This window comes from Vibrio sp. D401a (assembly GCF_030248515.1).
Lineage (GTDB): Bacteria > Pseudomonadota > Gammaproteobacteria > Enterobacterales > Vibrionaceae > Vibrio > Vibrio rotiferianus.
In genome coordinates, this window is record NZ_JAHGAI010000001.1 from 343,017 (window position 1) to 458,359 (window position 115,343).

Here is a 115,343-nt window from a genome sequence, read left to right on the forward strand (position 1 = left end):
CAATAGTGCGCCTGCTGGTAGTGTAACAATCCATGATGCCACGATGTTACGAACCACGCCTAGGTTAAGTGCTGCGATACCGCGAGCGAAACCAACACCCAGAACCGCACCAACCAGTGTTTGTGTGGTAGAGATAGGTAGGCCAGTACCTGACGCTAGAACTACTGTACATGCTGTTGCTAACTGAGCAGCAAAGCCACGGCTTGGTGTTAGTTCAGTGATACCTGTACCAACCGTCGCCATTACTTTGTGACCTAGTGTTGCAAGACCAACCACGATACCGAAACCACCTAGAGGAAGAATCCACCATGCGATTGTGCTTTTCGCTGTTACTTCACCCATGTGTTCAACAGTTGAAACAACCGCTGATAGTGGGCCGATCGCGTTCGCTACGTCGTTAGAGCCGTGAGCGAATGCCATCGCACACGCTGTGATAACCATTAGTACGCTGAAGATGCCTTCAACGCCAGCAAAGCTGCGGTCTTCTTCACGGTTTGCGAATTTCTTCTGAATGTAGATGTAGCCACCTACCATTACTAGTGCAGAAACCGCTGCAGCCCACATCCATGCTTCACCATTGCTTAGGTGTAGACCTACGTGCTTCAGACCTTTCTTGATAGTTACTAGTGCAATCACCATGGTAGTGATGAACATGTAAACTGGAACGAAACGTTTTGCGTTGAATAGTGGGTTCTCAGTATCAAAGATCAGACGCTGTGCGCTGACAAAGATAACGTAAGCAAAGAAGCCTGAGATAACCGGAGTAATGATCCAGCTACCGACAATCCCTTGAACACTGCCCCAGTCAACCGCTTCTGTACCTACAGACACACACGCAAAACCGATGATTGCACCGATGATTGAGTGAGTCGTTGATACAGGCCAGCCCATGTAAGAAGCAAGTAGAAGCCAAGTACCAGCCGCAAGAAGCGCTGACATCATGCCGTAGACAAGAATATCAGGTTGGCTAGCAAATAGAGATGTTTCGATAACACCTTTACGGATAGTGTCGGTTACTTCACCGCCTGCAAGGTATGCACCCGCAAATTCAAAGATCATCGCAATGATGATGGCTTGTTTTACGGTTAGCGCTTTTGAACCTACAGATGTACCCATAGCATTAGCAACGTCGTTCGCGCCAATACCAATCGCCATCATGAAACCAAAAATCGCTGCAACAATAATCAGGACAGTGCCGTAGTTCGCAAGGATATCCATCGTAATACCTAGTTGTTTTATAACAAGCGGAACAAAATTTTACGCGCGTCAGACCAGAAGACGATGAATATTGTCATCGTCCACCTGACTCGCGTTAATAATGCTCTTCGTTATGTCGTTAACTTATGTTTTAAGATCGAGATAGCATGACTTCCAAACGAGCACCTACGCGCTGCGCTTGGTCGGCAATACCACCTACCCATTCAAGAATCTTGTACAAGAACATGACATCGATAGGATTCATGCTAGATTCAATCGTCATTAGCTGTTGACGAAGTTCAATCTGCATTGCATCGGTATCATCTTCAATAACGTCCAACTGATGAATCATTTCAGCAACGAGCGTTACTTCGCGGCCTTTGAAGCCGGTCTCTAGGAGTTCATCAAGTTCGTTGATTACTTTTTGCGCTTGATCAGCCGCATCAAGACAACGTTGAACGTATGCGAGGAAGTTTGGTTGGAGAACCTCAGGAATGACAAGTTGACGACCATATACACGGCCAGCAATGTCTTTTGCCAAGTTCGCAAGTTTGTCTTGTTGAGTCAGAAGCTCAAGCATGTCAGTACGATCGACTGGCATGAACAAACCGCGAGGCAGTTTTAGACGGATTTCACGTTTCAGCACGTCCGCTTCTTTCTCTAGATGAGAAATTTGAGAACGGATCTCAGATGCTTTTTCCCAGTCACCCTTTGAAGAGACTTCAAAGAACTTAACTAGGTGTGAACAACATTCGTTGACACACACAACGTGGCGCTGCAAAGGCTTAATTGGGGACTTTGCAAATAACCCCATAATTGTATTTACTGGCATGGTCATTCAACCTAATAGCTATAACCTTAAAAAAACATACACCATTTCTTGGCGAAATGTTGAACGATGGCTATAAAGGCGCGCATGTTAACGCATTAAATCGCTCATTAAAACTGTTTTAGATCATCATTCGGGTGATATTTCTTTCTTGCCGTGTGAGAAATTAGGCAATATCCTGTTTCTATCTGCTTTGAAAGGTATAGCTATGGAAACCGAGATAGAACTGAAGTTTTTTGTTTCTCCTGAATTTTCAGAAACTTTAAGAACTAAAATTTCCGAAACAAAAGTACTTCAGCACAGTAGTCGTGACTTGGGTAACACCTATTTTGATACCGCTGACAAATGGCTAAGAAAGCACGACATTGGTTTAAGAATTCGCCGTTTTGATGATGTTTTTGTCCAGACTGTAAAAACAGCAGGACGCGTTGTAGCGGGCCTTCACCAAAGACCAGAATACAATGCTGAGCACACCAGTAATGAGCCAGACCTCACGCTTCATCCTTCTGACATTTGGCCAGCAGGTAAAGATGTCACAACACTGCAAGCGGAATTGACGCCTCTATTCTCTACTAACTTCACACGTGAACAATGGCTGATTGGCATGCCTGATGGCAGCCAAATCGAAGTTGCCTTCGACCAAGGAGCTGTGATTGCTCAAGGTACGGACGGAGAAGAGAAGCAAGACCCTATCTGTGAAGTTGAGCTTGAGCTGAAATCTGGCCAGACAGACGCACTATTTACCCTTGCTCGCAGCTTGTGCGAAGCGGGTGGTATGCGCCTTGGTAATCTAAGCAAAGCTGCGAAGGGTTACCGATTAGCGAGTGGCTATGCGGGTGATGAAGTAAAACCGCTAGCACTGGTCGACAGCAGTAAAAACGACACCGTGGAATACTGCCTGATTAACTCGTTAGAGCATGCACTATCGCATTGGCATTATCACGAACAAATCTTTACAGAACGTGATTGTGTGGAATCTCTGCGAGAAATCGTCAATGCGATTCGCTTTATCCGCCAAACCTTCACTATTTTTGGCAGCATGGTACCGCGCCGAGCAAGTGCAATTCTGCGCCAAGAAATGAAGTGGTTAGAAGAAGAGCTTGAGTGGCTAGATGAACACGCACACTTAGAAGAGCTGCTAGATGATAAAGGCAACGTGCTGCGTAAGCTGGACGCGCGTAAGTTCCTTGTATCCGAGCTGACTCAACAGTTGGGTGAGTTACCAAGCCGTGAAGAAGTGTTAGAGCTACTGAGCTCGGCACGTTACACCGGTTTGCTATTGGATTTGAGCCGTTGGATCTTAACGCGTGGCTGGCAGCCATTCTTAGATGATAAAGCGCGTGAGAAGATGTCGAGTAATATCCAACCTTTCTCAGTGAAGCAACTGGATCGTACATGGGCGGAGTTGATGGAAGCGTTCCCTGCGGAGCGTGAGCTATCCGCTCAAGAGTATGTGGATCAGCGCTACCGTTTACTGCGTAACTTGTACACAGGTATTGGATTTGCGAGCTTATATGATGCAGAAGAGCGCAATACCTTCCGTCTTCCTTGGGCTGACTTGGTTCATGGCATTGATGATTTGCTAATGCTGAATCATCTACTGCCTTTAGTCGGTATGTTAGAAGGGGAAGAGCAAGAACAATTAGAACGTTGGTTGCATCGCCAAGAGCGTTCAATCTTACATGCAATGGATCAGACTCGCGCTATCGGTGTTGAAGTCGAGCCATACTGGCAAGAATAGCAACGAAAATAGGACCGCAAGGTCCTATTTTTTTTCCTGTTGTTTCTGATCATGCAGTTCATCTTCTATAGATTGCAGTCGATTTAAGATCTGTTCCTGTCTATCTAATACCTGTTCTAACAGCTTTTCTTTATTTTTCGAACGATGGTCTTGCTGTCTGGTTGGCGCGGTAAGAATCGACGTAATCAAACCAGAAATCATACCGAAAATGCCGACACCACAAATGATGATCAGCACAGCAAGCAATTTTCCACCTGTTGTAACGGGATAATGATCGCCATAACCGACGGTTGAGATGGTAACAAATGCCCACCATAAAGCGTCTGTGCCTGTCTGGATGTTGGCGTCTGGATTTTTACCTTCAATAAACAGCATGGCGCTAGAACCAAGGGTTATCAGAACCACCATCAATAATAAAATCGAGGCTAAAGTGGTCTCTCTGCGGTTATTCTTGAGCTGATAAAGAATGAATTTTGATGATCTAAGTACCAAAATTACGCGCAAAATATGAAACAGCCTAGCAAAGCGAAGAGGCTCAATCATTGGGATGCTTGCCACAAAATCGATCCAGTGGTCTTTGAAATATGACCAACGATCTGTGGCTCGGATCAAATCTATGGTGAGCTGTAATAGAAAAATACTACAGATTATAAAATCGAGACCGATAAGAACTTGACGGGTTTCATGTGTAATCGGCAAAAATAGTAAGCCTGAGATCACAAATAGCGCCATAAATGACAGGATCAGTGACAGCAGGCTCATCGGTTTAGTGCTGTCTTTGGTATTATTGCTTTTCATACGAAGCTCGAAATAAATAGCACAACTGTGACTATAAGTTGGCGAAATATAAAGACTATATAAGACTCGGTGGAGAACTGACAATGGAAAAGCTGGCATTCAAGCCATGGGAAAGGGTAATTTCCGATATTAAGCTCGTTCCGAAAATGGTCATGCTGATGGTATTTAGTACCGTCTTAATCGTGGCGAAACAACTTTGGGATGCGAGTACCTTCTACGATTCACTACTCGCGGCAACACAGAATGAACAAGTTGCCCAACAACATTATGAAGCTTACTTAACACAAGTTGCATGGCAAACTGCATTACTCATTGCGGTATTTGTTGTACTACTTCTAGCAGCAGCACGCGTGATGTTGCGTCAGACGCAGTATTTGAATGATGCGATTAAACTCATGGCTAGCAAAGATCTTTCCGTACCTTTCGGAATGGACTGTAAAGATGAATATGGTGACGTTGCGCGTGAACTGGAGAAAACTCGTCGCCAACTACACGACGTCATTCAAATGCAGATTAATGCATCCGATGAGCTTGCAACGCTCACTGAAGTGATGACTTTGAGCATGTCCGAAACGAAAGAGTCGGCACAAGAAGAGTTTAACGAAATAGACCAACTTGCCACGGCAATGAGTGAGATGTCTTCGACGGTCCAAACCGTTGCAGATCACGCTCAAACGGCTTCTTCCCTCACGGAACAAGCATCAACGCAAGCGGTAACAGGCCAGCAGTTCCTACAAAACACTATGTCCAAGATGAGCGAACTGTCTTCAGACATTGCTTCTTCGGCAAGTGCGGTAAATCAAGTCGAAGAACGTGTGGATGCGATCGGCAGTGTCGTGGGCACTATTCAAGGCATTTCAGAGCAAACTAACTTACTAGCACTGAATGCTGCGATTGAAGCGGCACGTGCTGGTGAAGCGGGTCGAGGCTTTGCGGTCGTTGCGGATGAGGTTCGTAACCTTGCACAGCGTACCCAACAAGCGACGGTAGAAATTCAAGAGATGATCACTCAGCTTCAAGCGAGCGCTACTTCAGCGGTTGAGCTGATGGAGAAGAGTGTGGTTGAAGCCGCTGAAGGTGTTGAACTGGTATCGAACGCTGGCTCTGAGCTAGATGGTATCGTCGGCCAAGTCACGCAAATCAACGATATGAATTTCCAGATTGCGACTGCGTCGGGTCAGCAAAGCAGCGTGGCAGAAGAAATGAGCCAGAACCTAACCAACGTTCGTGAGCTTGTAGAAGCTTCCGTCGTGGTGGTTACAGAGCTTCTTGAAACTTCTGAAATGATGCAAGGCAATGCCGAAGAGTTAGACAAGAAGATTAAATCTTTCCAGGTCTAAAGGCTGACAAGCTTTGATAAAACGCCCACAAACCTTTTGTGGGCGTTTTTATTTGTGCCAACTCTGGTATAAAAGGGTGATACCACAGTGCTTTTCACACAAGGAAGAAAAATGCAGCTGCCTTCGTCACTGATTTCTGTCGCCGATGCTGCGGTTCAAAATGCCGAGCAAGCGGGATATTTTCAACAATGGCCAACCGAGATTGCAGAGCAATTTCGTTTTGTATCAGGCCTTAGCAAGTTTGTTACCGAAGCGATTCACCGTGATGAGAAACTTGCACAAGACTTGCCAACCATGCTGGCAGAAAGCAGTCGACAACAAGCGTATCGTGCACGCCTCGCGGATCTTTTAGCTGAATGCCAAGATGAAATGGCTGGCCATCGTGTGCTGCGTCAGTTCCGTAATCGCGAAATGGTCTACATTGCGTGGAAAGACTTTACTCATAGTTGGACACTAGAAGAGTCACTTGGTCATTTGTCTCAATTGGCCGAAGCGATGATCTTCGAAACTTACCAATGGCAATACAAGATTTGCTGTAACGAATGGGGCACGCCAACCAATGCTGAAGGTGAAGCGCAACCTATGCTGATCATCGGCATGGGTAAACTTGGCGGTGGCGAGCTGAATTTCTCTTCCGATATCGATCTGATTTTCACTTATCCAGAAAACGGTGAGACGCAAGGCGCGCGCCGCAGTATTGCCAATGCGCAGTTCTTTACCCGTTTAGGTCAACGCATCATTAAAGCGCTCGATCAACAAACCTTTGATGGCTTTTGTTACCGCGTGGACATGCGTTTGCGACCGTTTGGTGAAAGTGGCCCGTTGGTAATGAGTTATGCGGCTTTAGAGGATTACTATCAAGAACAAGGGCGAGATTGGGAACGTTACGCGATGATTAAAGCGCGCGTGATGGGCAGCGAAATGTATCCGCAATATCAAGAGTTGCGCCAGATGCTGCGTCCGTTTGTTTTCCGCCGTTATATCGATTTCAGTGCGATCCAATCTTTGCGCCGTATGAAATCAATGATCAGCAGTGAAGTGCGCCGTCGTGGTTTGAGTAATAACATTAAGCTTGGTGCAGGTGGTATTCGTGAGATTGAGTTTATCGCTCAAGTGTTCCAGTTGATTCGTGGTGGTCGCGAGCCATCTCTACGTGGTCGTGGCCTGCTAGAAACCTTGAATGCCATTGGTGAGCTCGCTCAGCTGACTCAACCGGAAGTCGATAACCTTGAAGCGGCTTATAAGTATCTACGTCAGCTAGAAAACTTGCTACAAGCGATGACCGATAAGCAAACGCAAACTTTGCCGGACTGTGAAGATGAGCAGCTAAAACTTGCTACTGCGATGCGTTTTGAATCTTGGGATGAATTGCTTGTTCAAACGCAGCAACATATGGCAAATGTACACAAGGTGTTTGAAAGCTTAATCGGTGACGATGAAGAAGATGAAACAGAAGCGGTCGCTCGTCATTTCCATGAGTTGTGGGATATGGCGACTAAGCAAGATGTGTTAGAAAATGTTCTGCAGCAGGATATCAAAGTGGATAACTCTGAAGAACTCGCAAAAACCATCATGCAGTTTAAAGCAGACTTAGCTAAGAAAACGCTTGGCCCTCGCGGTCGAGAAGTGTTGACTAAGTTAATGCCAAAAGTCTTCGATGCAGTATTTGCCCACCCAGATGCGCAATTTGGCTTACCGCGAGTGTTGCACTTACTGCATAACATCTGCACCCGTACTACTTACCTTGAATTGTTAGATGAACATCCGGCAGCGTTAGTGCAATTGGTTCGCCTTTGTACTGCAAGCCCGATGATTTCTGAGCAGTTATCGCGTTATCCAATACTGCTTGATGAGCTGATAGACCCACAGCATCTTTATAACCCAATCCCCCTAGACAGTTACCAAACTGAACTGCGAGATTTCCTTGCCCGTATCCCTGAAGATGATATGGAACAGCAGATGGAAGCGCTGCGTCAGTTTAAGCAAATTTGCATCCTCCGCATTGCGGCTGCCGATATTGCTGGCGTGTTGCCTGTAATGAAAGTAAGTGATCACTTAACCTACTTGGCTGAAGCGATTGTCGAAGCTGTAGTGAACCAAGCTTGGTTGCAAGTGTCTGAAAAATATGGTGAACCAACGCATGTAAAAGATCGTGAAGGTAAAGGCTTCGCTGTGATTGGTTATGGGAAAGTTGGCGGTTGGGAGCTGGGTTATAACTCGGACCTGGATATTGTATTTATGCACGATTGTCCTGTGAACGTGTATACCGATGGTAAGAAAGAGATTGATGGCCGCCAGTTCTATCTTCGTTTGGCACAACGCATCATTCATATTTTCTCAACCCGCACTGCATCAGGCATTCTGTACGAAGTGGATACTCGCTTACGTCCGTCTGGTGCTTCGGGTTTGTTGGTAAGCCCAACCGATGCGTTTGATGATTATCAACACCAAGATGCGTGGACATGGGAGCATCAGGCGTTAGTACGTGCTCGCATGATCTATGGTGATGAGCCATTAGCGATCGCCTTCCACAACACGCGTCATGATGTGTTGTGTAAACAGCGTGACGAAGACACTCTAAAGAAAGAAGTGGTCGATATGCGTGAGAAAATGCGTGACCACTTGGGTGGGAAAAAGTCCGGTCGCTTTATGCTCAAGCAAGATAACGGCGGCATTACCGATATTGAGTTTCTCGCTCAATATCTAGTGCTCAACTACAGTCACAATAAGCCGAAGCTGATTCGCTGGTGCGATAACGTACGTATTTTTGAAACCTTGATAGCGCAAGGTGTCATGGAAGAAGATCAAGCGATGCAATTGACGCGCGCATACACATCAATGCGCGATGAGATTCATCGTCGCAACTTGCTCAATTTGGATGCCGATGTGGCGGAAGAGAAATTTGTTGCAGAACGAGAGTGGGTGAAGCAAGCATGGAATCAATGGTTTGCCTAAGCATAAGTAGTGCACAAGGTTCAGCCTAGAAAAAGGCTGTGTTAAACTCACCACGATTTAATTTTTGGAGACCAATAATGAAACCAATTCTACCTGATTACAACAGTGCGGGTGTGCTGATCATCGGCGATGTCATGTTGGATCGTTACTGGCATGGCCCAACTGGACGCATCTCCCCTGAAGCGCCAGTACCTGTTGTTAAAGTAGAAAACAATGAAGAGCGTCCGGGTGGTGCTGCGAACGTCGCAATGAATATCGCTTCACTCGGCGGTCATGCTCACATTGTTGGTCTTACAGGCATGGATGAGCCAGCGAAAGTACTGACAGAAACGCTGAACTCGCTCAAAGTAAAATGCGATTTCGTGGCATTGCCAGAATATCCAACCATTACGAAGCTACGTGTGATGAGTCGTGGTCAGCAGTTGATTCGCCTTGATTTCGAAGACAAGTTTGAAAATACCGATCCAGAGCCTGTGTTGTCTCGCATGGAAACCGCATTGCCAGCAGTGAAAGCGGTGATCATGTCTGATTATGCGAAAGGGTCTTTGGAGCACGTTCAGGCATACATCCAAAAAGCACGTGCAGCGAATATTCCTGTATTCATCGATCCGAAAGGTGCGGACTTTGAGCGTTACCGTGGCGCAACACTACTAACGCCAAACATGAAAGAGTTTGAAGACGTAGTCGGTAAAGTAAAGTCTGAGCAAGAGTTAGTAGAAAAAGCACTAGCACTGGTTGAAGAATTCGACTTTGAAGCACTATTGGTAACACGCAGCGAAAATGGCATGACACTTATTCGTCGTGGTCAAGAGCCGTTCCATTTACCTACTCAAGCGAAAGAAGTGTACGACGTGACAGGTGCGGGCGATACGGTTATCTCTGTATTGGCAGCATCGGTAGCGGCGGGTAAATCATTTGAAGAGGCATGTGCACTAGCCAATGCAGCAGCAGGTGTTGTGGTTGGCAAGCTAGGTACATCAACCCTATCTGAGATTGAATTGGCGGAAGCGATTCATGGTAGTCAAGATACCGACTACGGTGTGATTTCAGAGCAAGCACTGATCGAAGCTGTGAAGAAAGCACGCGCGAAAGGTGAGAAGGTGGTGATGACCAATGGCTGTTTCGACATCCTACACGCCGGTCATGTGTCTTACTTAAACCATGCTGCTGAGCTTGGCGATCGCCTTATCGTTGCGGTCAACACTGACGATTCCGTTAAGCGCCTAAAAGGCCCTGGTCGCCCAGTAAATCCGACAGACCGTCGTATGGCAGTATTGGCAGGTCTAGGTGCAGTTGATTGGGTTGTACCTTTCAGTGAAGACACGCCTCAGCGTTTGATTTCTGAAGTGTTGCCAAGCTTGCTAGTGAAAGGCGGTGACTACAAACCAGAAGAGATTGCTGGTGGTAAAGAAGTGATTGCCGCAGGCGGTGAAGTTCGCGTACTGAACTTCGAAGATGGTTGCTCAACCAGCGAAATCATTAACGCAATCAAAGGTGGTAAGGGGTAATACCTTTACAGCCAAACTGGCTACTACAAACTAATTACTAAAGGTCGCTTTCGAGCGACCTTTGTTGTTTTTGGAGGAGTGAATGTAACCACAAACGCATTCCAGTCCTCCCCCTTTTCAAGGGGAGGGAATCTAAAGCACACTTGGCTTGGTTACTTACCCCAACAAAAAAACGCCAGTTGAAAAATCAACTGGCGTTTTGTGTGTTACTTAGATATCGATGCTTACTTTGCTGGCTTCAGGCCTGCATCAACATCTAGGACATCTTGCTCGCTTAGTGTACCAACCGCTTGACGCAATTGAAGTACGCTTAAGATGTAATCGTAACGAGCATTAGATAGGTTTTTGTTGGCATCATATAGACGACGAGTTGAGTCTAGAACGTCTACGATGGTACGAGTACCTACATCAAAACCTGCTTCAGTCGCCTCTAGCGCAGATTTCGCAGAAACAACAGATTGCTCATAAGCTTTTAACGCGCCAATTGAAGCGTTAATGTTGTTGTTTTGCGCACGAACATCTTTTACTACGCTGCGGTATTCTTTTTCTAAATCTTCACTTGCTGCAACGTATGCGAATTCAGCTTGTTTAGTTTTAGAAGTAATGTTGCCACCAGTGTATAGAGGCACAGCTAGGTTAACGCCGATGTTAAAGCCATCAGTGGTGTTGTCGTTAATACTTTCTGCTTGGTCAGAATAGTTGTAACCACCGTCTAGCGATAGCGTTGGCAAGTGACCAGAGCTTGCTAGAGAGATGTTATCGCGAGCAATATCTTGTGAAATACGTGCAGACAATAGGCTCAAGTTTTCAGTTTTTGCCTGGTCGATCAAAGCTTCTGCAGTGGCGTTCGATGGGCTGGCTGAGAAACGCGCAGTATCAAGAATATTCAGGTTTTTATGTTCCTGACCTGTGATTTCACGTAGCGATTCGTAGCTGTTGATCAGTGAGTTTTCTGCCAACACTTCATCAGCTAGTACTGCATCGTATTGAGCTTGCGCATCGTGTACGTCAGTAATTGCTGATAGACCTACTTCAAAGCGTTGCTTTGTTTGTTCTAGCTGACGGCCAACGGCAGCTTTTTCTGCACGAACAAACACTAGGTTATCTTGCGCTCGTAGCACTTCGAAGTATGCCTGAGAGACACGTAGGATTAAGCCTTGTTGTGTTGCCGCGTAAGATGCATCTGATTTACGCGCGGTTTTTTCAGCGGTATCTAATGTGATCCAAGACGCTCGGTTGTAAAGCTCTTGAGAGAAGCCAACGCCTGCAGATAGAACATTTTTATCATTTGAGATACTGCTGCCTGCGTCAGGATCAGTATCACCACGAGTTAGGTTGTATCCTGCGGTCAAGTTAATTTGAGGTAGTAGGGCACTGCGGCTAGAGTTGATTGCTTCAAAAGCAGCGTCGCGCTGTGCTGCAACACTCAGTAGTTGAGGATCATTTTGTTTTGCTAAATCGTAGATTTCTGCAAGAGAGTCTGCCAATGCAGATGTACTCATACTACCTAGCGCTGCACTGATAAAAAGTGGAAGCAGTTTTTTCATTTTCTATTCCCGCGGTCAATAGATTGGTTAATTCTCAGTAGTTTAACTCAATTTGAACGATATTTACTCTAAACTTTGCACTTTTTTACACTTAATTATCCACTCGTGCAATAAATTTTTGGGATTTGCTTAAAATTATTTATAACTATTATATAAAAAGTTGAGCAATGTCCTTTGAGCAAGCTCAGAACAATGAGTAAACTACACGATTCACTCAAAGAGGTGTTGAATGCAACAGTGTGACAAGCAACAGAATGATTTTACTCCACAGGATGTGGAAATAATCTCAAAAGAAACCGTATTTAAAGGCTTCTTTAAAATGGTGAAATACCGTTTTAAGCATAGGTTGTTTGCTGGTGGATGGAGTGACGTTGTTGAACGAGAAATGTTCGAGCGTGGTCATGCTGCTGCTATGCTCCCGTATGATCCTGTGACTGATCAGGTTGTGATCATTGAACAGATCAGAGTGGGAGCGTTGGAACATTCACACCCATGGCAGTACGAAATTGTCGCTGGCATGATTGATCGTGACGAATCTGCTGAAGAGGTGATTCGTCGAGAAGCGGAAGAAGAAGCGGGTATTCAAGTCGAACGTGTGGCTTCGGTAACCTCTTATTATCCTTCTTCTGGCGGTTGTTCTGAAAAGCTGGATGTATTCATTGGCGAAGTGGATGCAACTAAAGCGCATGGCATTCATGGTTTAGACTATGAGAATGAAGATATTCGAGTCCATGTCCTTAGTCGTGAAACCGCGTATCAATGGGTGAAAGACGGTAAATTCGAGAATGGTGCATCTATCATTGCATTGCAATGGCTGCAATTGAACCATGAGGAATTGACGTCACAATGGGGAGTTCCCCCTACGGTGGAGAATGAGTAATGGCACAAGTAGCTGAAAAACGACGATATCATGTCGACTTAGCGGGTCTAATGAGAACATATGAGACCAACTACGCTAAGCTGAACGCGTTACTGCCTGCCTCTGCCGAAGTTGGTGATGTTCGCTGCTATCAAGCTGCGAGTATGGTCTACCAATTGACCGTGAATGAAATCACAAAATACACCACAGTTGTTGAGATATGTCAGAGTGATGAAACACCAGTGTTTCCTTTACCGACGATGTCTGTCAGGCTTTATCACGATGCGAGAGTTGCTGAAGTATGTTCAGGTGGAGAATTTTCTCGCATTAAAGCTAAATATGATTATCCCAACGACCAGTTGATGCAAAGAGATGAAAAGCATCAGCTCAATACATTCCTTGGTGAATGGCTGACGTTCTGTTTACGAAGTGGTATTAGTAGAACACCACTTGCCTTCAATTGATTGTCAGCTCATTAAGGGAAAACAACAAAGAACTATAGTGGACGAATCAGGTTTTCATTTTGCAATTATCTAGTGACAGTATAAAGCTATTACAAATCACGGATACTCATCTGTTTGCTGCAGATGAGGGCAGCTTGCTGAGCGTAAGAACTGCCGACAGCTTCTCTGCCGTGGTGCAAGAGATTCTCCATCGTCAGGTGCAGTTTGACTACATATTAGCAACTGGTGATATTTCGCAAGATCATAGTGCCGAATCTTATCAGCGTTTTGCTGAAGGTATAGCACCGTTGGAAAAAGATTGTTTCTGGCTTCCTGGTAATCATGATTACAAGCCCAACATGGGCAGTGTTCTACCATCTCCTCAAATTCAATCTGTTGAGCATCTTATGCTCGGTGAGCACTGGCAGTTGATTCTTTTGGATTCTCAGGTCGTTGGTGTACCCCATGGGCGATTAAGCGATCAACAGCTGACACTACTTGAGGAAAAGCTCGCAGAAAATCCACAGCGACATACTTTGGTCCTTTTGCACCACCATCCTCTATTGGTTGGCAGTGCCTGGTTAGATCAGCATACATTGAAAGATGCGGAAGCGTTTTGGCAAGTTGTGAATCGTTTTTCGAACGTAAAAGGCATTTTATGCGGCCATGTCCACCAAGATATGAACGTTTTGGATAATGGCATCCGTGTGATGGCTACGCCATCAACTTGCGTGCAGTTCAAACCAGATTCCGATGACTTTGCACTTGATACTGAGTCACCAGGTTGGCGAGAACTTGAGTTGCACAGTAATGGTGACATTACGACCGAGGTCAACCGTTTACCAGATGGCCAATTTCAGCCGGACTTTACCTCAAACGGCTACTAATCATTATCATGCCCGAACCTTATGTTCGGGCTTACTTTTTTAACGTGAGGCGATCATGAGCAAACCTTCTTTGCTGCTTTATATCCATGGCTTTAACAGCTCGCCGCTTTCCATGAAAGCGAATGTAATGAAAGCGTTCTGTGAACAGCAGCGACCGGATATTAAGGTTATCGTGCCTCAGCTACCGTGTTTCCCTCAACTTGCGGCTCAATACTTACTAGATATCGTTGAGCAGCATCAAGACGACTATAACATTGGTCTCGTTGGTAGCTCATTAGGTGGTTACATGTCGACTTGGTTGAATGCAAAATTTGGCTTTCGAGCTGTGGTTGTAAACCCAGCGGTCAAGCCTTATGAATTGCTGGTGGATTACCTTGGTGAGCAAACCAACCCGTATACGCACGAAACCTATACACTTGAAGCTTGTCATATTGACGAGCTAAAAGCACTTGATGTACAAAGCATCGCGTCGCCTGAGTCTTTCTGGTTGTTACAGCAAACGGAAGACGAGGTATTGGACTATCGCCAGGCCGTAGAAAAGTTTGCGCAAGCGAGACAAACGGTAGAAGAAGGTGGTGATCACAGTTTTATCGGCTTTGAGCGTTATCCTGCTCAAATCATTGAGTTCTTAAAACTGTAATACTAACGAGACGATTGGAATAGGCTCATAGTTTTCATTGCTATATCCAACCGTTTCTTGACATAGTTGGCATGCTTTCCGACTATGTTTTGCCAAAAAGAACTTAAGGGTATGAAGCCCTGACTACTTTGTTATGCATAACCTTGCCGATGCTAAGGGTGCAGACGGGGTAGCTTTTTCGTTTTTCGAATATGGTTCGCATCATTGCGAAGCTCGGGAAACAAGTAAACTTTGAGAACAATTCCGTAATATGACTGAACAATATAATGCTGGTGCCATTGAAGTACTGAATGGCTTAGAGCCAGTACGTCGCCGACCAGGGATGTATACGGATACAGCGCGCCCAAACCACTTGGGCCAAGAAGTTATCGATAACAGTGTCGATGAAGCGCTTGCCGGACATGCCTCAAAAGTACAAGTCATCCTACATGCTGACCAATCATTAGAAGTGATCGATGATGGTCGAGGCATGCCTGTTGATATCCACCCAGAAGAAAAGGTATCAGGTGTTGAACTGATCCTATGTAAGCTTCACGCAGGTGGTAAATTCTCTAACAAGAACTACCAATTCTCTGGTGGCCTGCACGGTGTAGGTATCTCTGTAGTAAACGCGTTGTCTAAGCGTGTTGAAGTGACAGTCCGTCGTGATGGTCAAGTGTATGAGATTGCATTTGAGCATGGTGATAAGGTATCTGATCTAACGGTTACGGGCACATGTGGCCGTCGCAACCGTGGTACCAGTGTACACTTCTGGCCAGACGCTAAGTACTTTGATTCTGCAAACTTCTCAGTAACACGTTTGGTGAATAACTTACGTGCGAAAGCGGTACTTTGCCCAGGCCTAGAAATTACGTTTACCGACAAAGTAAACAACAAAGACTACAAATGGCACTACGAAGATGGCCTTAAAGACTATCTAGCGGAAGGTGTAAAAGGCTATACCGTTCTACCTGAAGAACCATTTACAGGTGAGTTCTCAGCAGAAACTGAAGCGGCAAACTGGGCGGTAATCTGGCAGCCAGAGGGCGGCGAGATGATCACGGAAAGTTACGTGAACCTTATCCCTACCGCTCAAGGTGGTACACACGTTAACGGTCTACGCCAAGGTTTGCTTGATGCGATGCGTGAGTTCTGTGAATTCCGCAACTTGTTGCCTCGTGGCGTGAAGCTAACGGGTGATGACGTTTTCGACCGCTGTTCTTACGTTCTGTCAGTTAAGATTCAAGACCCGCAATTTGCCGGTCAAACCAAAGAGCGTTTGTCTTCTCGTCAAACGGCTGCCTTTGTCTCTGGCGTAGTAAAAGATGCATTCAGCCTATGGTTGAACGAAAAGCCGCAGCTGGCTGAACAGTTAGCGGAAGTGTGTATCGCTAACGCACATCGTCGTATGCGCGCGAGCAAAAAGGTTGTGCGTAAGAAGGTTGCATCAGGTCCTGCTCTACCAGGCAAACTGACCGACTGTTCTGTACAAGACCTTAACCGCACCGAAATCTTCTTCGTAGAGGGTGACTCGGCGGGTGGTTCTGCTAAACAAGCACGTGATCGTGAGTTCCAAGCGGTGATGCCACTGCGCGGTAAGATCCTAAACACGTGGGAAGTCTCTGCAGACCAAGTTCTGGCTTCTCAAGAAGTTCATGATATCTCGGTTGCTTTGGGTATCGACCCAGACAGCGACAACCTAGACAGCCTGCGTTACGGTAAGATCTGTATCCTTGCCGATGCGGACTCGGATGGTCTACACATCGCAACGCTATTGTGTGCTCTGTTTACTCGTCACTTCCGTGCTCTTGTTGAAGCTGGTCATATCTACGTAGCGATGCCGCCTCTGTACCGTATCGACTGTGGCAAAGAAGTCTTCTATGCCCTAGACGATGACGAAAAAGATGGTGTACTAGAGCGCTTGTCGAAGAAGAAAGCCAAAATCAACGTGCAACGATTCAAAGGTCTGGGTGAGATGAACCCACTTCAGTTGCGCGAAACAACCATGGATCCAAACACGCGTCGTCTGGTTCAGTTAACTATTGATGACTCGGCGGCGACCATGGAAATGATGGACATGCTGCTTGGTAAGAAACGAGCAGATGATCGTCGTTCTTGGCTACAAAACAACGGCGATATGGCAGAGGTTTAACGGATGTCTACAGAAATTACTTACGATGGCGTTGAACAGTTGCCAATGCGCAAGTTCACCGAAGACGCTTATCTGAACTACTCGATGTACGTAATCATGGACCGCGCATTGCCATACATTGGCGATGGTTTGAAGCCGGTTCAACGACGCATCATTTACGCAATGTCGGAACTTGGTCTTTCGGCATCAGCAAAATACAAAAAATCTGCACGTACCGTTGGTGACGTGTTGGGTAAATACCACCCGCACGGTGACTCTGCATGTTACGAAGCGATGGTATTGATGGCACAGCCATTCTCTTACCGTTACCCATTGGTTGACGGTCAAGGTAACTGGGGTGCGCCAGATGATCCGAAATCATTCGCGGCAATGCGTTATACCGAAGCAAAACTGTCTAAGTTTGCCGAAGTACTGCTGGGCGAATTAGGTCAGGGTACGGTTGAATGGCAACCTAACTTTGATGGCACAATGAAAGAGCCACAAATGTTGCCAGCACGTCTGCCTCATATCCTGCTAAACGGTGTTACTGGTATCGCGGTTGGTATGGCGACAGATATTCCGCCTCACAACGTTCGTGAAGTGGCGGATGCAACCATCCATTTGATCGACAACCCGAAAGCGGAACTGCCAGATGTGATGCAGTTCGTTAAAGGCCCAGACTACCCGACAGAAGCAGAAATCATTTCGCCGCAAGCGGATATCGAGAAGATTTACCGTAACGGTCGCGGCAGCATCAAGATGCGCGCGGTATGGCACAAAGAAGGCTCAGATATCGTTATCACTTCTCTGCCACACCAAGTATCAGGTGCGAAACTGCTTGAGCAAATCGCAAACCAAATGCGCGCTAAGAAGCTGCCAATGGTTGACGACCTTCGCGATGAATCGGATCACGAGAACCCAACGCGTATCGTTGTGGTTCCAAAGTCAAACCGCGTAGATTGCGATCTGTTGATGAACCACCTGTTCGCTTCAACGGATCTTGAGCGCAGCTACCGTGTTAACTTGAACATGATTGGTTTGGATAACCGTCCTCAAGTTAAAGGTCTGGTACAAATTCTGTCTGAGTGGATCGAGTTCCGTCGTACGACTGTACGTCGCCGTCTACAACACCGCCTAGACAAAGTTATGGCTCGTCTACACATCTTGGAAGGTTTGTTGGTTGCTTACCTCAACCTAGATGAAGTGATTGAGATCATTCGTACTGAAGACGATCCAAAAGCTGTGCTGATGGAACGCTTTGGTATTACCGATATCCAAGCGGATGCAATTCTAGATACCAAACTTCGTCACCTAGCCAAACTAGAAGAGATGAAGATCCGTGGTGAGCAAGACGAGCTAGAGAAAGAGCGTGAGAAGCTAGAACAGCTGCTAGGTTCTGAGCGTCGTCTAAACACACTACTGAAGAAAGAAATCAAAGCAGACGCTGAGAAGTACGGCGATGATCGTCGTTCTCCAATGGTTGAACGTGCAGAAGCAAAAGCGCTGACTGAACGCGACCTAGTACCAAGTGAGCCAATCACGGTTGTGCTTTCTGAGAAAGGTTGGATTCGTCACGCGAAAGGTCACGATGTGGATGCAGAAGGCTTGAGCTACAAGTCTGGTGACCAATACTTAGCGCATGCGCGCGGTAAGAGTAATCAGCAAGCGGTGTTCTTTGGCAGTGATGGTCGAAGTTACTCACTTGAGTCGCATTCACTACCGTCAGCACGAAGCCAAGGTGAACCGATTACTGGTCGCTTGAATATCACTGCGGGCAGCAATATTCGCCAAGTGATCATGGGTGAAGAAGAGCAATTATGGCTGGTGGGTTCTGATGCAGGTTACGGCTTTGTATGTAAAGGCTCAGATTTGCTATCGAAGAACCGCAGCGGTAAAGCATTGGTGACTCTACCTGCGAACTCTGAGGTGATGACACCGAAGACAATTGCAGATTTGGATTCAGATGAAATTCTCGCGATTACCAACCAAGGTCGCATGTTGTTGTTCCCAATTAAAGACCTACCGCAATTGGCGAAAGGTAAGGGTAACAAGATCATCAACATTCCAGCGGCGAAGGCGAAAGAGCGTGAAGAGGTGCTTTCTCACTTGATGGCTCTGCCACAAGGCGCGTCTCTAACCTTGTATGCTGGTAAGCGTAAACTAGGCTTGAAACCTGCTGATCTTGAGAACTTCCGTGGTGAACGCGGACGTCGAGGTAGCTTGCTGCCACGAGGTTTGCAGCGCGTTACTCGAATTGAAATCGAAATGGGTGGAAGCTCAGAGGTTTCAGAAGAGTCGAGCGCTAGCGAATAACGCACAAACAAAAATCCCAGCCAATGGCTGGGATTTTTTATGCTTCTTGTTTGTCTTCGGCGATGGTGACTTTTAAGTTCATTTCTTTACCCTTGCGGATAATGCCGACATCAACGGATGTACCAGGGCGCAGGTCAGTGACGATATCCATCACGCTTTGGCGTCCTTGAACCTTAGTGCCGTTAATGCTGATGATGATGTCTTGTTTCTCAAAACCAGCAGCACTTGCCGGACCATCTGGATCGATCCCTAATACGACAATACCGCCGATGTGCTCATTCCCCAGTAAGCGAGCCGTCACAGCATTAATATCTTGTCCATCAATGCCAATATAGCCACGGATCACACGACCATCTGCGATGATCTTCTGCATGATCTTGTTTGCTAGAGGGGCTGGAATTGCAAAGGAGATACCGTAGGTTTCAAGATCGGTCGCTTGCTGGAAAGAAGCGGTATTGATGCCAACCAGTTCTCCCTGAGTGTTGACCAAAGCGCCACCGGAGTTACCCTCGTTGATTGCCGCGTCGGTTTGGATAAAGGCTTGGCGACCATCACTGATCGATGAACGACCTGTTGCTGAAATAATGCCGAAGGTAGTGGTTTGGCCTAAGTTGTAAGGGTTGCCAATTGCTAGGACGACATCACCAACTTGAGGCTGATATTCTGGGTTGAGTGGTATGACTGGGAGGTTGGAACCTTCGACACGCAAGATTGCAATGTCTGTACGTTTGTCTGTTCCAACCAATTGGGCTGCAGCAGCACGGCCATCTTGTAATGCGACTACGATTTGATCGGCTTGAGCGACGACATGGTAGTTAGTAATAATGTAGCCTTTCTCACTGACGATAACGCCAGAACCTAAGCCTTGAGTCGAAAGTTTACTGCGATCGTTTTCCACATACTTGCGGCTGTAGATATTGACCACAGCAGGGGCTGCTTTTCTGACGGCCTGATTAAAAGAGACTTCCAGTGACTTAATATTACTTGGCTGAACGTCAAGAGCCTCTGGGATGATATTGCTACGCAAAGAAGGTACGGCCAATAGAACAACCGCCGCAGTCGCGAGACCTAAAAAAACAGAACGTAACAAAAAGTTCAGCATACCCACTCCATGCTTTGTAGAACAACTCAAATTAGAGACAAGAAGAATAGCATTACATTGAAAAATAACAAAAGGGCAGTATGTAAACATACTGCCCTTTATAGACGCTACTCAAAGGATTAGCGGATAACGAGGTAAATAGTACGATCTCCTCGTTGAATGTTCAGAGCCAATACCCCTTTATGTTTCTCGGTAATTGAGCGCAGTTCAGCTAAATTCTTCACTCTTTGACGGTTTACACCAATAATGATGTCATCTTTTTGCAGCTGGTATTGAGCTGCCGGTGAGTTTTCAACTACGTTAGTAACTTTGACACCTTGAATGCTATCACTTGGTGTGGTGTTACCTAATTCTGCGCCTTTAAGGCCATCGTGTAAGGTCTCAGCCTTGGCTTTGATATTGGTGGACTCTCCCAACGTCACGTCGAAGTCCTTTTTCTTACCATCGCGGATAACGCCAAGTGTTATCTCTTTCCCGGCCCCTAAGGTGGCTACTTTTGCTCGTAACTCAGAGAAGGTATCAATCGACTTTCCGTTGACGGAAACAATCACGTCTCCCGCTTTTAGCCCAGCTTTATCTGCGGCACTGTCTGGCACAACTTGGCTAACAAAAGCACCTTTACTTGACTCATAGCCCAGAGCTTCTGCAAGTTCAGAAGTAACTTCGCCACCTTGAACGCCCAACATACCGCGTTTCACTTCGCCAAACTCTAAAATCTGGTCAGTAAGGTTTTTCATCATATTCGATGGGATAGCAAAGCCAATGCCGACATTGCCACCATTTGGACCAAGAATAGCAGTGTTGATACCGATCAGCTCACCGTTAAGGTTAACCAAAGCACCGCCTGAGTTACCGCTGTTGATGGCCGCATCGGTTTGAATGAAGTTTTCGAAGTTTTCGACATTCAATCCGCTTCGTCCCAAAGCTGATACGATGCCGGAAGTGACGGTTTGACCTAGCCCAAATGGGTTGCCAATCGCAACGCTAAAGTCTCCGACACGGAGCTTGTCTGAGTCTGCAATTTTTATCTGGGTAAGGTTTTTTGCCGTCTCAAGTTTTAGCAATGCAATATCTGACATCTCGTCACCGCCAATGAGTTTTGCATCGTATTCTCGGCCGTCATATAGACGTACTCTTATGTCGTCTGCCCCTTTAATGACATGGTAGTTGGTGACGATCTGTCCTTTTTGGGCATCAATGATGACGCCAGAACCTAAACCTCGGAAAGGGCGTTCTCTGGTTTGCTCTGTTGGAAATTCAGGACCGAAGAAGAACTGAAACTGCTCTGGTATACGACTGGTTTGAACCTGCTTGCCTTCCACGGCAATACTGACGACTGCCGGAGTCACTTTCTCCAACATTGGCGCAAGGCTAGGTAATTGCTCACCATCAACACTCAATGGAAGTGCAGCGGTAGCGGTAATTGGTGTGATGATTGAACTCAAGCTTAAAGATAGAACGGTTAGCGCAAGCAAAGGTTTTTTCATCCAATAACTCCTCTGTTTAACAGGTCTGCCAAAAGAAATATCTTCATCAAATCCATTATGGGGATTGGTGTTGATAGTCAAAAGGGGCCGGCAGGTTGTTATGGAGTTTAGAACATTGATGTTGGAAAAAAGTTCAAACTAGAGAGGAAGGAAATGACAAAAAGTACAATTATTAGGAAAAGAAAAAACCCAAGTATCACAGTTCGTGTGTGATTACTTGGGTTTACATGACGTTTATGAAGCTTTAGCTGCTACTAATTCTGGAGCTTCGATGACTTCCTTTTCTTGATCTTTAAGCAGTCCGGTTGCGCCATTAGCATAGTCTTTAGGCTGTTCATTTGCGTCTTCTTGTTGCTCTTCTGCTACATCAGTCGACATTGCTGTTTTCTTATCAAACGGGTTGTCTTGCTCCGGCAGGTTAGGAAGAAGTTCAGCAGATGTCTTCGCCATATGTTGGTATAGCTTGGTGTAGTCTTTACCTAAGGTATCCAACATTTCTGCAGTCTGTGCAAAGTGATCGACAAGCTCTTGGCGTTGTTGCTCTAATTGGAATTTCGCGGCTTCTAGCTCTTTATGAACTGATTTTTGCTTCTTATATTCTGGGGTGGTTAGTCTGCTTATGACTACGCCTACAATTGTACCGACCAGCAAACCCACAATGGCATAAATCCAAGGCATAACTGCTCCTTATAGTTGTTTTAACAAGTTTTTTACTACTTAGTTACACGCGGTGCATGTCCATGTTACTATGCCTTGCACAGTCGATAAAGAAAAATAGAAGCCCTGTTTATGGAGTGCAAGCACTTCTACAGAATGATACAAACTGACTGTCGCGTGACATTATTTCTCTGTTCCTCTGATACGACATATAGCTATGACACCATTAAAACGATACGAAAAAGATATTGTAGATAATGGCTTTCAGCGTGATGAAGCCCAACATAACGCCGTTGTTGCTTTAGATAAGCTCTACCACGACATTATAGCCTTCCAAGCTGCGCCAGTTCCTCAAGTTTCTAAATGGCAAAAACTATTAGGTAAGAAGCCTGAACTTCCAGAACCTCCCAAAGGATTGTATTTTTGGGGTGGTGTTGGGCGTGGGAAAACATATCTAATGGATACCTTTTATGACTCCCTTCCAACAGAGAAGAAGATGAGAGTTCACTTCCATCGATTTATGTATCGAGTCCATGATGAACTTAAGCGTCTAGGCGAAGTGGAGAATCCGTTATCTAAAGTCGCTGATTTGTTTAAGAAAGAAGCGGATATAGTTTGCTTTGATGAGTTTTTCGTGTCTGACATTACCGATGCAATGATTCTGGCAACTTTGCTACAAGAAATGTTTAAACGCCAAATGGTATTAGTGGCAACATCGAATATCGAGCCTCAGAACCTCTATCGAAATGGCTTACAACGAGCGCGTTTTATGCCAGCAATCGCAATGATTATAGAAAGATGCGAAGTGTTGAATGTAGATAGTGGTGTTGATTATCGCCTGCGTACATTAGAGCAGGCGGAGATTTATCACTACCCACTGGATGAACAAGCGTCCGTTAACCTCAAGCACTACTACCAGCAATTGATTGGCGAAAGAAAAGTTGCAGTAAGCAGCATTGAAATTAACCATCGCGAAGTGGCGGTGATTGAAGCTAGTGATGGCGTGCTACATGCTTCTTTTGAGCAACTATGCCAAACGCCCCGTAGTCAGAATGACTATATTGAATTATCTCGTATCTACCACACGGTATTACTGGCAGACGTAAAGCAGATGGATCGTAAGATAGATGATGCCGCGCGACGCTTTATTGCGTTGGTGGACGAGTTCTACGAGCGTAACGTCAAACTGATTATTTCTGCAGAAGTGGCGATGGAATCCCTTTATACGCAAGGGCAGTTGGAATTTGAGTTTAAACGTTGTCTGTCTCGACTGACCGAAATGCAGAGCCACGAATACCTCGCTAGAGAGCATCTGGCGTAAAAATCAGCAACTCATCTTAAAAAAGCGAAGAAAAAATTCGTGATTTAACGCAAAAAAAGGTGATTTTTTCTTCGCTCTTCTCTATAATCCTGCGACCCACCGTTACTGCAGACCTGATTATCGAAGTTATTTCGACATAGAAGGTCGAGAGAACCAACGACTCGAAGGGGTGATGACTGGGCTCTTAGACAGTGTGGGAGCACTATTGGGTGTTCCTTAAAGTTTAAATTTTAATTAACGGGTTATTATTAGCATGAAAACTTTCGTTGCTAAACCAGAAACTGTAAAACGCGACTGGTACGTTGTAGACGCAGAGGGTAAAACTCTTGGTCGTCTAGCAAGTGAAATTGCATCTCGCCTACGTGGCAAACACAAAGCTGAATACACTCCTCACGTTGACACTGGTGATTACATCATCGTTATCAACGCTGAGAAAGTTGCTGTAACTGGTAACAAAGCTAAGAACAAAGTGTACTACCGTCACTCTGAATTCCCAGGTGGTCTAAAATCTATCACTTTTGAAAAGTTGATCGATCGTAAACCTGAGATGGCTCTTGAGCTTGCAGTTAAAGGCATGCTTCCACGTGGTCCTCTAGGCCGTGCTATGTACCGTAAGCTTAAAGTTTACGCGGGCGCTGAGCACAACCATGTTGCTCAACAACCACAAGTACTAGACATCTAATTGGGGATTTCGAAAATGGCAGAGAATCAATACTACGGCACTGGCCGTCGCAAAAGCTCAGCTGCGCGTGTTTTCATCAAACCAGGCAGCGGCAACATCGTAATCAACAAGCGTAGCCTTGATGAGTACTTCGGTCGTCCAACTTCTCGCATGGTTGTTAAACAACCTCTTGAGCTAGTTGAACTAACTGAGAAGCTAGACCTATACGTTACTGTTAAAGGTGGCGGTATTTCTGGTCAAGCTGGTGCTATCCGTCACGGTATCACTCGCGCTCTTATGGAATACGATGAGTCTCTACGTCCTACTCTACGTGCAGCTGGTTACGTTACTCGTGACGCTCGTTGCGTTGAACGTAAGAAAGTTGGTCTACGTAAAGCACGTCGTCGTCCACAGTTCTCTAAGCGTTAATTTCCTCTTATCGGAAATTATGCTGGTCCAGATTTACTCTGGATACTGTGTACCAAAGCTCGGCTATATGCCGAGCTTTTTGTTTTTCAGAAGTCGGCATTTATTCATTTTCCTCCTTTCGCACTCATTTTTACTCCTTCACTTAATATCCTCGCAACATTTACTCTCTCTAATGATGAGTTTTTACGCCTTACTCGTGCTACAAAGTTTGAGTAACAAAAGTGGCGATAACCTTCACATTCTTGAAATATCTTCCTGTCTAAGCGACGGAAAATAACCGGAATACAAGGCTTTTTCTCGAATATTCAGGCGTTCTTCGTTTCGCTTTCTTGTTACAAATCACATCTATTTTTTATAATTCTGCCGCTTTTGTGACGGCGTGAGCGATTTGCCTCACAATTGTTACAAAAAGGTAGCTTTATCTTGTCAAAAAGTAGGGTTTTCTTTATCATTTCCCTCCAATAAATAGAACTAAATTCATTATTAGTTAGCCATGCTCTTATAAGCGGAATAACAACGATCCAAAGGGAGCAAATGGGAGAATGTTTGGATGAGCAACGCGCCTTTAAATAACGGTCGCAGGCGTTTTCTAACCGCTACAACGGCAGTTGTTGGTGGATTAGGGGCAGCTGCCGTCGCCGTGCCTTTTATCAAATCATGGAATCCGAGTGCCAAAGCGAAAGCTGCGGGTGCACCGGTGGAAGTGGATATCAGCAAAATTGAAGCTGGCCAGATGGTCCGTGTTGAGTGGCAAGGTAAGCCTGTATGGGTTGTACGCCGTACTCAAGAAGTGGTCGATAACCTTAAGAACATCGATGGACAGCTTCGTGACCCACAATCAGAAATGGAACAACAACCAGTTTATGCTCAGAACGCACATCGTTCGATCAAGCCTGAGTATTTCGTGGCGGTTGGCTTCTGTACTCACTTAGGTTGTTCACCTACCTATCTACCGGATACGTTCGCAGAGCAAGTTCAAGGCGTTAAGTCTGGCTTCTTCTGTCCGTGCCACGGTTCTAAATTTGATATGGCTGGTCGAGTGTTCCAGGGTGTACCTGCACCGCTGAACCTTGTGGTTCCTAAGCACATGTATTTGAGTGATACGAAGCTCATTATCGGTGTTGATGAGGGAGACGCATAATGCAAGCACTATTAGACTGGGTTGAAAAACGACTTCCAGCGATGAATGCTTATAAAAAGCATTTGTCGGAATACCCAATGCCGAAGAACTTTAACTTTTGGTACCTTTTCGGTTCTCTGGCAATGTTGGTATTGGTTAACCAAATCCTGACGGGTATTTGGCTGACTATGAACTACGTTCCTTCTGGTGAAGGCGCGTTTGCTTCTATCGAATACATCATGCGTGACGTGGAGTACGGTTGGCTGCTACGTTACATGCACTCAACTGGCGCGTCAGCGTTTTTCGTTGTGGTTTACCTGCACATGTTCCGTGGTTTGATTTACGGTTCATACCAGAAGCCTCGTGAGCTACTTTGGATCTTCGGTATGTTGATCTTCTTAGTTCTAATGGCGGAAGCTTTCATGGGTTACCTATTACCATGGGGTCAGATGTCATACTGGGGTGCTCAGGTTATCATTTCTCTGTTCGGTGCGATTCCAGTTATCGGTGATGATTTGACGCTTTGGATCCGTGGTGACTACATCATCTCTGGTGCAACGCTGAACCGTTTCTTCGCACTTCACGTAATTGCATTACCTATCGTTCTGCTTCTTTTGGTGGTACTGCACGTATTGGCGCTACATGAAGTTGGCTCAAACAACCCTGACGGTATCGAAACTAAGCTACCAAAAGGCTCGATGGGCGACGATTACCAATCGCAATTTAAGTTCCACGATTACTACTCGAAGAAATACGACATCATCGATTCGATTCCTTTCCATCCGTACGGTACGGTTAAGGACTTGGTTGGTGTGGCTGGTTTCTTGTTCTTCTTCTGTTACGTGCTGTTCTTTAACCCTGAGATGGGTGGGTACTTCCTTGAGCCGCCTAACTTTGAAGCTGCAAACCCACTGAAGACACCTGAGCATATCGCTCCTGTATGGTACTTCACTCCGTTTTACGCAATCTTGCGTGCGGTTCCTGACAAGCTATTGGGTGTAATCCTAATGGGTGCGTCAATTGCAGTATTGTTTGTTCTACCTTGGTTGGATCGCTGTAAAGTACGTTCGTACCGTTACCGTAGCAAAATCCACCTATTGAATATTGTTCAGTTCACTATCGCCTTTATTGCTCTTGGTATTTTGGGTGCACTACCGGCAACGCCGCTTTACACGATTCTGTCTCAGATCTTTAGCTTGTGTTACTTCATGTTCTTTGTACTGCTGTTCTTCTACAGCAAAAATGAAGCGACCAAACCATTACCAGAGAGGGTGACATTCAAATGAAGAAGTGGATTGTAATTCTATTTGCTATGTTGCCATCTCTAGCGATGGCAGCGGGTGCCAATGTTCCGCTAGATAAAGCGAACGTGGACCTATCGGATAAAGCTTCGCTGCAAAACGGCGCGAAGCTATTCATGAACTACTGTTTTGCTTGTCACTCAACGCAATACCAGCGTTATGAGCGAGTAGCAACGGACTTGGATATTCCAATTGACCTAATGAAAGAAAACCTGATTTTCGACCCTGAGGCGAAAGTTGGTGATCTAATGGTTAATGCGATGCCTGCGAAGCAAGCAGGGGACTGGTTTGGTGCTCCGCCACCGGATCTAACTCTCGTAGCTCGAGTGCGTGGTGCGGATTGGTTATACACTTACCTACGTGCATTCTATGTTGATCCATCCCGCCCATTCGGCGTGAACAACATGGTATTCCCAAGTGTTGGTATGCCGCATGTTCTTGAAGAGCTTCAAGGTATTCCTACACCAGTTTACGGCACGAAAGTCGTTGACGGTGAGGAAGTACAAGTGGTCGTTGGCACTGAAACGGACGGTACAGGTGAATTAAGCTCTGGTGAGTACGATAAAGCTGTTGGTGATCTAGTTAACTTCCTAGTTTACTCAGGTGACCCAGTTAAACTTGAGCGTCATGCGATGGGTTGGTGGGTTATGGGCTTCCTAGTTCTACTAACAATAGTTGTCGTGATGCTCAAGAAAGAGTATTGGCGTGATGTGCATTAATTGTGCTATCATACCGTGCTAATTCCCAATTTTAATTGATGGATAATGGAGGCTTAGCCTCCATTATTTTTATTTGTAAGTGTACTGGAGGGCTCCATGGCTGTAGCTGCCAATAAACGTTCTGTGATGACTCTTTTCTCAAGTGCATCAGATTTGTATAGCCATCAGGTTCGCATCGTACTAGCTGAAAAAGGCGTAAGTGTTGAAGTAGAGCTTGTTGATGAAGCTAACCTTCCTGCTGAGCTTGTTGAGCTAAACCCATACAAATCAGTGCCAACTCTTGTTGACCGTGAGCTAGCTCTTTACGATTCGAAAATCATCATGGAGTACTTGGACGAGCGTTTCCCTCATCCACCTCTAATGCCTGTTTACCCAGTTGCTCGTGGTAACAGCCGTCTGATGATGTACCGTATTGAACGTAACTGGTACTCACTCGCTGAGAAAGTTATGAAGGGCAACGCAGAGGAATCAGAAAAAGCACGCATTAAACTGCGTAACGATCTTCTGACTCTAGCGCCAATCTTTGCTGAGTATGAATACTTCATGAGTGAAGAATTCAGCCTAATTGACTGCTACCTAGCTCCGTTATTGTGGCGTTTACCACAACTAGGTATTGATCTAATTGGCCCTGGCTCAAAAGAGATTAAAGTTTACATGAACCGCGTATTTGAACGTGATTCATTCCTTGCTTCTCTGACTGAAGCTGAACGTGAAATGCGCCTAGTTCGCTAAGCGATTTAGATAACACGTTATGGATATTGCAAAAATGACTGCTCGCCGTCCGTATATGCTTCGCGCATTTTACGACTGGCTGGTAGACAATGACCTAACGCCACACCTTGTTGTTGATGCAACTCTACCAGGTGTACGTGTACCGGTTGAGTTTATTCAAGATGGTCAAATTATCTTGAATATTGCTCCGCGTGCTGTCGGTCAACTTGAGCTAGGTAATGATGCCATTACCTTTCACGCAAGATTCAGTGGTCGTCCTCATTCAGTTATTGTGCCTGTTTACGCTGTACACGCAATTTATGCGCGTGAAAACGGTGCAGGTACAATGTTTGAACCAGAAGAGGCGTACACTCATATTGAAGGTGAGGAGATGGTAGAAGAAGAGCAGGCACCGGCATTTAGCACGGTAAGTGACTCTTCGGAAGTGCCTCCTACTGATTCAGAACAAACTGAAGATGAAGCTCCTCGTCCGAAAGGCCGACCAAGCTTAAGAGTGATTAAATAAAAAAAGCAGCGTTATCGCTGCTTTTTTATTGGTTGTTAATTGCCAATTATTCGGTTTCTGAGGTCGTTTCACCATACTGAAAACCTTTAATTACCTGCTTTACACCAGAGATATTTCTAGCGATATCAGTGGCTCTATTTGCTTGTTCAGCGGTCACGTATCCGAACAAGAAAACTTCACTGTCTTCAGTGATTACTTTAACTTTCACACCATTGAGCTCACTATCTGTAAGCAGTGCTGATTTAACCTTTGTGGTGATCCAACTGTCGTTACTTATTTCTGTAACGCTCAGCGGTTTTTTCAACTTAATTTGGTTGTGAACATTCTTGACGCCTTCTACGTCTCGAGCTTTAGACTCTAGATCATTCACTAGCGCTTGTGTTGGTGCTTGGCCCATTAATACAACTGTTCCGTTGTAAGAACTAGCCACTACACGAACTTGACCTTTAAACGGGGCTTTATTTCCTAGAGCTGCAATCTCGAACTCGATGTTGTTGTCTTGCCATATCTCTTTAGTTGTACGGGTATCAGTTACTATATTGGCTGTTGTTGCAGCCCCAGCAATAAACAACCCTGCACAACCACTTAGGCTGAACATCGTAAGTAAGATGACAAGACATCGCATCATAGCGTAATACTCTCCGGCTAGTTATTCGTCGTGTGCAGGGAAAAGCACCTGATCGGTTAAATCACACAGGCAATGCAACGTTAACATATGAACTTCATGAATACGTGCAGTTCGGTGAGAAGGAATGCGAATTTCTACGTCGTTTTCGCCAAGCAGACCTGCCATCTCACCGCCATCTTTACCCGTAAGAGCGATGATCGTCATATCACGCGTTACGGCAGCTTCCATTGCTTTGATGATGTTCTTGCTATTACCACTGGTTGAAATCGCTAGTAGGATATCGCCAGGCTGACCAAAAGCACGCACCTGTTTAGAGAAGATCTCTTGGTAGTGGTAGTCGTTGGCGACGGCAGTCAACGTCGTGTTGTCTGCTGTTAGGGCCATTGCTGGTAGGCTAGGGCGTTCAGTCTCGAATCGGTTTAAAAGGCATGAAACAAACTGCTGAGAGTTCGACGCGCTGCCACCGTTGCCACAACATAGAATTTTATTGCCATTGAGCAAGCTCGAGACCATGGCTTGAGCTGCATGAGTAATGGCGTCTGGCAGTGCTTCTGCTGCCGCAATTTGAATTTGAATACTTTCTGTAAAACTGTCTTTAATGCTGTCTAGCATCGTTTATCCTTCAGAGATTGCATTTTGTATCCAGTTGATGTCTCGACCACTGTCGTGAATGGCGACCACATCAAACCGATAATCGATATTGTACGCCGAGCGCTGTTGCTGGCTTAGCCAAATTTGGGCTGTTTTGACTAGTTTACGCATTTTTGCGCGGGTGACCATTTCTGCTGCTGAGCCAAAGCTATCATTCTTACGATATTTGACCTCAACAAAGACGATAGTTTCACCTTGTTGGAAGATTAAATCAATTTCGCCGACTTTAGTCAGATAATTTTGATCTAAAAAGCGCAAACCCTGGCGCTGCAAATACTGCTTCGCCAGGGTTTCGTATTGATTACCAATTTGTCGTTTACTAAAGAGCCCCACGCTCAGCCCAGCTCAACTCGCGTTGTACGACACAGTTGTTATCAATACTTAGGGTGCCTGTTTGGCCCGGTACGGAGTAGCCTGGAACCACCTTCATTTGTGGTAATTCGCCCATCAGTTTGTAAGCATCCATACCTAGAGCCTCTAGACGTTTTTCCATATTTGACTGGTTTGGCCAAAGCTCTGTCATTTCGGCTTTCACTGTTGGGTCTGCATCAATCAGCAATGGAATATCACTGTAAATAATCCCCGTGAGATCCTCGTATACAGTATCACCACTATTGCTACGCGAGTTAGAGAATAGCTGCGGCGGCTTTGCGTCAGGGTTGATTGCAACTTCGATAAATGGCTTGATGAGCGTCAACTCGGAACTGCGTGCAACAATGTATACCGCATCAACATCTCTTCGGCTGCGAGGTTGAGTTTCTAGCGGGGTGCGTAGCAGTGATTGCATTTGAGCGATACGTTGCTGGCTTTCTTGTAGACCAAAAACTCCGTTGATATTTTTTTGCAATTGGCGTTTATCACCGAAGTAGCTAGTTGCCACTTTGTTTGAACTGTACTTAGCCCATTCGTCATTAAAGGCTTCAACAACACGTTGACCAAATGAACCACTTGGCGCGAGAATCATTGGGAACTGATAACCTTGGCTGAATAGGTGTTTCGCTGCTTGTGCAACTTCTTGTTCCGGTGAGAGTGCTAGGTAGCAAATTTCATTACCAGGTTGTACATCTTCTGGGATGTTGAGTGCCAAGGCTGGAATGTGTGGGCCATTTGAGGTGCCATCCAAGCTTGTTTGTAGCAAAGTCACGTTTTCTTTTTGCAATGGTCCTACAACGAAGTCGATACGATCATCGATAAGTCTTTGCTTGATTTCATCAGCGCTGTACGCATGGGTATCAATGACTGTTAGCGTAGCGTTAGGATCACGATACTCATCATTCATCATGGCAAAAATAAAGCCATCTCGAATCAATTGAGCTTGAGGGGCGAACTTACCGGTGAGCGGAAGTAATAAGGCTGTATTGTTTGGCTTAACAATCTCTAACGCCAATATATTTTTGATTTCCGTAGGTGTATAAACGGCTGCTGGGTGCGATGGGTTTTCGCTCAACCAGCGTTCAAGCGTGTTTTTTAATTGAGGTATATTGCCTGCAAGTGTTTTCGCGTAAATTGCTAGCTGAAGCCAGCCATCTAGAACATCTTCACTCGCTTCTGTGCGCAGTGAGGTCAGCTCATATTCTGAATAACTTGCAAAGTTCATCCAGATTCGACTTGAAATAGCGGCTTGCTCAGATGGCGATGAGTACTGACTAAGAGCAACCAGTTGTCGGTTTGCATCAAAGGATTTGTGCAAGCTTTGGAAGGCATCCGCTCGGAGAGAATAATAATCTTTCCATTGCTCCGTTGGTAGTTTCCACCACGGCTGAAAGTTCAACTCTTGCAATAGCTGCTGGTAATTGCCCTGTTTCTGTTTCAACGTCGCACGTGTTAATTGCCACTCAGCTTGTTGTACGTCAGTAAGTTGTTGGCGTGAAAGACGTTTTAGTAGTAACTCAGCTTGATCGAATTCATTTGCCTGGATAGCAGCCTTAGAAGCCATAATAAGCCAGTCATTCTGTAGGCTACCTTCAGTGCTATCTGCTTGAATCATGTAGTTTTGAACTGACTGGGTTGGCTCTAGCGTAATGTCTACGCTGTCTGGTTGCTTTGGACCAGAGGAACAAGCTGCCAACGTAATTGCCAGTGCAACAGGAGTGAGTAAGCGTGGTACACTGAGTCTCTTATGGTTCATCATTGCCGTGAGTTCTCTATAATTTTGTACAAAATTGTCTCTATATTAATCGTTGAAGTGATGCTAAACAAATGACAGATAAAAATAAGTTGCCAAATGAGGGGCCAACTCTCTACATCGTACCGACTCCAATCGGAAATTTAGCGGATATCACACAACGCGCTATCGAAGTTCTGTCGAATGTGGACATCATTGCCGCAGAGGATACTCGACATACGGGCAAATTACTGTCTCACTTCAATATCCAAACTAAAACTTTTGCTTTGCATGATCACAATGAGCAGCAAAAAGCGCAAGCCTTGGTCGAAAAACTACTTTCAGGTCAGTCTATTGCTTTAGTCTCTGACGCTGGAACGCCACTAATTAGCGATCCAGGGTACCATTTGGTAACAAAATGTCGTCAAGCGGGCGTAAGAGTTGTGCCTCTTCCTGGTGCGTGTGCAGTCATCACTGCGTTAAGTGCTTCTGGTTTACCATCAGATCGTTTCAGCTTTGAAGGCTTTCTACCACCGAAAAGCAAAGGTCGTAAAGACAAGTTCTTGGAAATTGCATCAGTGGAGCGCACTTGTATCTTCTATGAGTCACCACACCGTATTTTAGACTCTCTACAAGATATGTTAGACGTTCTTGGTCCTGAACGAGAAGTTGTCTTGGCGCGTGAGCTAACGAAAACCTTTGAAACCATTCAAGGAATGCCTCTAGGTGAACTGATTGAGTGGGTCAAGAGTGATGATAACCAACAGCGCGGTGAGATGGTGCTGCTTATCCACGGTCACCGTGATTCAACCGAAGATACGTTGCCAGATGAAGCAACCCGTACGCTGGGTATTTTGACGAAAGAGCTGCCATTGAAGAAAGCCGCAGCACTTGCCGCAGAGATCTACAGCCTAAAGAAAAACGCACTGTATAAGTGGGGTTTAGAGAATCTGGGCTAGAAGCTCTCAGAACGCTGACACTTCAGGAATACTTCGCTTCGAGAGGCGAGGGCCGAGAAGTGGACTTTAGTAGTTTCTTTCAAGAGTCGTTAGCTTTCAGAGTTGTTTAGATAAGATTGATAAGGGGAGTCGTTAACGCGGCTCCCCTTTTGCTTATGGAAGCTGGCGCTTCGGGAGCGCTCTGCTTTTAGAACGCTGCCTTTTTGACCACTTAACCGATCGTTTTCAGCATTTCTGTGATCTCACTAGACTCTGAGGGGATAACTCTATACAATCCGCCCTCGGAGCTGACTGGGTAGTCGCTGCTTTGTTGATGTCCTTCGGGAGACTGACGTCGAAGTCCCTTTGGGAGACTGACGTTGACGTCCTTCGGGAGACTGACAAAGGGGAGGAAAGTCCGGGCTTCATAGAGCAAGGTGCCAGGTAACGCCTGGGGGGCGCAAGCCTACGACAAGTGCAGCAGAGAGAAGACCGCCGATGGCCCTAGGGCACAGGTAAGGGTGAAAGGGTGCGGTAAGAGCGCACCGGACGACTAGTAATAGTTCGTAGCAGGGTAAACTCCACCTGAAGCAAGACCAAATAGGCCTCCACATTGCGTTGCTCGCGTAAGGAGGCGGGTAGGTTGCTCGAGCCAGTGAGTGATTGCTGGCCTAGACGAATGGCTACCGCCGCGCAAGCGGAACAGAACCCGGCTTATGTGTCGGCTCCACCTATTCGAGACCCATCATTACTTCGGTAGTGATGGGTTTTTTGCATTTTATTGACGCAAACTATGTCATTACCAATAAACTTGGCGCTGAATCACGTCTAACTTTAGACTTGTAGTGGCGATGATGTGGGAAATCAGTACACTAGGTCTACATGCCCTAGAAATCGCTTCAAGATCATTCAACGAGAAAGCTATGACCGAAACATTCCAACATATCTCTGTGTTATTAAATGAGTCCATTGATGGCTTGGCTATCAAACCCGACGGTACCTATATCGATGGAACATTTGGCCGTGGTGGTCACAGCAGAACAATCTTGTCGAAACTAGGTGAAAACGGCCGACTATACAGCATCGATCGTGACCCGCAGGCAATCGCTGAAGCGGGAAAAATTGACGACCCGCGCTTCACCATCATTCATGGCCCATTCTCAGGTATGGCGAAATACGCAGAAGAGTATGGCCTTGTTGGTAAAGTGGACGGTGTATTGCTAGACCTTGGTGTTTCTTCCCCGCAACTCGATGATGCTGAACGTGGTTTTAGCTTTATGAAAGATGGTCCGCTAGACATGCGCATGGACCCGACATCAGGTATTCCCGTATCTCAATGGCTAATGGAAGCCGACTTAGATGATATTACTTGGGTGATTCGTGAGTTTGGTGAAGATAAGCATGCTCGTCGTATTGCAAAAGCAATCGTGGCATACCGTGAAGATGAAGAGAACGAGCCAATGGTTCGTACTGGTCAGTTAGCCAAGCTGATTTCAGATGCGGCGCCAAAAAGTTTCAAAGAGAAAAAGCACCCAGCGACTCGTGCTTTCCAAGCATTCCGTATTTACATCAACAGTGAACTAGAAGAAATTGATACAGCACTGAAAGGCGCTGCGAGCATTCTGGCACCAGAAGGTCGTTTGTCAGTGATCAGCTTCCACTCGTTGGAAGACCGCATGGTAAAACGCTTCATCCGCAAAGAAAGTAAAGGCCCTGAAGTGCCACATGGGATCCCGATGACAGAAGAGCAAATTCGTGCACTTGGTAGCGCGAACATGAAGCCTATTGGTAAAGCGATTAAGCCTACCAAGCAAGAGATTGAGATGAACCCGCGATCTCGTAGTTCAGTTCTTCGTATTGCAGAAAAACTGTAATAATCATGACGAAAACCACTCCTAACCTCGCTAAATTGATCGCAATGGATTTGATAACCGTTGGTCGATGGTCCTTATTGCTGATGTTGTTGATATTTGCGTCTGCAATGGGGGTGGTTTTTGCTACTCATCACGCTCGCCAAGCGATTACTGAAAAAGACCTCACTTTAGTTGAGCGAGAACGTTTAGATAATGAGTGGCGCAACTTGATGCTAGAGGAGACCGCGCTCGCAGAGCACAGTCGTGTTCAAGACCTAGCTAAAAAAGAGTTAGAAATGAAGCGTCCTGATGGCGATAAAGAAGTGGTGATCACACTAAAATGATAGGAAAGAAAACCAAGACTAAGCAAGGGAAGACTTCCTCCTCAAAGCCAAAGGTCGACAAAAAAGACACATTGACTAAATCGAGTTCTCCTCAAGCAGTCGATAACCCGTTCTTAATTCGATGGCGATTTCACCTCTTACTATTCTTCGTTTTTTGTGCTTTTGCACTGCTGGTTGGCCGAGTTGCATACATACAGGTTGTTGAGCCAGATAACCTGATCAAACAAGGTGACTTACGCTCTGTGCGCGTTAAGTCTCTTCCATCTGCTCGAGGAATCATCTCTGACCAAAATGGAGAGCCTCTTGCTGTCAGTGTACCTGTTGAAGCCGTTTGGGCCGATCCTGCTACAATTTTCAAAGATAAAGCGCTAGACCAAGTTCAGAGCTGGTACGCCTTAGCGGACGTACTGGGTTTAGATCGTCAAGGTTTGATTGAAAAAATCAAAAAGAACGAAAAGCGCCGTTTTATCTACTTGCAACGCCAAGTGAGCCCAGCGATGGCAAACTACATTCGTGAGTTGAAGTTGCCAGGCGTTGGGCTTAAGTCAGAATCACGTCGTTATTATCCAGCAGGGGAAGTGAGTGCACACCTTGTGGGCGTTACGGGTATCGACGGACACGGCCTAGAAGGGGTTGAGCGTAGTTATGATAAATGGCTTACAGGCGAAGCTGGCAAAAAAACAATTCGAAAAGACCGATACGGACGAGTTGTTGAAAATATTTCTCTAGAGGAAAAGGAAGAAGGTAAGCCTCTACAGTTAACGATCGATCAAAGACTACAAGCCATCGCATACCGCGCAATTAAGCAAGCGGTCGCTGACCATCGGGCGACATCGGGTTCTGCAGTTATGTTAGATGTTAAAACGGGCGCAGTATTAGCCATGGTAAATGCACCGTCTTACAACCCAAATAACCGCAGCGATTGGCAGAGCTATAAGATGCGTAACCGCATTATTACCGATTCCATGGAGCCTGGTTCAACGATCAAACCATTTGTTATTCTTGCTGCGCTTGAAAACGGTGTTGCTGACAAGGATACCATTGTCGATACCGGGAACGGCATCCTTCAGCTAGGTGGTAGTCGAGTCCGAGATGTATCGAAAGTTGGCAAAGCGAGCCTGACTGAAATTCTTAAGAAGTCGAGTAACATTGGCGTGACTAAGTTGGCGATGCAGATGCCAGTAGAAGCCTTACTTGGACTGTATAGTTCGGTTGGTCTCGGTGAAGTATCAGGACTCAACCTAGTTGGTGAGGTAACTGGTATATTTCCGACCAGAACGCGTTGGTCTCCAATTGAACGTGCCACCATTGCCTTTGGTTACGGCTTGTCGATAACTCCAATTCAACTTGCACATGCCTATGCAACATTGGGGAATTTAGGTAAGTACGAACCTATTCATATTATCGAGAGCAACGATCGAGATATGTCTCGCCAGGTGGTCAGTAAAGAACATGCTCGTCAAGTTCTCGATATGCTCGAAACCGTAACTCAGAAAGGTGGTTCAGCTCGTCGAGCTGCGGTGCCTGGGTACCGAGTTGGAGCAAAGACAGGTACGTCACGTAAGGCCGCCGCTGGTGGTTACAGTGATGAATACATTACGTATACCGCAGGCCTCGCCCCCGTGAGTGATCCGCGAGTTGCATTAGTGGTGATTGTTAACGAACCGCAAGGTGATGATTACTATGGTGGTTCAGTTGCATCGCCTGTCTTTTCAGAAATCATGAAGGGCGCATTACAAATCCTTAATGTTGCCCCAGACGAAAATAAATTCCAGCAGTAGGTGTGAACCTGCTGCGATAGCATTAAGAGTTGGGCTGTAGCTCGGAGAACAGATATGACTAAAGCCATCAGTATGGACACGCTGCTTTCAAATTGGGTTGATTGCTCTAGCCTGTCGTCGATTATTGTCTCTGAATTGGAACTCGACAGTCGAAGAGTCCGATCAGGCACTACCTTTGTTGCCATTATTGGCCACGTTGTGGATGGACGTAAGTTTATCCCAGCAGCAATTGAACAAGGTGCAAACGCGGTTATTGCTCAAGCATGTGACCTAAAAACGCATGGCATGATTGAGATTGTTGATGACGTACCCGTGATATACCTCGACGCGTTGGACAAGTACTTATCTGAAATTGCTGGTCATTTGTATCCTTACCCAAATATGGATTTGATCGGTGTCACTGGCACAAACGGTAAAACCACCATCACTCAGCTCATTGCACAATGGATTGATTTAATTGGTTCAAAAGCGGCAGTCATGGGCACGACTGGCAATGGCTTCCTCAATAGCCTACAAGAAGCTGCAAACACCACCGGTAATGCGGTAGAAATCCAAAAGACATTATCTTCTCTAGCGGAGCAAAATGCGCAATACACAGCGCTTGAAGTTTCTTCTCATGGTTTGATTCAAGGTCGCGTTAAAGCGTTATCTTTTGCGGCGGGCGTATTTACCAACCTAAGTCGTGATCACTTGGATTACCATGGCACGATGGAAGAGTATGCAAACGCGAAGCTCACCTTGTTTACTCAGCATCAATGCACTCACGCGATCATCAACGTCGATGACAAAGTAGGAGCTGCATGGGCGAAGCAATTGAACAACGCGCTTGCCGTATCACTTAAACCAACCACAGAATTTTCTCAGAGCGTATATGCAAACCACATCAAGTATGCGGAATCTGGCATTACGATTGAATTTGATGGCAAGTTTGGTGAAGGAACCTTGCATGCGCCGCTTATTGGCGAGTTCAATGCGGCGAACTTGATGTTGGCCTTCTCAACGCTGCTTAGCCTCGGTTTTAATAAGCAAGATTTACTAACGACAGCAAGCCAATTGCAGCCAGTCTTAGGGCGCATGGAATTATTCCAATCAAGTGGTAATGCAAAAGTGGTGGTGGATTACGCGCATACTCCAGATGCACTAGAGAAAGCATTACAAGCTCTGCGTGTTCATTGTCAAGGTGAACTGTGGGCAATTTTTGGCTGCGGTGGCGATCGCGATGCGGGTAAACGCCCGATGATGGCGGAAATTGCCGAACGTTTGGGTGACAAAGTTGTGCTTACTGATGACAACCCACGCAGTGAAGATCCAGCGCTGATCATGAAAGACATGCTGGCTGGTCTAACGAAACCGGCTGAGGCGATTGTGCAGCATGACCGTTTTAAAGCGTTGTCTTACGCCCTTGAGCATGCTTCTTCGCAAGACATTATCCTTCTGGCGGGTAAAGGCCATGAGGATTACCAAATTCTAAATTCTGGAACCGTCCATTACTCTGACCGCGAGTCAGCCATGACACTATTGGGGCTTTCATCATGATCACAGTAATGCTTTCTCAAATTGCGGACATCACCGGCGGTGAGCTAGTTGGCAATGATCTATCTATTGAGTCTGTTTCGACCGACACTCGAGCTATCGAACAAGGCGCTTTATTTGTTGCTTTGGTTGGAGAACGTTTTGATGCTCACGATTTTTGCCACCAAGCGGTGGAGTCCGGTGCGGGCGCATTATTGGTACAAAAGCGTGTTAATGTGAATGTACCTCAAGTCGTTGTTGACGATAGTAAGATCGCGTTGGGTGATGTGGCTGCCTGGGTTCATAAGCAGTGTGGAACCCCAACCGTCGCGATCACTGGCAGTTGTGGCAAAACGACAGTGAAAGAGATGGTGGCGAGTATTCTTCAGTCAAAAGGCCAAGTGTTGTTTACTGCTGGCAATTTTAATAATGATATCGGTGTGCCACTAACACTGCTTCGTTCTCAGCCGTCAGATGACTACGCTGTGATTGAGTTAGGAGCAAACCATATTGGTGAAATTGCTTATACTACTCAACTCGTCAATCCTGACATTGCGTTGGTTAATAATGTGGCTGCTGCCCACCTAGAAGGGTTCGGGTCAATCGATGGTGTTAAGCAAGCTAAAGGTGAGATTTATCAGGGCTTGCCATCAAACGGTGTCGCGATCGTAAATTTAGACAGTCAGGGTGAGGTAATGTGGAAAGAGGTATTGTCTGATAAACATGTCATTACATTTTCACAAAATCATTCAAATGCTGACTATTATGCGTCTAATATCGTTTTAAATACCTCAGGAGAAGCGAGCTTTGTTCTCCATGATCAACCTCGACAGCAGAGCTTCTCAATTGAATTGGGTATTATCGGTCAGCATAACGTTGCGAATGCCATCGCAGCTTCCATCATTGCTTTTAATATGGGCGCGAAGGTCGAGGATATTCAAACTGGTCTGAAGAACTTAAGTAAAGTAAAAGGCCGAGTTGAAGTTGAGCAACTTAATGCTCACGTTAAATTGATCGATGATAGCTATAACGCAAGTGTTCCGGCAATGAAAGCCGCCGTTGATCTTCTTGGTACGTTTCAAGGCCAACGTTGGTTGATTTTGGGCAATATGGCGGAATTGGGAGACGAAAGTCTTGCACTTCATCGTCAAGTCGGAGAACATGCTGCCCCACAAAATTTTGAACATGTGTTGACGTATGGCTGTGATGCAAAGGTTATTAGTGACCTTTGTTCCGGCGTTCATTTTGAAACACATGAAGCGATAATTGACTACATCAAGCAGCACCTTACCCTCGCTAGTTCTGACAACCATACCGTTCTGGTTAAAGGTGCAAACAGTGCGGGAATGTTTAAAATAGCGGCTGCTTTGAAGGAGTATTTTTAATGATTATTTGGCTTGCCGAGCTGCTACAGCCATACTTTTCTTTCTTTCGATTGTTCGAATACCTTTCTTTCCGAGCGATTTTAAGCGTACTAACTGCACTTGGCTTATCTCTTTGGATGGGGCCAATCATGATCAAGCGACTACAGTTGTTGCAAATCGGTCAGGTCGTACGTAACGAAGGTCCAGAATCTCACTTTAGCAAACGTGGTACTCCAACAATGGGTGGTATCATGATTTTGGCTGCAATTTCTATTACCATTCTTCTTTGGACTGACTTATCTAACCCTTACGTATGGGCGGTATTAACCGTGTTATTAGGCTATGGGGCTGTGGGTTTCGTTGATGATTATCGAAAAGTTGTTCGTAAGAACACCGATGGTCTAGTCGCTCGTTGGAAGTATTTTTGGCAGTCATTGATCGCGTTTGTTGTCGCGTTCGCACTGTACGCATACGGTAAAGACACTGCTGCTACTCAGCTGGTGGTGCCATTCTTTAAAGACATCATGCCTCAGCTAGGATTGATGTACATAATCCTGACCTATTTCGTGATTGTTGGTACGAGTAATGCCGTGAACTTGACTGATGGTCTAGATGGTTTGGCGATCTTACCTACGGTTTTGGTTTCTGCCGGCTTTGCTGTGATTGCGTGGGCAACAGGTAATATCAATTTCTCAGAGTATCTACATATTCCGTACCTTCCTCACGCCTCTGAATTGGTTGTCGTCTGTACGGCGATTGTTGGAGCTGGCCTAGGTTTCTTGTGGTTTAACACTTATCCTGCCCAGGTTTTCATGGGTGATGTCGGTTCACTAGCACTTGGTGGAGCACTCGGGACGATTGCAGTACTGGTTCGCCAAGAGCTCGTTCTGGTTATCATGGGTGGTGTGTTTGTAATGGAAACATTATCGGTAATCTTGCAGGTCGGTTCTTACAAACTGCGTGGGCAGCGTATCTTCCGAATGGCACCAATTCATCATCACTACGAGTTGAAAGGCTGGCCAGAGCCTCGTGTTATTGTACGCTTCTGGATTATTTCTATTGTTCTTGTCTTAATTGGGCTAGCAACACTTAAAGTTCGTTAATTTTTGGACAGGCTTACTGTTTGGAAAGACTATAATTTTGTGATCGAATATGGAACGTTGGCAAAACATACATAAGGTCGTCGTTGTAGGGCTCGGTATTACCGGGCTCTCTGTCGTTAAACACCTAACAAAAACACAGCCGCAACTGACGGTTAAAGTCATCGATACGCGTGCTACGCCTCCTGGTGCAGAGCGTTTACCTGAGCAAGTTCAGTTGCACAGTGGTGGTTGGAATACCGAGTGGCTTGCAGAAGCCGATTTAGTTGTGACCAACCCAGGGATCGCCTTAGCAACACCAGAAATCCAAGCGGTTCTTGCCAAAGGCACGTTGGTTGTCGGTGATATCGAACTCTTCGCTTGGACAGTCGATAAGCCTGTCATTGCGATTACTGGTTCGAACGGTAAAAGCACAGTTACCGATCTCACTGGCGTAATGGCGAAAGCTGCAGGTTTAACGGTCGGTGTCGGTGGCAATATCGGTGTTCCTGCTCTTGATTTGCTAGAACAAGACGCAGATTTGTATGTGCTTGAGCTGTCGAGCTTCCAACTAGAAACTACCTCGAGCTTGAAGCTTAAAGCGGCGGCGTTTCTAAACCTTTCGGAAGACCACATGGATCGGTATGACGGCATGGCGGACTACCGACAAGCTAAGCTGCGCATTTTTGACAACGCTGAACTGGCCATCGTGAACCGTGATGATCAAGAAACTTTTCCTGATGTTGATATGCCAATTGTCACGTTTGGCTGCGATGATCAAGCCTACGGTCTAGAGTCTGATGGTCAACGGACTTGGCTGCTTGATCATGGTCAGCGTGTTATCGCCAGCGATGAGTTGATGCTTGTCGGAAAGCATAACCTTGCTAACGCATTGGTTGTACTTGCGCTGCTGAAAGCTGCGGGCGTTGATTATTATAACGCTTTGAATGCACTGAAAACTTACACTGGTTTGACACATAGATGCCAAGTGGTTGCGGATAATCGGGGCGTAAAATGGGTGAATGACTCTAAAGCAACTAATATCGCGAGCACTATGGCTGCACTTTCTGGCCTAGAGTCGACAGGTAAACTGTACTTGCTTGTTGGCGGTGTTGGTAAAGGTGCGGATTTCACTCCACTAAAACCGATCTTCGCAACACTTAACTTGCAACTGTGTTGTTTTGGCGCAGATGGTGATGAGTTTATGCCATTGCATGAATCAGCAACTCGCTTTGACACTATGGAAGATGTGATTCAACAAATATCTTCGCAGTTAAAAACGGGTGATATGGTGATGCTGTCTCCGGCCTGTGCTAGCTTTGATCAATTCGATAACTTTATGGCAAGAGGTGATGCATTTGCAGCTCTTGCTAATAAATACGCATAATTAAAGGTTACACACTTCGTGGGTTTAGGTAACGTTAAACGCAGCATTGGCACTTGGCTTAAGCATCCTGCTCCAGAGGCGCTATTTGATCGCCAGCTTGTTTGGATTGCGCTGGGTTTGATGTTAACGGGTTTGGTGATGGTGACTTCGGCATCATTTCCAATCAGCTCGCGCCTGACTGATCAGCCTTTCCATTTCATGTTTAGACATGCCACGTTCTTGGTGCTTGCGTTGGGTGCATCATGTGTGATCCTTCAGATACCTTTAGAACAATGGTTTAAGCGCAGTCACTACTTACTAGGTATTTCATTTGCGTTACTCATCATTGTGTTACTGGCGGGTAAATCGGTCAATGGCGCATCGCGATGGATTCCTTTAGGGCTATTTAACTTACAGCCAGCGGAAGTCGCTAAGTTATCGCTGTTTATTTTTATGTCTGGCTATCTAGTACGTAAGCAAGAAGAAGTAAGGCAAACCTTCTTTGGTGGCTTTATGAAGCCAATTATGGTGTTTGCATTCTTAGCGGTATTACTGCTCGGCCAGCCAGACTTAGGCACAGTCGTCGTAATGTTGGTGACCCTCTTTGGCATGCTATTTATCGCAGGGGCTAAACTGACTCAATTCTTAGCATTGATGATTGCTGGTATTGGGGCGGTTGTCGGGTTGATTCTTATAGAACCTTACCGGATGAGACGTGTAACCTCTTTCTTAGACCCCTGGGAAGATCCATTTGGTAGTGGCTACCAGCTCACTCAGTCGCTGATGGCGTTTGGCCGCGGCGAGTGGTTTGGTCAAGGTCTGGGGAACTCAATTCAAAAACTCGAATACCTACCTGAAGCGCATACCGACTTCGTATTTGCAGTATTGGCGGAAGAGCTAGGCTTTGTTGGTGTTGTCTTGGTCCTTATGCTGATTTTTAGCTTGGTACTTAAAGCAGTTTACATTGGCAAACGTGCTTTCGAAGAAGGTGAAATGTTTGGTGGTTACCTCGCGTTTGGTATCGGTATTTGGTTTGCTTTTCAGACTTTGGTTAACGTTGGCGCCGCTGCCGGTATTGTTCCAACCAAAGGTCTTACTCTGCCGCTGATAAGTTATGGTGGCTCGAGTCTTATTATCATGTCCGTAGCAGTATCAATCTTGCTGCGAATCGATCACGAATGCCGCTTGAAGCGCGGCCAGAAAGAATCAGAACAACAAGTCGATGAAGAAAAATAAACGTTTGATGGTGATGGCCGGTGGTACTGGCGGTCACGTCTTCCCAGGTCTTGCAGTAGCGAAGCAGCTACAAGAGCAAGGCTGGGAAATTCGCTGGTTGGGTACCGCGGATAGAATGGAAGCCGATTTAGTGCCGAAACATGGTATTGAAATTGACTTTATCAAAGTAAAAGGTCTACGAGGTCAAGGTGTTAAGCGTCTTCTTGCGGCACCATTTCAGATCATCAATGCCGTCATGCAGGCTCGTGCTCATATGAAGCGCTGGCAGCCCGATGCAGTGCTTGGTATGGGCGGTTACGTTAGTGGTCCTGGTGGTATTGCTGCTTGGATGAGTGGTATTCCAGTGGTTTTGCATGAGCAAAATGCCGTGGCAGGCCTCACTAACCAATGGTTGTCAAAAATAGCGAAGAAGGTATTCCAAGCTTTCCCCGGTGCTTTCCCAAATGCGGAAGTAGTCGGTAACCCCGTTCGTGAAGATGTGACCCAGCTCGATGCTCCTGTTACACGCATGCAAGAGCGACAAGGTCCAATTCGTATTTTGGTGATGGGTGGCAGCCAAGGCGCACGCATTCTTAACCAAACTCTGCCAGAAGTAATGGCGAAATTAGGCGAAGATTACTGTATTCGTCATCAAGCAGGTAAAGGTTCTGCTGAAGAAGTGAATGCGGCATACCAAGCCAATGGTGTGGCTAATGCAGAAGTAACAGAGTTCATTGATGACGTAGCACAAGCGTATGCATGGGCTGACCTTTTGGTTTGTCGCTCAGGAGCGCTAACCGTTTCTGAAGTATCGGCGGCAGGTGTCGGTGCCATCTTTGTCCCATTTATGCATAAAGACCGTCAGCAAGCTTTGAATGCGGACCATCTGGTAGATTGCGGCGCTGCAAAAATGATAGAACAACCAGATTTAACTGTTGAGGCATTGACTCAGCAGATCCAACAATTGGATCGACAAGCTTTACTTACAATGGCTGAACAAGCGCGTAGCGCTGCAAAACTGAACGCAGACAAAGTTGTCGCACAGGCCATTGTCGCTTTGACCGAAAAGCGTTAACGAATTATTGAGAATAGAATTGATGACAATCCAACATACACAAGACTTAGCTCAGATTCGCGCAATGGTGCCAGAGATGCGCCGCGTGAAATCCATCCACTTCATCGGTATTGGTGGTGCGGGCATGAGCGGCATTGCTGAAGTGCTGTTGAACGAAGGCTACCAAATCACAGGTTCTGATCTATCAGAAAACCCAGTGACCGAGCGTCTAGTATCAAAAGGTGCGACGGTATTTATCGGCCATCAAGCTAGCAATGTAGAAAAAGCCAGTGTTGTTGTTGTATCCACCGCGATCAATGAAGAAAACCCAGAAGTGATCGCAGCGCGTGAGTTGCGTATCCCTATCGTACGTCGCGCAGAAATGCTGGCGGAGTTAATGCGATTCCGTCATGGTATTGCTGTCGCAGGTACACATGGCAAAACGACGACCACAGCTTTGGTCACTCAAATCTATTCTGAAGCAGGCCTGGATCCAACGTTTGTGAACGGTGGTCTGGTTAAGAGCGCGGGTACGAATGCGCGCCTAGGCTCTAGCCGAATTTTGATTGCAGAAGCGGACGAAAGTGACGCTTCATTCCTGCATCTACAACCTATGGTGAGCATCGTGACGAACATCGAAGCTGACCATATGGATACGTACGGTGGTGACTTTGAAACCTTGAAGCAGACCTTCATTGATTTCCTTCACAACCTACCGTTTTACGGTCAAGCGATTGTGTGTATCGATGATCCTGTGATTCGTGAATTGATTCCTCGTATCAGCCGCCAAGTGATCACTTACGGTTTCTCTGAAGATGCTGATGTGCGTATCGAGAATTACCACCAAGAAGGCCAGCAAGGCAAATTCACCGTAGTACGTGAAGGCCGTGCAAACCTTGATATCACGCTGAACATTCCAGGACGTCATAACGCACTCAACGCATCAGCGGCGATTGCGGTTGCGACAGAAGATGACATCAGTGATGAAGCGATTCTAAAAGCAATGGCTGGCACTCAAGGTACAGGCCGTCGTTTTGATCACTTAGGTGAATTTGATACTGGTAACGGTCATGCAATGCTTGTTGATGATTACGGCCATCATCCAACAGAAGTGGATGTAACAATTAACGCGGCACGCAGCGGTTGGCAAGACAAGCGTCTGGTGATGATTTTCCAGCCGCACCGCTATAGCCGTACGCGTGATTTGTACGATGACTTTGCAAACGTACTTGAACAAGTTGATGTGTTAATCATGTTGGATGTGTACGCTGCGGGCGAAAAGCCAATTGCAGGGGCGGATGGCCGTGCTTTATGCCGTACGATTCGCAGCCGTGGCAAGGTTGATCCCATTTTTGTCCCAGAAACTAGCCAACTACCATCAGTGCTTGCTAATGTCATTCAAGAAGGTGACTTAGTTTTAACTCAAGGTGCGGGAGATGTAGGTAAAGTAGCTAAACAACTTGCAACATTAGAGTTAAACATTGAAAAGATGCAGCAGGGATAAGTGCTTTCGTTTACACATAGTGTGGAAAAAGACGCAGATCTCGATTTTGCGTCAGGATAGTTGTGATTTGTCACTATCAATGTTTGATAGTTTACAAGAGCTAAGTATAATCCCAAGGTTAAAGTCAGAGTTTTTACCACCTTGTAATAGATAAGGTAAAACACGGGACAACAGTCAGGAAACAATACCATTGTTAAATATGGCACTGAATGAAGAACCACCACAAAAGGAATTACTCCGTGGTCGTCAAGAAAAACTAATAGGTGCTCTGTTTTTCGTTTTCGTCGTGACTTTGATTAGTTCTGTGTTGTATTCGGCGATCAGTTGGATGTGGGATGACCAAAGGTTACCTCTTTCCAAAATAATACTGCAAGGTAACTTGGAGTATGTCACGGCTGAGGACGTGCAAAGTGCGTTCGGGCGAATCGATCATATCGGTACATTTATGTCTCAGGACATTGATGTATTACAGCAGAGTGTCGAAGCTTTGCCTTGGGTTGCTCATGCCGCAATTCGTAAGCAATGGCCAGATAAAGTAAAAGTATTCTTAACGGAGTATCATCCCGAAGCCATTTGGAATGGCAACGAACTACTAGATAATAGTGGGATCGTTTTTGATGGTGATGTAGGTCTGCTGAAGGAAGAAAAAGTAAAATTATATGGACCAGCAGCAAGTGGGCCGGAAGTCTTAGAGACCTACCGAACATTACAGCCTCAATTTGCAAAACTTGGTCTTGCGATTTCTTCACTCGTATTGAATGAACGTCGTGCTTGGCAAATTATCCTCGATAACGGCATACGTTTAGAATTAGGTAAAGAGTCTCTTGACGAGCGTATACAGCGTTTTTTTGAGTTGTATCATCAGCTTGGCAGTGACACCCAAAGAATCAGTTATATCGACTTAAGGTACGATACAGGAGCCGCAGTCGGTTGGTTTCCTGAACAAGAGTTAGAACAAGAGAGTACAGATGACTAAGGCCGCTGATGACAACATTATTGTTGGTCTTGATATAGGCACTGCAACCGTGTCAGCTCTAGTGGGTGAAATTTTACCTGATGGCCAAATAAATATTATTGGTGCAGGTAGCAGCCCGTCACGTGGCATGGATAAAGGTGGCGTGAACGATTTGGAGTCGGTAGTTAAATCCGTCCAAAGAGCCATTGATCAAGCCGAACTAATGGCTGAATGCCAAATTAGCCGAGTGTTTATCTCATTATCGGGTAAGCATATTGCGAGCCGTATTGAGAAAGGCATGGGAACTATTTCCGATGAGGAAGTATCCCAAGAAGATATGGATCGCGCTATCCATACTGCAAAATCGATTAAAATCGGTGATGAACAACGAATCCTTCATGTGATTCCACAGGAGTTCACCATCGACTACCAAGAAGGCATTAAAAACCCGCTTGGTTTATCTGGAGTAAGAATGGAAGTAAGTGTCCATTTGATCTCATGTCATAATGATATGGCACGCAATATTATTAAGGCAGTAGAGCGCTGCGGCCTTAAAGTAGAGCAACTTGTATTTTCTGGGCTTGCTGCAAGTAACGCAGTAATCACCGAGGATGAAAGAGAGCTCGGGGTTTGTGTGGTTGATATTGGTGCTGGCACGATGGATGTATCTATCTGGACTGGTGGTGCGCTACGTCACACTGAAGTGTTTTCTTACGCAGGAAATGCTGTAACAAGCGATATTGCTTTTGCTTTTGGTACGCCTGTAAGCGATGCTGAAGAGATAAAAGTTAAATATGGCTGTGCCCTAAGTGAACTGGTCAGTAAGGATGACACGGTTAATGTCCCAAGTGTAGGAGGTCGACCTTCTCGTAGTCTGCAACGTCAGACGTTGTCAGAAGTGATTGAACCTCGTTACTCTGAGCTTATGGGACTGGTTAACCAAACTATCGACTCTGTACAAGCAAAACTGCGCGAAGAGGGCATCAAACATCATTTAGCCGCAGGTGTGGTTTTAACTGGTGGTGCTGCGCAAATTGACGGAGTGGTAGAGTGTGCGGAACGCGTATTCCGCAATCAAGTTAGGGTTGGCAAGCCACTTGAAGTTAGTGGTTTAACTGACTATGTAAAAGAGCCGTATCATTCTACGGCAGTTGGATTACTTCATTACGCAAGAGACATGCAGTCCAGTGATGATGGCGAGTATAATGAACCGAAACGTTCATCTGTTACTGGCTTCTTCGGTAAATTGCGTAATTGGATACAAAAAGAGTTTTAACCTGAGTTGCAGGATAAACGGAGACAACACATGTTTGAACCGATGATGGAAATGTCTGACGATGCAGTAATCAAGGTCGTTGGGGTTGGTGGCGGCGGTGGTAACGCTGTTGAACACATGGTGCGTGAATCCATCGAAGGTGTGGAATTCATCAGCGTTAATACTGATGCGCAAGCACTTCGTAAGACAAGCGTTGGCAATGTGATCCAGATTGGTGGTGACATCACTAAAGGTCTGGGTGCTGGTGCGAATCCACAAGTTGGCCGTGACGCAGCTCTCGAAGATAGAGAAAGAATTAAAGAGTCCATCACTGGTGCCGATATGGTATTTATCGCAGCTGGTATGGGTGGCGGTACAGGTACTGGTGCAGCACCTGTTATTGCTGAAGTAGCTAAAGAGCTTGGCATTCTTACTGTTGCGGTAGTAACAAAACCGTTCAGTTTTGAAGGCAAAAAGCGTTTGGCATTTGCGGAGCAAGGTATCGATGAGCTATCTAAGCACGTTGACTCTTTGATCACGATTCCAAACGAAAAGCTACTTAAAGTACTTGGTCGTGGTGTAACGCTACTAGAAGCTTTCGCAAGTGCTAACGATGTTCTTAAGAACGCGGTTCAAGGTATCGCTGAGCTAATCACTCGCCCTGGTATGATCAACGTCGACTTTGCGGATGTACGCACAGTGATGTCTGAGATGGGACATGCAATGATGGGTAGCGGTATCGCGAAAGGTGAAGATCGTGCAGAAGAAGCTGCTGAAATGGCAATTTCTAGCCCACTTCTAGAAGATATCGATCTAGCAGGTGCACGTGGCGTTCTTGTGAACATCACTGCAGGTCTGGATATGCGTCTTGACGAGTTTGAGACAGTGGGTAACACAGTGAAAGCTTTTGCTTCTGATAACGCAACTGTGGTTATTGGTACTTCACTAGATCCAGATATGACAGATGAAATCCGAGTAACTGTTGTTGCTACTGGTATTGGCAATGAGAAAAAGCCAGATATCACGCTAGTTGCTGGTGGTAAAGCGAAAGTGGCTCCAGCGCCACAAGCTGCTCAACCACAAGCTCAAAGCGCAGCGCCACAAGCTGAAGAGAAACCGGCACAAACTTTGCAGACAAATCCTGTACAAGAGAAGCCACAAGTAACTCCTCAGCCGACAAACACAGTTTCTTCTTCTCCTGCAGCTGGTGGCCAAAGCGCTGCTCCTAAGCAAGAGAAGGAAAGCGGTTATTTAGATATTCCGGCATTTTTGCGTCGTCAGGCTGATTAATTATTAACCCGTAAATTTGACACAGCTCAAAATTATGGTAGCATTCACGGTCGACGTTACAATCGGCCGTGTTTTGTAGCACTTTTTAAGAGGCAAGCAGATGATCAGACAACGTACTCTGAAAGAAATAGTGAAAACAACTGGTGTGGGTCTCCACTCTGGTCGTAAAGTTACGCTTACTCTGCGCCCGGCAGCTGCAAATACAGGCATTATTTACCGTCGTACAGACGTAAATCCTCCTGTAGATTTCCCAGCAGATCCAGAATCGGTTCGTGATACAATGCTTTGTACAGCATTGGTGAATGATGAAGGCGTACGTATTTCAACTGTTGAGCATTTGAATGCGGCACTTGCTGGTATGGGTATCGATAACATTATTGTTGAAGTTGATGCTCCTGAAATCCCAATTATGGATGGTAGCGCAAGTCCTTTTGTTTACCTGCTTCAACAAGCGGGTGTTGAACCACAAAATGCACCTAAGCGTTTTATCCGTATTAAGAAGCCAGTTCGTTTTGAAGATGGTGATAAATGGGCCGAGTTTGTTCCATTTAACGGCTTCCGTATGGATTTCGAAATCGACTTTAATCACCCAGCGATCGAATCAGACGAGCAACGTCTTTTGTTTGATTTCTCATCTCAAGGTTTTGTTCGTGAGATTTCTCGCGCACGCACGTTCGGTTTCATGCGAGATATCGAATACCTACAATCCCAGAACCTAGTTCTTGGTGGTAGCTTTGACAACGCAATCGTACTGGATGATTACCGCATTCTTAATGAAGAAGGCCTTCGCTTTGAAAATGAGTTTGTTACTCACAAAGTATTGGACGCAATTGGTGATCTTTACATGTGTGGTCACGCAATTATCGGTGAATTCCGAGCGTACAAGTCAGGTCATGGCCTGAACAACCAACTTCTGCGTGCGGTCCTTGCTGATCAAGAAGCATGGGAATGGACAACATTCGAAGAAGAAGCGGGTTCTCCGGTTGCTTTTGCAGAACCAAATATGGTTCTAGCGTAATACCCAACACTCAGACGCAATAAATTAAAAAAGCCAGGCAATGCCTGGCTTTTTACTATTTGCATATTAGGATTCTTTGCTTTTCTTTTCTGCCATATCAGCAAGACGTTTTAAGCGTTCTTGGATTTTTGGCGGAGCCATGTCAGCAATGATTAATAGCGAGTTTGCTGCCGCTTCTGTCAACGGTGGCCGCTTTGGTTTTTGTTCTTGCTCGTAGTGATTACGGTAGAGAGATGGATTAATCCTTACTTCTACGCTCATCAGTTTTGCATGTCCTTGGCTTCTTAGTTTGTTTAAGATCATCAAACGATCATAATCGATCTTCATTTTGATCGCGGCACTAGATACATCGATCAATAAATGGCCGCCTCGCACGTTTGCCACACGGCAATGATCAGCCGTTCCTTTCGGTAAGATCTCTTGTAACGCTCTGTTCAGTAGTAAGATCTCGCCTGCGTGTTCTTGAAGCTGACTAAGCCGGGATTCAGCGATGAGATCTTCAGTAGAGGTAGGACGGTGGTCGCGCATAGGTAAAAACTAATTTTGTTGAGATAAAGCTATTCTAGAGCAGCTTTCTGCTCAGGTATAGTTTACATTATGGCCTTTAATCTATAGTTGCATATCTCTGATGGATATTTCTGATTGCTTGAGACACAAAGCTTTGAGGATTTTGCATGAGAATATTGGCTAATCCATCATCAGTTTGGATAAAAACTTCCGAGTGCTTCAAACAAATTGGGCTATTTATGGTTGGATTGAAGAAAAATCCTTACACTATGCCACATTGTTTCAAATTTAAGCCTTGAAAATTGGACGTTTGAACTCAATATCTTTGATAAATGATTTATCTCAGTATTCTTAGTTCCAAACTGGTAGAGACTGAAGGCATTCAAGTAGATCGGGAACGGTCTGATAAACGAGAGATTTACATAAAATGATAACTAAGCTACTGACAAAAGTAATTGGCAGTCGCAACGACCGAACACTGCGCCGCCTTAGAAAAATTGTAAAAGAAATAAATAACTACGAACCGACGTTCGAAGCACTATCAGATGAAGAACTAAAAGCGAAAACAGTTGAGTTTCGTGAACGCCTAGAACAAGGTGAAACGCTTGATAAGCTGCTTCCAGAAGCATTTGCTACGGTTCGTGAAGCATCTAAGCGTGTGTACGGTATGCGTCACTTCGATGTTCAGCTTATCGGTGGTATGGTACTGAACGGTGGTCAAATTGCGGAAATGCGCACTGGTGAAGGTAAAACTTTAACTGCAACCCTTCCTGCTTACCTAAACGCACTTCCAGGTAAAGGTGTACACGTAGTCACAGTGAACGACTACCTAGCAACACGTGATGCTGAGACTAACCGTCCATTATTTGAATTCCTAGGTATGACTGTTGGCGTGAACGTGCCAAACATGCCACCTCAAGCGAAGAAAGAAGCTTATCAAGCCGACATCCTTTACGGCACAAACAACGAGTTTGGTTTTGACTACCTACGTGACAATATGGCTTTCCGCAACGAAGACCGTGTTCAACGCGCACGTTTCTTTGCTGTAGTCGATGAGGTGGACTCAATCCTTATCGATGAAGCTCGTACTCCTCTGATTATCTCTGGTCCAGCAGAAGATAGCTCTGAGCTATACACTCGTATTAATCTATTGATTCCAAATCTGCAAAAACAAGATAAAGAAGATTCTGAAGAATACCGCGGTGATGGTCACTACACAGTAGATGAGAAATCCAAACAGGTTCACTTAACTGAAACGGGCCAAGAGTTCGTTGAAGAGCTGATGGTGAAAAATGGCCTGATGGAAGAGGGGGACACGCTTTACTCTCCAACTAACATCAGCCTGCTGCACCACGTAAATGCAGCACTTCGTGCACACGTATTGTTCGAACGTAACGTAGATTATATCGTTAACGAAGACGGCGAAGTGGTTATCGTTGATGAACACACTGGTCGTACAATGCCGGGTCGTCGTTGGTCTGAAGGTCTTCACCAAGCGGTTGAAGCGAAAGAAGGCGTTAAGATTCAAAACGAAAACCAAACGCTGGCTTCGATTACTTTCCAGAACTACTTCCGTCTATACGAAAAACTGTCAGGCATGACAGGTACAGCGGATACAGAAGCATTCGAATTCCAATCGATTTACGGTCTAGAAACGGTTGTTATCCCAACTAACAAACCTATGATTCGTGACGATATGCCAGATGTTGTTTACCGTACTGAAGCAGAAAAATTTGCTGCCATCATCGAAGACATCAAAGAGCGTGTAGAGAAAGGTCAACCATCTCTAGTGGGTACGGTTTCAATCGAGAAATCAGAGCTGCTATCTAACGCGCTTAAGAAAGCTAAGATCAAGCACAACGTACTGAATGCGAAATTCCACGAGAAAGAAGCTGAAATCGTTGCAGAAGCTGGTAAACCTGGCGCGGTAACTATCGCGACCAACATGGCTGGTCGTGGTACCGATATCGTGTTGGGTGGTAGCTGGCAAGCGAAAGTAGAAGCACTACAAGATCCAACCAAAGAACAGATCGACGCTATCAAAGCTGAGTGGAAACAGGTTCACGATCAAGTACTAGAGTCAGGTGGTCTACACATCATCGGTACTGAGCGTCACGAATCTCGTCGTATCGATAACCAGCTACGTGGTCGTTCTGGTCGTCAAGGCGATGCGGGTTCATCTCGTTTCTACCTATCGATGGAAGATTCACTGCTGCGTATCTTCACTTCAGATCGTATGGCTAGCCTTATCCAAAGTGGTATGGAAGAAGGTGAAGCGATCGAATCTAAGATGCTGTCTCGTTCAATCGAAAAAGCACAGCGTAAAGTGGAAGGTCGTAACTTCGATATCCGTAAACAACTTCTTGAATACGATGACGTGGCGAACGATCAACGTAAAGTGGTTTACGAATTGCGTGATGAGCTAATGAGCGTTGACGACATTAGCGACATGATCGAGCAAAACCGTGAAGATGTTATTACGGCGATCATCGACGAATACATTCCACCACAATCTCTAGAAGATATGTGGGATGTGGAAGGTCTACAAGAGCGCTTGAAAGCAGACTTCGATCTAGATGCGCCAATCAAGCAATGGCTTGAAGAAGACGACAAGCTATACGAAGAAGCGCTACGTGAGAAGATCACTAACCTAGCGGTTGAAGTTTACAAAGCGAAAGAAGAAGTGGTTGGCGCACAAGTGCTACGTAACTTCGAGAAGTCAGTTATGCTTCAAACGCTAGATACGCTATGGAAAGAACACCTAGCAGCGATGGATCATCTACGTCAAGGTATTCACCTGCGTGGTTACGCGCAGAAGAACCCGAAACAAGAGTACAAGCGTGAGTCGTTTGAACTGTTTGAAGGTCTACTAGAAGCGCTGAAAACAGACGTGATTACTGTTCTATCTCGCGTTCGTGTTCAACAGCAAGAAGAAGTTGAACGTATGGAAGAGCAGCGTCGCGCGCAAGCTGAAGAAGCGGCTCGTCGTGCACAAGCTCAACACGCGGCAGCACAGAACCCATTGTCTGAAGGTGAAGAGTCTGAAGAAGGTTCTCATCAACCAATGGTTCGCGAAGAGCGTAAAGTGGGACGTAATGAGCCTTGTCCATGTGGCAGCGGCAAAAAGTACAAACAGTGCCACGGTAAAATCGACTAATATAGTCTGAAAACATAAATAAAGAGTCGCTTAGGCGGCTCTTTTTGTATTGATAGATCTAGGAACGAATCTAATGAAAAGAATTCACATTGTTGCGGCGATCATCTTCAACCAAGACAAATCGCAAATCTTCATCACCAAACGTCCAGATGACAAACACAAAGGCGGCTTTTGGGAGTTTCCTGGCGGCAAAGTTGAGCAAGGTGAAAGTGTTGAACAAGCGATGATTCGTGAACTCGAGGAAGAGATTGGTATTACGGCGACAGAGCAAGCCTTGTTTGAACACTTGGAATACGATTATCCAGATAAGTCTCTGAAGTTTGATTTCATGACGGTCACTCAATTCAATAACCAACCTTATGGTCGTGAAGGTCAAGAAGGCCGTTGGGTCGATATTACAGCATTGCCTGATTACACCTTCCCTGAAGCGAATGTACCTATCCTTGAGCGAGTAGTAAAAGAGTTTTCTTAACTCACCGCGAACTATCTTGTGGTTAACTCGGGATATTGTTAGTTTAAAAAGATACCGCGAAACGAAAGAGAACGAGAACAAGCCTCGTTATCCAGAGAAGGAGAGAAAGCGCAATGGTTCGTATTGCAATCGCAGGAGCAGCTGGCCGTATGGGTCGCAACCTAGTAAAGGCCTCACACTTAAATCCGGAAGCCTCTGTTGCAGCAGGCTCTGAACGTCCGGAGTCTTCATTAGTTGGCGTTGATGTGGGTGAATTGTGTGGTGAGGGTAAGTTTGATGTCTTTCTGACAGATGATTTAGCAAAAGAAGTCGAGAACTTTGATGTTGTTATCGACTTTACTGCTCCAGTGAGCACGCTAGCGAATCTAGAGCTATGTAAGCAACATGGTAAGAGCATTATTATTGGTACAACGGGCTTCAGTGAAGAAGAGCGTGAACTGATTGATGAAGCCGCTAAGAAAGTGCCTGTTGTCATGGCTCCAAACTATTCTGTTGGCGTGAACCTAGTCTTCAAGCTTCTTGAGAAAGCAGCCAAAGTCATGGGTGACTACTGTGATGTTGAGATTGTTGAAGCGCATCACCGCCATAAAGTGGATGCGCCTTCAGGTACAGCGATTGGTATGGGTGAAGCCATTGCTGGTGCAATGGGCAACAAACTGAGTGATGTGGCGGTGTACGCGCGTGAAGGCATTACTGGTGAGCGCACTAAAGATGAGATCGGTTTTGCCACTATTCGTGCTGGTGATATCGTCGGTGAGCATACTGCGATGTTTGCTGATATCGGTGAGCGTGTTGAGATCACACACAAAGCGACCGACCGTATGACCTTTGCTAATGGTGCCGTTAAGGCAGCTGTTTGGTTACATTCTAAACCAGCAGGCTTTTATACCATGACCGATGTCCTCGGGCTGAATGAGCTTTAAGTACATAATTATTCGCCGGCGCAAGCCGGCTTTTTTGTATTTGAAGAAAATTATGTAAATGAAATGAGTATGTGAGATGCGCGTGTTATCGATAGTTTAGTTGGCATTTTAGGTGGTTTAACTACTTATCTTGGTGTGACGTCCAAAAGTAAGTGTTGATTTTGCTGGATGAACGTTTGCGCAAAAATCTCAGAAAATTTTGTGATCTGTAATAAGTTCAAATTTGTAAAATTCACAAAAAAGTCACGGCAGCTGATGTGTAGGTAAGTAAAACTTACTTTTTTAGGGCTTTTTCTGTTGAAATGCCCTTACTCGCTAGAAAGTGATAATTTATTTTTTAATGTGTGTTGACAGTTTCCAAGTCCGTCTTTAGAATACCGCCAATTTGTCAAAAATACCTGTTTATGTAAATAATCAAGGTAAAGGAAGGCAAATTTGCAGCTTAATTTATTTTTTATGCATTTTTATTCTGGAGGTTGTCTTGGGTAAATTAGCACTGTTAGTCCTAGAAGATGGGACAGTGTTCCGCGGTGTTTCCATTGGAGCAGATGGTATTTCCGTTGGTGAAGTTGTTTTTAATACCTCGATGACGGGGTACCAAGAAATTCTCACTGATCCTTCCTATTCTCAACAAATCGTTACTCTTACTTATCCTCACATTGGCAATACCGGAACCAATTCCGAAGACGAAGAATCCTCTTCAATCCACGCACAAGGCCTTGTGATTCGCGATCTCCCTCTTATCGCTTCTAACTTCCGTAATGAACAATCCCTTTCTGATTACCTCAAGTCGCAAAACATCGTCGGCATTGCAGACATCGACACGCGTAAGCTAACTCGTATCCTGCGTGAAAAAGGTGCTCAAAACGGTTGTATCGTAGCTGGTAACAATCTAGACGAAGCTTTGGCACTAGCGAAAGCAAAAGAATTCCCTGGTTTGAAAGGAATGGATCTTGCGAAAGAGGTTACAACAAAAGAAGCGTATCAATGGAAACAAGGTTCGTGGACGCTTGAGGGTGGACTTCCAGAAGCGAAAGACGACAGCGAATTGCCATATCACGTTGTTGCCTACGACTTCGGCGCAAAACGCAACATCCTGCGCATGTTGGTTGACCGAGGCTGCCGCCTAACGGTTGTTCCTGCTGAAACTTCAGCAGAAGAAGTTCTGGCTCTAAACCCAGATGGCGTTTTCCTATCAAACGGCCCTGGTGACCCAGAACCATGTACTTACGCGATTGAAGCGACAAAAGTATTCCTAGAAAAAGGCCTACCAATCTTTGGTATCTGTCTAGGCCACCAAATCCTTGCGCTAGCATCGGGTGCACAAACAGTGAAAATGAAGTTTGGTCACCACGGCGCAAACCACCCAGTAAAAGATTTGGAGCGTAATGTTGTGATGATTACGTCGCAGAACCACGGTTTTGCAGCAGACGAAGCAACACTACCTGAAAATCTACGTGCTACTCACGTATCGCTATTTGATGGCTCTCTACAAGGTATTCACCGCACAGACAAGCCAGCATTTAGCTTCCAAGGTCACCCTGAAGCGAGCCCAGGTCCACACGACGCGGCACCGCTATTTGACCACTTTATCGAACTAATCAAAAAACACAGCGCTTAATTCGGAGTAGTAGATAATGCCAAAACGTACTGACATACAAAGTATTCTTATTCTTGGTGCTGGTCCGATTGTTATCGGTCAGGCATGTGAGTTTGACTACTCTGGCGCACAAGCGTGTAAAGCACTGCGTGAAGAGGGTTACCGAGTTATCCTAGTAAACTCTAACCCTGCAACCATCATGACTGACCCAGACATGGCGGATGCAACTTACATCGAGCCAATCCAATGGGAAGTGGTTCGCAACATCATCGCGAAAGAAAAGCCGGATGCAGTACTGCCAACAATGGGTGGTCAGACTGCATTGAACTGTGCACTAGACCTAGAGAAGCACGGTGTTCTTGAAGAGTTCGGCGTTGAGATGATTGGTGCGACTGCTGACGCAATCGACAAAGCGGAAGACCGTTCTCGTTTCGATAAAGCGATGAAGTCTATCGGCCTTGAGTGTCCACGTGCAGATACTGCAAAAACGATGGAAGAAGCTTACGCTGTACTCGATATGGTTGGCTTCCCATGTATCATCCGTCCATCATTTACTATGGGTGGTACTGGTGGCGGTATCGCATACAACAAAGAAGAGTTCGAGGAAATTTGTCGTCGCGGTCTAGACCTGTCGCCAACTAACGAGCTTCTTATCGATGAGTCTCTTATTGGTTGGAAAGAGTACGAAATGGAAGTGGTTCGCGACAAAGCGGACAACTGTATCATCGTATGTGCGATTGAAAACTTCGACCCAATGGGCATCCACACGGGTGACTCAATCACGGTTGCACCAGCGCAAACACTAACAGACAAAGAATACCAGCTAATGCGTAACGCATCTCTAGCAGTACTGCGTGAGATTGGCGTTGAAACTGGTGGTTCAAACGTACAGTTTGGTATCAACCCGAAAGATGGCCGTATGGTTATCATCGAGATGAACCCACGTGTATCTCGCTCTTCAGCTCTAGCTTCAAAAGCAACAGGTTTCCCAATCGCTAAGATTGCAGCGAAACTTGCTGTTGGCTTTACGCTAGACGAGCTAATGAACGACATTACTGGTGGCGCTACGCCAGCATCATTCGAACCAACCATCGACTACGTAGTAACAAAGATTCCTCGCTTTAACTTCGAGAAATTTGCTGGTGCTAACGACCGTCTAACGACGCAAATGAAGTCAGTTGGTGAGGTAATGGCAATTGGTCGTAACCAACAAGAGTCACTACAAAAAGCACTTCGCGGCTTAGAAGTAGGCGCTACTGGTTTTGACGAGATGGTTGACCTAGATGCGCCAGACGCACTGACGAAAATCCGTCATGAGCTGAAAGAAGCAGGTGCAGAGCGTATTTGGTACATCGCGGATGCATTCCGTGCAGGTATGTCAGTAGATGGCGTATTCAACCTAACGCAAATCGACCGTTGGTTCCTAGTTCAAATCGAAGACATCGTGAAGCTTGAGCAAGAGCTAAAAGCAAAAGGCTTCGCTGGTCTAAACAAAGAAGAACTTAACAAGCTGAAGCGTAAAGGTTTTGCTGATGCTCGTCTATCTAAGATTCTAGGTGTAGCGGAAAGCGAAATCCGTCGTCTACGTGACCAGTACGACATCCACCCAGTGTACAAGCGCGTTGATACGTGTGCGGCTGAGTTCTCTTCTGATACGGCTTACATGTACTCATCTTACGATGACGAGTGTGAAGCGAACCCAACAGATAAAGACAAGATCATGATTCTAGGCGGCGGTCCAAACCGTATCGGCCAAGGTATCGAATTTGACTACTGTTGTGTACACGCATCGCTAGCACTGCGTGAAGATGGCTACGAAACTATCATGGTTAACTGTAACCCTGAGACTGTTTCTACGGACTACGACACATCTGACCGTCTGTACTTCGAACCAGTAACACTGGAAGACGTACTAGCAATCGCTCGTGTTGAGAAGCCAAAAGGCGTTATCGTTCAGTACGGTGGTCAAACACCACTTAAACTGGCTCGTGCACTTGAAGCGGCTGGCGTGCCAATCATCGGTACTAGCCCTGATGCAATCGACCGTGCAGAAGACCGTGAGCGTTTCCAAGTTGCTGTTGACCGTCTAGGTCTTCTACAGCCAGAAAACGCGACGGTAACGACGATGGAGCAAGCGGTAGAGAAATCTCGTGAAATCGGTTACCCACTGGTTGTACGTCCTTCTTACGTACTTGGTGGTCGTGCGATGGAAATCGTATACGACGAGCAAGATCTACGTCGCTACTTCAACGAAGCAGTTAGCGTATCAAACGAATCTCCAGTTCTACTAGATAGCTTCCTAGACGACGCAGTTGAAGTGGATATCGATGCTATCTGTGACGGTGAGCGTGTGGTTATCGGCGGTATCATGGAGCACATCGAACAGGCGGGTGTTCACTCAGGTGACTCAGCATGTTCTCTTCCTGCATACACGCTAAGCCAAGAAATCCAAGACGTAATGCGTGAGCAAGTTGAAAAGCTAGCGTTCGAGTTGGGTGTTCGTGGTCTGATGAACACGCAGTTCGCGGTTAAGAACAACCAAGTATACCTAATTGAGGTGAACCCTCGTGCAGCGCGTACAGTACCGTTCGTATCTAAAGCAACTGGTGCGCCAATCGCTAAGATTGCAGCGCGTGTAATGGCGGGCCAATCGCTAGAGTCTCAAGGCTTTACGAAAGAAATCATTCCACCTTACTACTCAGTGAAAGAAGTTGTGCTGCCATTCAACAAATTCCCTGGTGTTGACCCACTGTTAGGCCCAGAAATGCGCTCGACTGGTGAGGTTATGGGGGTTGGTGCTACGTTTGCAGAAGCTTACGCGAAAGCAGAATTGGGTTGTGGCAACATTTATCCAGAAGGTGGTCGTGCACTACTGTCTGTTCGTGCAGGTGACAAAGAGCGCGTTGTGGACCTAGCGTCTAAGTTGACAAAACTTGGTTACCAGCTAGATGCAACGCACGGTACAGCTGTCATTCTTGGCGAAGCGGGTATTAACCCACGTCTAGTAAACAAAGTACACGAAGGTCGTCCTCACATTCTTGACCGTATCAAGAACAACGAGTACACCTACATCGTGAATACTGCCGCTGGCCGTCAAGCGATTGAAGATTCTAAAGTTCTTCGTCGCGGAGCACTAGCAGAGAAAGTGAACTACACGACAACACTAAACGCTGCATTCGCAACTTGTATGGCACACACTGCAGACGCGAAGAGCACGGTAACTTCGGTTCAAGAGCTACACGCAAAAGTGAAAGCTAGCCTAGAAGCGTAATAGATAAAAATCAGTAAGCCCGAAAAATAGGGCTTATATGACAACCTCATTGCCCGCTCATTTGAGCGGGCTTTTTTGTTTAATTAAGCAACTTGTTCTACTTGTTGATATTTTTCATTAGTCTTCGGTGCTCTCTACGACTCTGAGCTAGTTCATAGTAAAAGGTCATGAAGCATTTGTAAGAAGGAGTATTCATCAAATAAAGAGCAAGAATAGGGAGAGCAAGGGCTATCACCCAGAATAGGTCTCCCATTTTTGCTTCTGAAACCCCAAAACATATCGCAATGAAAATCTGTATCGTGGCATTGAAAATATTGATGGGATTTAGAAACTTTAAACCATGAATAATGATCATCCCAAATGGAATCGTTACCAAAAGTGCACCAATACCCATCATTACCACCCAAAAGTAGAATGGACCGTAAGTGGTTGAAATATCGATTAGTTGATCCAGAAAGAAAATATTTAATCCTCCCCCCATTGTTAAAAGCATTATTGCACTTAAAGCTGTGGCGATGCTTTTAGCGGACAGAATGAAGACTTCTTTTTCTCTACTATTCAATGGAAAACTCCTCGTACACACCCACTGCAATAGCACCGACGTTGCCGGAGGTTGCACTACCCACGAAACTGATAGTTGCACCAATGGCATCTTTTAGTTGAAGTTGGATGGCATTGCTGATCTCTTGTGAAGAGAACCTTCGTTTTACGCTTCCTGAACGTACTAGTTGTTTATAGGCTTTTGAAGATAAGTTTGGGATGTTTTGTTTCGAAATTTCTTTAGTGAGCCTTGCTCGTTCGTGTCGATTTAAGCCCTTTAAAACTTCACTTAAGCTTTTTCCTGAGCTCTTCTGTAGATTACTTATGGCTTTTATTGTGGCTGTGCCTGATGCCCCAACACCTACCAGAGATATGTAATCGAGGGCTTTAGATGTATTTTGATACCAAGCTTGCGAGTCCAGTTCATCTAGCTTATCAGGAGCAAAACCTTCAGCTCCACTCCTGCCTATGCCCACCATACATTGGACTGTAGAGGCCGCCGCCGCACTGTATCCCAAATAAGTAACGGCAGCACTCGTGCCTCCCGAAATTGGAATCGCACCAACACTACCTACAACCACCATCCAACCTAAAGCTGCTGAAGCACAGCTTAAGCCTGCTCCAATAAGTTCAGAAGCTAACTTAGACTCTCTATTCGAAGACTTAAGTTCTTTGGCGTAGTTATCGGCGGACATAGGAGATGTCGGCTCTTTTAAAATAATACTGATAGGGTTGACGCGACAACTGGAATTGAACTTTCGAAGAGAGATTATTGTTGAATCACCTGCGATATAAATAACCCCAGCCCCCGAAGTTTCAGGCCTAGAATCTATGACTTTGAAGAGCTGTTTTAGATTTACGGTTTGTTCTATGCGAGAGCGTAGCTGTTGCTCTTTTATTGAGGGGCGAGTCCTTAAAACATCCATTATTTTCACTCTTGATAAGGTTGAATTTATCAGATTAAGCCAGTGTTTTTCTTGGCCATCAAAAAAATGAAATGCTCTTGAGAGTGAATTCGATTGGAAATGTAATTGATACATTTAACGTATCATTTCTTGGACTTTTCTTATTGATGAAAATTGGGAATAGGTTGGTGTCTTGAGTTTCCTTTTGCGCGTTGGTGTGGTGGTGCTATCGTTGCCTTCTCTTCGTTACACATTTTTACAAGGACGCATAAGTGGAAATCACTTTTGAGATTTTAGTTGCATTGTTTTTTGTTGCATCGGTAGCGGGATTTATCGATGCCATGGCTGGTGGTGGTGGCCTATTGACTCTGCCTGCTTTATTGGCGGCGGGGCTCAGCCCCACTCAGGCGCTAGCGACCAACAAGTTACAAAGCTCATTCGGAAGTTTTTCTGCCAGTTGGTATTTTGTGCGTAATGGTATTGTTAGCCTTAAAGAGATGCGCTTAGCGATTCTATGCACCTTTATTGGGTCTGCTATTGGTGCAGAAGCTGTGCAGTTTATTGATGCCGGGATACTAACCAGCCTTATTCCAGTATTACTTATCGCGATTTCACTCTACTTTTTGCTTTCTTCAACCTCGAAAGCGGCTGAGGGGGAACCAAAGCTCTCTGAAGCTATGTTCGCTCTGTGTGTTGGTGGTGGTGTTGGTTTTTACGATGGTTTTTTTGGGCCGGGGACTGGCTCTATATTTGCGCTCTGCTTTGTCGCGCTTGGTCACTTCTCGTTAGTTGATGCAACGGCTCGAACTAAGATTCTTAACTTCACTTCGAATATTGCGGCGCTCCTGTTCTTTATTCTAGCGGGCTTACCTGTGTGGGAAATCGGTTTGACTATGGCTGTCGGTGGTTTTATTGGTGCTCAACTTGGTGCCAAAGTGGTGGTAACCAAAGGACAAAAGTGGATTCGACCTTTAGTTATAACTATGTCAATGCTGATGGCGGTGAAACTTCTTTGGCAACAACATCAACAATGGCTTCTATCACTGTTTTAACTCGTTCATTGCGATAGGCGTTGTGGCGTAGGCAGATGTGTATTGGACGAATTAAGGGGGCGAGTTCCTCAAAGTTGTAACAGTACTCCTCCGCTATATTCAGTGTTTTAATGATCGACCTTGGAATTAGAGCTGGTGCCATACCACCTAACGCTAATTGTGCTGCTGCCGTGTACGAATCCATTTCCATTAAAGGCTGGATATTGTGTTTAGAGAGCACGGCCTGCTGATAAGTGTTGGCTGGATTATTTAAGTCATTGGTCAGAATTGCTTTTGGCATCTTTGTGAGCTCATGTCTGCTTATGATAGAGAAAGGCTCATCTGCTAGATGATAACTCATCAAACCATGATGAGGAGGTAAGTAACCCGCGCAGAATCCAAGAGTGGCTTTGCCTGATTTTACGTTTTCTACGATTCGTGGCGTATGGTTGGTTGAAATTCTTAGGTATGGATCTTGGGCTAAGCGCTCTTCCATGATCAAACTGAGGTAACCTGCTACCAACGTTTCCGAACAGTCTATTTTTATCAATGACGAATCTTCGAGCTCTTGTTGGTCATGTATCTGACCACGCAACTCATTAAATGTAGGCTCGATAGTGCTTATTAGTGCTATAGCATCTGAAGTGAGCTTTATATGGCGACCACTTGGCTCTATCAACTTCTTCCCTAGTTTTTTTTCTAGGTTCGCAATCCGTTTGCTGACTGCTGATTGACTGATGTAAAGCTGACTTCCAGTACGACTCATGGTCTTTTCTTTACTTAATACCAAGAGTGTTTCGATGCCTTCCAGTAACATGCCTATCCATGAATGTTGGGAATAATAGCCTTAATATAACCAAGCTTTGTGCGAGAAGCGATAGGCGTGGGGCAAACAAAAAGAGCCGTCGATTAGGACGGCTCTTTTTAGTTAATTAGCTGAAGATTATCGATTGATGGCAAAGGTTGGCAGTGATAAGTGCCAGCGAATCGCACCAAGACGAATAATCAAGGTTGAGATGACACCTGCGAGTAGGGCGACTGAATGGTCGTGTCCCATACTCAATGCCGTTGTATGGAAAATTCCGCCTATGATACATGCGGTCGCGTAGACTTCGCTTCTTAAAACCATTGGTACCTCGCGAGCCAGCACATCACGAATAATACCGCCACCACAGCCAGTAATGACGCCCATGATAACAGCCACCATGCCGGATGCATTGTAGGCCAGGGCTTTTTCAACACCGATACCAACAAATACAGCCAAACCAATCGCGTCACATACGGGAAGCACCCACCAAGGTAGACGTTTAGGACGACGAACCAGAATCATGGTGAGCAAACAGGTAATGAAAATTACCCAAAGATAGGTAGTGTCAGTGATCCAAAATACCGGGGTTGCGCCAAGCGCCATGTCACGAATAGTGCCACCACCAATAGCTGTCACACTACCGAGCACGATCACACCGAAAGGATCCATCTTTAATCGGCCTGCGAGCAAAACACCAGAAACCGCAAAGACAGCAGTACCGAATAAATCGATCATATAAAGCAGCATGGAGTCCATGTTACTTGGTACCTTATAAACAAATTGTGGGGAACAGAAATGGGACGGAAATTGTACGGGATTTCCAACGGAAACGTTAGCGTTTTTGCCGAACGGTTTCAAAGTGTTCGCACACCTCTGTGATCGCGTTTAAGGTTCTAGGGGTTGGGCGGTTGATCCAATCAGAATTAAGTGACCAAACATGGTCATTTTTTAATGCGGGAATGTCGTTTTTCCACTCTGCCCACATACCATCATTATCCATGGCATGGCGGGAGGTGAACAGTACTTCAGGCTGGCGAGTAATCACTTGCTCGATGCTGACTTGTGGGTAAGGGGCTCTGCCTTTAGCAAAGATATTTTCACCACCGCAAAAGGTGAAGACTTCACCTGGCCAGTTCTTGCCCGCAACGGTGATGATCGGTTTTTCACTCAACTGATAGAAGTAGCTAACTTTATCTTCGGTATTGTACTTTTCTTTTAGTGTTTTTAGCTGTGCACGAAAATTTGCTGCGGCCTTTTGTCCTAGTTCGGGCTTTTCACTGTATTGGCTGAGCTGCTCAATATTTTGGGCAATATCTTCTAGTGTCCCAGTCGTTGAATAGTAGAGAGGGATATCAAATTGTTTGAGCTTCTCAAGTTCTTTGGCTGGATTTCCTGCCGGCCAAGCGATAACTAAGTCGGGCTGCAGGGCGATGATGCGTTCGAGTTTGATGCCTTGGTAGTTTGATACTTTTTCTAAATCTTTGGCTTGCTCCGGGTAGTCACTCATCTCACTGACCGCAATCAACTTGTCTCCAAGGCCTGCTGCATAGGCAATTTCCGTTGCGTGTGGCGCCAGACTGATGACACGTTGAACAGGCTCATTGGCAAAAGAAACGGTAGAGAAGATTAGAGGGAGGGCAAAGCAAAGTTTTTTCATCATAGTCCTTGATAAATGAATCCGAGAATTAGGCTTTGGATAACAATCCAAGCAAAGATACGCCAAACGATTAAGGTTTGGATTTGCGCTAGATGAATGGCGGATGGCGCAATGCGACCACCTATTTTTGCTCGTTCAGCTCGCTGTCCTTGATATAAAGCAGGACCACCTAGCGACAATTGAAGCTTGTTACCAATTGAGCACAACAACCAAGCTGGCCCTGGAAGCGGCCAAGATTTCGCTTGTTGAAGCATAGCGGTTGAAACGCTTGATACGTTTTTACCCACACCAATAAACATAGCGAATAAGCGCAATGGAATGATTTCTAGCGCCGCTGTTAATTGAATTACAGGCTTACCAAATGGGGAATATTGACGGCGACTTGGGGACCATGCTCGAGCAAGTTCAGCGGTTAGGCGATACATCAGCGCACCAATTCCACCAGTTAATCCATACCAAAACAGAACACACACTACGTTACGTCCGTAACCCATGATGATGGTCTCTGCTCCAGCTTTACCAATGCCTAGTAGCGATAAGCTCTCTGTATCGCGGTTCAGGTAAGGTTTGAGTAGCGCTCGGCACTGTGCTTTGTTCTCATTCGACATTGCGGTGACCAGTTGTTTAGCAAGTGATTCGTTGTTTCGCCAGTCGAGAGCAATCAGCAGCAATGCCAACTCAAATAACGGCGCTTGCCAAACTAAAGGCTTCATCGCGAGCAGCAATATCAAGCAAGGCACAAGCATAAGAAGAAGCGCGAGTCCGCCAGAGATGATGCTTTGCGAGTAGTTGTGGTTGTTATTGACTTTGCTTGCTAGTTGCTCGGCGAACTTATGCCAAAGCGTCACTGGATGTGCAGCGTGTGGAATGGGGAGCAGGAGATGGAATACTAATGCGCCCCACATGACGAGGAGCGCACCATTGGCATAAAATTGCTGAAAGGTTTCTTCCATGAAATTCGATAGACTTACTTAGTCAGTTCCAACATTTTGAATACCATTTCTGAAGAGCTTTTCGCTGCAAGCGGTAGGAACTCTTCGAAGCTCATTGGCGATTCTTTATCTGCTACATCAGAGATAGCGCGCACAACAACAAACGGCGTGTTGAATTGTTGACAAGTTTGAGCGATAGCAGATGCTTCCATTTCTACAGCGATAACTGAAGGGAAGTGTTTACGAATGAACTCTTGGCGCTCTGCAGTGCAAACAAACGCATCACCAGTACAGATCAGACCGCGAACTGCGTGAGTGTTTTCCATTTGAGCCAGCGCTTTTTCCGCAAGGTCCATTAGCTTCTCATCCGCTTTGAATGCTGCTGGTTGGCCTGCCATTTGACCCATTTCGTAACCAAACGCCGTTACGTCTGCATCGTGGTGACGAACTTCTGTTGAGATAACAACGTCGCCTAGGTTTAGGCTTGAGTCAAAGCCGCCTGCAGAACCAGTGTTGATAACCACATCTGGTTGGTACTCGTCTAGCAGAATGGTTGTACCAACTGCTGCCGCTACTTTACCGATGCCAGATTGAAGCAGTACCACATCAACGTCGTTAATCTGACCAGAGAAAAACGTACAACCTGCTTTGCTTACTGTTTGGCAGTTTGTCATTGCTTCTTTCAGGATGGTGACTTCTTGTTCCATCGCACCGATGATACCAACTTTCATAACACTCTCTTTCGATAAAAATTAAAGTTGGCGAGAGTATACCACTCTGCACCAATATGTGGTTGTTATTTGATTAATCCAGCATTCGCCAACAGTGCCCGTAATTGTTCGGCACGCTTACGGTTCACACCAAAGTCTGAATAGCCAACGCGAGATTCTGAGCGAACAATTAACTGATCGCCTTCAAGCTTGAGTTCTAAATCATCCACAAAGCGCATGATTTTAGATGTGCACTCGATTCGCAGGTAATTACCTTCTTTCACCGCTGTTTTCGCCCCCGGCAGTTCAAGTGCCACTTGCTCAATAGCATCGATGTTCGCTGAATCAGCTAGGGTGAATGGCGTTAGGTTATATTCTTCACGCGTGTCTTGGGTGGAAACGCAGTTTGGTTTGTCACCACAAGGTGATTGAGAACGATCCGTCATGGTTGTGACTCCTTGGCTACAAGCAGTTAAGCCGAGCAAAGTGATGGAAAGGAGAGCGGCTTTTTTCATTGTATTTACTCTTATAATTTTGCTTCTAATTATATGGATACAAAAGAAAAAGGATCCAATAATAGGATCCTTTTTGTGATGTTAGCTGTGATTAAACTTCGAGGTAATCGAGAATGCCTTCTGCCGCTTTTCGTCCTTCATCAATGGCAGTGACGACCAGATCTGAGCCTCGCACCGCATCGCCACCAGCGAAGATCTTTTCGTTGCTGGTCTGGAATTGGAACTCTTGCTTAGCAGGGGCTTTGATACGACCCCATTGATCCAAATCGACATCAAACGGAGCTAACCAGTCCATTTTGTGTGGCTGGAAACCAAACGCCATGATCACGACGTCTGCTGGTAGAACATGCTCGCTGCCTTCTACTGGCTCTGGACGGCGACGACCTGCTTCATCAGGCTCACCAAGGGCGGTTTTAACCACTTTGACCCCCGAGACTTTGCCAGACGCATCCACTTCAATCCCTAGTGGCTGAAGATTGAACATGAACTTCACGCCTTCTTCTTTGGCGTTTTTCACCTCACGGCGAGAGCCGGGCATATTGGCTTCATCACGACGGTAAGCACATACCACGTTTGACGCGCCTTGGCGGATAGAGGTTCGAACACAGTCCATAGCGGTATCACCACCACCCAATACCACAACGCGTTGTTTCGCCATGTCGATAAAAGGTTGGTCGTGCTCTAAATCCATCACCTTGTAGGTATTTGAAATCAAGAATGGTAGGGCATCGTAAACACCCGGCGCACCTTCATTTTCTAGTCCTGCACGCATGTACTTGTAAGTACCAACACCCAAAAAGACGGCATCGTACTCATCAAGTAGCTCTTGCATCTGCACATCTTTACCTACTTCGACATTCATGCGGAACTCAACACCCATCTCGGTGAAGACGCGGCGGCGGTTTTCCATCACGCCTTTTTCAAGCTTGAATGAAGGGATACCGAAGGTCAGTAGGCCTCCAATTTCAGGATAGCGGTCAAATACGACAGGTTTCACGCCATTGCGCACTAGGATATCAGCGGCTGCCAAGCCTGCTGGGCCTCCACCAATGATGGCAACCTTTTTGTCGGTCCACTCCACCTTGGACATATCAGGTTTCCAGCCCATTTCGAAAGCTTTGTCGGTAATGTATTTTTCAACGTTACCTATAGTGACTGCACCAAAGTCCTCATTAAGAGTACAAGAGCCCTCACATAGACGATCTTGCGGACATACTCGGCCACAAACTTCAGGCAAGCTGTTGGTTTGGTGCGATAGCTCAACGGCTTCGAGGATACGACCTTCATTGGCTAGCTTTAACCATTGTGGGATGTAGTTGTGGACAGGGCACTTCCATTCACAATATGGGTTACCACAATCTAAGCAGCGATCCGCCTGCGCAGTCGCTTGTTGCTTGGTAAACGGTTCATAGATTTCAACGAACTCGATCTTACGAACTTTGATAGGCTTCTTCGCAGGATCTACGCGTTGAACATCGATAAATTGATAAACGTTCTGACTCATGATTCAAACATCCTCCATGATTACTGGGCTTGAACGCGCAGTTCTGCGGCACTGCGACTCTGGTGACCAAGTAGCGTGCGTAAGTCCGCCGCTTGTGGTTTCACCAAGTAGAACTTTGGAATCCATTCATCAAAGTTCGCCAAGATATCTTCTGCGTGGCTAGAGCCGGTTTCTTCAAGGTGTTCTGCAATCAGACCACGTAAGTGCTCTTGGTGGATGTAGAGATCCGATAGAGAAATCGCTTCAACAGACTCGTTGTTCACGCGACCTTGGAAGTCTTGGTTCTCATCCAATACGTAAGCAAAACCGCCAGTCATGCCTGCGCCAAAGTTCACGCCTGTCGCGCCAAGAATGGCAACAATACCGCCGGTCATGTACTCACAAGCGTTGTCGCCAGCGCCTTCAATGACAGCAATCGTACCTGAGTTACGTACGCCGAAACGCTCACCGGCTTTACCTGCCGCAAACAACTTACCGCCGGTTGCCCCGTACAGACAGGTGTTACCAATGATGGTCGCTTCATTACACTTAAATGCAGTGCCAAGGTGAGGTTTGATAACCACCTTACCGCCAGCCATGCCTTTACCTACGTAGTCGTTTGCATCGCCAGTGAGATAAAGCTCTACGCCACCCGCGTTCCAAACGCCAAATGACTGACCTGCAGTGCCATCCAAGTGCAGTTTGATTGGCGTTGCCGCCATGCCTTGGTTGCCGTAACGCTGAGCGATTTCACCTGATAGGCGAGCACCCACAGAACGGTCGGTGTTGATCACGTTGTAGAAGAAGCTAGCAGATTGACGTTTTTCAACCGCTTGTAGTGCGTCTTCGATGATCTTGTTGTTTAGCTCTGCTTTATCAAATGGTGTATTTGGTTGTGTCCAGTAAAGAGGGTGTCCTTCTGGAGAGACGGGTGCCTCAAGGATATTCGACAAATCCAGCTTGGTTTGTTTTGCTGTCAGACCTTCAACGGTTTCCAACAAATCGGTACGACCAATCAAGTCAGTCAGTTTTTCAACACCAAGTTCAGCGAGCAATCCGCGTACTTCGTCTGCCAGACCAATGAAGTAGTTCATCACCATTTCCGGAAGACCTTTGAAGTACTCTTTACGCAGCGTCTCGTCTTGAGTTGCAACGCCAGTAGCACAGTTGTTGAGGTGACAAATACGTAGGAACTTACAACCCATTGCCACCATTGGTGCAGTACCAAAACCGAAGCTTTCTGCACCGAGAATCGCCGCTTTCACCACGTCCAGACCGGTTTTTAGACCACCATCTACCTGTAGACGAATCTTATGACGTAGACCATTAGAAACCAGTGCTTGTTGTGTCTCTGCCAGTCCCAACTCCCAAGGGCTACCAGCGTATTTCACTGAAGTTAATGGGCTTGCTGCAGTACCACCGTCGTAACCCGAAATGGTAATGAGATCAGCGTAAGCTTTCGCGACACCTGTTGCGATGGTGCCGACACCAGGCTCAGATACTAATTTCACCGAAACCAGCGCTTTTGGATTGACTTGTTTTAGGTCGAAGATCAGCTGGGCTAAGTCTTCAATCGAATAAATATCGTGGTGCGGAGGAGGGGAGATCAGAGTCACCCCCTGTACCGAATAACGCAGTTTTGCGATTTCTGCGGTGACTTTGTGTCCCGGTAACTGACCACCTTCGCCCGGCTTCGCACCCTGTGCGACCTTGATCTGCAGCACGTCTGCATTGGTTAGGTAGTGAGGCGTAACACCAAATCGACCCGAAGCAATCTGTTTGATACGCGAGTTACGCTCGGTACCGAAGCGACGTGGATCTTCACCTCCTTCACCCGAGTTGGAGTAACCACCGAGACGGTTCATCGCTGTTGCAAGTGCTTCGTGCGCTTCTGGGCTAAGTGCACCAATGGACATCGCCGCCGAGTCAAAACGTTTGAAGAGTTCTGTGCTTGGCTCGATTTGCTCAAGTGGTAATGGGGAATCTGATTTTTTCAGCGCCATTAAGTCACGCAGCATGGCAACAGGGCGTTGGTTCACCTGCTTAGCAAAGCTCTGATAATCGTTACTTTCGCCTGATTTAACCGCAGTTTGCAGTGTGCCAACTACGTCTGGGTTGTAGGCGTGATATTCACCACCGTGGACATATTTCAATAAACCACCATGCTCGATGGCCTTACGTTTTGCCCAAGCTTTACGAGAAAGGTTGTACAAATCTTGTTGGAAGTCGTCGAAGCTCGCGCCTTCAATACGAGTCGTCACGCCTTTAAAGCATAAGTCGACGACTTCTTGGCTCAAGCCAACCGCTTCAAACAGTTGCGAGCAGCGGTAAGAGGCGATGGTAGAAATACCCATTTTCGACATGATCTTGTACAGACCTTTGTTGATGCCGTATTGGTAGTTTTGCATCACATCGCGGTAGTCTTTTTCTAGCGCTTTATCATCAATCAGCTTACCTAGTGCTTCATAAGCAAGGTATGGATAAACCGCAGTAGCACCAAAGCCAAGCAAGACAGCAAATTGGTGTGGGTCACGAGCTGTTGCGGTCTCAACAACAATGTTGGCATCACAACGTAAGTTGGCATCGATCAAGCGAGTTTGAACCGCACCGACGGCCATTGCTGCAGGAATTGGCAGCTTGCCTTTGACTAAAGCGCGATCTGAAAGCACCACTAGAACCGTGCCTTCACGTACGACCTGTTCTGCTTGTTCACACAGATCATCAATAGCCTGTTTGAGATCTTTCTGTTGTGGATCGTAGTTGATGTCGAGAATGGTATTACGGTAGTGATCGTCACCAAGCTCGAGTAACTGCTGCATGTCTGAGTAAAGTAGTACTGGTGAATCGAAGGTCACTCGGTAGGCGTGGCCATCGGTTTCACAGAAGACGTTCATCTCCTGACCAATACTGGTCGCCAGTGACATAACGTGTTTTTCACGCAATGGATCGATTGGCGGGTTGGTTACCTGAGCGAACTTCTGACGGAAGTAATCAGTCACCAAGCGCTCTTTCGACGAGAGAACGGCCATTGGGGTGTCATCACCCATAGAGCCGACCGCTTCTTGGCCCATATCACCAAGAACACGCAGCACTTGATCGACTTCTTCATTACTCATGGCGAATTGCTTTTGATAAGTCTTAAGCAAGTCTTCATCAAAGCTGCGCTCACCCACTTGATCTTCAGGTAGCTGAGCAAAAGGTGTGAGTTTGCGAACGTTGTTTTCCATCCATTCGCGGTAAGGGTGGCGAGATTTCAGATCGTTATCGATCTCGCTAGACTGCCAAAGCTTACCTTTACGAGTATCGACAACCAGCAGCTCACCCGGACCAACACGGCCTTTCTCGGCAACTTCATCGGGAGCGTAGTCCCAAATCCCTACCTCTGATGCTAGGGTGATAAATTTGTCCTTGGTAATCACATAACGTGCAGGACGCAGACCATTTCGGTCTAGGTTACAGGCAGCGTAACGGCCATCGGACAGTACGATACCTGCCGGACCATCCCATGGCTCCATGTGCTTGGAGTTGAAGTCGTAAAACGCTCGCAGATCCGGGTCCATGTCTGGGTGGTTTTGCCATGCTGGTGGCACAAGCATGCGCATGGCACGGAAGATATCCATACCGCCAGAAAGGAATAGATCCAACATATTATCTAAGCTGGAAGAATCTGAACCTGTCTCGTTCACAAACGGTGCTGCGGTTTGTAGGTCTGGCAGCAGTGGTGACGAGAACTTGTAAGCTCGCGCTCGTGCCCATTGGCGGTTACCTTCAATGGTGTTGATCTCACCATTATGAGCAAGGTAACGGAACGGTTGAGCTAATGGCCAACGCGGTTGAGTATTGGTAGAAAAGCGCTGGTGGAACAGGCAGATAGCAGATTCCATGCGTAGGTCAGCAAGATCAAGATAGAAGCGCGGTAAGTCCGCAGGCATGCACAAGCCTTTGTACACCAAAACTTGTGTCGACAAGCTACAGATGTAGAAATCAGGATCTTCGGTGATTTGTTTCTCGATGCGACGGCGTGCAATGTAGAGACGACGCTCAATGTCACGCTCGCGCCAACCTGCCGGAGCAGATATAAAGACTTGTTGAATGTCTGGAAGTGAATCGGCGGCGATTGGGCCGAGTACTTCTGAATTGGTTGGTACTTCACGCCACCCAGCTACCGTCAAAGTCTCTTGTGCGAGCTCTTTGTTGATGATGTCTTTGGCGAGTTGAGCTTTCACCGGGTCTTGGTTGAAGAAAATCATCCCTACGGCGTATTGCTTGCCAAGGTTGAAGCCATTTTCTTCAGCGATAAGGCGTAAATAGGAATCGGGCTTTTGTAGAAGAAGACCACAACCATCACCAGTTTTACCATCGGCGGCGATACCACCACGGTGGGTCATGCGGTCAAGTGCAGAAATTGCTGTACGTACCAGCTTGTGACTTTGCTCGCCTTCCATGTGCGCGATCAAGCCAAATCCACAGTTGTCTTTCTCAAGACTTGGATCATAAAGAGCCATTGCAATTCTCCCTTTGCTTATCTGTCATCCCGACAGATATATCAACACTGCTCAAGTTGATAATGATGACTAACTATGCGTCACTTTCTAAGTTTTATGTATATCTATTCAATAAAATTCGTCAAATATATTAACAAAAATTGTGTGTTTTATTTTCACCAACTTCACAAGCTATAGCTTATTGTAAAAAAGGTCAAGTTATTAGTGAATCATCGCGTGAATATGCGATTTACCATTTAATTGGCTGAAATAGTTCAAGAAAAACAGTGAGATAGAAAAGTGGTTGTTACAAAAAAGTAACATTTGATTTTGGCGGGAATAAAAAAGACCAGCACAAAATGCTGGTCAAAATAAAAAGATTGGAAGGAACTGTTTTCTTTCCTGACGACCAGCCATCGATAGTACTGATGGCTGGGTTTATGCCTCGAAAAGAGGAAGTAAGCGCACTCCCTTTAAGCAGAAAGCATTAGTGAATCTGCTTTTGCTTCTAGGTTTGTGCCACCCATTAGGTAATCATCGATAGCACGGGCACATTCGCGGCCTTCATTGATACAACGAACCACCAAAGATTGACCTGTTCGCATATCACCAGCAGCAAATACACCTTCTTGGTTAGTAGCAAAACCTTGAGTTGCTACGTTACCGCGCTCATCTAGCGCGATATCCAGTTGAGCAAGTACGCCTGTTGGTTCAGGATGTAGGAAGCCCATCGCTAGAAATGCCATATCACATGGAATCACACGCTCGCTGCCTTCTACTTCTTTGAAGCTTGGACGCTCGCCAGGTTTCGCATCTTGCCAAACGATGTCAGCTAAACGAAGACCTGTAACTTCACCCTTGTCATTGCCAATGAACTCTTTGGTCAGGATGTTCCAGTGACGATCAACACCTTCTTCATGAGAGGTCGAAGTACGTAGAATCATTGGGTACTGTGGCCATGGCATATTTGCAGGGCGTTTCTCTGGTGGAATCGGCATGATTTCAACCTGAGTGATGCTTGTTGCGCCATGACGGTTAGAGGTACCCACACAGTCAGAGCCGGTATCACCACCACCGATAACGACAACATGTTTACCCGCGGCGTGAAGTTCTTCACCCTTAAGATCCATGTTGTTGGCACGGCGGTTGTTTTGACCTAGGAATTCCATTGCGAAGTGAACGCCTCTTAGCTCACGACCCGGAACTGGCAAATCACGAGGAACGGTTGAACCACCCGTTAGTAGAACCACATCGAATTCTTGACGAAGTTGCTGGGCATTCACATCAACACCAACGTGTTGGTTAACTTTGAATTCAATACCTGCTTCTGCCATCAAATTGATCTTACGATCAATCACGTCCATACCCAGTTTGAAATCTGGGATACCAAAACGTAGCAGACCGCCTACTTTCTCGTCTCGTTCGAATACCGTCACAGTATGACCAGCGCTGTTAAGTTGCTCTGCTGCTGAAAGACCAGCAGGGCCCGAACCGATGATCGCAACGGTTTTGCCAGTGCGAGAACGTGGTGTTTTTGGTTTGGCGTACCCTTCACGATACGCTGTTTCTACGATGGTTTTCTCGATATTACAGATAGTGATTGGATCTTGGTTGATGCCAAGTACACAAGCACTTTCACATGGGGCAGGGCAAACACGACCAGTAAACTCTGGGAAGTTATTGGTTGAGCTTAGAATGTTCCAAGCTTCTTCCCAGCTATCACGATAAACCGCATCGTTAAACTCTGGGATGATGTTACCGATAGGGCAGCCGTTATGACAAAACGGCACACCACAATCCATACAACGAGAAGCCTGAGTATTGATCTTGTCACCAAACTCCTCGTTCAGAACGAACTCTTTGTTGTTCTTGATACGTTCAGCTGGGGCGATCTTCTGTGGAAGTTCACGACCATGCTCTAAAAATCCAGTAGGCTTACCCATTACACTGCCTCCGCTTCAGTTTGTTGCGCTTCAGCTTTACGCTTTTGAAGAACCGCTTTGTAGTCACGCGGCATTACCTTAACCATAGAGGCTAGGCTTGCTTCAAAGTTGTCTAGGAAAGACTGAGCGACTTCACTTCCTGTGAATTGAACATGCTTAGTTAGCATGTCGAGTAATAGATCTCTGTCTTCTTGCTCGATTGGATCTAGGTCTACTAGCTCTGGGTTCAGTTTTGACTCAAAGTCGCCTGATTTATCCCATACGTAAGCCACGCCGCCACTCATACCTGCAGCAAAGTTACGACCTGTTGAACCAAGGATAATTGCTGCACCGCCCGTCATGTACTCACAACCGTGGTCACCGACGCCTTCTACTACTACTTTTGCGCCTGAGTTACGAACACAGAAACGTTCGCCTGCCATACCGCGAATGAAAGACTCACCCGAAGTTGCACCGTAGAAACACACGTTACCAACCACGATGTTGTCTTCTGCGACAATGCTTGATTTCGCATCTGGGTAAAGTACTAACGTACCGCCAGATAAGCCTTTACCCCAGTAGTCGTTCGCGTCGCCTTCCACTTCAAACTTCACGCCCTTAGCGAGGAATGCACCGAATGACTGACCCGCAGAACCTTTGAACTTCACGTTCATTGGTTGAGGTAGACCCGCATCTTTGTACACTTTCGAGATTTCGTTCGACAACATGGTACCTGCAGAGCGGTCTGTGTTGACGATAGGGAATTCGGCATTCACCGCTTCGCCTTTCTCGAGTGCAGGAATCGCTGCTTGAATCAGCTTGCGGTCTAGCACTTCTTCTAGGTTGTGGTTCTGCTGAGCTTGGTTGAATACACCATCAGCTTCGCGTGGTTGCTCAACGTGTAGAACAGGAGATAGGTCTAGGTTCTTGTATTTCCAGTGAGAAACGTCTTGGCGAATCTTCAGTTTCTGACCTTGACCGACCATCTCATCGATAGTGCGGAAGCCAAGTTCAGCCATGATTTCACGCAGACCTTGTGCCATGTACTGGAAGAAGGTTACGACGTCTTCTACGCGACCATCAAAGCGCTCGCGAAGTGTCTTGTTTTGAGTCGCGATACCAACAGGACAGGTGTTCTTATGACACTTACGCATCATGATACAACCTTCAACCACCAATGCTGCGGTTGCCACGCCCCATTCTTCTGCTCCAAGTAGTGTTGCCACTGCAAGGTCACGAGGTGTCTTCATCTGACCATCCGCTTGAACCACGATACGGTTACGTAGACCGTTCTTCAGTAGCGTTTGGTGTGTTTCTGCCAAACCAAGTTCCCAAGGAAGACCTGTATGACGGATTGAAGACATTGGGGATGCACCTGTACCACCGTCGAAACCTGCGATAAGTACAACGTCCGCTTTCGCTTTCGCTACACCAGAAGCGATCGTACCTACGCCAGCTTCCGATACCAGCTTCACGTTTACACGACCCGCGCGGTTCGCGTTCTTCAAGTCGTAGATAAGCTGAGCCAAATCCTCGATGGAATAGATATCGTGGTGTGGCGGTGGCGAGATAAGACCGACGCCCGGAGTTGAGTGACGTGTAGCACCGATCCAGTCATCTACTTTATCGCCTGGTAGCTGACCACCTTCACCTGGCTTCGCACCTTGAGCCATCTTGATTTGTAGCTCATCAGCGTTGGTTAGGTAGTAAGAGGTTACGCCGAAACGACCTGAAGCCACCTGCTTGATCGCAGAGCGTTCCCAATCGCCGTTGTCTTTGCGTTCGAAACGCATTGGGTCTTCACCACCTTCACCAGAGTTCGATTTCGCGCCAAGGCGGTTCATCGCAACAGCCAGTGTGGAGTGTGCTTCGTAAGAAATAGAACCGAATGACATTGCACCGGTCGCGAAGCGTTTCACGATGCTTTCAATTGGCTCGACTTCGTCGATAGAGATAGAACCTGCTGGGTTCTTAATGAACTCAAGTTGGCTACGCAGGGTTACCGCATTGTCACCTTGCTTATCTACAGCAGTCGCGTATTGCTTGAACTGATCGTAGTTCTTGTTGCGCGTAGACTCTTGCAGTAGAGAAATGGTTTCTGGGTTGAAGAGGTGTTTCTCACCACGCTGTTTCCACTGGTAAACACCGCCAACATCCAACATTTGAATTGGGATTTCGCGTTGTGGGTAACCGATGCGGTGACGGATCAGCACTTCTTTGGCGATATCATCAAGGGTTAGACCTTGGATACGAGAAACCGTACCTGTGAAGTACTTGTCGACCACTGATTTGTGGATACCTAAGGCTTCGAAGATTTGCGCACCGTGGTATGACTGTAGCGTTGAAATACCCATCTTCGAGAAGATCTTCAGAAGACCGCCATTGATCGCTTTACGGTAGTTGTTGAACAGGTCGCGAGGGTTCGCTTTTGGATCCAACTTCTTCGTACGTTGAAGTTCAATGATGGTTTCAATCACTAGGTAAGGGTTAACCGCATTCGCACCGTAACCAAGTAGCGTTGCAAAGTGGTGCGTTTCACGCGCGTCACCGGTTTCAACCACGATGTCACACTTCGCACGTAGGCCTTTACGGATCAAGTGGTGGTGCACTGCGCCAACTGCCAGCATTGCTGGAATCGCTGCGTGGTTTGAGTTCACTGCACGGTCAGTTAGTAGGATGATTGAGTAACCATCGATAACCGCGTCTTCTGCGTATTGGCAGATACGTTTTAGTGCACGCTCAAGCTTGCCTTGATCTTCATTGGCTTGGAATACGATATCCAACGTCTTCGCTTGTAGGTGCTCGTTATCGATCGCACGCAGTTTTTCAAGCTCAGAGTTCGCCAGAACCGGCGATTCCAATTCGACTTTCTGACAGTGAAGTGGTGTTTCAGTCAGAAGGTTTTGGTCTTTACCCAAGTAAGTGTTCAGCGACATAACCATACGCTCACGGATCGGGTCGATCGGCGGGTTAGTTACCTGTGCAAACAGCTGCTTGAAGTAGTTTGAAAGATGCTGAGATTGATGAGATAGGACTGCAAGAGGCCAGTCGGCACCCATAGCTGACAATGGCTCTTTCGCATCATTCGCCATTGGAACGATGATTTCGTTCACTTCTTCAATGCTCACACCGAAAGCTTGCTGACGGTGTAGCAAACGCTCTGGAGAAGGTTGGCTGAACTGGTTGCTCGCATCTGGTAGCTTCTTCAAGCTCAGTAGGTTTTCTTCTACCCACTTCTCGTAAGGCTGTGCCGTTGCGATGGTGTCTTTCACTTCTTCATCAGAGATGATGCGACCTTGCTCTAGGTCTGCAACGAAGATACGACCTGGTTGTAGGCGACCGCGGAACTCTACGTTCTCTGGTTCAATATCCACAACACCAGATTCAGATGCCATCACTAGGAAGTTATCTTTGGTCACTGTGTAGCGAGAAGGGCGCAAACCGTTACGGTCGAGTGTCGCACCAACTTGAACACCATCAGTAAAACATACTGAAGCTGGACCATCCCATGGTTCCATGATGTTTGCGTGGTACTGATAGAACGCGCGACGCTTAGGATCCATGTTTTTATTTTCTTGCCATGCTTCTGGGATCATCATCATCAATGCGTGTGGCAGGCTGCGACCAGAAAGAACTAGGAGCTCAAGTGCCATGTCAAAGTTAGATGAATCCGAGCTGCCTTCCTGACAGATTGGAAGAAGCATGTCGATTTCAGCCTGAGTAAACAGGTCTGATTCTAGAATTGCTTCACGGGCTTTCATCCAGTTCAAGTTACCGCGAACTGTATTGATTTCACCGTTGTGGGCAATGTAACGGAAAGGCTGTGCAAGACGCCATTTCGGGAAGGTGTTGGTAGAGAAACGAGAATGTACAAGTGCTAGTGCAGTCACCATGGTCGGGTTTTGCAGATCAAGGAAGTACTGAGGTACTTGCTCGGTCGTTAACTGACCTTTGTACACTAATGTCTTGTAAGACATTGAGTTAATGTAGAAGTCGTCACCAATGTTCGAAACGCTTTCTAGGCAAACACGTACAGTGTAGTTACGAAGTACGTACAGTTTGCGCTCGAGCTCTTCAGGTGTGATGCCAGGGCCACCAGAGATAAACACATGCTCAAACTGAGGCTCTGTGCTTAGTGGGTCTGCACCGATCATTGAGTTGTCGGTTGGCAAAACGCGGTAGCCGATAACTTCAAGGTCTAGACGCTGTGCGTTGCGTTCTAGAATGTCACGGCATTGTTCGCGTTTGTATTCGTCTTTCGGGAAAAGAACGACACCAACACCATACTTTTCAAACGAAGGCAGTTTAATGCCTAGCTTAACGGCTTCTTCTAATAGGAATTCATGAGGTTTTTGTAGCAAGATACCCGCGCCATCACCGCTGCATGGATCACAGCCTTGGCCACCACGGTGTTCCATGCGAGCCAGCATATCCAATGCTTGAGTCACTACTTCATGAGATTTACGGTTTTTAAGGTGAGCAACAAAACCGATACCACAAGCGTCATGCTCCAGCTCCGGAGTGTACAGACCCTGTGAATTTTGCTCTCTATCTACCATAGATACATCCTTCCAGTTCAATGTCGACGTAAGAATCCCAGACAGATCTCGGCTGTCTTAGGGACGTTCTGCACGTCTTATCCTTTATATTTATGATTCGCCACTGGCCGAGGTTGACCAGTCTTGATTCCTTTCCGTATCTCGCAGGAAAAATTTTGCGAGAAAAACAATCCTTGGTGATATCCCTTTATTTATTGCCACAATTTAGTGACTTATATAGGTGGGAGCGGGATAACACCGACAATTCCCGTCGTTGATATTGTAATAAAAGTCACAAAAACGGCGGGGTTGTGTAAGTATCCTACAATTTTGTGACTTCGGAATGCAACGAAAAGTCGCCTTTGTGACCCAATTTTTTCGTTTAAATATGCACTTTTTGTTTAACATTTACGCAACATTGCAGGTTTTGGGTTGGTTTTATGCAGTTTTATTGATTTGGCTTCGTAGCGTGTTTGTTTGAATTCACTAGAATTGTTTGTTTTTTCTTGCAGGGATGTAATTTACTTACATTAATCGTATTGAGATTCATTACGGTTTACAATTGATGAGAATCTATGCAATTACATGAATTGGTCAACACACTAGGTCAAGACCTTCAACGTCGTTACGGCGAAAAAGTCCATAAGCTGACTTTACATGGTGGCTTTAGCTGCCCAAACCGAGATGGCACGATTGGTCGTGGCGGATGTACTTTTTGTAATGTTGCCTCTTTTGCTGACGAAGATGTTCAGATCAAAAGTATCCACGATCAATTGAAAGATCGCGCTGGAGAGATCCATCGAGCGAAGAAGTACCTAGCATATTTTCAGGCGTACACCAGTACCTATGCAGAAGTACAAGTTCTCAAAAACATGTATGAAGAAGCACTTAAGGCTGCTGATATCGTCGGCCTTTGTGTGGGCACTCGTCCTGATTGCGTTCCTGATGCGGTATTAGATCTGCTGTCGGATTACGTGAACCAAGGTTACGAGATTTGGCTGGAGCTAGGTCTTCAAACTGCCAACAATGACACCCTCAAGCGTATCAACCGAGGTCATGATTTTGAGTGCTACGCAGAAATCACCAAGCGTGCTCGTGCACTTGGTATCAAAGTGTGCACTCACCTGATCGTTGGTTTGCCGAAAGAGACACGCGACGACAACGTTGAAACACTGCGTAAAGTGCTCGAAGTCGGTACTGACGGCATCAAGCTTCACGGTCTACATATTGTCGAAGGCAGTACTATGGCAAAAGCGTGGCGTGCTGGAAAGCTAGAAGCGCCTGAGCTTGAAGAGTATGTGGCTATCGCCAGTGAAATGATCCGCATGACGCCGAAAGAGGTGATTTATCATCGTGTTTCTTCTGCGGCGCGTCGTCCAACCTTGCTATCACCACTGTGGTGTGAGAACCGCTGGCTCGCGATGACCGAAATTGGTCGCGCATTGGATCGAGAAGGCTCACAAGGTAGCTTAACTGGCGATGCTTTCATCTATAGCAAACCAGAATTAAAGGCAGATTGATTGATTAATAACTGATATATTTCTCACTGTTATTGAAATGGAACAGAAGAATGGATCAGTTATTTACTTGGCTATGGAGTGAGCAAAATGACTATGGACACGTCATTTTGCTCACTATAGTGAGTGCGGCTGTTTTAGCACTTATCCACTATCGCTATCAGCAAGCTCTCAAACAACTCATCACTGACTCTCCATATTCTGTATTTGTTATTGATGCTGGGCATGGACAGATCTTGCTTGCCAATGACTCCGCCACGCAATTCCTCGGCATTCGTGCGCTAGGTGCGGGATTTCTCTATCCTGCTACTTTTCATACAAACGACTTACTTACCATAGTGTCTAGCTTTGCTAGTCGCTCTTTTCGTCAGCAACTGTTTGACTGGCACTTATCTGAAAGTGAAAGCACCAGAGTCGAGTTATCTGGGAGAAAGAGCTTTTACAACGGACATCGAGTTTGGATTCTGTATGCTCAACCTTATCAGGCTACATCAGTAGAATGCCAACAAGAGCAAGCTGAGCTGAATATGGCACGTTCTGCTCTGGATTCACTTTCGGAGCTGGTCTGTCTGCAGGATCAGCAAGGTAACTACTTGGCGACTAATCGCGCTTTTGATCTATTTTGGGAAGGGCGAAGGGAAGAAGCCGGTATCACGCCACATGACACGTTGGCGACTAGAAAAACGGAACGGCGCTGGACTACTGATGTGAACGGGCGTAGTTGCCTCCTTGAAGTAAACCAGAGTGCGCTTGTTTCACAAGTGGGTGAACTGATTGGCACATTATCTATCAGTCATGATGTGACTGAATGGCACAAAATGCAGCAAAACCTGCGAGACGAGATGGAGCGTCGTAAAGATACCGAAGTTGCACTTGCTCAGCGCGATACCATTTTGCAGACCATTTTGGACGCAAGTCCCGATCCTATCGGTATTTTCAATGAAAACTTGGTTTATCAAGCTTGTAATAAACCATTCGTAAATGCTCTTGGTATTTCTGATGTGTCTGAGCTAATTGGAAAGCGTCTGCAAGATGTCATTCCTGAAGAACTATACCTGCGCTTAAAGGCAAGCGATGTTCAGGCTCTTAATGATGCGGAACCCGTCAGGTATATCGATAAAATTCTCACATCAGATGGCCATTACACTTGGTTTGATGTGGTTAAATCTCCCTTTAAAGATAAAGCTTCTGGTACCAACGGAGTGCTAATTATGGCTCGTGATATTTCTGAGCGATATTTGGCCGAGCAGAAGTTAGAAGAAGCCAACCTTGAATTAGAAAAGCTCAGCTTCCTAGACAGTTTGACCCAGGTGGCAAACCGTCGTCGATTTGATGAGCAGCTGCATACATTGTGGTATCACCACGTTAGAGAAAAACTCCCATTGACCATTATGCTTTGTGACATTGACTTCTTTAAAGATTTCAATGACAGCTATGGGCACCAAAAAGGAGATGAAGCATTGGTTCAGGTTGCTAATGTTTTTAAAGCTGTCGTTAACCGCTCTTCGGACTGTGTCGCGCGTTATGGTGGGGAAGAATTCGCTTTTATTTTACCCAATACGACGACACAAGGGGCGGAGCAAGTTGCGCAGCGCATCCATCAACAAGTTCACCAAGCGGCCATTGGCCACATGAGTTCAGAGGTTGCCCAAAGCTTAACAGTTAGTATTGGCTTCGTTTCTTATGTTCCGCAGCATGGGGATGAGCCAGAAATGGGCGTCGCCATGGCAGATAGTGCACTGTACCAAGCAAAAGCCGATGGTCGTGACCGCACCCGTATTCATCCCAGCTCGTTGTAGCGCTTTGTGACCGCATACTCTAACTTGAGCGTGGGTGGTTTTAATCACCGTATTAAACACGTTAAACTGCGAACAACGTAGCATAAGTCTGTGATATCTCTTGTGACTCGCTTTAGTTACAACAATGCCGTTTTCCTTAATCTGTCTGATACGCAAGTTGAAGTCGGTTGCCTAGCTTGTTCCTTGGAGTAGTGAATGAAGCCCATGAAAAATCTCGCCCAGTATTACGTTGATCTGTTGGTCAAGCTGGGGATTGTCCGTTTCTCAATATTGCTAGCACTGGCGCTGGTTGCCTTAGCAGTCGTGGTGCAAGTCGGAATTACGCTCGCATTGAAGGGCAGTGTTGATGATATCGATATTGTACGGTCGGTTTTTTTTGGGCTGCTGATTACACCTTGGGCGGTTTATTTCTTGTCCGTTGTTGTGGACCAACTTGAAGAGTCACGTCAAAGGCTGACCAAGTTAGTCTCTAAGCTTAAAGATATGCGTTCTCGTGACCAAGAGCTCAACTTCCAACTGCAGCAAAATATTGAAAAACTTAATCAAGAGATCGAAGAGCGTATTAAAGCTGAGGAAGCTCGTGAAGAAGCAATGCAAGATTTAGAAAATGAAGTCTTCCAACGTGAGCGAACACAACTCGAATTAGCTGAGCGTACTGCACTTTTGCGATCCTTTATCGATGCTTCACCAGATCTTATTTATTACCGTAATGCTGACGGAGTTTTCTCTGGCTGTAACCGCGCGATGGAAGAGCTAACTGGTAAGAAAGAGCACCAGTTAGTCGGCTTGAGCCCGTGGGATGTCTACAGCAAAGAAGTGGCAGAGCATATCGTCGATACCGACCAAAAAGTGTTTGCTGATAACCAAGCATTAACTTACGAGCAATGGCTGGATTACCCTGACGGTCGCAAGCACTACTTTGAATTACGTAAAGTGCCGTTTTACAGCAAAGATGGTCGCCACCTCGGATTGGTTGGCTTTGGCCGTGATATTACTGAGCGTAAGCGTCATGAAGAGTCTTTAGAAAAAGCTAGCCGAGACAAAACCACCTTTATCTCTACCATCAGCCATGAACTTCGAACTCCGCTAAACGGAATTGTGGGGCTGAGCCGTATGCTACTCGATAGCCAGTTGACTGAAGAGCAGCGGAAGCATATGCAAACCATCAATGTGAGCGCTATTACCCTAGGTAATATTTTCAACGACATTATCGATATGGATAAATTCGATCGTCGTAAACTGGAGCTGCTACCTGTGCCGCTCAATTTTGAAGACTTTGTCGCGGAAATTGAGAGCATCTCGGCATTAATGGCAGAACAAAAAGGGCTGCGCTTTGACTTAGAGCGTCTAAGTTCGTTGCCGAAGGCGATTGAAGTGGATGCTACCCGTCTGCGTCAGGTTATTTGGAATCTGGTTAGCAATGCGATGAAGTTCACCAAAGAAGGTGGCGTCGTAATGACGGTAAGTGCGGACGTTGAAGAAGAGTATGCAACCATCATCATTGAGGTGGAAGACACCGGTATTGGTATACCTGAGGATGAGGTGGAAAAGATCTTTGCCATGTATTACCAAGTTAAATCGGGTAAAGACAACCTCCATGCTGTCGGTACTGGTATCGGATTAGCCGTGTCGAAGCAGTTAATCAATATGATGGATGGTGATATCACAGTGGCAAGTGAAGAGGGCTTTGGCAGTACTTTCACTGTGTCGATTCATGTTCCGGTGGTTGAGCTTGAAGAGCCAATTATCGACGCGAAACGTGACAATATGCACCTTAATATCTTTATGGTTGAAGATATTGAACTTAACGTTACTGTGGCGAAGTCTTTACTTGAAAGCCTAGGCCACTCAGTCACTGTTGCCATGACAGGTGAAGAAGCGTTGGTGAACTTTGTGCCGGATGAATACGACTTGGCATTGCTTGATATCCAATTGCCGGATATGACAGGTTTTGATGTCGCTAAGTACTACCGTGAGCACTATGACAATCTACCTCCGCTGGTGGCGCTAACTGCGAATGTAATGAAAGATCGTCGAGAGTATTTAGACAATGGTATGGACGATGCAATCAGCAAGCCTCTCGCAGTACAGGCTCTTCAAGCTGTTATTGATAAATTCTTCGCTAATCGTGTTGACGGGCAAGAAGAAACAGTTGTCGACCAGAAGGTGATAGAGGACGAGGTATCTGCACCATCTCCAGTGATTGAGACGCACTTGTTGGATTTGGATATGTTAGAGTCTTATGTAGATATTGTGGGCGTGAAGCCTGTGTACGATAGCATTAAAATGTTTGAAGATATGATGCCTGATTATATTGAGGTACTGGACTCGAACATGACGGCGAAAGACCAAGATGGCATTGTCTCTGAAGCGCATAAAATTAAAGGTGCTGCAGGGTCTATTGGTCTCAAACATATTCAAAGCGTCGCCCAGAAAGCTCAGTCACCAGATATGCCTGCATGGTGGGAGAACATCTCTGACTGGGTTGAAGAGATTAAAAACGAATATCAAAATGATATCCAAGTACTGAAGAGTTGGTTGGAACAGAGGAAATAACATGAAGAAAATCGCGTCAGCAGCGTTAGCCGTCGCTCTCTTAGCTGGTTGCAGTTCTGCTCCACAGGTAGGTTGGCAAGAAGACAGTCAAATTACAATGAACCAAGTGAATGTTGAACTGAAAAGTAACCTATGGGTCAACATGATGCCGACTATTGGTGAAGTTCAAGAACAAAACGTACATGGTGCGTTGTATCTGCAAGCCGATAAAGATCTCCCTGCAAACCTTACTGTGGAATCACTGATTTTAAAGCAAGGGGATTCAGAGTGGGTGATTGATGGCGACCTTCTAGAACTAAGAACGCACAGTGAAAATCAGTGGGAAGTCGCGTTTGTATGGCAAATTGAAGCGGATACAGAAAAGCCGATAGATTTAGCGTTACTATTGGATGATGCGGGTAAAACAGGCTGGCTAGTTGAGAAAAACATTAAAATCGACAAAGTATACTGATCTTACCGAGTACTAGATAAAAAAAGGGCTTGCTCATGGAGCAAGCCCTTAATGTTTGTATTGCAGCGATTAGTCTTCTAGGTCGCCACAGAAACGGTAACCTTCACCGTGAATAGTCGCGATGATTTCAGGTGTACCTGATACTGATTCAAAATGCTTACGAATGCGACGGATGGTTACGTCTACTGTGCGGTCGTGTGGCTTAAGCTCACGACCAGTCATTTTCTTCAGTAGATCTGCACGAGTTTGGATCTTGCCTGGGTTTTCACAGAAGTGAAGTAGTGCACGGAACTCTGAGCGAGGTAGCTTGTAGCCTTCACCAGCTGGGCTCACTAGCGAGCGGCTGTTGATGTCTAGTACCCAACCATTGAACACGTACTTCTCTACTGAGCGTTTCTCTTCTTGAACAGCGTTAGTGCTCATTGAACGGCTTAGTAGGTTACGTGCACGGATAGTCAGTTCACGTGGGTTGAAAGGCTTAGTGATGTAATCATCAGCGCCGATTTCAAGACCTAGGATCTTGTCTACTTCATTGTCACGACCAGTTAAGAACATTAGCGCGATATTTGCTTGCTCACGTAGTTCACGAGCTAGCAGTAGGCCGTTCTTACCTGGAAGATTAATATCCATGATTACCAAGTTGATTGAATTTTCAGACAACACTTGGTGCATCTCTTCACCGTCGCTGGCTTCGAAAACAGCGTATCCCTCTGCTTCAAAAATACTCTTAAGAGTGTTACGAGTTACTTGCTCATCTTCTACGATAAGAATCTGCGGGGTTTGCATTGGCGGTACCTAAATTTGTGACAAAATTGTGCTAATAGAATAAATTCTAGGCAAAAATATAACATACAGGTAATGTGATTTTGATAATAAAACAAGTTGATCAAAAAAACACTTCTTTCAGTTATCCGCCTTCCTTGGAATCTTGCCAACTCACCAGTGTCCGATGGCGACTTTATTCTATAGGGTTTGTTTACCTTTCAAATCCAAGCTTTACGGGCCTGAAACGTAAACACCCTAAGATATGGAGCGAATTTTATATTGTTAACAGCATGCTAACAATGCTCAAATGTTAATTCCATTCAGTTTGTTGATTTACATCAATTGATGAAATGTAACCGTTATTAATCGTTTAAGAGATATGATAGAAAAAAGTAATACGAACATAGACGCAGCGTTATGGCATGCTTATTCAGAGTCATACTTTCGGTTTGAGCAAGAGTGGAGCTCTCATCAGTATGCTGTCATAACTGCTTGGAACCCATACAGTAAATTGCGGTCAAACAAAGAGAACTGCATAAGTAATCACGAGCTAGAGCAATGCTTGAAAGGGATGAAATATGTTCCTGTCACCGTCGGTGATAAAGGTTTTCAATGGTTTGAAGAAAGCTATGCTGTAGAAATAAAACCACAAAAGGCGATAGCTCTTGCTAAAATTTTTAAGCAAAACGCAATTTATTACGTTGTGGATGGTGAACTGTATTTAATCTCCTGTGTAGGTGAAGAAACTCGCCAAGTGCTCGGAGAGATCAGTGATAAGCTCGTATAAAAGGATAATACTTACTTAAGATGCTCTCGCTCTTGAGTAAAAAATTCACGGAGGAAATATGAGAGATATAACACCAGATATTTGTGACCAGTTTGAAGATCAGGTAACGCTATTGAGTTTACCGCTGCAGAACTTTGGTCAACGAACCGCTTTTCATGGCGAAATCGTCACAGTGCGTTGCTATCATGATAATTCTAAAGTGCGAGAAGTATTAGGTGAGGATGGTACCGGAAAAGTCCTGATTGTTGATGGCCATGGCTCATGTCAAAAAGCGTTGCTCGGAGACCAGTTGGCCATTCTTGGTATCGAAAATGGCTGGGAAGGGATTATTGTCTTCGGTGCTATCCGTGATGTCGCTCAGATGTCACAAATGGATATCGGCATTCAAGCTTTAGGTACTTGCCCATTTAAAACTGAGAAGCGTGGGGTGGGGGACGTTAATGTGACACTGACGATGCAGAATCAGATCGTGCAGCCCAAGCATCACGTGTACGCAGATTGGAATGGCGTATTGATTTCAAAAGAAGCGCTAGACTTTTAAAAGCGGAAACCTAATCCCACTTCAAAGCCTTGTTGCCAATCTTGATAGTCCAGCGTGGCATGAATATCGAGATTGTCCGTTATCTTAACGCGACTCGAAACTTCGGCAGCAAGGCTACTGTCATCTTCTTTGATGCCGTCAGCACTTTCTGCTTTGTAGGAGCGAACGGTACTTTTCAGCGTAACACGATCGTTATATTGGTAGCTTATGCCGCTTAAAAAACCGCTTTGATTTTGAGTCGGTGAGTTATTAACGCGAGCACCTACGTAAAGATCGACGGAATCAAGCAGTTCATATGCGTAACCACCATCGATATTCCAAACATCAAAACTGTCATTTTGATAATTTTCACTAGAAATGAAAAGCTTATGAGGGGAAGGTGCCGTTTTACCTGGTAGAGGAGGCAGTGTGTTTGCTAGAGATATTGCAGGCAGTACAAGGACAAGCAGGCACAATAGGACTTTCATCATCACCACTCCTTGTCATTTCAATCATTATTGGTATTGCCATCGGCTTTCAAATTATTAAAGCACATATTATGAAAGCTGGCTCATTAATTTTGCTTATATTTTGATCTTCTGAACTTTAGTCATAGCCAAACTATCGTGAATTAAAGTACGGCATTGGCAGAATTTTGATCAACGTTACCCAGAAATGGATCTTACTGTTGGATCTCATAAGATCGAGAACTTGGGATCTAGTAGTATAGAGGTAGTTTTTTACCTGTTTTGCGGAGCTGTTCAAATCTTTGTAATAAAAGTATTTTTTGAAATTTAAATCAGCACGTCTTTTCAATCTCGAACGTAAAATATACAAGTTTTTTGTTGACTCTAGTTAAGAAACTCGGTAAACGTAGAGTTAAGCAAACACATAATTATCGTTGAATATTTATTTATGACATCTCACAGCCAAGTAGTAATGACCACAACCATTATTATTACCAACACGACCAATGTTGGGGCAGGCTGCTGAGCGAAAGAAATTCACAAAGAAGGCCTGTATCCAACAAGATACAGGCCTTTTTTTATGCTTTTTTAATACAGAATTTAGACAGATCTAGAAAGATACATCGGAGGAAGGGATGCGAGTATTAAAGTTTGGCGGTTCATCATTAGCAGATGCAGATCGCTTTTTGAGAGCGGCGGATATCATCGCCAACAACGCACAACAAGAAGAAGTCGCCGTGGTACTTTCTGCACCGGGCAAAACAACCAATAAGCTGGTAGCGGTAATTGAAGGTGCACTTCGCAACGGCGAAGCAGAGCTGCAAATCAATGAGCTGGAAGCTTCTTTCAAAGCGCTGTTTGCAGATATCCAAGGTGTGTTACCAAACATCGATGGTGCTGCGTTCGATAACCAAGTTAAAACATCACTTTCTCAACTTCGCCAATTTGTTCACGGCATTAATCTTCTTGGTATGTGCCCAAACAACGTCAATGCACGCATCATCAGTAAAGGCGAACGCATTTCGATTCAGTTGATGAAAGCGGTATTAGAAGCAAAAGGCCAACCTGCGCATCTTATCGACCCAGTTGAATACCTGTACGCAAAAGGCGATCACCTAGAAGCCATGGTCGACGTTGACGTTTCAACTCAGAACTTCCGTCAGAATCCTCTTCCTCAAGGCCATGTAAACATCATGCCTGGTTTTACCGCAGGTAATGAGAAAGGTGAGCTAGTCACTCTTGGTCGTAATGGCTCTGACTACTCTGCGGCAGTTCTTGCGGCGTGTCTGCGTGCAGACTGCTGTGAAATCTGGACAGACGTTGATGGCGTGTACAACTGTGACCCACGCTTAGTGGAAGATGCTCGCCTACTCAAGTCACTTAGCTATCAAGAAGCGATGGAGCTTTCTTACTTCGGTGCTTCCGTTCTGCACCCTAAAACCATCGCACCAATCGCACAGTTCCATATTCCATGTTTGATCAAAAACAGCTTTAACCCACAAGGCGCGGGTACGCTGATTGGGCAAGATACTGGCGAAGATAATCTGGCGATCAAAGGTATCACGACGCTGAACGACCTAACTATGGTTAACGTGTCTGGCCCGGGTATGAAGGGCATGGTCGGCATGGCAAGTCGTGTATTCGGCGCAATGTCATCAGCAGGTGTGTCTATCGTATTGATCACTCAATCTTCTTCTGAGTACAGCATCAGCTTCTGTATCGAAGCGCAAGACAAAGCAAAAGCACAACAAGTATTGGCGGATGCATTTGAGCTGGAGTTAAAAGATGGCTTACTTGAGCCTGTAGACTTTATTGATGATGTTTCTATTGTGACACTTGTGGGTGACGGTATGCGTACATCACGCGGTGTTGCATCTCGCTTCTTCTCATCTCTTGCAGAAGTGAACGTAAATATTGTCGCTATCGCACAGGGGTCATCTGAGCGTGCTATCTCTGCGGTGATCCCTGAAGATAAAATCTCGGAAGCGATCAAAGCGTGTCATGAGAACCTATTCAATTCTAAGCACTTCCTGGATGTATTTGTTGTTGGTGTTGGTGGTGTTGGTGGCGAGTTGGTGGACCAAATTGAACGCCAACAAGCGAAGCTGGCAGAGAAAGGCATTGTGATTCGCGTGTGTGGTTTAGCAAACAGTAAAGGTCTCTTGCTTGATAGTGAGGGTTTACCGCTAGAGCATTGGCGAGACCGTATGTCGGCATCAACAGAAGAGTTTAGCTTAGCGCGCTTAATTTCTTTGGTTCAACGTAACCACATTATCAACCCTGTGTTGGTGGATTGTACCTCAAGTGAGGCTATCGCAAACCAATACGCGGATTTCTTGGCGGCGGGCTTCCACGTTGTCACTCCGAACAAAAAAGCAAACACAGCAAGCATGGCTTACTACCACCAACTTCGTGGTGTTGCACGTAGCTCTCGACGTAAATTGCTGTACGAAACAACGGTAGGTGCGGGTCTGCCAGTGATTGAAAACCTGCAAAACCTTATTGCCGCTGGTGATGAACTAGAGCGTTTCAGCGGTATCCTGTCGGGTTCTCTGTCATACATTTTTGGTAAGTTAGATGAAGGTATGAGCCTAAGTGAAGCGACAAACATCGCCAAGCAAAACGGCTTTACCGAACCGGATCCTCGAGATGATCTATCGGGAATGGACGTAGCGCGTAAGCTTCTTATTCTTGCGCGTGAAGCTGGTATGTCACTAGAGCTAGAAGACGTTGTGGTTGATCAAGCTCTGCCGCCAGGCTTTGACGATTCAGGTAGTGTAGATGAGTTTATGGCGCGTCTACCGGAAGCGGATGCTTACTTTAAAGAGTTGTCGGCCAAAGCTGCGGAAGAAGGCAAAGTATTGCGTTACGTCGGTGAGATTATTGATGGCAAATGCAAAGTTAGCATTGCTGCTGTTGATGAAAATGATCCAATGTTTAAGATCAAAGACGGTGAAAACGCACTGGCATTTTACAGTCGTTACTACCAGCCAATTCCACTGGTATTACGTGGTTACGGTGCAGGTACAGAGGTAACGGCTGCGGGTGTATTCTCGGATGTGATGCGTACTTTAGGTTGGAAGCTAGGGGTATAACAACAATGAGTTCAAGTGATATGGATGTGGTGGTTTATGCTCCTGCGTCAATTGGTAACGTAAGCGTTGGTTTCGACGTTCTGGGGGCGGCGGTGTCCCCAGTTGATGGCACACTATTGGGCGACCGAGTATTGGTTAAGTCTGGGGCTGAGCCGTTCAGTCTAAAGACAGCTGGTGATTTTGTTGAGAAGCTACCAACCGAGCCAAAAGAGAACATCGTTTACGATTGTTGGGTAGTGTTTGCTCGTGAGCTAGATAAAAAAGGCGTTGAGCTAAAGCCACTTGAAATGACGCTAGAAAAGAACATGCCAATCGGCTCTGGTTTAGGTTCAAGTGCTTGTTCTATCGTTGCTGCATTAGATGCATTGAACAGATTCCATGGACAGCCGCTTAACGAGACAGAGTTGCTAGCGCTGATGGGAGAAATGGAAGGCAAGATCTCTGGTGGTATTCACTATGATAACGTGGCGCCATGTTACCTTGGCGGTGTGCAATTGATGCTGGAAGAGCTAGGTATCATTAGCCAAGAAGTGCCTTGCTTTGACGATTGGTACTGGGTGATGGCGTATCCGGGTATCAAAGTATCAACAGCAGAAGCACGTGAGATCCTACCATCTCAATACCGTCGACAAGATATCATTGCTCATGGTCGTCACCTTGCAGGCTTTATTCATGCGTGTCATTCTGGTCAGCCAGAACTTGCTGCAAAAATGATCAAAGACGTGATCGCAGAACCGTATCGTGAGAAACTGCTTCCAGGTTTTGCAAATGCACGTCAATACGCAGCGTCTGCGGGTGCATTGGCAACCGGTATTTCTGGCAGTGGGCCGACACTGTTCAGTATTTGCAAAGAGAAAGATGTCGCTGAGCGAGTTGCTCGCTGGTTAGAACAGAACTACGTACAAAACGAAGAAGGATTCGTCCACGTTTGTCGTCTAGATAAACAGGGTTCGAAAGTAACAGGAAGTGAGCTATGAAGCTTTACAATATAAAAGAAAATGATGAACAAGTTTCCTTTGGCCAAGCCGTTCGCCAAGGACTAGGCCGTAACCAAGGTCTATTTTTCCCATCGGAATTACCAAAATTTGAAGATGTTGATGCGCTGCTGGCAGAAGACTTTGTCTCTCGTAGCACGAAAATCCTATCAGCACTGATTGGCGATGAGTTGGCGGAAGAGCAAGTTAACGCATTGGTTGACGCTGCATTCCAATTCCCAGCTCCAATCAACCAAGTAAAAGACGGTGTTTACGCACTGGAGCTGTTCCATGGTCCAACGCTTGCGTTTAAAGACTTTGGTGGTCGCTTTATGGCGCAATCTCTTGCTGCGGTTTCAGACGGCGGCAAGATCACCATTCTGACGGCAACTTCTGGCGATACTGGCGCAGCCGTTGCGCACGCTTTCTACGGTATGGAAGACATCAACGTTGTGATTCTTTACCCGAAAGGCAAAATCAGCCCACTGCAAGAGAAGCTATTCTGTACGCTTGGTAAGAACATTCACACTGTCGCGATCGATGGTGACTTCGATGCGTGTCAGGCTCTGGTTAAGCAAGCTTTTGATGATTCTGCACTGCGTGAAGAGATCGGCCTGAACTCTGCAAACTCAATCAACATCAGCCGTTTGATGGCGCAAATCTGTTACTACTTTGAAGCAGCCGCGCAAATGAGCAAGCAAGAGCGTGAAAACCTAGTGGTATCAGTACCAAGCGGTAACTTCGGTAACCTAACTGCTGGTCTACTGGCAAAAGCACTGGGTCTGCCTATCAAGCGCTTCATTGCTGCAACGAATGCCAATGACACTGTGCCACGTTACCTAGAAACGGGTCAGTGGGCGCCGAAACCAACAGTAGCGACCACGTCGAATGCGATGGACGTTAGCCAACCAAACAACTGGCCTCGTATCGAAGAGCTGTGCCGTGTGAAAGAGTGGGGCTTGGAGACACTAGGTAAAGGCGCTGTTTCAGATGAGCAAAGCGCACAGTCAGTGAAAGACCTATACGCACTGGGTTACCTATGCGAGCCGCACGGAGCGATTGCTTACCGAGTTCTGGACGAGCAATTGCAAGACGGTGAAACCGGTCTTTTCCTATGTACTGCACACCCTGCGAAGTTCAAAGAAGTGGTGGATGACATTCTGCAATCCGACATCGACCTTCCTGCTCCATTAGCGAAGCACGCTGCGATGGAACTGTTATCGGAAGATCTCGACGCAGATTTTGCTGCATTGAAGCAAGTACTGCGCCGCGTACAGTAAGCTTCAAAAATATAGTCAGTATCAAAAACACAAATAACGAGAGGTGAATGAGCAATCATTCACCTTTTTTATTGCCGATAAGTTTTAACTCTCTTTAAGATTGAGAAACGAACTTAACTAAATGAGATGGAAAGAGCAGCATGCATTTTTTGATTTTTCTTGGCTCAGTGAGAGACAGCACGCCACCACGACCAGCCCGTTTAGGAATGCGAGTCAGCAGAGCGTGTGAAAAACTCATCGTGAGTCAGCATTCACAACATACGGTCGAAATCATTGACCCATTGAACTATGACTTTGGTGATGTGTTTAAGCCCGAGTTTGCTTATCACCGCTCTAAAGTGCCGCAGCATCTAAGCGAGCTGGCACACAAAATCAAACATGCGGATGGGTATGTGATGGTCAGCCCGGAATACAACCATTCGATGAGTCCTGCCTTGGCAAACATGCTTAACCACTTTGGCAGCTCGCTGTTTTCTTATAAGCCAAGTGCGATCGTGACCTATTCTGCAGGGCAATGGGGTGGCGCAAGGGCTGCAGTGTCGATGCGGACCTTCTTGTCCGAGTTGGGGTGTTTGCCCGTGTCGGCAATGATCCATATTCCGAAAGCGCAAGAAGTGTTTGATGAGCAGGGTGTGGTTGCGGATGAATCGGAGCAGGCGCAGTGGGACAGCTATATGAATCGCACCCTGCATCAATTGATTTGGTGGGCAGAAGGGGCGTCACTACAAAGAGATAGGCTTGACCCAACCTCGTTGGCGCAAGCGTTTCAAAAGGATCCTTCGCAAAGAAACGCACCTTAGAAAGGAGCGTTCGCCACTATCGGAGGGGGCTCGAAGGATCCAGAAACAAAAAAAGCTTGGTCATTGCTGACCAAGCTTTTTAAATTCTAGCAAGCTAGTTTACTGATTATAGAGACTCAGTAAAAGTACGAGCGATTACGTCACGTTGCTGTTCTGGAGTTAGCGAGTTGAAACGTACTGCGTAACCAGAAACACGGATAGTTAGCTGTGGGTAGTTCTCTGGGTGTGCAACTGCGTCTTCTAGAGTTTCACGCTTAAGAACGTTCACGTTTAGGTGTTGGCCGCCTTCGATGCGAGGTGCCGCTTCGATTGCTACTTCACGGCTTTCGTATTCACCTAGGTCGCTGATTGCGATAACTTGGTCTGCTTCGTAAGTTGATGCTGCTGCAACACAACGAGCTTCATTCTTCTCGCTATCTAGTAGCCAGATAGAGTTTAGTAGTTCGTCGTTAGCTGCTTTAGTAATTTGGATACCTTGGATCATCACTATCTCCTAGACCACTTAACGTGGTGATTATTGGTGTTAATTTTCGAATTTTTGTTGAGCTAGGTATTATATAGCCAATATCCATTATTTTAATATTGATTTAGGTCAAAAAACAACTAAAAACCTTAAATTTTTGAAGGTGATTTTGTTGAGTTAAATCAATAAAACGTTTGAAAACATACTAGTTACAATTTATTTGATAATATAAAAAATATTTAAAAGTTATTTTTGTTGTAAATTTACTACAAAATGAGTTTAAAACTTAACCTGCTTAACGCAACTGCCTGTATTTAGGTAGCCATATTGAAAGTCTAAAGTGATTAAATGACAAACATGAAAAACAAGTTTGGAAACAAGTTTATTGGTGCTCACGTGTCGGCGGCGGGCGGAGTAGATCAAGCACCTCTTCGTGCTCGTGAGATTGGTGCAAATGCGTTTGCCCTTTTTACTAAGAATCAACGTCAATGGGTCGCTAAGCCACTCGAAGAGAAAACCATCAGCGCATTCAAAGCAAACTGCAAAATGCTTGGCTTTGGCGCGGAGCACATTCTGCCCCATGACTCCTATCTGATTAACTTGGGCGCCCCAGAAGAAGAAAAGCTGAATAAATCCCGCGCTGCATTTATTGATGAGATGGAGCGTTGCAATCAATTGGGGTTAACGCTACTCAACTTCCACCCAGGCAGTCACTTAAAGAAAGTGTCCGAGCAAGAATGTTTGGCAACGATCGCTGAGTCGATCAATCTTGCGCACAAAGCCGTGCCGAATGTGATTGCTGTAATTGAGAATACTGCTGGTCAAGGAACGAACTTAGGCTGGAAGTTTGAGCATCTAGCTGAAATCATCGAGCAAGTGGAAGACAAAGAACGCGTTGGCGTGTGTCTCGATACTTGCCACACGTTTACGGCGGGTTACGATTTACGTACTAAAGAAGATTGTGAGCGCACCTTTGCTGAGTTCGACCGCATTGTCGGCATGCACTATTTAAGAGCAATGCATCTAAATGATTCAAAGGTTGAATTCGCTAGCAAGGTTGACCGCCATCATTCATTAGGTAAAGGCGAGATCGGTTGGAGCTGTTTTGAGTACATCGCAAAAGATCCTCGACTTGATGGTATCCCTCTGATTTTAGAAACAATTGATCCTGATATCTGGCAGCAAGAAATCGACACCTTACGCCGATTCCACATTGAAGAAATGGCGAATTTCTAACGGAATAGTAAAGTTGGCATCCTTCTTTCTTGATTAAAACTAATCGCGTTATTGCGTATTTGTTTTAAACGCCTAAATTCAATGTTGTATGTGGGCGATTGAGTTAGGAGGATGACATTATGTCTCGACCAGTTTCCTTTACCCCAGTGACACACTCTCGACGTGTATTACGTTTACCAACGCCAAATCGCCATATCACTGGACAAGGGCATTTTCGAACGCCGCAGCGTAATTAGCGTAATTAGCGTCATTACTACTCGTTATTTTGGTTTAGTCAAACCAGCACGGGTTCATGCCAGTTGCCTGCGAATCAGCGTTTGAGGAGTCGTCTCAACTTGGTGCTGGTGGTAAGTTTTTGTTTGTTTGGGTTTCGCTCGTTAGAATAGAGGGAAACTTTAGGACAGGAACTTTCCATGAATCAGTTACCCACTTGGCACGATGTGATCGGCGAAGAAAAACAGCAGAGCTACTTTGTCGATACCATGAAGTTTGTTGACGCAGAGCGAGCAGCAGGCAAAGCCATCTATCCGCCAGCCAAAGACGTGTTTAATGCGTTCCGTTTTACTGAATTCAATGACGTTAAGGTAGTGATTCTAGGGCAAGACCCTTACCATGGTCCAAACCAAGCACATGGTTTGTGCTTCTCTGTGTTGCCTGGTATTAAAACGCCACCATCTTTGGTGAATATGTACAAAGAGTTGGCGCAAGACATCGAAGGTTTTCAAATTCCTCAACATGGCTTTCTACAAAGCTGGGCAGTGCAGGGGGTGTTGCTACTCAATACAGTGTTGACAGTAGAGCAGGGCAAAGCACACTCACATTCGAAAACCGGCTGGGAAACCTTTACTGACCGCGTGATTGAAGCCATTAACCAGCATCAACAAGGTGTTGTGTTCCTGTTATGGGGGGCCCATGCGCAGAAAAAAGGTCGCTTTATCGACCGCAATAAGCATCATGTATTGACCGCTCCGCACCCGTCACCATTATCTGCACACCGTGGTTTCTTTGGTAGCAAGCCATTCTCGCAAGCAAACCAAATCCTTGTCCAACAAGGCAAAGAAGCGATTAATTGGCATTTGCCGATGACGGTGTAAGTATCGACATCTTATCCGAGACATAACAGTACAGCGATCGTGACACCACGTTCGCTGTTTTTTTGAACACCGTCGAGGCTGGTCGCTGGTTTCTCATATACACTTATTAAAAGTAAGTGTTAAGGAGAGACGCTATGATGATCGAGAGAATTCGACGCGAACACGGCTATATGGTCCGTTTATTGGCAATATTGCGCCATAAATTGAATGAGATTAAGCAAGAACGCGCTATTAACTATGCGTTGGTGAGTGAGATCGTGGATTACCTCTCTAATCACTCTGAAAAGGTTCATCACCCCAAAGAAGATATCCTCTACCATTACTTTCTAGAGCACTATGGTCATTTTAAGACGATTGAAAATCTAGAGTTAGAACATCAAGAGTTATCTAAAAAGACCAAACAGTTTGCTGGCATTGTAGAGATGATTCTGCAGGATGCTGTTGTACCCCAGGAGATGTTTACCCAGCAACTCGAGGATTTCATTACCAGTCAGAAACGCCATTTGGAAATGGAAGAGCGCCAAGTTCTACCACTGATTGAAGAGTTGTTTACTTCTGAAGATTGGCTAAATGTCGAAAGCCAATGGCAGGAAAATGAAGATGATCCTGTGTTTGGCAATACTATCGCTGATCGCTACAAACAGCTCGCCGAAAGAGTGCGTCATAATGACGCTGAGTTCGTCTAAAGCGTGAAGATGACAAGGTAAACGATTGCGTTTGCGTGGTTTGTTTTGTCATTTTCTTATCTTATGAGAATTTATTGGAAATTGATTCGCTATAAATATGAGTGAAAATGGATAGAAATTCTCAACAGGTAAGAATGGGAGTTATGCTAGTGAAATCAGCATAAAAATCCCCCATTTTTTGCAGTATCTATAATAGACAAAAGGCACCATCGAGGTGCCTTTTGTGTAAATTATAATTTGATGTCATCCAAAGTGATGTCGTTGCAGACATCGAGTTCACGCAACTCCTTAAGTAAGTTGCGTCTATCGTTCATTGCTTCAATTTCACGCCATTTACGTTTCAATGGTTTTGAGCGTGATTTAGTTGTTGAGGTAGTTTCCAGATCAAAGATGTTGTCTAGTTGAAAGCCTTCCATAAGCCACCTTACCTTTTTAAATAAACTGTTATTGCCAGTCCTTTGTGGAGTTTTTTAAGTACCACAATAGCTTTGAAGATAACTATGATTCATTTCGCATTTGTGTCGGTAACATGACAGTTTCGTTTAAAAATCCCCACAAAATCACACTTTGACTAGGGGTAAGTGCTTATAAAGTGAGCGATCGATCTCAAGAAAACGATTAAATGAAAGGGAAGAGGATGTTAATTCTCGTTACTTAATCGAAGAAATTAAACCTCGGATTAGTTGCATAAAATTGTATCGGCTAAAATATAACCAGTCAGGTTGGCATTGCAGAGAAAGTTTTATTGAATGCCTTGATATCACTAGCTTGATTTGAAATTAACAGTCTGCCATACCATTATGTTTGCATTGCCTTTTGTTGTTAATTGTTGGTTGCTTGCATGTTGCTGTTTGTGGGTTTTAAATTTCCCTTTTATGTTAACTTTTAGTGATTTTCTAGTGAAAAATAACATATATAAAAAACTAATTTCATATTGATTTTTGAGGTTTGAGGCTGCATTATCCGCCCGTCAAAAATTACGCTAGTACGTAAAATGGAAGCATGAAGCGATATTTACGATTCTAGATTGCGCATAAACACTACTCCAAAAGCTAAGCAGACTTTGACACTTAGCAAGCAATCTAGTGGAAGGCTTGGAAGCATAAACTGGCGCAACTCACTTTGAGGTACACATGACAGACTTAATCAATTTGATGAACGATCTCCTTTGGGGCTCGATTCTGGTTTATCTTCTTGTAGGTGTAGGAATCTACTTCACTGTTCGATTGGGTTTCATCCAATTCCGTCACTTCGGCCACATGTTCTCTGTTCTGAAGAACAGCCGTAAAGCAGACAAAGCTGGTATTTCTTCTTTCCAAGCGCTTTGTACTAGTCTTGCTGCACGTGTAGGTACAGGTAACATGGCGGGTGTTGCAGTTGCATTGACTGCGGGTGGCCCTGGTGCAATCTTCTGGATGTGGTTGATTGCAATGCTTGGTATGGCGACGTCGTTTGCAGAAAGCACGCTAGCACAGCTATACAAAACCAAAGATGATGATGGCAACTACCGCGGTGGTCCTGCTTACTACATGGAAAAAGGCTTGGGCATGCGCTGGATGGGCGTATTGTTCTCGGTTTTCCTGATCATCGCTTTTGGTTTGGTATTCAACGCCGTTCAAGCAAACTCAATTGCAAATGCAATGAGCACAGCATTTGGTTGGGATGATCTATACGTAGGTATCGCAGTTGTTGCTCTGTCTGCTGTGGTTATCTTCGGTGGTATCAAACGTATCGCGAAAGTAGCTGAACTGATTGTTCCAGTTATGGCTCTTGCGTACCTATTGCTAGCTCTGTTTGTCATGTTCTCTAACCTAGAGAAACTACCAGACGTGCTAATGCTGATCTTTAAGAGCGCATTTGGCCTACAAGAAGCCGCTGCAGGTGGTCTTGGTTATGCAATCGCTCAGGCGATGATCAACGGTATCAAACGTGGTCTATTCTCGAACGAAGCAGGTATGGGTTCTGCGCCAAACGCGGCTGCATCTGCAACGCCTTACCCGCCACACCCAGCATCTCAAGGTTATGTACAGATGCTCGGCGTGTTCATGGATACGATCGTTATCTGTTCGGCGACAGTCGCTATCATCCTTATGTCGGGTGAGTACGTAGGCCAAGCAACTGAAGTAACGGGTATCGAGTTAACTCAGCGTGCATTGAGCTCACAAGTTGGTGATTGGGGCAGCATTTTTGTTGCGGTAGCAATCTTCTTCTTTGCGTTTACTTCGATCATTGCTAACTATTCATATGCTGAAACCAACCTAATTTTCCTAGAGCACAACCACAAAGCGGGCCTAGGTATCTTCCGTATTATCGTGTTAGGTATGGTGATGTTCGGTGCGCTAGCATCTCTACCTGTGGTTTGGTCACTTGCCGACGTATCCATGGGCTTGATGGCAATTGTGAACTTAGTAGCGATTCTGTTGTTATCAGGCATTGTGATTAAGCTGGCGAAAGACTACAACCGTCAGCTAGACGAAGGTAAAGTACCAACGTTTGATGCAAATGACTTCCCTGAGCTGAAGTCGCAACTAGAAGACGGCATTTGGTACAACGCCAAGAAAGAAGACTAAGTCGATAGCTAATCATTGTTGAAAGCTATCAACACGATTCAAAAAGCCATGCAGACAATGCATGGCTTTTTTTGTACCCTAATGGGAAACAAAAATTAGGGAAGTTAAAGTCATGCTCATCGTAGTTTCTCCAGCTAAAACGCTTGATTACGAATCACCACTCGCTACCGAGAAGTTTACTCAGCCAGACTTGGTTAGCTATTCAAAAGAGCTGATCGAGGTATGCCGTAAATTAACACCTGCCGATGTGTCATCACTGATGAAAGTGAGCGACAAAATCGCTGATTTGAACGTTGGTCGCTTCCAAGAGTGGAGTGAAACCTTCACTACCGACAACGCGCGCCAAGCGATTCTTGCGTTTAAAGGTGATGTGTACACTGGTCTTGAAGCGGAAACTCTTTCAGATGCCGATTTCGATTACGCGCAAGATCATCTACGAATGCTGTCTGGCCTTTACGGTCTGCTTAAGCCGCTTGATTTGATGCAGCCATACCGTCTTGAGATGGGCACTAAGCTAGCGAACGAAAAGGGCACTAACCTTTACCAGTTCTGGGGCAATGTCATTACCGATAAGCTGAATGAAGCGATTGCTGCGCAAGGCGACAACGTACTGATCAACCTAGCATCGAACGAATACTTCAAAGCGGTGAAGCCAAAGAACTTAGATGCACAAGTGATCACACCAATCTTCAAAGATTGTAAGAATGGTCAATACAAGGTGATCAGCTTTTACGCGAAGAAAGCGCGCGGCATGATGGCTCGCTACATTATTGAAAATCGCATTGAAAGCGTTGCGGACTTAACTAAGTTTGATGTCGCGGGTTACTACTTTGTTGAAGAAGAGTCGACGCCAACAGACTTAGTGTTTAAACGAGAAGAGCAAAACTGATTGAGCGAAGTTAAGTTTCAGCTCAGCTAAACAATTCAAACGAAAAGCCGGATAGTTATCCGGCTTTTTTTATTTCAGCGAACACTGATCTTAATTTCATTTATTACATAAAAATTTTAGTTCTTAAAAAATAGTTGAGTAAGAAGAATTAAAGTTGTATTTTAAATGCAACTTTAAAAATAAAGGAGTTCTCCTATGTCAGACTTCAAGCTCACACACAAAAAAGCCTCTAAGTTATCAGAGTACGTTGCACTGCGTATTACCAAGTTGCTGAAATTCACTCTGAACATCTTCTACGGTAAGAAATACGCAAAGCGAGCGGTGATTCTCGAAACGATCGCAGCTGTGCCCGGTATGGTTGCGGGCATGTTCAACCACCTCAAAGCGCTACGTCGAATGAAAGATGATGAAGGCTGGATCCGAGAACTCCTCGACGAGGCCGAGAACGAGCGCATGCACCTGATGATTTTCCTCGACATTGCCAAGCCGAGTTTGATTGAGCGTTTGCTCGTGCTGCTTGGGCAAGGCGTGTTTATTCTTGTGTATAGCTTCATCTATCTACTGTCTTCTAAAATCGCTCACCGTGTTGTGGGCTACTTCGAAGAAGAAGCATGTAATAGCTACACAGAGTACCTAGAGAAAATTGATAGTGGGGAAGTGGAGAACGTACCAGCTCCGACTCTGGCGGTTGATTACTATAAGCTGCCTGCTGATGCGATGCTAAGAGATGTGATTTTGCGGATTCGAGAAGATGAAGCGGGGCACCGTGACCGTAACCATGGCTTCGCGGATGCCTATGAAGACAAAACGCTTCCAGCTCATCAGTTATAGATGAAAAACAAAAAGAGCCGCGATTGCGGCTCTTTTAGATTTGGAATTAATCAGACGTGATTACTTCTTCTTAGCGGTTTTCTTTTTCGCTACTTTCTTCTTGTCGTCTTTTTTCTTTTTCTTCTTGAACACAGGTTTTTTGTGTTTAGGGCGCATCTCTTTCACGAAACGCTCTTTGATGTCTTCTTTTACGTAACGAGCAACGCGATCCATCATTGGTTGGTCGTGTGCTTCTACGATTGAGATAGCGTTACCTTTCTTACCTGCACGAGCCGTACGGCCGATACGGTGAAGATATACGTCAGCCGTGCGCGGCATATCGTAGTTGATTACGTGTGATACGTCTGGAAGGTCGATACCACGCGCCGCTACGTCTGTCGCTAGTAGTACGTTAACTGTGCCTTCACGGAAGCGAGAGATTGCGTTGTTACGACGATCTTGAGGCATTTCACCTTGAATCCAAGAACATGGAATCTGTGCGCTCTCTAGTTGTGCACGAAGCTCTGCTAAACGCTCACGAGTCTTCAAAAACACGATAGTGCGTTCTGCTTGCTCTGTAATGATGTGTTTTAGTAGGGCAAGCTTATGCTCTGCGTCATCAGCACGGTGGTACCACTGTGCAATCTTCTTACGCTCACGCAGTGGGGACTTCGCGTCGATCTCTGCTGGTTCGTTCAGTAGGTCTGCTGTGAAACCTTCTACGCCTTTGCCTTCTAGTGTTGCTGAGAACAGAAGGGTTTGTTTACGCCAGCGACATTCGTTAGACAGACGGTCAACCGTTGGCGCAAAGCCCATGTCTAGCATGCGGTCTGCTTCATCAAGGATTAGCCATTCAATTGCACGACAGTCAAAACGTTCTGCGTCGATGTATTCACGTAGACGACCTGGTGTTGCTACTACGATGTCTTGTGTGGTTGCTAGGATGTCTGCGTGTTCTTGGTATTGAACGCCACCTGTGATGGTGAAGATGTTTAGCTTGGTGTTTTTCGCCAGTGCACGCGCTTGATCCGCTACCTGCATCGCAAGTTCACGAGTTGGCGTTAGGATCAGAATACGTGCAGGTCCAGGTTTACGACGTGGGAAATCTTGCAGGTATTGCAGTGCTGGCAGGACGAACGCTGCCGTTTTACCCGTACCAGTTGGTGCTGACGCTAGAATGTCACGACCATCTAACGCTTGTGGAATCGCTTCGGCCTGAATTTTAGTTGGGCGTTCGTAGCCCATCTCATCAATGGCTTCAAGTAGGTTTTGGTCTAGATCAAGTTCAGCAAAGGTTCTGATCACAATGAGTTCTCCACAAGCAAAGCTTGGTTAATGGTTCGCCACAGCAGCATAGAATATAAAAAGGTCGCACATTATAAAGTGATTGGTGACAAGGATCACATGTTATTTCACATCTTAAGGTAAAACTCGCGAGTTAGCTGGATAAAGTCGTCGCTGTAGCCCTCGCTCGAGTGGATGATCAAATGCGTTTCTTGAGTATCACAAGCTTGTTTGGCTAATTCAAACAGTAAACGGTGCACGGGCTTTTTCTGTGATGGTTGCACGCGGCACAGACGTGACAAGTGCCACCCCTGTTGCAGCGCCATAGTAATAAATTGCTCGCCTTCGGTAATCGGCAGGACGAAATTGGCTGTCCCTTCCTCAGTCAGCAGTTCATGACATCGGTTGAGTAATGCGCTGTGCTGCAAGGTATCTGTGTGCCTGGCGGTTGCGCGCTGGCTTTGTTTCGATTGCTCACCATTGTTGAAGTAGGGTGGGTTACAGATAATGCGTTCAAAACGATGCTCAGGTTCAAACTGCAATACATCGCTGTGGTGAAGACTGAGTCTGTCTGACCATGGTGATTGAGCGAAGTTTTGTTTTGCCGCTTCGATCGCTGTGATTTCAATATCAAGGGCGGTGATTTGCGCTGAAGGAAATCGCTGCGCGCACATTAAGGCCAGCAAACCTGTGCCCGTGCCGACGTCCAAAATTTTATTCTGTGGTGTGCAATTTGCCCAAGCACCAAGCATCACACCATCGGTACTGACAGGCATGCCACTTTCGCCACCGTGAATGGAAAATTGCTTGAACTTGAAGTCCTTAGTCTGAAATTTTTCACTCTTCATGATTGTTTTATTTTTACTCAATATTAGAGTTAATCTCTCTGTTGTTTCTTAATTGTATAGATTGTTATCTCGTTGGTTATTAAATTGTATTTCAATTTGATCGAGATAAATATCTAGCTCTTTATTTCAGGGTAGTGGTATCCACTGCTTTTTAATCCTTTAACTAAATTAATATGGTGTTTTTTTCTTAAAGGTTGCCAAATGATGGGTACTTCGTCATTATGCGGCGGAAATTTATAGATTGAACCACAGGTACTCATTAACTTTGGGTATACAAAAAAGTGGTCGATGCATACACAACATTCATCAATTAGAGAAAAAGGGTTATCTGTGAAGCAGACGTTAAAACTAACAGATATTATCGCAGTAGGCTTTATGCTATTTGCGTTCTTTTTGGGTGCCGGCAACATCATTTTTCCACCACTAGCGGGTCAGCTAGCGGGTGATCACTTGATGCCAGCAATGTTCGGTTTCTTGCTAACAGCGGTAGGTCTACCTCTTATTACTATCGTTGCTATTGCTGTGGCAGGCGGCTCTTGGGATCACTTGACTCAAGATCTTCCTAAAAAAGCAGCAGTTCTGATGGCGGCGTTGATCTTCATCATCATCGGTCCTGCATTTGCTGCACCTCGTACAGGTCTAGTAGCCTACGAGATGGCGGTGAAACCATTCTTCCTAGATGCCTCTCAAGCGCATCTAACGTCATTCTCAATCTTGTTCTTCGCGGTAGCAATGATCTTCGCTTGGTTCCAAGGTCGCTTGATTGACTTGATTGGTAAAGTACTAACGCCAGTTCTATTCCTTGGTCTTATCGTTCTTGCGATTGCGGTGTTCGTTGATCCGCAAGGTGAAATGATGGGCGCACACGGCGAGTACTTGACTCAGCCACTGACTAAGGGCTTCCTTGAAGGTTACAACACCATGGATACGTTCGCATCGTTGATGTTCGGTATGCTAATGGTGGATGCGCTTCGTAGCAAAGGTATCACTGAGCGTGCGGCAACAACGAAATACCTAATCTGTGCTGGCTGTATTGCCGCTGCAGGTCTGGCGTTCGTTTACATCTCATTGTTCTACCTAGGTGCGACGAGTTCAACTATCGCAGCAGGTGCGGACAACGGTGGTGCAGTACTGAGCCAATACGTTCAGGCGCTATTTGGTCCTTACGGTCAGGTTGTGCTTTCAATCATCGTACTTTTGGCATGTTTGACGACGGCGATTGGCCTTATCTCTGCATGTTCTGACTTCTTCAGCTCTAAGACGAAACTGACTTACAAGCAGTGGGTTATCATTAACGGCGCCGCTTGTGCACTGATTGCAAACGTTGGTCTGTCACAGCTAATCTCATTGTCAGTCCCTGTGCTGTTCGCGCTATACCCAGTAGCGGTTGCATTGGTTGCGCTAACATTTGTGCGTAACAAGCTACCAAACCCACGAGTGGCTTACCGCGCTGTACTGCTAGTATCACTGCTGTTTGCATTGATTGATGCAGCGAAAGTAGCGGGTCTAGACGTATCTGCATTCAACATGCTGCCACTATTTGAAGTGGGCATGGGTTGGGTTCTACCAACATTTGCAGCGATTGTTTGCATGTTCTTTATTGCTAAGTCTTCACAACCTGAGTTGACTGAAGAAGCGGCATAATTGCTGACTAGCAAAATAGAAAAAAGCCCGGTGAAGTGATTCGCCGGGCTTTTTGTTTTTCTGTTGTTTAGCAAGTGCTGGCCTATAGCGTGTCGTGAAACTCCACCAATACTTGCTCACACCATTTCTCGATGCGTTCATCACTGAGTTCGTATTGAGAATCTTCATCCAGTGCTAAGCCCACAAATTGGCTACTATCTTCTGTTAGTGCTTTTGATGCTTCGAACTCATAGCCTTCGTTTGGCCAGTAACCGATGAACTGCGCGCCTGTAGCTTTGAGCTCATCATGCAGTAGGCCCATCGCATCAAGGTACCACTCGCCATAGCCTTCTTGGTCACCCAAACCGAATAACGCAACGACTTTGCCTTTAAGAGGTGTGGTTGCAATATCTTCCCAGATCGCACTCCAGTCTTCTTGGATTTCACCGAAGTCCCAAGTGGAGATACCAATCAGCAGTAAATCGTAGTCTGCCATCAGTGATAGCGGTGTCTCTTTCACGTTGTGAATGTCGACAAGGTCTTCACCAATGATGTTGCGAATTTTTTCTGCTGCCATTTCGGTGTAGCAGGTGGTTGAGCCGTAAAAGAGTCCGATTTTCATTATATTCGTCGTTTTTTGTATTGCTGTTGTGGCAGATTCTAACCATAAAACGGGGAAGATTGCAGCGATTATCCCGGGCTAGATGATTTTTTTATGGTATTGGTTGGACAGTTGCCTTACTCTCAATACTGTAAATAAAAACAGATAAGGAAGCATTCATGACGGCACAACAGCCTGTCAATCAACAAGATTTTGGTCTTGTTGAGCAATTCTTAGATGCGATGTGGATGGAGCGTGGCCTGTCGGAGAACACGCTGGCTTCCTACCGAAATGATTTAATGAAACTGCTCGCGTGGATGGAGCAACATAGCTACCGTCTTGATTTTATCAGCCTGTCTGGTTTACAAGAGTACCAAAGTTACCTTGTTGATTTAGATTACAAGCAGACATCGCGCGCGCGGATGTTGTCAGCGATTCGTCGGTTGTTTCAATACATTCATCGCGAGAAAGTGCGCGGTGATGATCCGAGTGCGCTGTTGGTGAGCCCAAAGCTGCCGCAACGTCTGCCGAAAGACATCAGCGAAGAGCAAGTTGACGCACTGCTTGAGGCGCCGGATCCGAATGATCCGGTTGAATTGCGTGATAAAGCCATGCTCGAACTTCTTTATGCGACAGGTTTACGTGTGACAGAGTTGGTTAGTTTGACCATGGAAAATGTCAGCTTGCGCCAAGGCGTAGTGCGCGTCACTGGTAAGGGTGGTAAGGAACGCCTTGTTCCTATGGGGGAAAATGCGGTCGATTGGATTGAAACTTTTATTCAACAAGGCCGGTCTGCTCTATTGGGGGAGACTACCTCTGATGTGGTTTTTCCTAGTAAACGAGCCAGACAAATGACCCGTCAGACCTTTTGGCACCGTATTAAGTACTACGCTGTAATAGCGGGTATTGATACCGACCAATTGTCGCCACACGTACTGCGCCATGCTTTTGCGACGCATTTATTGAACTATGGCGCAGATCTCAGGGTCGTACAGATGCTGTTGGGGCATAGTGACTTATCGACGACGCAAATTTATACTCACGTGGCGACTGAGCGATTGAAGCAAATCCACAGTCAACACCACCCAAGAGCATAATGATGTATTGTCTCGTTGGATGAAACGATTTTATTTTAAGGTGAATTTAATGAGCGTATTACGCCGACTAACTCTGCTGACTTTACCGTTTTTTGTTACCGCTTGTGGTGCTGAAGAAAGTCAGGAAAAAATGGAAACTCCTGCACAACAAGTCGCGCCGGCGGCAAAACAGAACTTTGATGAGGCTGCACTTAAAGCCAAGTTCTCTAAATTGGGTGTATCTATTCTTGATATCCAACCATCGGATGTTGCTGGATTATTAGAAATTCAAACGAATGGTGGTGTGCTGTTCGCATCTAACGACGGTAGCCATTTTATTGCTGGTACACTTTATGCCATCGATAACAATGGTGGCTACAAAGACGTGATTGCTGAGCGTCAAGCGCCGTTAAATGCCGAGAAAATTGCAAAGTTCTCTGATAGCGTGATCGAATACAAAGCAGACAATGAGAAGTATGTGGTGACGGTATTTACTGACATCACGTGTGGCTACTGTGTGCGTCTACACAGCCAGATGCAAGGTTACAACGACTTAGGCATTACTGTTCGTTACATGGCGTATCCTCGCCAAGGCGCAACAGGTCCTGTTGCTGAACAGATGGCGACTATCTGGTGTGCAGAAGATCCTCAAACGGCTATGCACAATGCAAAAGTAGAACGCACTTTTGACAATCCAGTTAAAGATCTTAAACAGTGTAAAGAAACCATCCAGGCACATTACAACCTAGGCCGTGAACTTGGTATTTCCGGTACTCCTGCTATCTTCCTGCCAAACGGTGAGCTAGTTGGTGGTTACCTTCCACCGGCAGAATTACTAAAACGTCTAGAGCAACAATAATCCTTTAAGGAGCAGAGCCAGCATGCAACGCTGGCTCTTTTCAAACATGATAGAAATTCAACGACGTCCCGAACCGGACCTTTCTCTTCTTCCCGATTCCATTCCTTCTATTCTTAAGCGTATCTATCTCAACCGTGGTATCACGGATATCGCACAGTTAGAAACCTCTGCACGTGGTTTGCATTCTTACCAACAGCTTGGCGGTATAGATAAAGCGGTTGAACTGCTTTTCCAAGCGATCAATGAGCAAAAGCGGATTATCGTTGTGGGTGATTTTGATGCCGATGGCGCGACCAGCTCAGCGTTGTCGGTACTTGCACTACGTATGCTTGGCAGCAATAACGTCGATTACTTGGTGCCAAACCGCTTTGAAGATGGTTATGGATTGAGTCCGGAAGTGGTGGATCAAGCGTTAGAGCTTGGTGCTGAAATGATTATGACAGTTGATAATGGCGTGTCGTCGATTGAAGGTGTTCGTTACGCAAAAGAAAATGGCATTACCGTGCTGGTGACTGACCACCACTTACCGGGGCAAGTGCTCCCAGACGTCGATGCCATGGTGAACCCAAACCTAGACAGCTGTGCTTTCCCATCGAAAGCGTTGGCAGGGGTGGGAGTGGCTTTCTATCTGATGATGGCGCTGTGTGTATACATGCGCAAACAAAATTGGTTTGCGCAGCAAGGCATGCAAGAGCCTAAGTTGATGGAGCTGATCGATTTGGTTGCCCTTGGTACTGTGGCAGACGTCGTGCCACTAGATGAAAACAACCGCATTCTTGTTCACCAAGGCTTACAGCGTATTCGTGCAGGTAAAGCGCGTCCGGGTATTCAAGCCTTGATAGAAGTGGCGAAACGCGATGCGCGTCGTTTAGTCGCATCAGATTTTGGTTTTGCTTTAGGTCCACGCATTAACGCCGCAGGTCGCCTTGATGACATGTCTTTCGGTGTTGAACTGCTGATGTGTAACAACATCCATGCTGCACGCCGCATGGCGAGTGAGTTGGATGGCCTCAACCAAACCCGTAAAGAGATTGAAGAAGGCATGAAGCAGGAAGCGATGGCTTTTTGTGAGCGTCTTCAGTTTGGCGAAAACACCGAACTCCCTTATGGCTTAGCCTTGTTTCAAAGAGACTGGCACCAAGGTGTGATAGGTATTCTTGCTTCGCGAATAAAAGAGAAGTACCACCGTCCTGTTATTGCGTTCGCGGATGGAGGGGAAGGAACGATCAAAGGCTCTTGCCGTTCAATTCCTGGGCTGCACATGCGTGATGCGTTGGACTTTATCGATACGCAAAACCCTGGCTTGATCATCAAATTTGGTGGTCACGCGATGGCGGCGGGCTTAACCATCAAAGAGCAAGACTTCGAGCGTTTTAGCCGTTTGTTTGATGAAGTGGTTAAAAAAGAGTTGGATGAAGCGGCGTTGAAAGGTGTGATCCTATCTGATGGTGAGTTGAAACCGGAAGAATTTTCGATGCATGTCGCTGAGCAACTTCGTGCGGGTGGTCCGTTTGGTCAAGCGTTTCCTGAACCTATCTTTGATGGTGAGTTCAAAGTTCTGCACCAGAAACTGGTGGGTGAGAAACATCTTAAGTTGATGTTAGAACCGCTTTATAAAGGCCACCCAACCAACGTAATGATCGACGGTATTGCCTTCAATATTGATTTACGTCGTTGGCCGGATGCATCAGTAAAAACAGTACGCCTTGCGTATAAGTTGGATGTGAATGAATTTAGAGGTAATCAATCACTTCAGTTGATGGTTGATTATATCGAAGCCAAGTAAATCCTCGTTTTTCGCCTACTATAGAGTACGGTCGCCTTTAAGTGGCATCAAAATTTTATGACCGTGCTCTCTCTAATTGCAATCTGATTTCCCAACCGAAATTTTCCTGTATCTCCGTCACATTTTTGAGTAGAATTTCTCGGTTAAATTCTATTCTAAAATGTTGAGCAAACATGTTTGAAATCAATCCAATTAAAAACCGTCTTCAGGACGTGTCTGAGCGCACGAATGTCCTGAGGGGGTATCTTTGACTATGACGCTAAGAAAGAGCGTCTAGAAGAAGTCAACGCAGAACTAGAACAACCGGATGTATGGAACGAGCCAGAACGTGCGCAAGCATTAGGCAAAGAACGTTCATCTCTTGAAGCGGTTGTTGAAACTATTGATCAACTAGAGCAAGGTGTAGAAGACGTTGAAGGGCTTCTAGAACTTGCTGTTGAAGAAGAAGATCAAGAAACGTTTGATGAAATCGAACCAGAACTTGCAGAACTTGAAGAAAAGCTAGAACAGCTGGAATTCCGTCGTATGTTCTCTGGCGACCACGATAGCTCTGATTGCTACATTGACTTGCAAGCAGGCTCAGGTGGTACTGAGGCACAAGACTGGACCAACATGATGCTACGCATGTACCTACGCTGGGCTGAAGCAAAAGGCTTTAAAGCTGAGGTAATTGAAGTATCTGAAGGTGAGGTTGCTGGTCTTAAGGGCGCGACTGTAAGAATCTCTGGTGAGTACGCTTACGGTTGGCTACGTACGGAAACTGGTGTTCACCGCTTAGTACGTAAATCGCCATTCGATTCAGGCGGCCGTCGTCATACATCATTTGCTTCTGCGTTTATCTACCCAGAGATTGATGAAAATATTGCTATCGACATTAACCCATCTGACCTACGCATTGACGTTTACCGTGCATCAGGCGCAGGTGGTCAGCACGTAAACACCACAGAATCTGCGGTCCGTATTACGCACGTGCCAACGAACACTGTGGTTCAGTGTCAGAATGACCGTTCTCAACACAAGAACAAAGATCAGGCAATGAAACAGCTTCGAGCAAAGCTATTTGAGCTTGAATTGCAGAAGCAAAACGCGGAAAAACAAGCTAATGAAGACGCTAAGTCTGACATTGGCTGGGGTAGCCAGATCCGTTCTTACGTATTGGATGACTCACGCATTAAAGACCTCCGTACGGGCGTTGAAAACCGTAATACTCAAGCGGTTCTTGATGGCGATCTGGACAAATTTATTGAAGCTAGCCTGAAATCAGGCCTATAAAGCTTTTCACCGACAAAAACAGGATACATCGAAAATGACTGATGCTGTTCAAAACGAAACTGTACAAGAAGAAAACAAGCTAATTGCTGAACGCCGCGCTAAACTGGATGAAATCCGAAAGAGCTGCAAAGCAAATGGCCACCCAAACGACTTCCGTCGTGACGCACTAGCGGGCGACCTTCAAAAAGAGTTCGGTGAAAAGTCGAAGGAAGAGCTAGAAGAGCTTAACCACGTAGTTGCAATCGCTGGCCGTATCATGGCTAAGCGTGGTCCATTCTTAGTAATTCAAGAAACTTCTGGCCGTATCCAAGCTTATGCTGATAAAGCGGTACAAAAAGTACTTAAAGACCAGTACCAAGGTCTAGATATCGGTGACATCATCGGTGTTAAAGGCGCACTACATAAATCTGGTAAAGGCGATCTATACGTGAACATGGAAGAGTACGAGTTGCTAACTAAAGCACTGCGTCCACTACCAGAGAAGTTCCACGGCCTAACTGACCAAGAGATGCGTTACCGTCAACGTTACGTTGACCTAATCGTTAACGAAGAGTCTCGTCAAGCGTTCGTAGTACGTTCTAAAGTGATGTCTGCAATCCGTAACTTCATGATCTCTAAGCAGTTCATGGAAGTTGAAACGCCAATGATGCACGTTATCCCTGGTGGTGCGAGTGCGCGTCCATTCATCACACACCACAACGCACTAGACATGCCAATGTACCTGCGTATCGCACCTGAGCTATACCTGAAACGTCTAGTGGTTGGCGGTTTTGATCGCGTATTCGAAATCAACCGTAACTTCCGTAACGAAGGTCTTTCTCCACGTCACAACCCAGAATTCACAATGATGGAATTCTACATGGCGTACGCGGACTACAAAGATCTGATGGACCTAACTGAAGAACTACTAAGCTCAGTAGCTCTAGAAGTTCTAGGTTCAACGTCAATGCCTTACGGTGATGACACGGTTGAGTTTGGTGGCACTTACACTCGTATGAGCATGTTCGAAGCAATCAAGCACTACAACCCAGACCATGCGCAAATCCAAGCGCTAACAGAAGAAGACATTCAAAACCGTGACCTAATGGTTTCTATCGCGAAATCTGTTCACGTTGAAGTAGAATCTTTCTGGACATGTGGTCAGCTTCTTGAAGAAATCTTCGGTGAAACTGCAGAACCTAAGCTAATGCAGCCTACGTTCATCACTGGTTACCCAGCAGATATCTCTCCTCTGGCTCGCCGTAGCGATGACAACCCATTCTTCACAGACCGCTTTGAGTTCTTCATTGGTGGTCGCGAAGTAGCAAACGGCTTCTCTGAGCTTAACGATGCAGAAGACCAAGATGCGCGTTTCAAAGCACAGGTTGAAGCGAAAGAGTCTGGTGATGATGAAGCAATGTTCTACGATGCAGACTACATCACTGCACTAGAGCACGGCTTGCCACCAACAGCAGGTCAAGGTATCGGTATCGACCGCCTAGTTATGCTGCTGACTAACACGCACACAATCCGTGACGTAATCCTATTCCCAGCAATGCGCCCACAAGCGTAATTTGGCAGGATGATCAAAAAACCACCTTCGGGTGGTTTTTTTATGTTCGAAATTTGACGTTATTCAACCATTTGAATTTGATGACGAGTAATTTAATAGAGAAATTATTCGCCAAATCGCAATCTGTTGCATAGTCTTAATATTGAGACAGACTAATCGGGTGATAGTCTCGATAATGTTACCAGTTCGCAAAGTTTGGTTTGTGGAGCGAATTTTCTATTAACAGAATTTAAGGGTTAAAGAATGGCTGGGCAGTTTAAGATGGATTCCATTCCGGGGTCGCTGGTAGTAGTTGGCGGTACTTACGAACCTTGGTTATCAGTATTAGAACAAGTCGGATGGAAGTGTCACCAAGTGGGTGACCTGCGTAAGGCGAATACGCTCCTTGAGGACATTGGCCCCTGCATAGGTATTGTAGATTTAAGTCACGATGAGTTTAGCCTCAACGGCTTAGCAAACTTAGTGAGTTCTCACAAACATGTTCGTTGGTTAGCTTTCATTCGTGAGTCACAACTCGGTACCGATACCATTTGCCAGTTCATTGTGAACTTTTGTATCGACTTTTTTACTGCGCCAATTCCAGATGCGCAGTTACTAAGTACCATTGGTCACCAGCTTGGTATGCTCAAGCTAGAGAAGAAAGTGTGGCCAAGCTTTGGTAACAGCTTAGATATGGGGCTGGTGGGTGAATCAATCCCTATGAAGCGTCTACGTGATCAAGTGAAACGTATTGGTCCAACGGATGTGAGTATCCTTATCTATGGTGAAAGCGGTACTGGTAAAGAAGCGGTAGCGCGTGCTATCCATAAAGTCTCTTCTCGAGCACACAAACCATTTTTGTCAGTAAATTGCCGTGCGTTGAATGAACAGCGTTTTCAAGCGGAAGTCTTTGGGGCTAGCGATGAAGATGTGACTGAGCCAAGTATTATGGAACAGGCTGATGGCGGTACTGTTTTGTTCAACGACATTTTAACTATCTCAAAAGAGCAGCAAATGAACCTGTTGCGATTTTTGCAAGAAGGCACAATTGAGACCCGAGATGGCTTAAAAACAGTGAATGTTCGAGTTCTTGCCGCTAACTCATCAGATGTGGAAAAGGCGTTGATTGATGGTGAT

The 115,343-nt window shown here is 45.7% G+C and carries 93 protein-coding genes, 1 other RNA gene and 1 other annotated feature (2 of these 95 cut by a window edge); of the genes, 63 read left to right on the top strand and 31 right to left on the bottom strand.

Annotated features, from left to right (window positions below; translation table 11 throughout):
* Nucleotides 1-1,218, bottom strand: partial view of an inorganic phosphate transporter gene (locus tag KIV41_RS01625; RefSeq protein WP_045386495.1) — the 5' portion only. The gene continues 42 nt to the left of window position 1, outside the view; 1,218 of the gene's 1,260 nt are visible here — the first part of the coding sequence; its start codon is at nt 1,216-1,218; the stop codon falls past the left edge of the window.
* Nucleotides 1,219-1,348: 130 nt separating this feature from the next.
* Nucleotides 1,349-2,029, bottom strand: a complete 681-nt coding sequence (locus KIV41_RS01630) for a TIGR00153 family protein (protein WP_010445801.1) — start codon at nt 2,027-2,029, stop codon at nt 1,349-1,351.
* Between the two features lie 205 nt (nt 2,030-2,234).
* On the opposite strand from KIV41_RS01630, the gene KIV41_RS01635 reads away from it, so the two are divergent.
* Nucleotides 2,235-3,767, top strand: a complete 1,533-nt coding sequence (locus KIV41_RS01635; RefSeq protein ID WP_285335565.1) for an inorganic triphosphatase — start codon at nt 2,235-2,237, stop codon at nt 3,765-3,767.
* A gap of 24 nt (nt 3,768-3,791) precedes the next feature.
* Here KIV41_RS01635 and KIV41_RS01640 read toward each other — a convergent pair whose 3' ends face one another.
* Complete coding sequence (locus KIV41_RS01640) at nt 3,792-4,565, bottom strand: ion transporter (RefSeq protein WP_285335566.1); 774 nt, start codon at nt 4,563-4,565, stop codon at nt 3,792-3,794.
* 83 nt (nt 4,566-4,648) lie between these two features.
* Between KIV41_RS01640 and KIV41_RS01645 the strand changes: the two genes are divergently transcribed.
* The 3 genes from KIV41_RS01645 (at nt 4,649) to hldE (ending at nt 10,368) form a co-directional block, all read left to right on the top strand.
* Nucleotides 4,649-5,905 carry a methyl-accepting chemotaxis protein gene (locus tag KIV41_RS01645; protein WP_010445804.1) on the top strand — a complete coding sequence of 419 codons (1,257 nt, stop codon included), beginning with the start codon at nt 4,649-4,651 and terminating at the stop codon, nt 5,903-5,905.
* 111 nt (nt 5,906-6,016) lie between these two features.
* On the top strand, nt 6,017-8,860 hold the full coding sequence (glnE, locus tag KIV41_RS01650; RefSeq protein WP_285335567.1) for a bifunctional [glutamate--ammonia ligase]-adenylyl-L-tyrosine phosphorylase/[glutamate--ammonia-ligase] adenylyltransferase: 2,844 nt from the start codon (nt 6,017-6,019) through the stop codon (nt 8,858-8,860).
* A 77-nt stretch (nt 8,861-8,937) separates the two neighbouring features.
* Entirely contained in the window at nt 8,938-10,368 is a 1,431-nt protein-coding gene (hldE, locus tag KIV41_RS01655; protein ID WP_010445808.1) for a bifunctional D-glycero-beta-D-manno-heptose-7-phosphate kinase/D-glycero-beta-D-manno-heptose 1-phosphate adenylyltransferase HldE, read from the top strand.
* A gap of 224 nt (nt 10,369-10,592) precedes the next feature.
* Here the strand turns inward: hldE and tolC are convergent, their stop codons facing one another.
* A complete protein-coding gene (gene tolC, locus KIV41_RS01660; RefSeq protein WP_045386506.1) occupies nt 10,593-11,915 on the bottom strand; it encodes an outer membrane channel protein TolC in 1,323 nt (440 codons plus the stop codon).
* A 229-nt stretch (nt 11,916-12,144) separates the two neighbouring features.
* Here tolC and nudF point away from each other — a divergent pair, with 229 nt between their 5' ends.
* The 6 genes from nudF (at nt 12,145) to parC (ending at nt 19,167) form a co-directional block, all read left to right on the top strand.
* Nucleotides 12,145-12,795, top strand: a complete 651-nt coding sequence (gene nudF, locus KIV41_RS01665; protein ID WP_171305148.1) for an ADP-ribose diphosphatase — start codon at nt 12,145-12,147, stop codon at nt 12,793-12,795.
* Nucleotides 12,795-13,238, top strand: coding sequence for a DUF1249 family protein (locus tag KIV41_RS01670; RefSeq protein WP_010445813.1), 444 nt, complete (start codon nt 12,795-12,797; stop codon nt 13,236-13,238). The genes nudF and KIV41_RS01670 overlap by 1 nt, the downstream gene beginning before the upstream one ends.
* Nucleotides 13,239-13,297: 59 nt before the next feature.
* Nucleotides 13,298-14,104 (top strand): 3',5'-cyclic-AMP phosphodiesterase, encoded by an 807-nt coding sequence (cpdA, locus tag KIV41_RS01675; protein ID WP_038884174.1) that lies wholly within the window; start codon nt 13,298-13,300, stop codon nt 14,102-14,104.
* Between the two features lie 55 nt (nt 14,105-14,159).
* Nucleotides 14,160-14,744 (top strand): esterase YqiA, encoded by a 585-nt coding sequence (gene yqiA, locus KIV41_RS01680; RefSeq protein WP_045386516.1) that lies wholly within the window; start codon nt 14,160-14,162, stop codon nt 14,742-14,744.
* A 250-nt stretch (nt 14,745-14,994) separates the two neighbouring features.
* Nucleotides 14,995-16,875, top strand: coding sequence for a DNA topoisomerase IV subunit B (parE, locus tag KIV41_RS01685; RefSeq protein WP_285335568.1), 1,881 nt, complete (start codon nt 14,995-14,997; stop codon nt 16,873-16,875).
* Between the two features lie 3 nt (nt 16,876-16,878).
* Entirely contained in the window at nt 16,879-19,167 is a 2,289-nt protein-coding gene (parC, locus tag KIV41_RS01690) for a DNA topoisomerase IV subunit A (protein ID WP_010445821.1), read from the top strand.
* A gap of 37 nt (nt 19,168-19,204) precedes the next feature.
* On the opposite strand, the gene degS is transcribed toward parC, so the two are convergent.
* From degS to zapG, 3 genes are all read right to left on the bottom strand, one after another.
* Nucleotides 19,205-20,269 (bottom strand): outer membrane-stress sensor serine endopeptidase DegS, encoded by a 1,065-nt coding sequence (degS, locus tag KIV41_RS01695; RefSeq protein WP_010445823.1) that lies wholly within the window; start codon nt 20,267-20,269, stop codon nt 19,205-19,207.
* Between the two features lie 119 nt (nt 20,270-20,388).
* Complete coding sequence (locus KIV41_RS01700) at nt 20,389-21,756, bottom strand: Do family serine endopeptidase (RefSeq protein ID WP_045386521.1); 1,368 nt, start codon at nt 21,754-21,756, stop codon at nt 20,389-20,391.
* Between the two features lie 234 nt (nt 21,757-21,990).
* Entirely contained in the window at nt 21,991-22,434 is a 444-nt protein-coding gene (zapG, locus tag KIV41_RS01705) for a Z-ring associated protein ZapG (protein WP_010445827.1), read from the bottom strand.
* Between the two features lie 196 nt (nt 22,435-22,630).
* Here zapG and zapE point away from each other — a divergent pair, with 196 nt between their 5' ends.
* The 8 genes from zapE (at nt 22,631) to sspB (ending at nt 29,201) form a co-directional block, all read left to right on the top strand.
* Entirely contained in the window at nt 22,631-23,734 is a 1,104-nt protein-coding gene (gene zapE, locus KIV41_RS01710) for a cell division protein ZapE (protein ID WP_285335569.1), read from the top strand.
* 253 nt (nt 23,735-23,987) lie between these two features.
* Nucleotides 23,988-24,416, top strand: a complete 429-nt coding sequence (gene rplM / locus KIV41_RS01715) for a 50S ribosomal protein L13 (protein WP_005372872.1) — start codon at nt 23,988-23,990, stop codon at nt 24,414-24,416.
* Between the two features lie 15 nt (nt 24,417-24,431).
* Nucleotides 24,432-24,824: a 30S ribosomal protein S9 gene (gene rpsI / locus KIV41_RS01720; protein ID WP_005436094.1), complete on the top strand. Its 393-nt coding sequence runs from the start codon at nt 24,432-24,434 to the stop codon at nt 24,822-24,824.
* A gap of 550 nt (nt 24,825-25,374) precedes the next feature.
* Entirely contained in the window at nt 25,375-25,965 is a 591-nt protein-coding gene (gene petA / locus KIV41_RS01725; RefSeq protein ID WP_010445834.1) for a ubiquinol-cytochrome c reductase iron-sulfur subunit, read from the top strand.
* On the top strand, nt 25,965-27,230 hold the full coding sequence (locus tag KIV41_RS01730; RefSeq protein ID WP_010445835.1) for a cytochrome bc complex cytochrome b subunit: 1,266 nt from the start codon (nt 25,965-25,967) through the stop codon (nt 27,228-27,230). The genes petA and KIV41_RS01730 overlap by 1 nt, the downstream gene beginning before the upstream one ends.
* Nucleotides 27,227-27,964 carry a cytochrome c1 gene (locus KIV41_RS01735; RefSeq protein ID WP_010445836.1) on the top strand — a complete coding sequence of 246 codons (738 nt, stop codon included), beginning with the start codon at nt 27,227-27,229 and terminating at the stop codon, nt 27,962-27,964. The genes KIV41_RS01730 and KIV41_RS01735 overlap by 4 nt, the downstream gene beginning before the upstream one ends.
* Nucleotides 27,965-28,060: 96 nt before the next feature.
* Nucleotides 28,061-28,696, top strand: a complete 636-nt coding sequence (gene sspA, locus KIV41_RS01740; RefSeq protein WP_010445837.1) for a stringent starvation protein SspA — start codon at nt 28,061-28,063, stop codon at nt 28,694-28,696.
* A gap of 19 nt (nt 28,697-28,715) precedes the next feature.
* Complete coding sequence (gene sspB / locus KIV41_RS01745) at nt 28,716-29,201, top strand: ClpXP protease specificity-enhancing factor (RefSeq protein ID WP_045386530.1); 486 nt, start codon at nt 28,716-28,718, stop codon at nt 29,199-29,201.
* Nucleotides 29,202-29,247: 46 nt separating this feature from the next.
* On the opposite strand, the gene KIV41_RS01750 is transcribed toward sspB, so the two are convergent.
* Genes KIV41_RS01750 through KIV41_RS01765 form a run of 4 tightly spaced genes read right to left on the bottom strand, consistent with a single transcriptional unit; the run spans nt 29,248 to nt 32,611 of the window.
* Nucleotides 29,248-29,829, bottom strand: a complete 582-nt coding sequence (locus KIV41_RS01750; RefSeq protein ID WP_045386532.1) for a BON domain-containing protein — start codon at nt 29,827-29,829, stop codon at nt 29,248-29,250.
* 21 nt (nt 29,830-29,850) lie between these two features.
* Nucleotides 29,851-30,441 carry a phosphoheptose isomerase gene (locus tag KIV41_RS01755; protein ID WP_010445840.1) on the bottom strand — a complete coding sequence of 197 codons (591 nt, stop codon included), beginning with the start codon at nt 30,439-30,441 and terminating at the stop codon, nt 29,851-29,853.
* Nucleotides 30,442-30,444: 3 nt separating this feature from the next.
* Entirely contained in the window at nt 30,445-30,813 is a 369-nt protein-coding gene (locus KIV41_RS01760) for a YraN family protein (protein ID WP_038884181.1), read from the bottom strand.
* Nucleotides 30,800-32,611 carry a penicillin-binding protein activator gene (locus KIV41_RS01765; RefSeq protein WP_045386534.1) on the bottom strand — a complete coding sequence of 604 codons (1,812 nt, stop codon included), beginning with the start codon at nt 32,609-32,611 and terminating at the stop codon, nt 30,800-30,802. Before KIV41_RS01765 ends, KIV41_RS01760 begins: the two co-directional genes overlap by 14 nt.
* 68 nt (nt 32,612-32,679) lie before the next feature.
* Between KIV41_RS01765 and rsmI the strand changes: the two genes are divergently transcribed.
* The 16 genes from rsmI (at nt 32,680) to lpxC (ending at nt 51,112) form a co-directional block, all read left to right on the top strand.
* Entirely contained in the window at nt 32,680-33,543 is an 864-nt protein-coding gene (gene rsmI / locus KIV41_RS01770) for a 16S rRNA (cytidine(1402)-2'-O)-methyltransferase (protein WP_010445844.1), read from the top strand.
* A 283-nt stretch (nt 33,544-33,826) separates the two neighbouring features.
* Nucleotides 33,827-34,255: RNase P RNA component class A (gene rnpB, locus KIV41_RS01775), an RNA gene on the top strand.
* A 190-nt stretch (nt 34,256-34,445) separates the two neighbouring features.
* Nucleotides 34,446-35,396 carry a 16S rRNA (cytosine(1402)-N(4))-methyltransferase RsmH gene (rsmH, locus tag KIV41_RS01780; protein ID WP_010445846.1) on the top strand — a complete coding sequence of 317 codons (951 nt, stop codon included), beginning with the start codon at nt 34,446-34,448 and terminating at the stop codon, nt 35,394-35,396.
* Between the two features lie 5 nt (nt 35,397-35,401).
* Nucleotides 35,402-35,719 carry a cell division protein FtsL gene (gene ftsL, locus KIV41_RS01785; protein ID WP_010445849.1) on the top strand — a complete coding sequence of 106 codons (318 nt, stop codon included), beginning with the start codon at nt 35,402-35,404 and terminating at the stop codon, nt 35,717-35,719.
* Nucleotides 35,716-37,500, top strand: a complete 1,785-nt coding sequence (locus KIV41_RS01790) for a penicillin-binding transpeptidase domain-containing protein (RefSeq protein ID WP_010445851.1) — start codon at nt 35,716-35,718, stop codon at nt 37,498-37,500. The genes ftsL and KIV41_RS01790 overlap by 4 nt, the downstream gene beginning before the upstream one ends.
* Nucleotides 37,501-37,554: 54 nt before the next feature.
* The gene (gene murE / locus KIV41_RS01795) at nt 37,555-39,036 is read left to right on the top strand and encodes a UDP-N-acetylmuramoyl-L-alanyl-D-glutamate--2,6-diaminopimelate ligase (protein ID WP_285335570.1); all 1,482 of its coding nucleotides are present in this window, start codon (nt 37,555-37,557) and stop codon (nt 39,034-39,036) included.
* Nucleotides 39,033-40,397 (top strand): UDP-N-acetylmuramoyl-tripeptide--D-alanyl-D-alanine ligase, encoded by a 1,365-nt coding sequence (gene murF / locus KIV41_RS01800; RefSeq protein ID WP_285335571.1) that lies wholly within the window; start codon nt 39,033-39,035, stop codon nt 40,395-40,397. The genes murE and murF overlap by 4 nt, the downstream gene beginning before the upstream one ends.
* The gene (gene mraY, locus KIV41_RS01805) at nt 40,397-41,479 is read left to right on the top strand and encodes a phospho-N-acetylmuramoyl-pentapeptide-transferase (protein ID WP_010445856.1); all 1,083 of its coding nucleotides are present in this window, start codon (nt 40,397-40,399) and stop codon (nt 41,477-41,479) included. The genes murF and mraY overlap by 1 nt, the downstream gene beginning before the upstream one ends.
* Before the next feature lie 49 nt (nt 41,480-41,528).
* A complete protein-coding gene (gene murD, locus KIV41_RS01810) occupies nt 41,529-42,842 on the top strand; it encodes a UDP-N-acetylmuramoyl-L-alanine--D-glutamate ligase (RefSeq protein ID WP_252041576.1) in 1,314 nt (437 codons plus the stop codon).
* 18 nt (nt 42,843-42,860) lie between these two features.
* The gene (ftsW, locus tag KIV41_RS01815) at nt 42,861-44,057 is read left to right on the top strand and encodes a cell division protein FtsW (RefSeq protein ID WP_010445860.1); all 1,197 of its coding nucleotides are present in this window, start codon (nt 42,861-42,863) and stop codon (nt 44,055-44,057) included.
* Nucleotides 44,044-45,111, top strand: a complete 1,068-nt coding sequence (gene murG, locus KIV41_RS01820; RefSeq protein WP_045386546.1) for an undecaprenyldiphospho-muramoylpentapeptide beta-N-acetylglucosaminyltransferase — start codon at nt 44,044-44,046, stop codon at nt 45,109-45,111. Before ftsW ends, murG begins: the two co-directional genes overlap by 14 nt.
* A gap of 22 nt (nt 45,112-45,133) precedes the next feature.
* Nucleotides 45,134-46,594 (top strand): UDP-N-acetylmuramate--L-alanine ligase, encoded by a 1,461-nt coding sequence (gene murC, locus KIV41_RS01825; protein WP_038884188.1) that lies wholly within the window; start codon nt 45,134-45,136, stop codon nt 46,592-46,594.
* Nucleotides 46,595-46,784: 190 nt separating this feature from the next.
* Entirely contained in the window at nt 46,785-47,570 is a 786-nt protein-coding gene (locus tag KIV41_RS01830; protein ID WP_029560917.1) for a cell division protein FtsQ/DivIB, read from the top strand.
* Nucleotides 47,563-48,825, top strand: a complete 1,263-nt coding sequence (ftsA, locus tag KIV41_RS01835) for a cell division protein FtsA (protein WP_010445869.1) — start codon at nt 47,563-47,565, stop codon at nt 48,823-48,825. The genes KIV41_RS01830 and ftsA overlap by 8 nt, the downstream gene beginning before the upstream one ends.
* A gap of 30 nt (nt 48,826-48,855) precedes the next feature.
* The gene (gene ftsZ / locus KIV41_RS01840; protein ID WP_088881330.1) at nt 48,856-50,094 is read left to right on the top strand and encodes a cell division protein FtsZ; all 1,239 of its coding nucleotides are present in this window, start codon (nt 48,856-48,858) and stop codon (nt 50,092-50,094) included.
* A gap of 100 nt (nt 50,095-50,194) precedes the next feature.
* Entirely contained in the window at nt 50,195-51,112 is a 918-nt protein-coding gene (gene lpxC, locus KIV41_RS01845) for a UDP-3-O-acyl-N-acetylglucosamine deacetylase (RefSeq protein WP_038884189.1), read from the top strand.
* A 66-nt stretch (nt 51,113-51,178) separates the two neighbouring features.
* Here lpxC and KIV41_RS01850 read toward each other — a convergent pair whose 3' ends face one another.
* A complete protein-coding gene (locus KIV41_RS01850) occupies nt 51,179-51,640 on the bottom strand; it encodes a DUF721 domain-containing protein (protein WP_010445876.1) in 462 nt (153 codons plus the stop codon).
* Between the two features lie 406 nt (nt 51,641-52,046).
* Here KIV41_RS01850 and secA point away from each other — a divergent pair, with 406 nt between their 5' ends.
* The 5 genes from secA to carB all read left to right on the top strand — a co-directional run bounded on the left by secA (nt 52,047) and on the right by carB (nt 61,042).
* The gene (secA, locus tag KIV41_RS01855) at nt 52,047-54,776 is read left to right on the top strand and encodes a preprotein translocase subunit SecA (RefSeq protein ID WP_010445878.1); all 2,730 of its coding nucleotides are present in this window, start codon (nt 52,047-52,049) and stop codon (nt 54,774-54,776) included.
* 73 nt (nt 54,777-54,849) lie between these two features.
* Nucleotides 54,850-55,248 (top strand): 8-oxo-dGTP diphosphatase MutT, encoded by a 399-nt coding sequence (gene mutT / locus KIV41_RS01860; protein WP_010445879.1) that lies wholly within the window; start codon nt 54,850-54,852, stop codon nt 55,246-55,248.
* 113 nt (nt 55,249-55,361) lie between these two features.
* On the top strand, nt 55,362-56,171 hold the full coding sequence (gene dapB / locus KIV41_RS01865) for a 4-hydroxy-tetrahydrodipicolinate reductase (RefSeq protein WP_285335573.1): 810 nt from the start codon (nt 55,362-55,364) through the stop codon (nt 56,169-56,171).
* A gap of 481 nt (nt 56,172-56,652) precedes the next feature.
* On the top strand, nt 56,653-57,792 hold the full coding sequence (gene carA, locus KIV41_RS01870; protein ID WP_010445883.1) for a glutamine-hydrolyzing carbamoyl-phosphate synthase small subunit: 1,140 nt from the start codon (nt 56,653-56,655) through the stop codon (nt 57,790-57,792).
* Nucleotides 57,793-57,808: 16 nt separating this feature from the next.
* Entirely contained in the window at nt 57,809-61,042 is a 3,234-nt protein-coding gene (gene carB / locus KIV41_RS01875; RefSeq protein WP_138954112.1) for a carbamoyl-phosphate synthase large subunit, read from the top strand.
* Nucleotides 61,043-61,139: 97 nt separating this feature from the next.
* Here the strand turns inward: carB and KIV41_RS01880 are convergent, their stop codons facing one another.
* Complete coding sequence (locus tag KIV41_RS01880) at nt 61,140-61,604, bottom strand: hypothetical protein (RefSeq protein WP_071234953.1); 465 nt, start codon at nt 61,602-61,604, stop codon at nt 61,140-61,142.
* Nucleotides 61,597-62,508 (bottom strand): hypothetical protein, encoded by a 912-nt coding sequence (locus KIV41_RS01885; RefSeq protein ID WP_285335595.1) that lies wholly within the window; start codon nt 62,506-62,508, stop codon nt 61,597-61,599. Before KIV41_RS01885 ends, KIV41_RS01880 begins: the two co-directional genes overlap by 8 nt.
* Nucleotides 62,509-62,759: 251 nt before the next feature.
* Here KIV41_RS01885 and KIV41_RS01890 point away from each other — a divergent pair, with 251 nt between their 5' ends.
* Nucleotides 62,760-63,539, top strand: a complete 780-nt coding sequence (locus KIV41_RS01890; RefSeq protein ID WP_285335574.1) for a TSUP family transporter — start codon at nt 62,760-62,762, stop codon at nt 63,537-63,539.
* Here the strand turns inward: KIV41_RS01890 and KIV41_RS01895 are convergent.
* The 10 genes from KIV41_RS01895 to gltB (KIV41_RS01940) all read right to left on the bottom strand — a co-directional run bounded on the left by KIV41_RS01895 (nt 63,469) and on the right by gltB (KIV41_RS01940) (nt 80,588).
* Entirely contained in the window at nt 63,469-64,335 is an 867-nt protein-coding gene (locus KIV41_RS01895) for a LysR family transcriptional regulator (RefSeq protein ID WP_088881327.1), read from the bottom strand. The genes KIV41_RS01890 and KIV41_RS01895 overlap by 71 nt on opposite strands.
* Nucleotides 64,336-64,461: 126 nt before the next feature.
* Nucleotides 64,462-65,082, bottom strand: coding sequence for a TRIC cation channel family protein (locus KIV41_RS01900; protein WP_285335575.1), 621 nt, complete (start codon nt 65,080-65,082; stop codon nt 64,462-64,464).
* 76 nt (nt 65,083-65,158) lie between these two features.
* Nucleotides 65,159-65,983, bottom strand: coding sequence for a vitamin B12 ABC transporter substrate-binding protein BtuF (btuF, locus tag KIV41_RS01905; RefSeq protein ID WP_285335596.1), 825 nt, complete (start codon nt 65,981-65,983; stop codon nt 65,159-65,161).
* Complete coding sequence (locus KIV41_RS01910; protein ID WP_038884199.1) at nt 65,983-66,936, bottom strand: cobalamin biosynthesis family protein; 954 nt, start codon at nt 66,934-66,936, stop codon at nt 65,983-65,985. The genes btuF and KIV41_RS01910 overlap by 1 nt, the downstream gene beginning before the upstream one ends.
* Nucleotides 66,937-66,950: 14 nt before the next feature.
* The gene (gene mtnN, locus KIV41_RS01915; protein WP_285335576.1) at nt 66,951-67,646 is read right to left on the bottom strand and encodes a 5'-methylthioadenosine/S-adenosylhomocysteine nucleosidase; all 696 of its coding nucleotides are present in this window, start codon (nt 67,644-67,646) and stop codon (nt 66,951-66,953) included.
* Nucleotides 67,647-67,711: 65 nt separating this feature from the next.
* Nucleotides 67,712-68,140, bottom strand: coding sequence for a DUF1499 domain-containing protein (locus tag KIV41_RS01920; RefSeq protein ID WP_010445903.1), 429 nt, complete (start codon nt 68,138-68,140; stop codon nt 67,712-67,714).
* A 91-nt stretch (nt 68,141-68,231) separates the two neighbouring features.
* A complete protein-coding gene (locus KIV41_RS01925; RefSeq protein WP_285335577.1) occupies nt 68,232-69,644 on the bottom strand; it encodes an FAD-dependent oxidoreductase in 1,413 nt (470 codons plus the stop codon).
* Nucleotides 69,645-69,664: 20 nt separating this feature from the next.
* Complete coding sequence (gltB, locus tag KIV41_RS01930) at nt 69,665-74,128, bottom strand: glutamate synthase large subunit (RefSeq protein ID WP_285335578.1); 4,464 nt, start codon at nt 74,126-74,128, stop codon at nt 69,665-69,667.
* 452 nt (nt 74,129-74,580) lie between these two features.
* Nucleotides 74,581-76,050 carry a glutamate synthase subunit beta gene (locus KIV41_RS01935; protein ID WP_285335579.1) on the bottom strand — a complete coding sequence of 490 codons (1,470 nt, stop codon included), beginning with the start codon at nt 76,048-76,050 and terminating at the stop codon, nt 74,581-74,583.
* The gene (gene gltB, locus KIV41_RS01940; protein WP_285335580.1) at nt 76,050-80,588 is read right to left on the bottom strand and encodes a glutamate synthase large subunit; all 4,539 of its coding nucleotides are present in this window, start codon (nt 80,586-80,588) and stop codon (nt 76,050-76,052) included. The genes KIV41_RS01935 and gltB (KIV41_RS01940) overlap by 1 nt, the downstream gene beginning before the upstream one ends.
* Nucleotides 80,589-81,142: 554 nt before the next feature.
* On the opposite strand from gltB (KIV41_RS01940), the gene KIV41_RS01945 reads away from it, so the two are divergent.
* From KIV41_RS01945 to KIV41_RS01960, 4 genes are all read left to right on the top strand, one after another.
* Nucleotides 81,143-82,087 (top strand): TIGR01212 family radical SAM protein, encoded by a 945-nt coding sequence (locus tag KIV41_RS01945; RefSeq protein ID WP_045386578.1) that lies wholly within the window; start codon nt 81,143-81,145, stop codon nt 82,085-82,087.
* A gap of 50 nt (nt 82,088-82,137) precedes the next feature.
* A complete protein-coding gene (locus KIV41_RS01950; RefSeq protein WP_285335581.1) occupies nt 82,138-83,883 on the top strand; it encodes a diguanylate cyclase domain-containing protein in 1,746 nt (581 codons plus the stop codon).
* Between the two features lie 195 nt (nt 83,884-84,078).
* Nucleotides 84,079-86,439, top strand: a complete 2,361-nt coding sequence (gene arcB, locus KIV41_RS01955; RefSeq protein WP_010445920.1) for an aerobic respiration two-component sensor histidine kinase ArcB — start codon at nt 84,079-84,081, stop codon at nt 86,437-86,439.
* Between the two features lies 1 nt (nt 86,440).
* Nucleotides 86,441-86,890 carry a lipoprotein gene (locus KIV41_RS01960; RefSeq protein WP_010445922.1) on the top strand — a complete coding sequence of 150 codons (450 nt, stop codon included), beginning with the start codon at nt 86,441-86,443 and terminating at the stop codon, nt 86,888-86,890.
* A gap of 69 nt (nt 86,891-86,959) precedes the next feature.
* Here KIV41_RS01960 and arcA read toward each other — a convergent pair whose 3' ends face one another.
* A complete protein-coding gene (gene arcA, locus KIV41_RS01965; RefSeq protein WP_010445924.1) occupies nt 86,960-87,676 on the bottom strand; it encodes a two-component system response regulator ArcA in 717 nt (238 codons plus the stop codon).
* A 358-nt stretch (nt 87,677-88,034) separates the two neighbouring features.
* On the opposite strand from arcA, the gene KIV41_RS01970 reads away from it, so the two are divergent.
* Nucleotides 88,035-88,442 (top strand): DUF3293 domain-containing protein, encoded by a 408-nt coding sequence (locus tag KIV41_RS01970; protein WP_010445926.1) that lies wholly within the window; start codon nt 88,035-88,037, stop codon nt 88,440-88,442.
* Between the two features lie 58 nt (nt 88,443-88,500).
* On the top strand, nt 88,501-88,983 hold the full coding sequence (locus KIV41_RS01975; RefSeq protein WP_045386584.1) for a putative 4-hydroxy-4-methyl-2-oxoglutarate aldolase: 483 nt from the start codon (nt 88,501-88,503) through the stop codon (nt 88,981-88,983).
* On the opposite strand, the gene KIV41_RS01980 is transcribed toward KIV41_RS01975, so the two are convergent.
* Entirely contained in the window at nt 88,980-89,450 is a 471-nt protein-coding gene (locus KIV41_RS01980; protein ID WP_010445930.1) for a hypothetical protein, read from the bottom strand. The two genes, KIV41_RS01975 and KIV41_RS01980, sit on opposite strands and share 4 nt — an antisense overlap.
* 443 nt (nt 89,451-89,893) lie before the next feature.
* Nucleotides 89,894-90,010, top strand: a sequence feature (Thr leader region).
* 54 nt (nt 90,011-90,064) lie between these two features.
* Here KIV41_RS01980 and thrA point away from each other — a divergent pair.
* The 4 genes from thrA to KIV41_RS02000 all read left to right on the top strand — a co-directional run bounded on the left by thrA (nt 90,065) and on the right by KIV41_RS02000 (nt 95,578).
* Entirely contained in the window at nt 90,065-92,524 is a 2,460-nt protein-coding gene (thrA, locus tag KIV41_RS01985; protein WP_045386586.1) for a bifunctional aspartate kinase/homoserine dehydrogenase I, read from the top strand.
* Nucleotides 92,525-92,544: 20 nt separating this feature from the next.
* Nucleotides 92,545-93,501, top strand: coding sequence for a homoserine kinase (gene thrB / locus KIV41_RS01990; RefSeq protein ID WP_010445935.1), 957 nt, complete (start codon nt 92,545-92,547; stop codon nt 93,499-93,501).
* A complete protein-coding gene (gene thrC / locus KIV41_RS01995) occupies nt 93,498-94,778 on the top strand; it encodes a threonine synthase (RefSeq protein WP_285335582.1) in 1,281 nt (426 codons plus the stop codon). Before thrB ends, thrC begins: the two co-directional genes overlap by 4 nt.
* A gap of 140 nt (nt 94,779-94,918) precedes the next feature.
* A complete protein-coding gene (locus tag KIV41_RS02000; protein ID WP_071234967.1) occupies nt 94,919-95,578 on the top strand; it encodes an NADPH-dependent FMN reductase in 660 nt (219 codons plus the stop codon).
* A 106-nt stretch (nt 95,579-95,684) separates the two neighbouring features.
* Here KIV41_RS02000 and grcA read toward each other — a convergent pair whose 3' ends face one another.
* Nucleotides 95,685-96,062, bottom strand: coding sequence for an autonomous glycyl radical cofactor GrcA (gene grcA / locus KIV41_RS02005; RefSeq protein WP_010445942.1), 378 nt, complete (start codon nt 96,060-96,062; stop codon nt 95,685-95,687).
* A 327-nt stretch (nt 96,063-96,389) separates the two neighbouring features.
* On the opposite strand from grcA, the gene nfo reads away from it, so the two are divergent.
* The 3 genes from nfo to KIV41_RS02020 all read left to right on the top strand — a co-directional run bounded on the left by nfo (nt 96,390) and on the right by KIV41_RS02020 (nt 99,057).
* Complete coding sequence (nfo, locus tag KIV41_RS02010) at nt 96,390-97,277, top strand: deoxyribonuclease IV (protein ID WP_285335583.1); 888 nt, start codon at nt 96,390-96,392, stop codon at nt 97,275-97,277.
* Nucleotides 97,278-97,690: 413 nt separating this feature from the next.
* Nucleotides 97,691-98,371, top strand: coding sequence for a uracil-DNA glycosylase (gene ung / locus KIV41_RS02015; RefSeq protein ID WP_285335584.1), 681 nt, complete (start codon nt 97,691-97,693; stop codon nt 98,369-98,371).
* 134 nt (nt 98,372-98,505) lie between these two features.
* Nucleotides 98,506-99,057, top strand: coding sequence for a hemerythrin domain-containing protein (locus KIV41_RS02020; RefSeq protein ID WP_010445948.1), 552 nt, complete (start codon nt 98,506-98,508; stop codon nt 99,055-99,057).
* A 230-nt stretch (nt 99,058-99,287) separates the two neighbouring features.
* Here the strand turns inward: KIV41_RS02020 and KIV41_RS02025 are convergent, their stop codons facing one another.
* Nucleotides 99,288-99,473, bottom strand: a complete 186-nt coding sequence (locus KIV41_RS02025) for a DUF3545 family protein (protein ID WP_010445950.1) — start codon at nt 99,471-99,473, stop codon at nt 99,288-99,290.
* A gap of 717 nt (nt 99,474-100,190) precedes the next feature.
* On the opposite strand from KIV41_RS02025, the gene KIV41_RS02030 reads away from it, so the two are divergent.
* From KIV41_RS02030 to KIV41_RS02040, 3 genes are all read left to right on the top strand, one after another.
* Nucleotides 100,191-101,627: a sodium:alanine symporter family protein gene (locus tag KIV41_RS02030; RefSeq protein WP_010445952.1), complete on the top strand. Its 1,437-nt coding sequence runs from the start codon at nt 100,191-100,193 to the stop codon at nt 101,625-101,627.
* 112 nt (nt 101,628-101,739) lie between these two features.
* Nucleotides 101,740-102,516, top strand: coding sequence for a peroxide stress protein YaaA (gene yaaA / locus KIV41_RS02035; protein WP_010646571.1), 777 nt, complete (start codon nt 101,740-101,742; stop codon nt 102,514-102,516).
* A 195-nt stretch (nt 102,517-102,711) separates the two neighbouring features.
* Nucleotides 102,712-103,347: an alternative oxidase gene (locus tag KIV41_RS02040; protein ID WP_010646572.1), complete on the top strand. Its 636-nt coding sequence runs from the start codon at nt 102,712-102,714 to the stop codon at nt 103,345-103,347.
* Nucleotides 103,348-103,407: 60 nt separating this feature from the next.
* Here KIV41_RS02040 and srmB read toward each other — a convergent pair whose 3' ends face one another.
* Both srmB and KIV41_RS02050 read right to left on the bottom strand, forming a co-directional pair.
* Complete coding sequence (srmB, locus tag KIV41_RS02045) at nt 103,408-104,631, bottom strand: ATP-dependent RNA helicase SrmB (protein ID WP_005447883.1); 1,224 nt, start codon at nt 104,629-104,631, stop codon at nt 103,408-103,410.
* A 107-nt stretch (nt 104,632-104,738) separates the two neighbouring features.
* On the bottom strand, nt 104,739-105,458 hold the full coding sequence (locus KIV41_RS02050) for a tRNA1(Val) (adenine(37)-N6)-methyltransferase (RefSeq protein ID WP_285335585.1): 720 nt from the start codon (nt 105,456-105,458) through the stop codon (nt 104,739-104,741).
* A 330-nt stretch (nt 105,459-105,788) separates the two neighbouring features.
* Between KIV41_RS02050 and brnQ the strand changes: the two genes are divergently transcribed.
* A complete protein-coding gene (gene brnQ / locus KIV41_RS02055) occupies nt 105,789-107,102 on the top strand; it encodes a branched-chain amino acid transport system II carrier protein (protein ID WP_010445961.1) in 1,314 nt (437 codons plus the stop codon).
* An 82-nt stretch (nt 107,103-107,184) separates the two neighbouring features.
* On the opposite strand, the gene fldB is transcribed toward brnQ, so the two are convergent.
* Nucleotides 107,185-107,703, bottom strand: coding sequence for a flavodoxin FldB (gene fldB, locus KIV41_RS02060; RefSeq protein WP_005534155.1), 519 nt, complete (start codon nt 107,701-107,703; stop codon nt 107,185-107,187).
* 158 nt (nt 107,704-107,861) lie between these two features.
* On the opposite strand from fldB, the gene xerD reads away from it, so the two are divergent.
* From xerD to vpsR, 6 genes are all read left to right on the top strand, one after another.
* Complete coding sequence (xerD, locus tag KIV41_RS02065) at nt 107,862-108,779, top strand: site-specific tyrosine recombinase XerD (RefSeq protein WP_010445967.1); 918 nt, start codon at nt 107,862-107,864, stop codon at nt 108,777-108,779.
* 49 nt (nt 108,780-108,828) lie between these two features.
* On the top strand, nt 108,829-109,617 hold the full coding sequence (gene dsbC / locus KIV41_RS02070; RefSeq protein ID WP_010445969.1) for a bifunctional protein-disulfide isomerase/oxidoreductase DsbC: 789 nt from the start codon (nt 108,829-108,831) through the stop codon (nt 109,615-109,617).
* A 46-nt stretch (nt 109,618-109,663) separates the two neighbouring features.
* Nucleotides 109,664-111,403 carry a single-stranded-DNA-specific exonuclease RecJ gene (gene recJ, locus KIV41_RS02075; RefSeq protein ID WP_010445971.1) on the top strand — a complete coding sequence of 580 codons (1,740 nt, stop codon included), beginning with the start codon at nt 109,664-109,666 and terminating at the stop codon, nt 111,401-111,403.
* A 173-nt stretch (nt 111,404-111,576) separates the two neighbouring features.
* Nucleotides 111,577-112,675 (top strand): peptide chain release factor 2 gene (prfB, locus tag KIV41_RS02080; RefSeq protein WP_100085109.1). Its coding sequence is split into 2 segments (ribosomal slippage): nt 111,577-111,651 and nt 111,653-112,675, totalling 1,098 coding nucleotides; the frame shifts between segments, so codons are not numbered across the junction.
* A gap of 34 nt (nt 112,676-112,709) precedes the next feature.
* A complete protein-coding gene (gene lysS / locus KIV41_RS02085; protein ID WP_285335587.1) occupies nt 112,710-114,227 on the top strand; it encodes a lysine--tRNA ligase in 1,518 nt (505 codons plus the stop codon).
* Between the two features lie 243 nt (nt 114,228-114,470).
* On the top strand, nt 114,471-115,343 hold the 5' portion of the coding sequence (gene vpsR / locus KIV41_RS02090) for a cyclic-di-GMP-binding transcriptional regulator VpsR (protein WP_138954127.1). The gene runs 462 nt beyond the window's last position; only the first 873 of its 1,335 coding nucleotides appear in the window; the start codon lies at nt 114,471-114,473; its stop codon lies off the right edge, out of view.

Bases quoted from the DNA above. Each gene is read 5' to 3' on its own strand.
- KIV41_RS01630 (WP_010445801.1), bottom strand. From the start codon at position 2,029: ATGCCAGTAAATACAATTATGGGGTTATTTGCAAAGTCCCCAATTAAG.
- KIV41_RS01635 (WP_285335565.1), top strand. From the start codon at position 2,235: ATGGAAACCGAGATAGAACTGAAGTTTTTTGTTTCTCCTGAATTTTCA.
- KIV41_RS01640 (WP_285335566.1), bottom strand. From the start codon at position 4,565: ATGAAAAGCAATAATACCAAAGACAGCACTAAACCGATGAGCCTGCTG.
- KIV41_RS01645 (WP_010445804.1), top strand. From the start codon at position 4,649: ATGGAAAAGCTGGCATTCAAGCCATGGGAAAGGGTAATTTCCGATATT.
- glnE (WP_285335567.1), top strand. From the start codon at position 6,017: ATGCAGCTGCCTTCGTCACTGATTTCTGTCGCCGATGCTGCGGTTCAA.
- hldE (WP_010445808.1), top strand. From the start codon at position 8,938: ATGAAACCAATTCTACCTGATTACAACAGTGCGGGTGTGCTGATCATC.
- tolC (WP_045386506.1), bottom strand. From the start codon at position 11,915: ATGAAAAAACTGCTTCCACTTTTTATCAGTGCAGCGCTAGGTAGTATG.
- nudF (WP_171305148.1), top strand. From the start codon at position 12,145: ATGCAACAGTGTGACAAGCAACAGAATGATTTTACTCCACAGGATGTG.
- KIV41_RS01670 (WP_010445813.1), top strand. From the start codon at position 12,795: ATGGCACAAGTAGCTGAAAAACGACGATATCATGTCGACTTAGCGGGT.
- yqiA (WP_045386516.1), top strand. From the start codon at position 14,160: ATGAGCAAACCTTCTTTGCTGCTTTATATCCATGGCTTTAACAGCTCG.
- parE (WP_285335568.1), top strand. From the start codon at position 14,995: ATGACTGAACAATATAATGCTGGTGCCATTGAAGTACTGAATGGCTTA.
- parC (WP_010445821.1), top strand. From the start codon at position 16,879: ATGTCTACAGAAATTACTTACGATGGCGTTGAACAGTTGCCAATGCGC.
- degS (WP_010445823.1), bottom strand. From the start codon at position 20,269: ATGCTGAACTTTTTGTTACGTTCTGTTTTTTTAGGTCTCGCGACTGCG.
- KIV41_RS01700 (WP_045386521.1), bottom strand. From the start codon at position 21,756: ATGAAAAAACCTTTGCTTGCGCTAACCGTTCTATCTTTAAGCTTGAGT.
- zapG (WP_010445827.1), bottom strand. From the start codon at position 22,434: ATGCCTTGGATTTATGCCATTGTGGGTTTGCTGGTCGGTACAATTGTA.
- zapE (WP_285335569.1), top strand. From the start codon at position 22,631: ATGACACCATTAAAACGATACGAAAAAGATATTGTAGATAATGGCTTT.
- rplM (WP_005372872.1), top strand. From the start codon at position 23,988: ATGAAAACTTTCGTTGCTAAACCAGAAACTGTAAAACGCGACTGGTAC.
- rpsI (WP_005436094.1), top strand. From the start codon at position 24,432: ATGGCAGAGAATCAATACTACGGCACTGGCCGTCGCAAAAGCTCAGCT.
- petA (WP_010445834.1), top strand. From the start codon at position 25,375: ATGAGCAACGCGCCTTTAAATAACGGTCGCAGGCGTTTTCTAACCGCT.
- KIV41_RS01730 (WP_010445835.1), top strand. From the start codon at position 25,965: ATGCAAGCACTATTAGACTGGGTTGAAAAACGACTTCCAGCGATGAAT.
- KIV41_RS01735 (WP_010445836.1), top strand. From the start codon at position 27,227: ATGAAGAAGTGGATTGTAATTCTATTTGCTATGTTGCCATCTCTAGCG.
- sspA (WP_010445837.1), top strand. From the start codon at position 28,061: ATGGCTGTAGCTGCCAATAAACGTTCTGTGATGACTCTTTTCTCAAGT.
- sspB (WP_045386530.1), top strand. From the start codon at position 28,716: ATGGATATTGCAAAAATGACTGCTCGCCGTCCGTATATGCTTCGCGCA.
- KIV41_RS01750 (WP_045386532.1), bottom strand. From the start codon at position 29,829: ATGATGCGATGTCTTGTCATCTTACTTACGATGTTCAGCCTAAGTGGT.
- KIV41_RS01755 (WP_010445840.1), bottom strand. From the start codon at position 30,441: ATGCTAGACAGCATTAAAGACAGTTTTACAGAAAGTATTCAAATTCAA.
- KIV41_RS01765 (WP_045386534.1), bottom strand. From the start codon at position 32,611: ATGATGAACCATAAGAGACTCAGTGTACCACGCTTACTCACTCCTGTT.
- rsmI (WP_010445844.1), top strand. From the start codon at position 32,680: ATGACAGATAAAAATAAGTTGCCAAATGAGGGGCCAACTCTCTACATC.
- rsmH (WP_010445846.1), top strand. From the start codon at position 34,446: ATGACCGAAACATTCCAACATATCTCTGTGTTATTAAATGAGTCCATT.
- ftsL (WP_010445849.1), top strand. From the start codon at position 35,402: ATGACGAAAACCACTCCTAACCTCGCTAAATTGATCGCAATGGATTTG.
- KIV41_RS01790 (WP_010445851.1), top strand. From the start codon at position 35,716: ATGATAGGAAAGAAAACCAAGACTAAGCAAGGGAAGACTTCCTCCTCA.
- murE (WP_285335570.1), top strand. From the start codon at position 37,555: ATGACTAAAGCCATCAGTATGGACACGCTGCTTTCAAATTGGGTTGAT.
- murF (WP_285335571.1), top strand. From the start codon at position 39,033: ATGATCACAGTAATGCTTTCTCAAATTGCGGACATCACCGGCGGTGAG.
- mraY (WP_010445856.1), top strand. From the start codon at position 40,397: ATGATTATTTGGCTTGCCGAGCTGCTACAGCCATACTTTTCTTTCTTT.
- murD (WP_252041576.1), top strand. From the start codon at position 41,529: ATGGAACGTTGGCAAAACATACATAAGGTCGTCGTTGTAGGGCTCGGT.
- murG (WP_045386546.1), top strand. From the start codon at position 44,044: ATGAAGAAAAATAAACGTTTGATGGTGATGGCCGGTGGTACTGGCGGT.
- murC (WP_038884188.1), top strand. From the start codon at position 45,134: ATGACAATCCAACATACACAAGACTTAGCTCAGATTCGCGCAATGGTG.
- ftsA (WP_010445869.1), top strand. From the start codon at position 47,563: ATGACTAAGGCCGCTGATGACAACATTATTGTTGGTCTTGATATAGGC.
- ftsZ (WP_088881330.1), top strand. From the start codon at position 48,856: ATGTTTGAACCGATGATGGAAATGTCTGACGATGCAGTAATCAAGGTC.
- lpxC (WP_038884189.1), top strand. From the start codon at position 50,195: ATGATCAGACAACGTACTCTGAAAGAAATAGTGAAAACAACTGGTGTG.
- KIV41_RS01850 (WP_010445876.1), bottom strand. From the start codon at position 51,640: ATGCGCGACCACCGTCCTACCTCTACTGAAGATCTCATCGCTGAATCC.
- secA (WP_010445878.1), top strand. From the start codon at position 52,047: ATGATAACTAAGCTACTGACAAAAGTAATTGGCAGTCGCAACGACCGA.
- mutT (WP_010445879.1), top strand. From the start codon at position 54,850: ATGAAAAGAATTCACATTGTTGCGGCGATCATCTTCAACCAAGACAAA.
- dapB (WP_285335573.1), top strand. From the start codon at position 55,362: ATGGTTCGTATTGCAATCGCAGGAGCAGCTGGCCGTATGGGTCGCAAC.
- carB (WP_138954112.1), top strand. From the start codon at position 57,809: ATGCCAAAACGTACTGACATACAAAGTATTCTTATTCTTGGTGCTGGT.
- KIV41_RS01885 (WP_285335595.1), bottom strand. From the start codon at position 62,508: ATGGATGTTTTAAGGACTCGCCCCTCAATAAAAGAGCAACAGCTACGC.
- KIV41_RS01895 (WP_088881327.1), bottom strand. From the start codon at position 64,335: ATGTTACTGGAAGGCATCGAAACACTCTTGGTATTAAGTAAAGAAAAG.
- KIV41_RS01900 (WP_285335575.1), bottom strand. From the start codon at position 65,082: ATGGACTCCATGCTGCTTTATATGATCGATTTATTCGGTACTGCTGTC.
- btuF (WP_285335596.1), bottom strand. From the start codon at position 65,983: ATGAAAAAACTTTGCTTTGCCCTCCCTCTAATCTTCTCTACCGTTTCT.
- KIV41_RS01910 (WP_038884199.1), bottom strand. From the start codon at position 66,936: ATGGAAGAAACCTTTCAGCAATTTTATGCCAATGGTGCGCTCCTCGTC.
- mtnN (WP_285335576.1), bottom strand. From the start codon at position 67,646: ATGAAAGTTGGTATCATCGGTGCGATGGAACAAGAAGTCACCATCCTG.
- KIV41_RS01920 (WP_010445903.1), bottom strand. From the start codon at position 68,140: ATGAAAAAAGCCGCTCTCCTTTCCATCACTTTGCTCGGCTTAACTGCT.
- KIV41_RS01925 (WP_285335577.1), bottom strand. From the start codon at position 69,644: ATGAGTCAGAACGTTTATCAATTTATCGATGTTCAACGCGTAGATCCT.
- gltB (WP_285335578.1), bottom strand. From the start codon at position 74,128: ATGGCTCTTTATGATCCAAGTCTTGAGAAAGACAACTGTGGATTTGGC.
- KIV41_RS01935 (WP_285335579.1), bottom strand. From the start codon at position 76,050: ATGGGTAAGCCTACTGGATTTTTAGAGCATGGTCGTGAACTTCCACAG.
- gltB (WP_285335580.1), bottom strand. From the start codon at position 80,588: ATGGTAGATAGAGAGCAAAATTCACAGGGTCTGTACACTCCGGAGCTG.
- KIV41_RS01945 (WP_045386578.1), top strand. From the start codon at position 81,143: ATGCAATTACATGAATTGGTCAACACACTAGGTCAAGACCTTCAACGT.
- KIV41_RS01950 (WP_285335581.1), top strand. From the start codon at position 82,138: ATGGATCAGTTATTTACTTGGCTATGGAGTGAGCAAAATGACTATGGA.
- arcB (WP_010445920.1), top strand. From the start codon at position 84,079: ATGAAGCCCATGAAAAATCTCGCCCAGTATTACGTTGATCTGTTGGTC.
- KIV41_RS01960 (WP_010445922.1), top strand. From the start codon at position 86,441: ATGAAGAAAATCGCGTCAGCAGCGTTAGCCGTCGCTCTCTTAGCTGGT.
- arcA (WP_010445924.1), bottom strand. From the start codon at position 87,676: ATGCAAACCCCGCAGATTCTTATCGTAGAAGATGAGCAAGTAACTCGT.
- KIV41_RS01970 (WP_010445926.1), top strand. From the start codon at position 88,035: ATGATAGAAAAAAGTAATACGAACATAGACGCAGCGTTATGGCATGCT.
- KIV41_RS01975 (WP_045386584.1), top strand. From the start codon at position 88,501: ATGAGAGATATAACACCAGATATTTGTGACCAGTTTGAAGATCAGGTA.
- KIV41_RS01980 (WP_010445930.1), bottom strand. From the start codon at position 89,450: ATGAAAGTCCTATTGTGCCTGCTTGTCCTTGTACTGCCTGCAATATCT.
- thrA (WP_045386586.1), top strand. From the start codon at position 90,065: ATGCGAGTATTAAAGTTTGGCGGTTCATCATTAGCAGATGCAGATCGC.
- thrB (WP_010445935.1), top strand. From the start codon at position 92,545: ATGGATGTGGTGGTTTATGCTCCTGCGTCAATTGGTAACGTAAGCGTT.
- thrC (WP_285335582.1), top strand. From the start codon at position 93,498: ATGAAGCTTTACAATATAAAAGAAAATGATGAACAAGTTTCCTTTGGC.
- KIV41_RS02000 (WP_071234967.1), top strand. From the start codon at position 94,919: ATGCATTTTTTGATTTTTCTTGGCTCAGTGAGAGACAGCACGCCACCA.
- grcA (WP_010445942.1), bottom strand. From the start codon at position 96,062: ATGATCCAAGGTATCCAAATTACTAAAGCAGCTAACGACGAACTACTA.
- nfo (WP_285335583.1), top strand. From the start codon at position 96,390: ATGACAAACATGAAAAACAAGTTTGGAAACAAGTTTATTGGTGCTCAC.
- ung (WP_285335584.1), top strand. From the start codon at position 97,691: ATGAATCAGTTACCCACTTGGCACGATGTGATCGGCGAAGAAAAACAG.
- KIV41_RS02020 (WP_010445948.1), top strand. From the start codon at position 98,506: ATGATGATCGAGAGAATTCGACGCGAACACGGCTATATGGTCCGTTTA.
- KIV41_RS02025 (WP_010445950.1), bottom strand. From the start codon at position 99,473: ATGGAAGGCTTTCAACTAGACAACATCTTTGATCTGGAAACTACCTCA.
- KIV41_RS02030 (WP_010445952.1), top strand. From the start codon at position 100,191: ATGACAGACTTAATCAATTTGATGAACGATCTCCTTTGGGGCTCGATT.
- yaaA (WP_010646571.1), top strand. From the start codon at position 101,740: ATGCTCATCGTAGTTTCTCCAGCTAAAACGCTTGATTACGAATCACCA.
- KIV41_RS02040 (WP_010646572.1), top strand. From the start codon at position 102,712: ATGTCAGACTTCAAGCTCACACACAAAAAAGCCTCTAAGTTATCAGAG.
- KIV41_RS02050 (WP_285335585.1), bottom strand. From the start codon at position 105,458: ATGAAGAGTGAAAAATTTCAGACTAAGGACTTCAAGTTCAAGCAATTT.
- fldB (WP_005534155.1), bottom strand. From the start codon at position 107,703: ATGAAAATCGGACTCTTTTACGGCTCAACCACCTGCTACACCGAAATG.
- xerD (WP_010445967.1), top strand. From the start codon at position 107,862: ATGACGGCACAACAGCCTGTCAATCAACAAGATTTTGGTCTTGTTGAG.
- dsbC (WP_010445969.1), top strand. From the start codon at position 108,829: ATGAGCGTATTACGCCGACTAACTCTGCTGACTTTACCGTTTTTTGTT.
- recJ (WP_010445971.1), top strand. From the start codon at position 109,664: ATGATAGAAATTCAACGACGTCCCGAACCGGACCTTTCTCTTCTTCCC.
- lysS (WP_285335587.1), top strand. From the start codon at position 112,710: ATGACTGATGCTGTTCAAAACGAAACTGTACAAGAAGAAAACAAGCTA.